The following is a 113,562-nucleotide window of genomic DNA, read 5'->3' as shown; positions in this document are numbered from 1 at the left end:
TGCCGTAAGGCGTGTTGCGGTCAACCAGCTGGAAATAGAACGGCATGTTCATCGTGTTGACGTACATGATTTTGTTGACTGGATCGACCGAAGCGCCGCCCCAGTCCGTCACACCGTCGAAGGCCGGGTTACCGATTGAACGTGTTGGGCCGATCGGCGTGAAGATGCCTTCGTTGCGTGCGCGTGCAAAATCGATGCGGCATGCGAGCTGATCGATTGGCGTTGCGCCCCACATATCCTGCTCCGTCAGCTTGTCTGGTACGAGCGAGGGCATTCCCACTGGAACTGGCTGGGTCGGTGAAACTGGAACGTTCGGTGCTGCACCGTTTGTCGTAAAGGGCATTTCCTTGGTCTCAACCAAAGGCTCGCCTGTTGCACGGTTGAACATGAAGACCTCGCCCATCTTGGTCGTCTGGATGAGCGCGGGCGTGCCATCAGGCATGTCAAATAGCGACGGGCCGACCGGCACGTCAAAGTCCCACATGTCGTTATGCACGAGCTGGTAATGCCAGCGCAACTTGCCGGTCGTAACGTCAAGTGCGACGAGCGAGGTGCCGAACTTGTTGTCAAAAGGGCGGCGGAAGGCAGTGTAGTAGTCGGGGGCGGCGTTGCCGGTTCCAAGATAGACCAGGTTCAACTTGGCATCGCCGGTGATGGTGCCCCAGACATTGGGCGTGCCCTTGGTGTAGACTTCACCCTCCGGCAGGCGGCCGGGCAGGGCATCCTCCGAGCGGCCGACGTCCCAGGCCCAGACCTGATGTCCGTCAAGGGGATCGAAGGCGCGCACGACGCCCGAGGGCTCATCCGTGGACATATTGTCGATCACGCGGCTGCCGACAACAAGGCGATCGTTCATGACCAGCGGCGTGGAGGTCGAGACCTGCCAACCACCGCCCCAGGATTTGCCATTGTTGTCCTTGCCAGTCTGGTCCTTGAGATCGATGAAGCCATTCTGGCCGAAACCATCGCAGATCTGCCCGCTATCGGCATCGAGTGCATAAATGCGACCGTCCATCGTCGGCGCAAAGACGCGGGCCTTGCAACTGTCCGCCTGAGGGGCGTCGTAGTAGCTCACGCCACGGCAAACGATGTAGGGATTGGTGCGGGGTAGCTTGGGATCGAATGTCCACTTCACCTTGCCGGTGGTGGCATCGGTTGCGATAACCCAGGAGTGCGGTGTGCAGCTATAGAGCGTGTTGCCGATCTTTATGGGGGTCGATTCAGAGTGATACTCGCGACCCTTGCGATGCAGCTCCATCTCATCGGGCAGGTCGCCCGAATGCGAGCTCCAGGCGACCTGCAACTTGTTGACATTATCCGGCGTGATCTGGGCCAGATCGGCGAAGCGGCTCTGGCCGGCATCATTGCCGTAGTGCACCCACTCCGTCGGGCTCATTGGAGCTTTCTGAGCTGTGATCTGCGTGGTCTCGCCTGAAGCAGGGCCATAGGCGGCGTATAGGATGGCGCCGACCAAGAGCACGGCAACGACACCCGTCACGGCCTGGAAGCCGCGCCAGAAGCGCGGGCTGGCAGCCTTGATGCCGATCCCTAGTCCTGGCAGCAGGAAGGCGGCAAGCAGGACACTGGGTGCGAAGAGCCGTACTTCGAGCTTCCACGGATCAAGCCCGGATTCAACGAAGCTCCAGACCAGCGTCAGGGTCCAGGCGAGGAAATAGATGATAAAGCCGGAATTGCGACCGCGCGCCACCTGAACGCCGCTGACGACCATCAAGAGACCGACGATGAGATAGTAGAAGGTGCCGCCCAGGGTCACCAGCCAGCCGCCATTCGCGGCAAAGTATAAGCCTAGGAGCGATAGCACCGCCCCGAACACAGTCTGCGCGATCTTCGCGCCTCGATTAGATAACAAGATTGCCTCACAGAAAGACACTGCCTTGCGGCAAAAGTCGGCGTGATTGGGAGGCCTGCGCAAATTGACGCAGGCCGAGTGACGCCGCGTTTTGCGCCCTTGCTATTTTCAGGACAAGCAATGATGGCCACGGATGAAATCATATCCGGGCAGATGAATTTTTCTCATTTCGCTTTCGCAAGCGGGCAAAATGTCATAGCGCTGCCACGACGGCGAAACGGACGGGTCGACAACAGATGAAACGGATTCCAATCGGCGGGCTGCATGCTTTCGAGGCCGCGGCGCGGCATCTCTCGTTCAAGCTTGCCGCCAGGGATCTGAACCTTTCTCCCAGCGCCGTTAGCCACGCGATTACCAAGCTGGAACGCGAGATCGGTACGCTGCTGTTTGATCGCAGCCACGGCGAACTGCGCCTGACCGCAGATGGGGTGATGTTCCAGCGGCCGGTCGTCGAGGCCATGGCGCTGTTGCGGGGGGCGATGGACACGCTGTCAGCGCGCCAGTCTGTAGTATTGCGCCTGCATTCGTCTCCAAGCTTTGCAGCGCAGTGGCTTGCGCCGCGCCTTACCAGGTTTTTGATCGACAATCCTGGTTTCGAGGTAACGATTTCGGCCGACACCAAGCCCGTGCATTTCGCTCAAGACCAGTTCGACGTCGATATCGTCTATGGCTTGAGCTCTTCCGACGAGGGACTGGTGATCCATTCGCTTGGGCCGGTCGAAGTCCAGCCCATGTGTACGCCCGAAATGGCGCAAGAGCTACTAACGATCGAGGATTTGCATCGCGTACCTCTGATCAGAAGCATGATCAAGAATGTGAGCTGGTCGGACTGGTTTTACGCCAATGGATCGGCGATGCCGCGCCAGCCGGCACTTCGCTTCGATCGCAGCTTCATGGCAATAGCGGCAGCCGCGGACGGCATGGGCGTATGCCTCGAAGCCGTCAAGCTCGCCGAGCGCGAGCTGTCAAGCGGCCGTCTCGTCCAGCCATTTGCTGGAAGGGCGGTGGCGCTTACCGAAGCCAACCACTTCCTTGTTTATCCCCGACGCAACGAGGCCCGACCGGTGGTGGGTGCGTTTCGCGATTGGCTCCTGGCAGCGGTAAACGAGGACTAGGCGAGTGGATGGGGAGGGAGTTGGCCCCTGACACTTTGACATGGGTGCGGATGTGTGTTTATCGCACGGTGCGAGAATACCAATAGATGGCAATCATTAGGCGAATGTCATTGCCAATGCATCGCTGCAGTTTCGTAGCGTATGTCTGGACACTTAACCGTCAGCATGCCACCCACGCGCTGGCTGGCTAGACCCTGACTTTACAAGGATCTAGCGCTTGCCCAGTGCCCGTTCCATTCTGTCGAGGCCCTCGCTCAGCAACGCTCGTGGGCAGCCGAAATTGACACGGACGTAGTCTCCATAGGCCGCACCGAACTCTGATCCGGCGCTGAACCCCACTTTGCCATGTTCTAGAAAGAAGGCCTGCGGATCGCCTGCGAGCCCTAGTTCGCTGCAGTCGAGCCAGGCAAGAAACGTCGCTTCTGCCTTGATTAGTCGAATAGCGGGGAAACGTAACGCCACCTGTTGTGAGAGATAGTCACGGTTGGCCTGGATGTAGGAAAGCATCCGAGCTTTCCAGCCGGAGGCATGGGTGTAGGCTGCAAGGGTTGCCTCAAGGCCGAGAACATTGACGCTATCGACCATTCCAAGCTTCGAGAGCACGAAGCGTTCTCTGATCGACTTGTTCTGGATGATCGCAAAGGCGGTTTTCAGGCCGGCTATGTTGAAGGTCTTGCTGGCCGCCATCAGGGTGATGGTCCGGTTCGCCGTTTCCTCAGACAGTGTGGCGATCGGGATATGATGGCGACCGTCGAACAGCAGGTCGCAATGGATCTCGTCGGAGATAATCAACGCGTCATTGTCCCGGCAGAGCGTGGCGATCTCGGTGAGCTCGTCTTTCGTGAACACCTTGCCTGTCGGGTTCTGCGGATTGCACAAAAGCAGCGCACGCGACTGCGAAAGCGCTGCGGCCAGCGGATCGACATCCATCACATAGCCGTGCTCGGTTTGTCGTAGCGGCACGTCATTACGCACGAGGCCCCAGTGAGACGGTGCATTGAGGATTGGGCGGTAGACCGGCGTCTGCACCACCAGACCATCGCCGGGCTCGAGCATCGCTTTCAAACCCATATTGAACCCTGGCTCGACGCCCGGCAAAAATACGATGTCCTCAGGCGTGATCGACCAGTGGTATTTCGATTGCATGTCCTCGACAATGCGGGCGCGCAGCTCGTCGCGGGCAACGCCGTAGCCGAGCATCGGATGTTCGAGGCGGTTGCGTATGGCCTCCAAGATCTCGGGTGCTGCTGGAAAGTCCATGTCGGCGACCCACATGGGCAGAATGTCTGTCGGATACTTGCTCCACTTCGAGCTGCCTGTGCCGCGGCGCTCATAAACAGCATCGAAATCGGTCATCGCTTACAGACCCCTGATCATGCCGCCATCGACCCGGATTGACGATCCTGTGACATAGCTTGCCTGAGAGCTTGCCAGGAAAACGGCAACGGCTGCAAATTCCGACGGGTTGCCATAACGGCCAACCGGGATTTCGTTGCGCGACGCTTCCTCGACCGCCTCGATCGAGGCGCCTGTCTTTTCGGCCTTGATCCCGTCGAGTTCGCGAACGCGGTCGGTGGCGATGCGGCCGGGCAGGATCATGTTCACCGTGATGCCGTGACGGGCAACCTCGGAGGCCAGCGTCTTTGACCAGCCGGCGATAGCTGCGCGCACACCGTTCGACAACGCTAGATTTGCGATCGGCTGGACGACACCAGAAGAACCGATCGTAATGACGCGCCCCCATTTGCGGGAAATCATTCCGGCCAACATGGCGTCGGTGATCGAAAAGATGGAGGTCGCCATCGACTGGAAGGCGTCAACCCAGCTTTCGGTCGACTGACCGAGCGCCGGACCGGCCTTGGGGCCCCCGGAATTGTTGACGACGATATCGACGCCGCCCTGGCTCGTCAGCATCTCGACCAGGGCAGCCACCGAGACGGCGTCGGAAAGGTCGACGGCGACAGGTATGATGTTGTCGGTCGCCTTGATCTTGTCAGCGCTGCGCGCCGCTGCAAAGACCTTGACACCTTCTGCTGCGAGGCCGGCCGCGATGGCGGCGCCGAGACCACGGCTGGCGCCGAGAACGAGTGCCTTCTTACCAGAGATCTGCAGGTCCATCAGTTCAAAGCTCCTAGTTTCTTTTCCTGGCGGGCGATCAGCCGCTCGACTTCAGCCACCGCCGCCGCGTTGAGTGCAGCACCGGGGCGACGCTGGGTGGCGCTGGCGATCGCACCGCGCTTGGCCAATACATATTTGCGAACGGCGAGGCCGAGGCCAGGCTGTTGCTCGTAGCGCATCAATGGCAGATAGGCGTCAAAGAGGTCATGCGCCTCCTCATGCCGGCCTTCATTGCTCAGTTTGCAAACGCCCACCATCATTTCGGGGTAGGCGAAGCCGGTCATTGCGCCGTCGGCACCGCGCTGCATTTCTTCTGGCAGGAACACGCCGGCGTTGCCACAAAGGATCGAGACGCGCCGACGGCCCTTTGCCTCGGCGGCACGCAGGTCGGCAACCTTCTGCAAGCCCGGCCAGTCTTCATGCTTCAGCATGACGATGCTCGGATGCGCCTCGAAGATCACGCCAAGCGTTTTCGAGCTGATCTGGACGCCAGTCGCCAGCGGAAAGTCCTGCAGTACGACGGGAACATCGGTGCCGATCGTTTCGACGACATTGCGATAATATGTGACGATCTGGTCGTCGGTCCGCAGGCTGGACGGCGGCGCGACCATGACACCGGCTGCACCGATATCCATGACCGCTTTCGTCAGTTCGCCGATCGCGGCAAGGCCGGGGGCGGACACGCCGACAACGACAGGTTTGCCGGCCGAGCGCGCCAGGGTCCGGCGCGTCACCTCGATCGATTCGGCCTGGGTCAGCTTCGGCGCTTCGCCCATCATGCCCAGGATCGTCAGGCCGTCGGTGCCTCTTTCGTAATAGAAATCGACCATGCTGTCGATGCTGGCTGCGTCGATCGCACCGTTCTCGTCGAAGGGGGTGCAGGCTATGACGAAGACGCCTGAAGTGTCGGCTGTGATATGTGACATGAATAATCCTTGCGAGAGCACTCAGAACCAGGCGGAATTGCCACGGCCGACATACTGGCCATCGCCGGGTGCGTTGACGATATCCGTGCCATCATAGGCGAGCTTGCCGCCGACATAGGTGCGCGCGACGCGAACGCTGAATTCGCGGCCGTCAAAGGGGCTCCAGCGGAGCTCATCATGGGCTCTGGACGCGTCCCACACCTGCGCTTGCGACTTGACAATGGCGATATCGGCATCCGCGCCGACGATGAGCGCTCCCTTTTGCGGCCAAAGGCCGAAGAATTTGGCGGGGCGTTCGCACAGCTGCGCGACGGTCAAGGTCACTGCGTCAAAACCGCGTATCTCGGCTCCGGTATAAAAGGCCGGTAGCAAGGTCTCGAGGCCTGGAACACCTGCGCCGGCATCGAAGATCGATGTTGTGAACTTGTTGTCGATCGGCCAACTCGAATGGTCGGAGCTCACGAAGGCGACGCGGCCGGAGACGACATCATCCCAGAGAAACTCGATCTGACCAGGGCGGATCGGCGGATTGACTTTCATCTTGGCGCCGAGTGCGGGCCCATCGATCTCGGGGTCGAGCCACAGATAGTGGATGCAGAGTTCACCAGTGGCGCGATAGCCGTCGTTCAGATAGTTTTCGACGAGATCGAAGCCGCGTGTCGTCGTCAGGTGCACGATGTGTGCGTGCGCGCCGGCGGCGGCTCCGAGTTCGAGGAACTGGGCGGTCGCGGCCATCTCGGCGGCCGGTGGCCGGCTTTGGGAATGCGCCTCGATGCCATCGCGCCCAGCGGCCTTGGCCGCAGCGATATTGGCGCGGACAATTTCCTGGTCTTCATTGTGCACGCCGAGCGGGATCGCGGTCTCAGCCAGCGCTGTGAAGATCTCCAAAGTCTGGTTGGATGAGATACGCGGAAAGCGGGTAGGGCTGCTTTCGAAGGTCGAAATCTTGAAGGCGACGACGCCCCCTGCGATCAGAGCGTCGATCTCGTCGATTGCCTGGCCAGGCATCACTGTAGCGTACAGCGCGACGTTGGTATGGGCATGCTCGCGGATCGCTGCGACCTTGGCATTCAGCCTTGCGACCGAGTTGAGCGGATCTGGATTGTCATAGGGCATGTCGACAATGGTCGTAATGCCACCGGCCACCGCCGAGCGTGTCGTCGAGCGGATGCCCGGAAGGCCGCCATAACTACAAGCGTGGGTCTGGCCGTCGATAACACCGGGAATGATGAGGTCGGCGCCGGCGTCGAAGCTTTGTGCGGCATCGGGCGCTTCACCGGTGCCGATGGCCGCGATCTTGCCATCGCGGATGGCGATCCAGGCGTTGTCGAGCCGTCCTTCAGGCAGGACGGCAGTGCCGCTGATAACAATATCATAGGTCATGATGCTTGCCTTGCGTATCGAAGGTCGAGGGTGGTGCATGCCAGCGCGACGCCGGCCTGTACCGGATCGATGACGGGAATGCGCAACGCGTCCTGCATCGCTTGGCGATAGCCGCCGAGACCAGCGCAGCCGAGGATGACCACATCAGCACCGTCTTCGTCGCGCAAAAGGCGCGCCGTGCGGGCGACTGTTTCGACCACGTCGCCAGCCATGAGTTCGACAACAGTCATGTCGATGGAGCGATCCCCGGCCAGCCGACCGTCAAAGCCGAGGGCTTTAAGATAGCGGAGGTGACGGTCGATGGAGGATTGCCCGAGTGACACGATGCCGAAATTCTGGCCGAGGCCAAGAGCCGCAAGATAGGCAGCCTCGGCAATGCCGATGACGGGGCGTGTTGTTGCCTTTCTAACGGCAGCAATGCCTGGATCGGAAAAGCATGAAAGCACGAAGGCGTCGGCGTCGGAGATTGCGACGGCTTCGAGGATGTTGGGTATTACCGCCGCCACATGGGCGTCGGTCTCGATACCGGGTGGGGACTTCTGCAGTTCCGTGCAACGGATGTCATGGCAGCTGGCGTCGCGAACGATGCCCAGGCATGTTTCCATCGATCGGGTGACCGAGACGGAGCTGTTGGGATTGATAACGAGAATTTCTGACAAGGCGATACCTGTTGGGGGACAGCATTGCGTCTACTAAATATATTACGTAGTATATCAGAAAATCGACCCTGTCAAAGTTCTGTTGGTCCAGGCATGCCTACGTGAACTGTTCGTGGAAATTGGCGGATTGCTCGCCTATGTTGATGCTGGGCTCGACGGATTGCGCCGCCGGAATCGGAAACGGAGATTGATTTTGATTAAAGCGGACACGTCGAGCGGCAAGCGCGGAAAGTCGCTGACGGAAACGGCCTATGCCGTTCTTCGCGAGCGCATCATCACAGGCGACCTCGCGCCCGGCATGGAGGTCTCGGAGCCGGAACTGGCCGAGCAGCTGTCGGTGAGCAAGACGCCGGTGCGCGAAGCGCTGGCGCGACTTTGCGTCGAAGGTTTCATGGAAGCCTATCCGCGGCGCGGCTATCGTGTGACACCGGTGACGGTGAAGGACATGAACGATCTTTTTGCCATTCGCGGCATGCTGGAAGGGACTGCTGCAGCACTTGCCGCCAAAAACCTTTCCGATACAGATCTCGATCTGCTCGATCAACTCGCCGATGTCAGCTATGTGATCGGCGAGGAGGTCAGCACCAAGACCTTTGTCGATTCCAATCAGGAGTTCCACTCCGCCATCGCGCGGGGCTCCCGCAATCCGCGGCTCTATGCCTTGATCATGAGCCATCTGGAGGAATGCGCGCGGCTGTTTTATATGGGCGCACAGGTCCGCGACATAAATCCGGAGACGAATGACGATCATCACCGCATCGTGTCGGCGCTGCGCCAGCGCGATGCCGAAAAGGCGCGCGACGCCGTGGTCGAGCACAATGAAAATACCCGCCAGGGGATACTGGGCGCGCTTGTCGCAGCGGGGCAGGTGGGGCTGACGCTTTGATCTCTCCTGGTCGCCTCAGGCGACCTTGACGAGGTGGCCGGGTGCCGGCTCGTTGTAGCGGGCAACAGGTGGCTGGTAGTCAGCCGGTCTGACGGCACTGCCGATCTCGCCGCCGGCTGGTGCGCGGCGAATATGGCGGCGAGCCGGATCGGCGATCGGAACCGCGCTCAACAGCCTGCGGGTATAGGCATGTTGCGGATTGCCGAAGATCTGTTCGCGCGTACCAATCTCTACGATCTCGCCGAGATACATAACCGCTACGCGATGGCTGACGCGTTCGACGACAGCCATGTCGTGACTGATGAAGAGGTAGGCGATCTTCAACTGCTCCTGCAGGTCCATCATCAGGTTCACGACCTGCGCCTTGATCGAAACGTCGAGTGCGGAGACAGCTTCATCGGCGACGATCAGGCCGGGATTGAGGGTGAGCGCGCGGGCTATACTGATGCGCTGCCTCTGTCCACCCGAGAACTCATGCGGGAAGCGTCGCGCCATGTCGGCCTGAAGACCGACGCGCACCATCAGATCCGCGACCTTCTCGCGCGCCTCTTTCGTAGTCGCCAGGCCGTGGGTGACCATCGGCTCGATAATGGCGTCGCCAACCCGCATTCTCGGGTTGAGGCTCGAAAACGGATCCTGGAAGATCATCTGCATATGCTGGCGCTGCTTCAAGAGGCTGCTGCGGTCCAGCGCCCGGATATCCTGTCCGTTGATATGGATGGAGCCGCTGACAGGTTCGACCAGACGCAGCACGGAGCGGCCGGTGGTGGACTTGCCGCAGCCGGATTCACCGACCAGCGATAGCGTTTCGCCCGCGTGTAGATCGAAGGAGACGTTTTCAACTGCATGCACGCGGCTGCTGACACGCCCGAAAAGGCCGGACTTGATATCGAAGCGGGTAACAAGATTGCGGACCTCGAGAATGGGGCGCTTATTGTTCTCTACGGTGCCCTCGATCTCGCGCTCCGGCAAGACGGCGCCGGTGTCCGTATCCGTCAGCGGCAGCGTGGCCGGGAAGGCGCGGCCTTCCATCGAGCCGAGCCTTGGTACGGCGGAGAGCAACGCCTTGGTGTAGACGTTGGAGGGTTTTGCAAAAATCTGTTCAGTCTTGCCGATCTCCAGCGCGCGCGAGCGGAACATCACGACAGTTCGGTCTGCGATTTCGGCGACCACGCCCATATCGTGGGTAATGAATAGAACGGCCATCTTTTCCTCGTCCTGCAGCGACTTGATCAGTTGCAGGATCTCCGCTTGAACGGTGACGTCGAGGGCGGTGGTCGGCTCGTCGGCGATCAGGAGTTTTGGCTTGCATGCAAGCGCCATTGCGATCATCACACGCTGCAGCATGCCGCCGGAGAGCTGATGTGGATAGTCGTCGTATCTGCTTGCCGCGGCTGGAATCCGGACGCGCTCGAGAAGCCGCACCGCTTCAACGCGCGCTTGCCTCTTCGAGCAACCGCGATGGCGGATAATGGCCTCGGCGATCTGTCGCCCGACGCTCAGGACCGGGTTGAGCGAGGTCATAGGTTCCTGGAAGATCATGGCGATGTCGTTGCCGCGAACGTCCTGCATCTGTTTTTCCGGCAGCGACAGGATATCGGTGCCACCAAGCGTGATCTTGCCCGCCACGCGCGACGTGTGCTCCGGCAGGAGCCGCATGATCGACATGGCGGTGACGCTCTTGCCCGAGCCGGATTCGCCAACGATAGCAACTGTCTCGCTCGCCGAGATGTTGAAGCTCACATCGTTGACCACGGGCGTCCACGCGCCATTTCTGCGGAAGGATGTCGTAAGATTTTCGACCGAAAGGACTGTCAAGCGAGGATACTCCGGATCACGGCAAAGCTGGCAGATCGATATTGCAGCGCGTCAATGTGCAAATGTCAATGAAAATACCTCGTAGAATATCACGTAAGATATTTTAACTTGCGATCCGAGGAGCGATCGACGAATCTGCTTCTAAGGTAGATTTAGACAGGATCCTTACCGGATCGATTGGAGGCCGACATGACAGACGCGCAGCGCGAGACCGTATTGCTCACCCCTGTTCAGTTGCAGGCAATGCGCGCATCTGGCGCCGATGTGACGGTGATTGCTGTTCACTCGATCAACCCCTACACAGGGCAGCCTTCATTCAAAGGTAAGCGCATTGAAGGTGCGATCGACACGCAGGCCTATGAGGATTTTCAGTCGCCGTCCACGCTCGAAGGAGGGCAGCGCCCGTTGCCTGAGATCGCCATGCTCGAGATGAAAGCGCGCGCTTGGGGTCTTCGCCGCGAAAGCACGATCGTCATTTACGACGCCGACCGCAGCATGACGGCTGCGCGGGCCTGGTGGGTTTTGCGTTGGGCCGGGCTGCCTGATGTCAGGGTGCTCGACGGCGGCTTTCCAGCTTGGCTGGCAGCCGACCTCCCCGTCACCGAAGCGGTCTCTCGTCCAACGCCGAGCGACATTACCCTCAAGGCCGGTCAAATGGCCGAGATCGGGCCTGGAGAGGCGCTGCGTCTCGCTGTCGATGGCGTGCTCCTGGATGCCCGCATCCGCCCGAACTATATTGGCGGCGCCTCGCTGCCCGGTCAGCCGCCACGCGGGCACATCCCGCATGCGCTGAGTGCCCCTGCGCCTGATAATGTAACAGATTACGGCAATTTCACAGATACCGAAACACTGAAGGAAATGTACCGGGCGCTTGGCGCCGATGGCCACAAACCCGTCGGGGTCTATTGCGGCGCCGGAATGTCAGCAGCACACACGGTCTTGGCCCTCGCGTCGATCGGCATCGATGCCGCAATGTATCCAGGCTCGTGGTCGGCCTGGGTGAGTGATCCCACTCGACCGGTCGCAACAGGTGCCGACCCGGCACGGGCGGCATTAGGCTGAATGTTTCGCAAGAATGCTGCTATGCAGAATAATCTTTTCGCATTTGCACAATAATTAGGCCGCAATCGCTACTTGTTCAAAACGCCGGCAGGCAAGGCTTTACAGCCGGAAAAGCGATGATATATTTCGTGGAATATCAGATGAGGAGTGCCTATAAAGGCTGACGTTAAAGGGCTTGGGCAGACGTTGTCTGCGTCCCTGCCGGACCATGAAAGGGTCGTGCGAATGAAACTGCTTAAAGGACTTGCCGCCGCGGCCTTCGTTGCCTTGCCGATCTTTGCCGGATCCGCAAATGCGCAGAGCGACGAGCAACTGAAGACGCTGGTTGTCGCCGTTCCATCCGATCCCGTCAGCCTTGAGCCCGGCACCAACAAGGCTGAGCCGATCGGCAGCGAGATCATTCTCAATGTCTTCGACACGCTGGTCGCTTGGACCGCCCCGGATTTCAAGCAGCTCGAAGGCCGTCTCGCCAACAGCTGGACCGTTTCGGCGGACGGCAAGGAATTCGATTTCAAGCTGCGTGATGGCGTGAAGTTCCAGGACGGCACCGCCTTTGATGCAGCGGCAGTCAAGTTCTCGCTGGAGCGGACAAAGGCCACCAACTCCTACGTAAAAGCGACCTTCGACCTTATCAAGAACATCGCCGTCGTCTCGCCGGGCGAGGTGAAGATCACGCTCTCCGAGCCCTATCCGGCATTCCTGTCGATCCTCGCGCAGCCGCAGTCGGCAATCGTCAGCCCGGCTGCTGTCGCCAAGTTCGGTGACAAGTTCGCTGCCAATCCCGTCGGCACCGGACCATTTTCCTTCAAGAGCGCGCAGGCCGACACAAATGTCGTGCTGGAAGCCAACCCTGATTATTTCCGCGGCGCGCCGAAGCTCTCGCGCATCATCTACCGCGTCATTCCCGATGCCTCGACGCGGCGCCTGGAGCTCGAAAGCGGCGGTGTCGACGTCGTGCAGCAGCAGGGCCAGCTCTCGGCCATTGCCGCTGAAGACATCGAAGCTCTAAAGTCCAACAAGGACGTCAAGATCATCGAGGCGTCGAGCCAGATCATTCGCCAGCTGGAATTCAACAACAGCAAGAAGGATGGCCCCTTCGCCAATATCAAGGTCCGCGAGGCAGTTGCGCATGCGATCGACTATGACGGTCTTCTGACCGGCGTATTCGGCGGCACGGCCGAGCGCGTCTACGGTCCGCTGACCTCGAACAGCTGGGCGTTCGATCCCAAGATCAAGGATATGGCGCCCGCCTACGATCCGGAGCTCGCGAAGAAGCTTCTCTCCGAAGCCAGCGTCGATCCGTCCACCATCAATCTGAAGCTCTATAGCTTCCAGGGTCCGCTGTGGGGCGCCGTCGCCACCTTCGTTCAGGCCAATCTCGCCGATATCGGCATCACTGCAACGATTGAGCAGACCGAATTTCCGGCCTATCGCGCCTTACAGACCGCAGGTCAGTTCGACGCAGCACTTGACGGTCGCCAGCCCTGGTACAACGATCCCGACGCGCACATCACCATCGGCTATCTTTCGTCGCTTGCCGACACAGCCATGACCTTCCGCATGCCTGAGGACAAGGCGCTTGACGAGCTTATCTTGAAGGCGCAGCAGACCGTCGATATGGATGCCCGCAAGGCACTCTATCAGCAAGTGCAGGAAGAAATCGTCAAGCGCGTGCCAGGTGCCTATCTGTTCAGCCCCAAGCTGATCGTCTTCACCCGCGCCAATGTCGAAGGCCTGGTGGTCAACAGTGCGCCTCCGCTCAACGAGTATTGGGGTGTGTTCAAAAAGTGAGGCGCGGTGCGTCTTCATGACGAGAAATCGATCCGCAGAGGTTCGCCGCTGCGGGTTACTTCCTTAAAGATATGAGTAGAACTGGGCATGGCGACCTTCATCTTGCGCCGATTGATTGCGTTGATACCCGTCATGTGTATCGTGCTGGTCATCGTCTTTTCGCTGGTGCGCTTCATTCCCGGCGATCCGGCCGTGACGCTTCTCGGACCCGGAGCGACGCAGGCGCAGATCGATGCGCTGCGGGCGCAGCTCGATCTCGACCAGCCGTTTCCGATCCAATTCCTGAAGTATGTCGGCGGTCTGCTGCAGGGCGATTTCGGGATATCGCTGAAGACGGGCCAGCCTGTCGCCCATGAAATCCTTCTGCGGCTGCCGGCAACGATCGAGTTGTCGGTTCTTGCTCTTATCGTCTCCGTCATCATAGGAATTCCGATCGGCATTTTATCAGCCACACGTCCCAATTCCGTCTTCGACCATGTGACGCGCGTTGTCTCGCTGGTCGGCGTTTCCATGCCCGCCTTTCTGCTGGCGCTGATCCTGCAGCTGGTCTTCGGCACCTATCTCGGCTGGCTGCCTGTTTCCGGGCGCATGAGCTCCTTCATCGTCGCCGAACCGGTCACCGGCTTTGCGATCCTCGACGGCGTGATCACCGGCAACTGGGCGGCGGCGCTCAGCGCGCTGCAGCACCTGATCCTGCCAACGGCCGTCCTCGCCGCCTTCCTTGCCGCCACACTCGGCCGCTTCGTCCGCAACACCATGCTCGAGGTAATGGGTGAGGATTTCATCCGCACCGCCAGGGCCAAGGGCCTGAGGCGCGGCGACGTGATCATCAATCACGGCCTGCGCAACTCGCTTTTGCCGGCCATCACCGTCATTGGCCTGAAGTTCGCCGAAATGCTCGGCGGCGCTATCCTGACGGAGACAATCTTTGCCTGGCCCGGTATCGGGCGCTACATGTTCGAGGCGATCAAGAACCGCGACTATCCTGTGATCCAGGGCACGACCCTGGTCTTTGCACTGCTTTTCGTGTTCACCTCTATCGTGGTCGATGTGCTTTACGGCGTTCTTGATCCGCGCGTCCGCAAGAAGATGAAGTGAGCGCGATGTCAGAGTTTTTCAGCTTCCTGCGCAAGAACACGCTGGCCATGGCCGGCAGCCTCATCCTGCTCGCTCTCGTGCTGGTGATCGTCTTCGGGCCAATGATCACGCCTTATTCGCCGACCAAGCTAGACGTGCTGCACAAGCTTGCCGCGCCGAGCTTCAGCCACTGGCTTGGTACAGATGCTTTTGGTCGCGACGTCTTCACCCGCATCATGCATGGCGGCCGGGCAACACTTGCCATCGGGGTCGGCGTGGTCGCGATTGCCTTTGTCGTCGGCGTTACGTTCGGCATGCTTGCGGGCTTTGCCGGCGGCTGGACGGATAGCGTCATCATGCGTATCGTCGATGCGATCCTGGCGTTTCCGGCGCTCGTCCTTGCCATTGCGCTTGCGGCGGCTTTCGGCCCCAGCCTGGAAAATGCGATGCTGGCTGTGGCGATTACGCTGGCACCGCAGTTTGCCCGTGTTGCGCGAAGCCAGGCGCTCAGCATCTCGGTCAAGCCCTATGTGGAAGCTGCCGTCTCACTCGGTCTGCCGACACCGCGCGTGCTCTTTCGCTATGTGTTCCTCAACGGGCTGGGTCCGCTGCTGGTGCAGTCGACGCTGGCCCTTGGCAGCGCCATCTTGCAGACCGCAAGCCTTGGTTTTCTTGGCCTTGGCGCGCAGCCGCCCATGGCGGAATGGGGAGCGGACGTGTCGGCCAACCTGCAATTCGTGCGTGGTGCTGCCTGGGTGGCGCTTGCGCCCGGCATGGCGATCCTGCTTGCCGTGCTGTCCTTCAATCTGATTGGCGATTCCCTTGCGGACTGGTTCAATCCCCGTCGTCGAAGCGAACTCGACTGAGGCCCGCAATGTCCACACTGACGATCAGTCTTGAAAAGGTTGATTTCCTGCCACCGACGCGGGTGACCGACGACACCAGCGTACTGACGCTCAAGAACCTGGTGTTCGAGCCGCTTTTGAAATGGCATGACGGACAGGTGCTGCCAGCACTGTTTTCCGGTTGGACGCACGGCGACGACGGCCGGGAATGGCGGTTTACCATCCGCAAGGGTGCGAATTTCCACGACGGAAAGCCCTGTGTTGCCGCTGATGTGATCGAATTCATCGATGGTATTGTCGAAGCGGTCGATACTTTCGGCATGAAGTGGTCTTACGCTCGCTATCTGGCCGATGCAAAAATCACCGCAGAAGGCGACACCACTGTCGTTGTCCTTAACCCCCGACCCTTTGCAGATATTCTCGACATTTTCTCGGAGTTCTACATCTGCAGGCTCGCAAGTGACGGCCAGCCAATCCTTGGAACAGGGCCATTTCGCGTTCGCTCGTTCGAACCCAAGGCAAAGGCTGTGCTCGAGCGTGTCGTCGGCAATGGCGAGCCCCGGGAGATCGTTGCCATTGCCGAGGCATCCGCAGACAAACGCCTTTCGATGCTGACATCGGGTGCCGTCGACGTAGCGCTCAACCTAGAACGCGTCGATGGACGTCTCGACTTCGATGATCGCTTCCAGTGGGGGAAGGCGGTCAATACGCTGTCGGTGATGTTCTACCTCAATTGCCAGGACGGTGTATTCCGCTCGCCGCAGGCCCGACTTGCCGCCAATCACGCCGTCGACACTGGGCGCATCGCAGAAGAAATCTTCCACGGCCTAGCTGTTCCGTCATCGAGCATAGTCAGCCCTCATCATCTGGGCATGGCGACGGCAGGACTGTCACCGATCGTCTTCGATCCAGAGCGCGCGCGCCACTTGTTAGCGCAGGTTAGGGGCAGCAAGCGGATCAAACTGCGCACGCCCACTTTCATGCCCGAGCGAGCCATTGAGGTCAGCCGCTTTGTGGCAACCGCACTGGAGGCTGTTGGCTTTGAAGTGGAGGTCGAAGTTGAGACCGACCGGCCGGAATATGCGCGCCAGATCGGCCGTAAGGAAATGGGAGACATGGCGATTTTCGATTCATCGCCGCACAGCACCTATAGGATCCTGAACGACAAGATCTCGAGCGTCCCGAAGGCTGTGTGGTGGCAGGGCTATGACGACGAAGAGGCGGAGCGCCTCATCGCTTCGGCCAACAGTGCCGTCGAAGCGCAGGCGCGTGAAGCGGCGTACGCAGCCTGCTTGACCTATCTCAACGCCAATCCGCCCTGGCTTTACCTCGTGCATCCCGTCGATGTTTTCGCCGCGCGCGAGGGGATCGCCGGCCTATCCATCGATCACAAGGGCACGTTGATCATCGCCTGAGATCACCTCCTGAGACTATCGCCTGAGATCATCGCCCGCGCATGTGAGGACCGACCATGAAAAAAGACCATTCGATTACCTTCTTCTACTATGACGACATCAACACAGTGGTCTCGTTCTACGAACAGACCCTTGGCTTCGAACTGGTCCTCGACCAGGGCCTCGCACGCATCTACCGGATCGCCGAGAACTGCTACTTCGGCATTGTCGACGGAAATCGCGGCCACCTAAAGCACCAGGAAAAGAGCGCAGTGTTGCTCACGATCGTCTCGCAGGATGTCGAGGGCTGGCACGCCAAACTCAAGGAGGCCGGCGTCTCAGGTCAGTCGGAGATGCTGCGCGGCCGTTTCTGCGAGCATTTCTTCTTTGAAGATCCCGCTGGCTATGCGATCGAGATCCAACGTTTCCACAACCCCGACGTGGCGAAGCTGTTTCAATGACCGGCATGAACGACAGGCCACTTACTCCAAAATTGGAGGCGATCCTTGCCGAAGCGCGGGCGTTTGCGCGGGCGCCGCTCCTTGGTCTTCCAGACGGATCGGTGGCCGATCTCGCAACGGGTTACATCCCGCTCCTCGTCAACTTCACCTTCGAAGACAAGGCAGCCAAGGGGCTGCGCAAACTGGAAGATCAGACAGAACCCGAGCCTCCGGTTTATTTCACGGCACTGGAAATGGTGCGCGACCATGCTGCGGTGATCCTTGCCGGCGAGACCGGCAGCGGCAAGACCAGCTTTGCGCGCAGTCTTGCGTCCAGGCTAGCTGTCGGCGCGTCGGCCTTGCAATCGCAGGCGGTATTCCGGAACGATCTGGGAACCGTGCACAAGGAGCACTGGGGTTTAGAGGGCGTCGTCCCCCTTTATATTTCCGTGACCGGATCGAGCTCTTTCGAGACCCTCCTGGGAGATGCTGGCGTCAGCATCGGCGATCTTATTGACGATCAGATGCTGACTGATACATCAGCCACCGTCCTCATTATTATCGACGCGCTTGAGGCTGCCGGCGAAGAGGGTCCCCGCGTGCTCGCCGATGCGCTGGCGTTCCAAAAGACCCACCCACGGATCCGTCTGCTGGCACTTGGAGAGATATCCGTCGTCAAGAGCTGGCCGCTTCCAGCTGATTGCGTTCGCTACGATCTTCTCCCGCTTTTGAAGACGCAGCGCATCGATGCTGCAGCCCGCCTGGCAGGGCTCGATCTGGCAGGCTCGAATGTCGCCCTTGGCGCTGCGGCCGCCAACCCGGCACAGTTCGCCATGGCGATGGCATGCGCAGATGCTGGGGAAACCGCCGAAGTGATCACGGATCGCTGGGTCGCCCGGATTGCCGGCGACGAAAAGACAGCGGGCCTTTTATGCGGTCTTGCCTACGATGCCTTGAGCGGCAAGAGCGACGATCCCGCACTCTTTCCGGTGACCCGGGTCCGCCAACTGCTGGCGACGCGCCATCTTGCATCGCAATCACCTGAAGAAGCGGTCCAACCCTATCATAAGAACCCAACCCTCTGGACACCGGTTCTAAAGGGACTGGCAAGGCGTCTTTCAGGCACACCGGCAGCCGAAGGGCTCGTGGAGGCCTTGCTCGCAGGCGATGGCTGCGAGGTCCTTCGGGGGGCGCTCCTTGCCGCCGAACTTTTGAGCGAAAGCAGTCGGCTTCGTGACCCCTTGAAGGCACATCTCGTTGCTATCGTGAGCAATGGCGCGCTTTCGGCGCGCGAACGCGAACAGGCGGCTCGTATTCTCTCGCGCTGGGGCGATCCGCGTGATCTGCAGGCACTTGCGGAAATTCCTGCTGGCACCTTCACCTTCGGTTCTGACACGCATCCGAACTCCGAGCCTCCGCATACGGTTGCGGTGGAGGCGTTCCGGATCGGCATCTACCCGGTGACCAACCGCGATTACGGCGCCTTCGTCGAGGCGACGAGCCGCCTCTGGCGCAGTCCTGACGGCTTTGCCGCGGATCGCCGCAATGCTCCTGCAACGGACCTCACCTGGCGCGATGCGCGCGCCTATTGTGATTGGTTGACTGAACGTTGGCGAGACGAGGGACGCATCTTGTCGGATGAGGTCGTGCGCCTGCCGAGCGAGCCGGAATGGGAGCGCGCCGCGCGCGGCGATCAGCCCGACGAGGGCGCCGGCACGATCGTCTATCCCTGGGGTTCAACATGGCAGGACGACGCCTCGAATTCCGAAGAAGCCGGGTTCAACACCACCTGTGCGGTCGGCCTATTCCCGAAGGGCAGGTCGCCTTACGGGTGTTACGACATGGCGGGACAGGTCTGGGAGTGGGCGACCACGCTTTGGGGCGACGACATGGCGACACCGCATTACAGATATCCTTATGCCGACGACGGCCGGGAGGCGCCGGACGCCGGTCCATCTATCCGCCGTGTGCTGCGCGGAGGGTGCTTTTCCAGTGGCAAACTCAAGGCTTGCTGTACCTATCGCGGTAGCCTGGAACCCGATGGTTTTTGGCGTGGCAACGGTTTTCGTATCGTGGTCGCACGGCTCTGAGGATGCGGCGATCTCGCAACGCGGTATCAGGTTGCGGCCATCGCACGACCGGTACTCATTGAGCTTGCCTCGCGATCAGCGTTGCGGGCCAATGGGACAGCATGCGCGCGTGATGAACAACGCTCGAAGGTCCGACCTTTCGCCGATCGGTCCAAATCGAGGTCATATATCGGATGCGCGTTGCCAATCCTTGAGGTGCCATTCCTTGACGGCAACGCCTGTTCTGGAATCAAGCCTGCCAAAGTTAAAGATCAGCAAGACGATACCGAGCGCCACGGGAGCAGCCCAGATGAAATCAGGCGTCTTCAACGGACAGGAAAAGACTGCAGCTCCCAAGAGGAAGAACACGGTGCTTGCTAGCAAAAGACGGCAACGGGTGGAGCGCAAGAATGTCATCAAAACCTCGATCTGGCAGTGACATCAGTATCCACGGTCGCGCTTGCTTGTTACAGACAAGGCGTTTCAAAATTTACGGTGTTTGAAGCATGGCAGTGCCGCCTGTCAGGCTTGAACCAATCAAGAGATTGCTCGCAGTCAACCGCCGCGGCACTTTGAATTCGCAATACGCTTCTTTCCCACTGCGCGCGGTGGCCCCGAAACTAAGGGAGATGAGGTGTTCGAAGACCGCGCCTGCGCCACCACTGGCGTGGATGGCCCATTGGGTTGCGCGGTTGCGCCTCAGTAATTGAGTTTGGGATACCAGTCTGTCCCTCGCCCCGCAGGCGTCAGGTCCAGAATATTCCAAAGAGGTGCGATATCGACGGCTCCTCTTGGATCCTGCCCGGGGTCGGCTGCTTGTGGTGGCATTTCGCCATTGTAGAACACATGGACCTGCTGATCTATCTTTTGATAGACTGTAAGGCCTGGATACTCGTGACCCTTATCATCCAACAGACCCAAATTTCGCGCATACTCGTCGCCTACCGTCTGAACGAAATCGAGGTCACGCCAGCCTCGCTCTATAGCGAACGCCCGCTGACGTTCTACCGGACTCCGGCCAAGTATCTTGAAGGCAACACGTTGCTTGATGTCGGCTCCATTCCCGTTTGCCCCACCAAGGAAGTTCGTACACATAGGGCAGGGGCGTTCACGCTGTGGGCCGAACATCCAGAAATAGGTCAAAAGCGTGTCGTGGGAACCAAAGAGGTCAATCAAACCGACATCGCTGCCGTTTTCGTCCTGGAAACGGTAGTTCTTCTCAATCGCCGGGCCTAAGGGCAGGCGCCGGCGTTGCTCGGCGAGGCGGGTCAGATGACGCCGCACTTCGATCTCTTCCGCCAGTAGGGCCATCCGTGCCTTGGCATAGTCAGGGCTCTCGTTCTCGAACCGTGACACCCGCGTAGCGGCCAGATCCTTGGCAGGTTTTAACTCGGTCATGTCCATGTCCTCACTCCCTTGTCTCGGTTACAATCATCGCGCCAGGTGATCAGTCTATTGCAGGCTCGGCCAAAACGATCCGGTTGTTGTCGGCATCAAAGAAACTCGCAACGGCGCCAAAGGGTCCGCGTGCCTCGCTATTGGGCACGATGCCTTGCGCCGACAAGCGCTGTATTTCGACGGCGAGATCGGGGACGACGATCGTCATCACCCCGCTTCCCGCCCGCGTCTTGTCGCCCCAAAGCTGGAGGCCCCCCGTCGCGCTCAAATTGCGCCATTGCGCCATCTGGGCAAGCGGATGGTCGTCGGCTGGACGACCGAGGAAACACTCGTACCACATCAATGCCGTCGAAAGGTCACTTACGGTTGCGGCAGCAAATATGCCTTGCACGTTCAGGTGTGATGCCATTGCAGTTCTCATCGTTTACATCGTCTCAAGGACGTTTATGGCGTTCACGTTCCGACAGTGATGTCGACTTTTCCGCAAATCTAATCACGATCCGCTCTGCAATGCCTTGGCTTTGTCCCGGTTGCACTGCGTCCTCACCTACTTTGCGTCTGTCGGTGCCCACAGGGCCGTCAGTCCAAGGATGTCCCTAAAGCAGAGGACGTGTTCATGGACACGCGCCTGTGACCGCTCCGATCGCGGTCGTCAGCTCAAAGTACCACCATGAGTGCTGGAGTTTTGGATTGCTCTGATGACAGCGCATATGGTCGAGCTTGCGGATCCGGACAGCGGCCCATCTTGTCCGGGGGCCGACCCAGGACGCTTACGGCCGATATGAAGCCGATTAGCTTGGCTGGCCACATGTCACCTTCAGATGACATAGCCTTGATCAAGTTGGATCAACAGGTGTGAAACCTGTCTTCAACCTCGGCGCTCTTGGTCGAGCGATGGGCTACATGACAGGTGACAGGCGACATGCAAAACTGGGCCCGTAGCGACAAAAGAACTGGGCCCTCCTTAAATAGGGGCTGATGAAGCGGACAGACCATGACATTCTCCGCTGTTTTCACGCGGAGTGAAGCGATGGCGTCGGGGTTCGAAGTTGCTCTTCTTGGGCCGCACCCTTTCCAAATGCAGTCCGTCTCGGCCGCCCCGGGGTGTCAGGCATAGCCCCAACTGCCATTGTCACGTCTCGGGCCGGTCGATCTCGAATACCACCGGCGCATGGTCGCTCGTGTGCTCCCAGCTTCGCGGCTTACGCCGAACGCTCGCTGTCTTCAGAAAGGGCGCGATAGCTGGACTAAGCAGGGCGTGGTCAATGCGGAGACCTGCGTTGCGCTCAAACGCGTTTCTCCAGTATTTCCAGAAGGTGTAGATACGCTCATCTGGATGCAGATGCCGGATCGCGTCGGTCCAGCCCTGTGCCACCAGGTCGGAATATGCTTTGCGAACCTGGGGCCGAAACAAAGCGTCATCGAGCCACCGTTCCGGCTTGTAAACGTCCAAATCCGTCGGAATGACGTTGAAATCTCCTATTAGAAGGGCAGGGACGTCGAGATCGAGCAATTCAGCAGCGTATTCATGAAGGCGCTTGAACCAGTGAAGTTTATAGTCGAATTTCGGGCCGGGTGCTGGATTGCCATTGGGCAGGTACAGGCAACAGATCAAGATGCCATCAACGGCGGCTTCAATGTAACGGCTGTTGCTATCGTCGGGGTCACCCGGCAGCCCCTTGCGAGTTAGGTGAGGTTCTTGACCTCTTGCAAGAATAGCGACGCCGTTCCAGCTCTTTTGACCTTGCCAAACGGCGCCATATCCGGCCCTTTCCAACTCCCGATGGGGAAATTTGCCGTCGGAACACTTAAGTTCCTGCAGGCAAACCACGTCGGCCCTTTCCTCCTTCAGCCAACGAAGGAGGACATCCAGGCGCCCGTTGATGCCGTTTATATTGTAGGTCGCGATCTCCATCACACAAGCTAGCTTTCGCTAGCGACCGCCTGGAAAGCTCTGCTTTTGACGCAACGCGTCGAGCTCCTCGTTCGGACTCATGCTTTGATCGAGCGGATCCTGATGTCGGTCGCCTGTGGTTCGCTGATGTCCAGTTGGAAGTACGTCGTCGACGACGTCGTCAGGAAGCTGTTCCGTCAAATCATATGCGCGCACGCGGGCAGAGCTCGCCTCGCCACTGCGCGAGAAGCGCCCGATGCCGGTCGCAGCGCCGGCTACGGCATCGGCCTGGTATATGTCGCCTTGAGAACCGCTCGGCTTTTGATCGTGCGCAGCGCTCCACCCACCGGTTCGCCAGAGATCAGCGCGCTCATCGATGTCGACTGCGCCATCGTCATCGAGAATGTCGTGGGCTGCCTCGTAGGTCGTGCCATCGACCGAAACCGAGACAAGGAAACCGCCGCGGCGAAGTCCTTCTGCATAAAGGTTACGGTCGTCGTCAGGGAAGAGCCAGTCTCCGAGTTTGAACCAGAAGCTGCCGGCATCGTTGGAGCTGGACGCTTCGCCATCGGCTTCGTAGCCAGCCATCAGCCGCACGTCTCCAAGGCCTGCTGACCTCAGCCTTACGATGGCTCGATCAGCGTCGCTTCGGTTGTCGAAGAAAGCGGTCAGGGCGCTCTTCGCTCTGCCTGTCGCGGAATTTAGTCCGTTGTCACTTGATATACTGGTCATGATTTCCTCCTACGTCTGAGTTGCCAACGAGCAAGAATGGTTAAGGTTCCGCGGGCCTCTAGAGGCAGGTTTACCAGGTATCAACTGGCTCTGGCCCGTCAGGCGCCCGCCATGATTACTCTGCCAATCATGGTCGTCGAGCGTCGACCGTGCGAGTGCCTGCGCGTGTCGGGGGAGGGGAGACGTTCTGCAGGACACAGGATAGTAACGATGATCCCAGGAGCGAGCTTCGAACGATGGCAGGGCGCACCTTACATGGGGTCATTCGTATTTTATTAAATATGTCCGCGAATACTCTGACCTGAGGGGCGATCTAAATCTGGGCAAACGAGTTCACCTCGTATCCACGGAACGGAGACGGCCATGTACCAGCGTACCGTACTAATTGTCGAAGACGAGTTCTTGATCCGGATGGTGCTAGCAGACACTTTGGCTGACGAGGGCTATGATGTCGTCGAAGCAGGAAACGTTCTCGAAGCCGTCGCAGTGCTCGGACATCGAAAGATCGACGCCGTCATCACCGATATTGATATGCCCGGCGGTCTGAGCGGCCTCGACCTCGCGCGAATGATGTCGATCAAGCATGCGAACGTCCCCATCATTATCGCTTCCGGCGGTCGGCTGCTCGGGTCAGAAGAACTACCGGGTGATGCGGTGTTCGTGCCCAAGCCATATGGCATGTCAGCTATGGCGTCGATGGTCGACGAAATGACCTCTTGCGATAGGCGACGCCTGGCCTGATCAGGCAAAGAAACGTCCGGCCGTTCAAATGTTCGGCACTAGAAACCCTTTGCGACGCGTATACCAAGGTGTGGTTGACGCCCTCAGAGGAACAAGTTCGGTTGAACCGGGTTTGATCGTCTCGAAACCAAACTAAGGGATGAGAGATGACCCAGATCGTATTCGTGCATGGCATGTTCCAGAACCCGAAAAGCTGGGACCGCTGGAGCCGTTTGTTTTCCGAGCGCGGATACGAGTGCCTCGCGCCCGCATGGCCGCTACATGACGGTGAGCCTGGGGGCCTGCGCCAGAACCCTCCCAGCGGGCTCGGCGAACTTGGTCTTGACGAGATTTACGCGAGCATCGTCGCCGTCGTGTCCAAGCTTGATCGACCGATTGTTGTCGGCCACTCGGTAGGCGGCCTGATCGCCCAGAAGCTTCTGGCAGCGGACCTGGTTTCTGGCGCCGTCGCGATCGCGTCTGTTGCACCGAACGCGATGCTTGATTTCGACTGGGGTTTCATCAAAAACAGCGCCATTATCGCCAACCCATTGAAGGGTGACGAACCTGTCTTTATGGATGCTGAAACGTTCCACGATGCGTTCGCCAATACGCTGACCGAAGAACAGGCGGCAGCGGCGTTTGTCCAGACCGCGACGCATGATAGCCGCAACGTTCTACGCGATTGCATGGGCGTTTCCGGTAAGATCGACTTGTCGCGCCCACATGCGCCGCTTCTCTTGGTCGCTGCTGAGAAGGACGAGATCATCCCGGCACACTTAAGCGAGAAAAACTTCAGAGCATATGATGACAATGGTAGCGTAACGGCCTTCCAGGAATTTACGAACCGAAGTCACTACATCTGCAACGAGCCGGGCTGGGAAGAGGTCGCGACCTTCGTGGCAAACTGGTTAGATGAAACATTGCCGGCATCATCGCGAGACAATGCGGCGTCGGTTACGCAAACGCCTTCAACCGCCGCTGTTCGATGACTGGGAGACCCTGGCACGGAGCCTTAGGCTGCCGAGGCGCTCCAGTTGTCTGCATTAAAAAAGATGTGCCAGCCGGATTTTGATCAAGCGTTGCCGCGATCACCGCTAGAGATGGATCCTAGATGTCTCAGGGAGATAGAAATGCACATAGACGGCCAGTGCCAGTGCGGACAGGTCGCTTACGAGGCCGACATCGCGCCAGAGGATGTCTCAATTTGCCACTGCGAGGATTGCCAGAGGTTGACTGGAACGGCATATCGCGTCTCTGTAAGCGCACGGCGCGAACAGTTTTGGGTGACGTCAGGCGAGCCGAAGCTATACATCAAGGTCGCCGCCAGTGGACGCAGACGCTTGCAGTATTTTTGCGCCAACTGCGGGTCACCTATCTTTACGACAGGTGAGACGGACGATGCTGCGAAAGTGGGAATTCGGCTTGGTACGATAAATCAACGTCGTAAATTGCAGCCACGATCGCAGTCGTGGTGCTCATCCGCACTATCGTGGACGCAAGACCTTCGCGACCTTCCGCAGCGCGACCGTGAATAGGCAAAGCATCCTCCGACGAATTCGAAATTTGGCATGTTCGATTTTGCTGCAGCGGATCTAGATGACAAGAGATGCCGCGTCGGTCAAAAGCCACGTGCCGGCTTTCCGGTATCCGCCGGTCGTAATTTGTGTGTGGTCTCTGCCGTTGATCGCTCGCATCTAGACGCAAAGTGATCTGGGACACGTAAGCAAACGATGGGTCAGCAACAGGCGGAGAAATTTGTGCTCATAGTTCATCATCTGAACAATAGTCGGTCCCAAAGGGTCCTCTGGATGCTTGAGGAACTCGAGGCGGAATACGACATCCGGCGCTACAAGCGTCGGGTCGACATGCGTGCTCCAGAAGAGTTGAAGAAGGTGCATCCCCTCGGCAAGTCTCCTGTCATCGAAGACGTTGTTGACGGCCACCGGACTGTTTTTGTCGAAACTGGCGCTATCTGCGAATATCTCGTTGACCGATCTGGTGGTTTTCTCGGCCCGCCGGATGGAGCAGATGGTATCCGCCGATACCAGCTATTTCTACATTACGCTGAAGGTTCGGTGATGCCAGTACTGTTTGCGCTACTTGTGGTCTCGCAGGTGCCGATACTCGGCCGCTTTGCCGCCCAGAAGGTGCGGCCGATGCTCAAAGTCCATCTCGATTATATCGAAGCGGAGCTTGCTTCGCGTCCGTGGTTCGCCGGAGATGCGATTTCGGCAGCCGACATCATGATGAGTTTTCCGTTGGAGGCTGTGCGGGCGAAAGTGGGTCTCGAGCATTGCGGGCCTTCGACGAATGCATGGCTGGATCGAATACACGCTCGCCCGGCCTATCTGCGAGCATTGGCCAAAGGCGGCCCCTACCGCTTCATCGACTAGTGTCCCAAGGCGTCAAGCACCTCGTGAGCTTTGTTTGCATTGCCTGATTAGTACTCCTGAGGCAATAACAGGCGTGCCCCTGAATGGCTGCAAGGCTTCCACCCTATCTCTTTTTTTAAGGTAGGCCACGCCGAAGCCATCGACGAAGGTCGGTGAGGCGCTGCTCTGCCGAGACTAATTTGGGAGTGGGTGATCGCAGAGTACGGGAATGACCACCCTCTGTTGGATCGGTTTTCCTGGTGCCGACAGACGGAAACGTTGTGCGCACGACGTGAACACGACGACAAAAGCTGCGTGGATTGGTCTGACCGATCGGCCACGGCCTACTACCTTTTTGGCACGGCGACTTCGCCGTTGTCCTCGCCGTCCCAATAATAGACCGATAAAGCTGACACCTTTATCAAGACTAAATCCGGAGTCTCCGCACCTTCAGGAAACCAGCGTTCCAAACCTGAAACCCAGTGTTCCTTGAAGGTGGCGTTGTCCCGAACGATCGACGCTTTTCCTTGGATCGCAATGAAGATGCCTGGCTTCCCTAAGAGACCCGGCGGCTCCGTGAAGGTCAGCAAGACGTCATCGACGCCCTCGATCTCGCCGATTTTCCGGGTGTGCTCGTAGGAAAAGAACCAGGAGTCACCATTATACTCGACATCGCCATTGTTGCTCATCGGGCGGCTGAAAATCCTTCGCATGCCGTCAGTCGTCGATAGCATGCAGAAATCGATTTTCTTGATCTTCGATGCAAGGTCTTCGAATGTCATCGTGGCCATCGCCATCTCCCATTGTGGTGTAGGAGTTATCGTTCGCGCGACCCGATTGTTCCGGAGACTGCAAACTATTCCTGCGAACGACGTTGCAACAGACGATGAGGGCTCCTCGGGATTGTTGATCGACATTCTCGACGGACACGGCAGCCAGGTAACGGGAATGGGTGAGTATGATACGGTGCTCGAGCCCTATGGCTTTCGCGGGCAACGGTCGGGTGGCCTGGAGCTACCTGCTGAAGCGAAGCGAGGTACAGCCAACGTTGCGCTGGCCGCTAACGTTCCGTATCGCTTGAGCCCGGGCCTCGACGCCGAGTTTCGAAAAGATATTGTTAGAGCGGGTAAGTGCAGTCCTGCGGAAGAATGAGTTCATCGTACGCATTGGCGGCGAGGAGTTCGGCATCCTGCTGGCGACGGCGGATTTGCGGGCCGCCCCTAGACGTGCTGAGGATATATGAGCGCGGATCGCCGAAGGGCGGTAGAGTGGAACGGGAAATCGATGGCTGTGACGACCAGCTAGATGTTGCTGTGTCTAGAGAGCCTGGGGGAGTCAATGAGATTCTGGCTCGCGCTGACGATGGGCTTTACCGGGCAAGCGTGGCGGCAGAAGTCTGGTTGCTCTTTATGGAGAAACGAGCTTGAACACTGGCTAGTGCAGTCGAACGGCAGTTCGCAGCTATCGCAATTGGATCGCGCCGGTAGTCTGTCGATCGACCACGTTCTGACCGAAGGGATTGATCGCAACCAAGATAGTCAGCGTGACAATAAGCGCTGATATGGTCATCAACTGATACTTCATTCGATAATGTCTCCGGATACGCGAACGCAATACCTGTCGCGCAGCGATAAACTGCCATCCGAAACTCAATAAACTGTGAAGCACGAGTGCCCGGGGAAAAATTCGATGTTCGATAGTCGCATGTGCCGCGTCTCCGCGGTGATGGTGGCATTCATAGGGTCGGATGGTCCCGCAGTCAGCCAGGATGTGAGCGAGGGTATTGTCGACACCACTGTCGGAAAATGGCTCCTGACTCTAGAAGATGGTTCACTTGCGTGCCATGTTACGTTGGAGAAGGTCGAGACCATCGGCTGCCGTGTTGTCACCAAAGTTAGACCTTGTGGTCCGCCGTGGCCTGATGAACTTGCAGCCTGGGAGTTTTCCGATGCTGGCATTGTCCTTCGAGACGCCACCCGGAAAGAAATCCTCACCTTTCAAGAGCAGGAGGGCGGACCTTGGAAAATCCCAATTGACGTCTCCCCGGTCATCTATTTCATTCCCGAGCCGGGGAAGACGGATCTCACCTGTTAGCTGAAGATAGGGAAGTTTGCCAACCCGGCATCGACCGACTCAACCTGTGCACCGGCACTCATCTTTTCGTCTGCCTGTGCTCTGGGAGCGATCATTACTATCCTCGCTTTACTTCTCGGCCGACGGCTAAATATGGACCTTGAATGTCAGAAAAAGATGCACTATTTTCTGACGCATGAAAAGCGTCGTGGGTTCTGTGCCGGATCGAATTATGAAGCGCGCCCGTGCTGGCGGGCGCGGCGGCGTTTTCACGCCTAGTGATTTCCTGGATATCGCTGGGCGCGCGGCTGTCGATCAGGCGTTGTCGCGGCTGGTCAAGGGCGGGAAGCTCAGGCGCCTCGCGCGAGGCCTGTACGATTTCCCGAAGGTTCATCCTCAACTCGGGCTGCTTTCGCCTGCCCCAGATGATATCGCGCAAGCGCTGGCGCGCGAGACAGGTTCCCAATTACAGATTGCTGGTGCGCGCGCGGCAAACGACCTTGGTCTTACAACGCAGGTTCCTGCGAAGAACACATATCTCACCGATGGGCCTTCCCGACGTGTTGTTTTGGGCAAGCGCGTAGTCGACCTCCGTCACGCGTCTCCTAAGCATTTGATCGCTCCTGGCAGCGCGGCTGGAACGGTTGTGCAAGCGCTTCGTCATGTTGGGGCGATGCGTGCCGGTGATGTTGTGCAAATCGCGGCGCGCCGACTGTCAGCCAATGACAAAAAGACACTCGCTTCCTCGGCGGTACAAGCGCCAGCTTGGATGAGGCCTACGCTCGTATCAATTGCCAATGCAGCGCCGGGTGAAATCGATGGATAACGTAGCTCTTCTTCCGATCGGTGGTCGCCAATACGATCATCGAGAAAGACTTTTGGGTCTGTTGGACTTTGAAGCGGCTTTTTGGTCTCCATGAGCAAAATGCAGCTACCCTTGTTTTCAAGGGTGGCACATCGCTCTCCAAAGCTTTCAATGCAATCCACCGGTTTTCAGAGGATATCGATCTTTCCTTCGATCGAGCGGAGCTCGGCTATTTCGGTGACAGGGATCCTGAGAAGGAAGGTGTCAGTAAAAAGCGATCGGGCAAACTCATCGTGGCCTTGGTAGATGTGGAGCGGCATATTGCGGAAAAGCTGCTTCCTGCGCTTCGGTCTGCCATCGTCGAGCAGTTAGGTGAGCCGGCGGAAGGTAAGTGGTCGCTGGAAATAGACGCTAGCGATGCGCAGACGGTGAACTTCCATTATCCGACTGCACTCCCCCCCGCAGAATATGACGGGATGGCTTACATCACACCGCGGGTGAAGCTCGAGCTCGGTGCGCGCGGTGATCCGTGGCCGACCGAGTGTAAAATCATTCGTCCTTATGCTGCTGCCGATTTCCCAGGCTTTTTCAAAGAGCCGGAATGCAAGGTAATTGTGCTCTCTGCGCAGCGAACCTTTTGGGAGAAGATAACCGCTTTGCACGCAGAGGCGCACCGTCCTGCGGAGTCGAACACGCCGCAGTATTTCTCACGCCACTATTACGACGTGGCGATGCTTCTCGACACCGAGGAAGGTAAAACCGCAGCAACTGATTTCAATCTTCTGGCAATAGTGGCAAAGCACAAAGCCACATTCTTTCGATCCAGTTGGGCAAGCTACGACACGGCGAAGCCCGGCACGCTGAGATTGTTGCCAAGTGAACTCCGGATCAAAGATCTGCGCGGCGACTATCGCGCCATGGCACCAATGATGTTTGATGAAAAGCCGCTTTCTTTCGATGAGATACTTGCCAAAATCCAAAAGCTTCAAGAACAAATCAATAGCTGAACCAATGTGGCAATTCAGGGGGGGCGTTTATTAGCTCGATCCGATCCATTGACCTGCGGCTCATAGAAGGTCTCGTGGATTCCGTGGAGAAGCTAACCCAAGTGCACCATGCCTGCGCTTTAGGGTAGGGGATCACCCTCCTTCTTCGCGTGCACGACCAAGCATTTTGCCGTTCGGATCACGGAAGGTACAGCTATAGGCGAGGCTCCGGCATCCTCGAAGCCTCGCTTAATTCCTCGCCAAGCTGCGGCAGTGGCAGTACTTCTACTTCGCTGCCGAGAGGATAGGCCTCGGATCCTGGATAAACGACGATGCGGCGAACAGGGTTCAAATCCAGGCAGGCGTTATGGAATCCGCGCTCCACTTTCGGTGTGAGACTTCGCTTGATCTCGATCGCCCAACGGCGTCCGCCGGGCAGGGTGACAATGAGATCGACCTCCGCGCCAGCCGCGGTGCGGTAGAAATTTGTTTGGGTGCCGTTTGGCATTGCGGCATGAAGTGTTTCGATCACAAAACCTTCCCAGCTGGCGCCGGCGACCGGATGACCGAGAATATCCTCAAGCGTTGTCAAACCAAGTAGAGCGTGGAGCAGTCCGGAGTCGCGAACATACACACGCGGCGACTTTACCAGGCGCTTGCCGGCATTGTTGTGCCATGGCTCGAGGCGGCGCACCAGAAGCAGATCCACCATGAGATCGAGATAGGAGGCGACAGTCTTCCCGTCCACGCCGAGCGCGCGAGCGAAGTCTGCCGCATTGAGAAGGCCGGATTGATGGTGTGCCAGCATTGTCCAGAACCGGCGTAGCGTTTCGGCTGGGATCCTTGGTCCAAGAAGCGGAATGTCTCGCTCTAGGTAAGTTCGAATGAAATCAAGCCGCCACCGCTGGCTAACGGCATCTGTTCTGGCCAGAAGACTGTCAGGAAACCCGCCCCTGTTCCACAACGTGTTGAGCTCGGTTTTATTGACCTCAAGGCCGTCAATTGGAGCGAGCTCCAAATATGCGATCCGTCCAGCTAGGCTCTCACCGGACTGTTTCAGGAGATCGATTGAGGCTGAGCCAAGCAAAAGGAAGCGGCCGCTGCGCAGTCCCTTTCGTCGCCCCTTGTCGATTAGTCCGCGAAGATTTTGGAAGAGATCCGGAAGCCGGTGGACTTCGTCGAGAATGACCAGCTTATCTTCGTGACCGGAAAGGTAGAGTTCCGGCTCAGAGAGTTTGGCTCGATCGGCGTCCGATTCCAGATCTAGATAGATCGATGGTCGCTGTTCCCCGATCTCCAATGCGAGCGTTGTTTTTCCGACCTGTCGAGGTCCCAGCAAAGCGACGGCCGGATTGGAATCGATGAGTTCGATGAGTTCTAATGTTTTTCGCCTGCTAATCATCCTTGCAATTATGGAGTTGAATTCCAGAATTGCAAGTTTAATTATTGAAGCAAAAAGGCGGCAATCATCTCAGCATCTAGATAAGCGACGTCAGGCTAATACCTTAAGATCGTGAAACGGCACCAAAGCCGGGCCATAACATTTGCGCGTCGCGTTCGTTGCATCGCGTTGCGCGATTATAGTGGCTGGAGGCCTGTCGCACTGATCGACAGCGGGATTGATTCACCGCCTCCGCCAACGGAATGCCGCGATTAGCGGCTTACGTCAGATAGCCCGACCGCAGCCCATGCGCAGAAAACTCCCTAGGGGCAAGACCTGCAATCGCGGTTCGCCGCTTCACGATCGCGTTGATCGACTGGGAATCCAGCGCCCGCCGCGACAGCGTGCCCCATCTGCCGATCGCCCTGAAGACGCCACCCTTGTCGATCCCGGCCACGGCCAACCAGGCGTTCACGGCGCCTCGGTTTAGTGCTCGGGCAGTCCTTCGATCTGCTCGACGTTGAACACGGAATAGGCTTTGAGGAACGGGATCTCTCGATCGACCTCACCGCCGTCTCCGTCCGCTTCGGATTTGGTGAATACGACCGTCGATCCGATCTCGCCCTTTCGAACAGCGGCGCCGAGTTCCAACGCTTGCTTGAACGTCATCCACATCGACGAAGCAAATCCATGCGACATCTACTCTGACATAGCAGGAGAACGTTCATGCCCGAATACGGTTGGCCGGCGTGGCGGAGCGGGCGAGTTATCCAGCCATGGATCGATGCTCCGGCTCATTGTTTTCGCAATGGCGGCGGAGGTTGAGGCAGCGGGATGGGGCTTAGCGGTCGGCTTGTCCAGCCCTGTGAACATTGGAAGTTTCGGTTGCCGACCATGGTCAAAAAAGGCATTAGCGTTGCACCAACGATTCTGCAGTCTGACGATCTGCAAGTGCGGCAGGAAACCGCTGCATTTCGAAGGGACTATGTTCGACCCAATGCCTGAATATCTAACAATACCCACCCGTATTGACGTCGTCAGCGCTTAAGAAGTCATCGCCACATCCGAGGCGGACTGGGAGCTTTTGCCAGAGTGGGCCTGTGACTGCTACGAGCGTGGGCAAATGGTAGTCGCCGAGACGGGCGTCACAATTTTCAATGGTCCGAAGGCTCTAAGAGCTCGACCGGATGATTTCATTGTCCGCGATCAGGCTGGAAGTTTCTCGGTCTATGACGCAGCAGACTTCGAGAAAAACTTCGTTCGCGCGCATTCCGCACACATTCTCCAGCTGCACGCCGCGTAGTCACTGAGACACGGTTACCAAGCCCGGTTGTTCGGCTTCGCAGGGTGAGGCCCAGATCCTGAAGATATCCTAAGATATATCGTAAGACACAAATATCGGATAATATAGCTTATGGAACTAACTCAATTTTGGTGGTTAGGCCGCCACTAGGTCTAGAAATTACCCGATTTGGCGCGGTCGCGTCCAACGAAGCAAGCTACAGGCGAACGATTGATTGGATTCGTTCAACCAAATTCTCGCCTGAGCTCTTCTAGCATGATCGCCAACTTTGGTCCGCTAACCAGCGTCCCGCTGAACTCCAGCGTCGCCCTTCACCCCTTGACGACGTCGGCCGAGACGATCTGCTGACCTCCCCCCGATCTTGATCGATGAAGGATCCGAGGTCGCTAAAGCCACGTCAAGCGAAACCAGGTTGGCGGTTGCAAGCATTATTGCGGTCATGGTTGTGCGGCTCAATGCACCTCCCGACGAACTTGAGCTTTTACAGCGAAGCTGCGATCCATCTCGAAGGTCATTTCGACAAATATGACTGGGGTTGATCGTCGATCCCACATACGCCATGGGCGGGGGTCTCTATGGTTGGAAATCTTCCATTTGGTCTCCAGCCGTCTGCAGCGCTTGCCTGCCTTAAAATCCGGCGCCTCGCGTCCTATCTATACCGGGCCCCATTCATTTCCGGCCGCTTTTAAATGGCATCGGAATGTGGTAGAAGACTGTCGCTATGGCAATGCATTTTGGAAATCAGATCACCCCTGCGGAATTTCCCGAGCTTAATAGGCTCGCTTGGAATAGGGATCCTCGTCGCCCGATCGACGCGGCTGAGGTCTTTGCACTGTACGAGCGCAACTGGCACTTTGTCGATCGCGACAAACTGACTACGCGTGAAGCAATGTTGATCGATGAACTCGGCGAAGAATTCGGACACGGCTTCAAATTGATGTAGCTTTTTGCCTGATTGGACGCGATTGTCGTCTAAAAGGGCTACAAATGACATTCATAAAACCCCAACATGAAAACATCGCCGAGATCCTCCGCTCCATGGACGGTCGGTTTCTGGAAAGCTGTGGCTGTTACTTTGGTGGCGGTACGGCGATCGTTCTGAAGCACGGCGAATACCGTCAGTCGCTTGATGTCGATTTCCTATGCGCGAACACGGACGGATACCGCGAACTCAGAGTCGCTGCGCAGCGGTCGGGCGCGGCTGGCCTGTTCGGAGCCGACATCAAGGCTGCACGAGAACCTAAGTTCGACCGCTACGGAATCAGAATGTTTCTCCTCTACAGGGATCAGCCAGTAAAATTCGAGATCGTTCGCGAGGAACGCATTCCAGTGGGTGGCCATCTCGATGACGATCTCAGGGTTCCTATTCTTTCGGCTTCGGACATGTTCGCTGAGAAACTTCTGGCAAATGCGGATCGTTGTCTTGATCGTTCGGTTGCTTATCGCGATGCAATTGATTTGGGTCGACTTGTCATGGCTCACGGCGAGATCCCGTTAAGCGCGGTTTCGAAAGCGCAACGTGCCTATGGTGAAAGCGTCGAACACTACGCTGTTAAGATCGTCAATCATCTGCTTCAGAAGGACGAAGTCCGCCAAGCGGCTCGGGTTCTGCAGATGCACAGCGATAACGCTTTTGATGCCATAGCGGCGCTTCGCGCGGACGTGCGCCGGCTGTGGCCCGACGGTGGTGTCGAGGATGACCACACGTTCTGACTGGCGTTAGCGCCTCACGGCCCGGTGCATCGCCTCTTCAAGCCAAACGAAAACTCCGGGAGGACGGGTATCTCACCCCTGTCCCGGAATCCTTGGGGCGCACTCACGGCCATTGGATCTCACATTTTCTCCGGAACTGCGTTAAGCGGCAAAAGTTATGCTCTGGAGTTAGTAGGAGGAAGCATCATGGACAACGCCTCGAAAGAACTTGCCAACGAATATCGACGTCTAGGGGGCCGACGGATTGCGGTGATTGACGATAATCTTGGCTCGTCAAGAGACTGGGATGGCGATCCGCCAGAGGCAGCGCGGTTTTGGAAGGAAAAAATAGCGTCACTATCTGATCGGGAAAGACGCGACGTTGAAACCTTTCTGCCGTCGCTCAACGACGAGAGCGATGAGCCAGGACCCGACTTTACACGCTGAGACCGTTCAGATGGATATTGAAGAGATCATGTTCCCATCAAGTGACTGGGTGCCGAATAATCTTCGGCTCCCGGTCTTGGTCTATAAGCGCGCAGGAGGAGCAGCGGCCGCCAGTTCGTTTGAAGCTATCTTCACTGACAATGGCTGGACCGGAGTTTGGCGAAATGGGGTCTTCAGCTATCAGCACTACCATTCAGGAGCGCACGAAATCCTTGGCATTGGCCAGGGAAATGCAACCCTGTTGATCGGGGGCCCCGGGGGGCGAGCACTGCAGGTCTCACGCGGTGACTGCTTGCTATTACCGGCAGGAACAGGTCACCAAAACCTCAAATCTTCGCCGGATTTCGAGGTAATCGGCGCGTATCCGCATGGGCAGCAAGCGGACATCCAAAGAACGGCTCCGACACCAGATATTCTAAACAAGATATCGAGGTTGCCCATTCCTGATACTGACCCGGTTCTAGGGACGTCCGACGGACTGGTAAGACGCTGGAAACCGTGAAATCGGATGCCAGACGCCGTTATAGGGAGTGGGTTGGAAAAGTTAGCGAACTTTTGCTCGAAATCGTTGGCTAGCTCGCTCGCATCATCAGTGCGAAAAAATCCACGTCATAGTTTCGCGGGCGAGGAAACGGTGAACGATTTCAACTGTACCCCTGCCCTCGACGGCAAACTGAACTCGTCTTCTAGGCTGTCGAGCGCCAAGAGATCGCCAGACACGACACCTAATCGCCTAGGCAGGAAATCTCGGATTGAAGCGCAGGGTGCGCCCCTTGCGGGCTTAATGGCAGGGAGACGAGGCTACGAACAAGAGAGGAACGCAGTTGGCGAAGTCGGCTGCACGCACAGGGTAAAGGGTAGCGAAAGCGATTTCAGCTGTGCAGCTGTTTGTTGCCGGGCCCCTTTTCAGCGGCGACGACGTCACAATGGCGCGGATCTTGAACTGTTTCCTGCAAGGCTTCCGGCTGTCGGTTCCGTTAAGGGAACAAATTACCTGCGAGGGCATTCTCCCGCCAACTGAAGGAGGATGCGAATGAATGACAAACTTTCAGAGCGCGCACGACCCCTGCGTGGCAGGCCGTACTCCCTTGAGGAATTTCGCGCGAAGTATGGCCTAGATAGGCGGGATGCTGATGACCTGTTCAAACGTTTTGGACCTTCCTCCGTCGAGCTTGATCTTCTAATGGCGGCCAAGCGCCGGAGGCCATCGTTCCAGGCCGTCGCCGCCGACATCATACTGTGAAAGATGCTATGCGAAGTGATCGCAAAGGCGTCGTAACAGGCCGTAGCATTCGGACACACCAGCACAGCTTTTTGCTTTCTGTGGGAAGTTACAGAGGAACCTAAATCGCAATTGAAGGTTCTCCATCGGAACAGGAGGCAACCATGGCAGATCCGAATAAATCCCCCGCAGTCCAGTCATACAATGCAGACGAGGCTCGCCGGCGTTCTGCCGACCGCGATGCTCTCGAACAAGGCCTCGAAGATACCTTCCCTGCATCCGATCCGGTGTCGGCGACCCAATCGTCAGTCGCCAGCACCATTGATGGAAATGCCGCGAATGATCGTGATGATGCTCCGCTGGTGGACGAAGCTTTGAGGTCGACCGGTGAGCTCGGCGGTATTGAGCATCGCGGAGGTGTCCGTTCTCTTCGCCGAGACGCTGTGCGCTTGTCGGACCAAGCCTCCGAAGTTGCTAGCGGTGCAGTGGCGGTTGGGAAGGCTGAAGCAAAGTCAGTCCTCCAAAGCGTTGAAGACTTAGTCAAGGAACGCCCGCTTGCTACCGTCGCTATCGTCGCTGCGGTAGCCTGGTTCTGGGGAGCCACCCGATAGAGGCTAAGGCAACAGTTCAAGCGCTATGGCGTTATCCAGTCAGTTCTCTGCGCGGGGAACGGGTCGACGCAGTAGCTGTCACAATTGATGGCGTTCGAGGAGATCGCAGTCATCTTCTCGTCGACCTCTTTACGGGGGAGGTTGCTGCTCCGGAAAAGATCGCTCGCTGGCGTCCGGCGCTGGAGCTTGATGCTCGTATCGTCGATGGGGACGTCTTGGTCTCCTCAGGTGATTGGAACTTCCGGGTGGATGACCCCAATTTGGATATTGCGCTGTTGGACCATTTTGGATTCCGCTGTGCGATCCGTCAAGTTGGAAGCACTCTCCCGACAGACCAGGGTAAAGTCACTTTGTGCCCTCGATATGCCGCAAGCCCACTCCATTTGCTCTCGACCAGGTCACTTTCTGACTTGTCTGGGATCATGCCGCATGCTGTCTTGGACATCCGCAGATTTCGCCCGAATATTGTGATAGATACCAGTGCCAACGAGGACGATTGGATTGGTTGTCAAATCGCCATCGGTACCTACCGTGGCACGATCACGGAGAAAACCAAACGCTGCGGAATGACCATGATCGCGCAGACTGACGTGCCCGAAGATCCCGAAGTCCTGCGCACTGTCGTCCGGAGCCGCCAGCGGTGTTTCGGTGTATACGCTAACGTTGGATCTGAGGGCGCAATATCCGTTGGAGACACGATCTCACTCGAGTGAGCGTTACCCGTAGTGCACGAGAAGATCCGAGTTCGCTACCGCATCGATGATAGTGGCTGCCACCTTGCATCCCATCTCATGAGCACTTGTGATGCCTTGTATGAACGGCATCTTATGCAGCAGGAACGGGACTGAGACACAGTAAAGATTATTTGACAGCCCAGGTTCAACGCGGGGTCGGAAATCATCGTTGATCTCAACGCCACCTGTTCGCCGAGTCTCGTCGGTCGCGCTGGCCTCGGCCTTCCGGGTCTTTGCTTCTTCGATTGCGCCGGTCTGACGAAGGCTCGGGAACGGTAGATCGGAAGCGGAGAGCGCATGCTGTCCAGTAGCGTCGATGAAGGCGTCATACTTGCACTCATCTCCGTCAACAATCACGACCGCTCCTGGCTGTTCACCACCTCGGCTAATGTCGTAATCGTCGCCTAGCGCCTTGACGGACAACTTCCCTGCCTGATGCAGGGCAAGGAGCCGTTCGACGGATTCGTGGGGAACCGTCGCGTAGTCGTCGACGAAAACTGTCTTGAAATCCTTGTGGAAGCGCTTCAGATCTCGGTCATTCAAACGAGGGATGGCAAGCGCAATGACTTCGTGCATTCTGAGGATGGCGTAACGCCACTGGATGGTTTGCCGCTCGGCTTTGTTTTCCTTGGCTTCCGCGAGGTTCTCAGCGGCCCAGACGAAGGGATCGGCGTGTTGTCGCGCTCGAAAGTAGCGGTCGGCAATGTCCTCCACAGACGCCAACGCAAGTCCAATGCGGGCAGCGTATTCAGGATCGGCTGCGGCAAGCTCTCGCCGGAACAACTCGAAGACCTCATCGAGAAGCCGATCCCGCTTTTGCTCAATCAGCAGCCGTATGGCTTCTTGAGTGCAAAACCTGAGAGGCTCGTATGGGATTGGACAATAGAAGTCCGCTTCGGGCAACAAACCCTTACGAGACATCATAGTGATAGAGAAGCCGGTGCTCGAGGCGTCTGGCTCATATCGCAACGTTCCATTGTCGTCCCGAAGGAACATGCCATGGGCGGTGGCGACGGAGACGACTGCGTCGATACCACTAAGCGACGTGCCCAAGACACCAACCTCTACAGCGCCAATCCTTTTGATCGCGGCAGCAGGCCATGGCGACACAAAATAACCAGGTGACGTCTCGGTGTTTTCGGGCCAATCGTGACCTGTGGCCATGACAACGTGGTCGAAGGACATTGCAGCATCGTCGCCACCGTGCCTTTTGAACTTGAGCGTTATGTTATCTTTGCCAAGCTTGATATCGAGAATACGGTGGCTGGCTTTCACATCTATGGAGTGGCCGCGAGAGAGCCCCTGGTTCACCAGTATCCAGAATTGTGCTGCCAGGAACTCGCCAAGAACAATCCGAGGGTAGAACTCACGTTCGCCGATTGCTGACCTTTCGATGCCTAGCTCTTGAAGCTCGCTGTAACTGCGCGACGACAGCCACTCGACGAGCGTCTGCTCAATGCGAGGGATTTCGATGCTGGCGATATTTGCCAGCATAGCGCGGTCATTGATCGCCGGATGGTAGGGCGTACCCTTCCCCGCATCAGGTGTTTCCTCAAAGATCGTAATAGACAGCGGCGTGGCGCTGGAAATCAATCCGGCGAGCGAATAAATCCCGGTGGGTCCAGATCCGATGATGGCGATTTTTGGCATGGTGGCGGGTTAGTCTCTTATGGAAGGGCGGCAGGGAGAGAACAGATAGGGAGCCGCTTGGAAGCGGCTCCTGAAACAATTAGTTGGCCGAGGACCACTGACTGCGGACGTCGTCAGCGCTCTTGGTCAGGTGGACGTGCTGATCAACATGGTCGACCCAGTCGAGTGGAATGAGGTGATGCTGACCATCGTCAGAGTCCGACTTCGTCAGCTTGATGCGCGATGTGCCATCCATGTGGTCTACTGTGCCCACGTGTGCACCATCGGCGCCAATCACTTCCATATGCTCGCGAACCTGTTCTGCAGAAATCATAGTATTGTCTCCTTTGTTTAGATCGCATGGGGGCAACGTCCACTGAGGGGCTTGGTTCCCGCAGGATGGGACCACTGCGGACAGGTCGGGCGCTCGACTGCCACTGCGTTGGCCATGGCGAGAAACTGGAAAAACCGCCATGTTCACCATCCCTGTCGCGTCCAGTTGACACGCTCGTGGTCCCATTAAAGGAATGCCCGTAGAGGCCGCGCGTTCCGCCTACGGGTCGGCGCGTACGTTAGTGTACCAAGCTACACTTGAGTGCGCCTGCCCGGAACTCGTAGCTCGTCCTACGCGGTCGGGCGTCGATGGTGTGTCCGACATTTGTGGACACCGCCAGGGTCGTATCCGTTCCACTGCTATCGGCGCGAGTCATGAATTCGCCATGACCTATAGACTTGCACCCGGTATCAACCATATTGGGGTCACCCACAGTTTGGAATCGTCTATTTAGATCGCTCTTATCGTCATTGCCTGTTTTTCGGTCCATTGAATCGTTCTTACTTCAGACGGAACTAGCGTCTGCGGCCACCAGTTTTAGGCTGCGCTCCGGGATCGCCAACGGTCCATCGTGAGCTCCCAAGTGCCTCTTTCGCATTTGGTGTGATTGTCACCGGTCTACTCGAAAACGTATCGATTTTCTGCTTTGTACAGGACGCCAAGTTCGGTAAGCCTGCAACGAGGCCTTAGGGGCTGTTCCGGTTCAGGCTCAACTTCCACCAGCCCTGCGGCAGCAGCGGCGTTGACAGTTTTCCGCCCTACCTGCCAAGGCAGCTCCTCAAATGAAGAACGATTGAGACCTTGCAACAAAAGCGCCAATCGTACGGTTGGTTGTTGCAGCTGCATGATTGGCTCCTGGTGGATCGCACGAAGACAACCTTCCTCACCAATCGAAGTTCCATTGGGAGCCTACGACGTTGTGAGCGAGATCGATGCGACCTCGTCTTTAAATGACACCGCCTAACGTCTGATCAAACGCGCATTCTGTTAGGGTGAGCAGTTCTGCCGTTTATCTGATGCGCCCTTATCGAGGTCAGAAGAAATCGTCGTGCTCGCGGCGATCGACAAGCGATGTTGCTCGCACGGTCGCACCTAGACTTTCAAGCGCCCTCTGTCCGGGTATCGTCTTCATCCATTGCTGACATTGCTTCATCGGATAGCTGGGACATCTCCTCCGGGTAGATGCCAAAACGTTCCGCGACGTCGGGCGCGTATCGAAGCAGGTCAGGGCGAAGACGGACGAGCGCGAGGTCTTTTGCTTTTGCCTCTAGCATGACGTCGAAATCGAAGTCCGCAACCTGACGCATGAAGGTCGCGAACTCGAAGGGATTGCAAAAATCTGCATGTCTGGTGAAAACAGGAGCCACTGGTTTCACCACCTTCTTCCTCGTCGCTTTGTCGATCCATACCTTCTCGCGCATCTCTGTCCGAGGCGATGAGAAATGAATTTTAGGTTGCTCGCCCGACGGCCACGTTGCCATGACCTTCGCGAACGTCTCGACCAAATCCGCTTTCTCCGGATTTAGACACCAAAAATGCTGATGGTCGAAGATGATGCGGACACCTGTCTTCTCATGGATCCACAATACATCCGCCGCCGAGAACCGAAGGTCGTCGTGCTCCAAGACAAGACGGCGACGCAATGGCTCGGGAAGGGTGTGCCATGTGTCGACCCATCGCTGACTGCTCGCTGGAATGTCGCCGTACGCGCCGCCGACATGGATGACCAAAACAGCCTCGGGCCCCAGTCCCATGAGATCGAGCATTTCAGCCTGACTTAAGAGGTCCCGTACACTCTTGGAGACGAGTTCCGGATCAGGACTGTTCAAAACCACATACTGGGAAGGGTGGAAGGATAGTCGGATGTCAAGGCGACGCGCTTTTTCGCCCAGCGTGGCCAGTTCGGCTTTGCTCTCTTTCACCATGCCATGGAAATGCGGCATTCCAGGATGCGTAGCATAAGGTGCCAAGTCCGATGACATGCGGTACATTGAAATGTTGTGCTTGGCCAAATGGTCGAGAATTTGATCTACGTATTCGAGCGACACTTTGAGATGAGGCATACTTGCAGCGCGTCGAGCATCGTTGCTCTTCAGATCGTCGCGAACCATCACTTTGACTGGAAACCCAAGTCTCGACGTCCGACGCCTCATGCTGCATTCTCCCCCTGGCTATCCTTCTCGAACGCTTGTCCCGCGGCCGGGTTCCCGGGTCACGCCACGAGAGGAACGAACTGCTCGGTCAGAGGTTGATCTCGCAGGCAATGCTTCCTCAGCTGGCCAGCTGATGAGACCCTGCCCGCGCCAATCAGGAGTGTTAAATGTCTCAAGACAATAGTCAGTCCGTCAGTCCAATCCAAGCGCTGTTCGCGGAGCTTGGAATCGTTGATCCGATTGCCATTGCAAACGCTCGGGAGCAGCATGCCGAAGTCATTGCTGCCTATCAGAATGGCAAGCTGACCGAAGCAGCACTTAGGCACAGTCTTGCGAGATCTCCAGACGACGACGATGAGGGTACTCCTAAGGCCGGAAGCGCGGTCACTCGACAGACCGAACGGTGACCTTCACTCACCGCAGTCGCCCTTACCTCGCTATCAATGCTCGAAAAACACTAGCATACTGCGGGTGGGAAAGATCAGGAAGAGCGGCTGCTTCGTTGGGTGCGATCCAGCGCATGTCGGTATGTTCGTCGCCCAATAGTCGTGCCTCCCCTCCTTCCCATCCCGTTATCAGAAATAGATGATAGCGGGCCTTTTTATGTCCAGTCTCTTCCGGTTCCCCCAACTGGGCGAGCGAGGTGTAGCGGCTTGGGGTCAGGCCGACCTCCTCCACACATTCTCGGACTAGCGCGTCTTCGACGCTTTCGCCTTTCTCAACGTGACCGCCCACGACATCCCAGCATCCTGGATACCAATCTTTGTTGGGTGCCCGCCGTACCAATAGTAGAACGCCGTCTCTCATGAAAATTCCACAGGCGAGGTCGATCATGGGAACCCTCCAAGGCCACCGGGTTAACTTTTACTGTGAGGAATGAAAAGAACGACTGTCGGTTCCGGTCGGCTCTGTTTGCCTAACTCAGACGTCGCCGGCGAGCTTGGAAAACATCGACCGCGAGAACCAGCGCCCCGAACGCACAAAGGGCCGCGCAAAGCGTGAACAAAGACCAGTAGCCAAAGGCATCCGCCCAAGTACCTGTTCCGAGCCCCGAAAGTAGGAAGCCGACGCTAATCGTATTACCAAACAGTGCTGATGCTGTCCCTGGCCGGCCATGCAACATACCCTGCACCATCTCCATTCCAACGATGCTGATAATCCCGATCCCCGCAGCCCGCGGGAACTGGCCGATGTAGAGGGACAACATTGTGGGATAAATCACTGCCATCAGAAAATAGCCGCCGAACAGTAGGAAGCCCATAAAGAGAAGCCACCGTTTTCTCGACAAATCGGGCCATGCAACGAAGGCTCCCATCACCACGACTTCCAGACCAGCACATAGGCTAAACAATATCCCCACGTCGCTCTGAGTGCCGATGTCTTGCGCTACCACGATTGACATGGCGTTCGATCCCATGAACATCGCCGTGTGGAACGCCGAGAGTGCCGCCAGCGGTAGGGCGGCAGAAAGCATTACCTTTGTCGAGAAGTGTGATCTATCCTGCTCATCAAAGGGCGTGCCCCTTAGCCGCGAAAACACTACAATGGCGAGAGCTGAAGCCGCTAGTAACGCCGCTCCTACGTACACGCCTTCATATCCCCTTCCCCAAATCAAAGCCGCGCCAAGCGCTGGGCCAATAGTCCAGCTGAGTGACGCGATGAGCCGTAGTACCGCCATCCCACGCGAAACAATCGGCCCACCGAGCTGATCGAGATGGGCCTTCGCCACCGCGAACAGTAGCGCGAAGGAAGCGGCGCTGAGACCGAATAAGATGCCCGCGCCGACAATCAGCAGCCAAGTTTGTGTGATGTAAGCACAGGCAGCGAGGCCCGCGACTTTTGAAAATAGCGAGAGGAGCAATGGCCAGATAACAGGCCTTCGATCCTGGAGGTGACCAAAGATTGTCGTAATAGCGATACCTGTCACAGCAGGCACCGTCAGGAACGCGCTGAGCTCCAGAGGCGACATCCCAATCTTTTGAACAGCAAGCAGTGCCATGTAGCTGCCAGCCATTGCTTCGGCGACCATCGCTAGCAGGATAGCCAACATGACCGGGATGAAGAATGGTACACGCCACAGCCGCGTTACCAGGATATCTTCGCTCTCACCATCGCCTTGCATGACCAACCGGCCCCTTTGTTGATGACCCACCGGTAGGAACGCAGCGGCGCAGGAGGATGTTCAAACGGATGCAATGAGGGTGCCGCTCTGGGGCCATGAGGCCCCTGACTTCGGGTCGAAATACGGACCTGGACAAACGGCGCTCGGTCTGGGCCTCCGTGGGATCTCTAGTCGCTGCCAGCCTTCGCTATCTAATATCTCCCAGGAGTTCCTACCCACCATAAGGCACTGACAAGGTCAGTCTGCCTGGCAATGCGGGGTTCGAGAGCGACATGTCGTAGCCCGGGCGCGTGGTGAAATTGCTTACCGGCGATCATAATGCCCTCGGATTTCCACGCTATTTGATCAAGTGAAGGACCGAAGCGCTGCTTTTATAACCTTGCGTTATATCGCGGATCAACGCGTTATCGAGCCAGATACAACTGGTTGCGAAAAAAAACGTCGATTGCCTTGAGGCGGTCCCAGCTAATCCAAAACGGCTCAAAGCACAGCCTGCAGACACACTGGCTCGTACCGCTGCCGGAATAGCTTGATCTTTGTTTCCCCGGCAAGCAGAGGAAGCCACCACTTTGCAAGCAGGTGTCTTGCAGATGTACGCGCGTCCGCTGCGGGAACAATATTTAATGCAATTTGGTTACCTGTTTCGAATTCATGGAGGATGAGGAATGACCGCTCACCGCGCTCAATGGAAGGGGCATCTGAAGATTGGCCAACTAAGTTGTGCCGTCAGTCTTTACACCGCCGCTTCGACTGCCGACCGTATCAGCTTCCATATGCTGAACCAGAAGACCGGAAACCGGTTAAAACGGGAATTCATCGATAGCGAAACCGAAGAGGTTGTTGAGCGGGAACAACAGGTGAAGGGTTTCGAGACGGGAAGCGGCGACTACATCATGATCGATCCTGAGGAGGTCGCAGCCGTCATCCCAGATTCAGACAAGATGCTGGAGGCAGAAGCTTTCATCATGTGCGGCGAGGTCGATGATGTCTATTTCGACAAACCGTACTACCTGGTGCCCGTTGATGATGAAGACAACGACGCTTTCACCTGCATCCGCGACGCACTGACAAGCACGAACGTGACAGCAATCGCCAGAACCGTTCTGTTCCGGCGCGTGCGAACCGTTCTGATCAGGCCACACGGAAAAGGCCTGATCGCAACCACACTCAATTTCGACTACGAGGTGCGGTCCTCCGAGGAAGCGTTCAAGGGCGTTGCGAAGGTCAAGGTCGAGGGCGAGATGCTGGACCTGGCAAAGCACATCATCGATACCAAGATCGGGAACTTCGACCCCGCCGAGACTGACGACAGGTATGAGACCGCCCTCGCCGCCTTGGTGAAGGCAAAAGCTGAAGGGAAAGCGCTTCCAAAACCAAAGCCGGTGAAAGTGTCGAAGCCCAATGATCTTCTGAAGGCACTGCGAGAAAGCGCTGGGATGAGCAAGCCTTCATCTAAGAAGCCAAAGGCCGCAAACGCAAACGCTGGGAAAAGGAAACTGAAGGCGGATCCCAAGGCGTCGTCCAAGAACACTCAGAAAAAGGCAAGCTGACCATGGCTCCACGGCGTCCGTACTGGAAAGGCTATTTGAAGCTCTCTCTCGTCACCTGTCCCGTGGCGATGGTCCCGGCGACCTCAGAAAGCGAGAAAGTGCGGTTTCATACGCTCAACGAAAAGACCGGCAATCGGGTTGTTTCGCGGTACACTGACAGTGTCACGGGCAAACCGGTCAAAGATAAGGACGAGGTCAAGGGATACGAGCGCGGCGAAGGTGATTACGTCATACTTTCCGATGAAGAACTGGAATCCGTCGAACTGGAGAGCGTCCGCACCATCGACATCGAGAAATTTGTGCCGCGGGAGAAGATCGAGTGGATTTATCTCGACACACCGTTCTATCTGACCTCGAATGAGAAAATAGGAGACGAAGCTTTTGCTGTCATTCGAGAGGCCATGAAGGCTAAGGGCGTCGTCGGCGTCGCTCGCGTAGTCCTCGGGCGTCGCGAACGTGCCGTGATCCTCGAACCTCGCGACAACGGTATTGTCGTGTGGTCTCTCAGATTTGGTGACGAAGTCCGGCCGGAAGGAGAATATTTCACTGGCATAAATAAGGCTTCGGACACCAAAGGCCTCGCCGCACTCGAAAAGGTCATCGAGAAGCGAACACAAAAATGGTCGCCAGCCATGGCGTCAGATCCTATCCAGAATAGCTTACTGAAGCTTATCGCGTCAAAGAAGAAGGCTCACAAGCCCTCGAGCAAAGGGGCATCTGGATCGAAAAAGGCCCATGATGAAACGCAGAGCAACGTCGTTAACATAATGGATGCGTTAAAGAAGTCGGTTCAGAAAGAAATGAAGTCGCGCAAGTCCGCTCAACGCTAAGGGGCGTCGCTCTTTTCGGCTGCTTCGCGCGCGGATCGAAGTCGGTCTGTCTTCTTTTTTCGAGCATCGGCTTCTGACGCTATCGTGGCCATAGCGATTTCGTGTGTTGCTGCGAACCGGTCACGACGTTCTTGGGATGTGAGCGAATTCCGGCGGCGGACATCTTCATGATTGCTTTCAGACATAAACGTAACTTGTCGGCCTCCTGCTGTTTGGCAAGGATTAGTGCGCTACCGTACAAAGGTTCCACCTTGGTTGCGAATTGGAGAGACCATAGGAAGGACGGGTGTTTTGCGGACCGCGCGCCAGGCATGAAGTCGAGCGGTGCGCTGCACGAAGAAAAACCCACGACGTGGAGGCGTGGGCTTTTCACTTCTCTGCTGTTGAGGGGGTAGCAGAGTGAATCGGGTCCCCGAGTTCAACAGGCCCGTTCAGTGAGAGAACGAGGAGCTCAGTTAAAGGTTCCTTGGTTCGTCATCGTTTTCTGGTTCTTGGCTTAGAGAGAAGGATTGCTCTGCCAACTCGTCAATCGCCCGCAGCAGATCGTTTTGCGTTGCTTCCGGATCCGCTCTCACGCCAAGATCTCTTTCGACGTCGCTTTGCGGCGAAGGGTTGACCTCGCCATATGTTGAAATCTGCGTTTCGTGCTCTGTGCCAGGGAATGGCTCTGAAGCAAATTTCCCAGCGACCGGCTCGCGGGCTCTCGAGGCGACGTCTTTCATTTCGATTCGACCATCGATCCATTGCTCAATCAATTCCATGAACCGTGCATCGCCGTCTATAGGGATGCCGAGATCACGGTATTTCGTCGCTGATTTCAAGAATATCAGGCGCCGCCGTTCTCTCTGAGACAGCTTCGAAAGATCGTCGAGGGAGTGGGACATTGGCGTTTGCCTGACGGAGATGCGCACGAGAGGAAGAGAATGGGTTGCCACAAGTGCCGATACACGAACCATGATTGTCCGTGGCTTAGGAGAGCCGAAGGCGACAACTTTCGATGAGACTATCCTCAATATGGGCGCTTAAGATTTCGCTAACATAATGTCCAAATCGTCATTGTCGCGACCACTCAATCAATCAGACGGCCTGCCTTTGCCCTTGTTTAATCGCTTGATCGCCTGCTCCAGCGACCGCTGGCCGTCGCAATAGTCCTGCCACGCAGTGCTATTCTTGAGGATACCTGGCACCGTTCTGATCGTGAACCGCTTCGGATCAAGTCCTACCTTGACCTGCGTCCAGTTGAGCGGCATCGACACTGTTGCTCCGGGTCGGGCTCTTGGAGAAAGCGGTGCGACCGCAGTCGAGGTACGGTCATTTCGAAGGTAATCCAGGAAAATGCGCCCATTTCGCAGGCTCTTCGTCATTTTGATCAAATAGCGGTCCGGGTTGTCTCTGGCCATTTCCTGACAAACGTCATGCGCGAAGGCCTTCCCTTCGTCCCACGTAAGCTTCTTGCCTTTCGGCACCGACAATGGCGTCACGACATGGAGACCCTTGCCGCCGGTTGTCTTGCAGAAGCTTACGAGGCCGAGCTCCTCCAGTCGATCTCGTATCTCGCGGGCTCCTTCTATGACAGTCTCGAAGTCGACGTCAGGGCCGGGGTCGAGATCGAACACCAATCGACCCGGCACCTCGGGAAGATTGGGTTCGCAATTCCAGGGATGCAGCTCTGTACCCCCGATCTGGGCGATGGCCGCCAATCCTTCGACGCGGTCAATCTGCAGGTAGGGCTGTTTATCGCCCGACACTTCAACCTGCTCGATCAGGTTCGACGTTCCCTGCATCGCATGCCGCTGAAAGAACTGTTCGCCCGCGATACCGTCTGGCGTGCGAATGATCGAACAGGGCCGTCCCTTTATGTGATCGATCAGCCATGAACCCACGGCCTCGTAGTAGTGTGCCAAATCAACCTTGGTGACCGGATTCTTGTCCAGAGCATCGGGCCACAGTGGTTTATCAGGGCTGGATATCAGGACGCCCATGACATCGACTTTCGTTCCCTTCCGGAATTTCGACGACTTGGGCGGTTTCGGTGCTTCCGTCTCAGGATCCGGAACATCGGTTTCGTCGGGGCTCGCGGGCTGCTCTGCCTCAACCTCATCAGCAGGCTTGTCTTCGCGCAAACCTTTGAACGCGGCTTGTCGGACCTGGCCGTCCCCTGTCCATCCCGCAAACTCGATTTCGGCAACCAGTTCGGGCTTGAGCCAAATGATATCTGGCGTCTTCTTCGGAGCGCCGATGCCGGTGAACGGAGACTTTTCTGTCTCGAGGTTTCTCAGTTTCGGCAATAATTTGTCGACAACGCTCGCCCTGTAGCCGGTTCCGACGCGGCCGACATAGACGAAGTGGTCGCCGCGGTTGACACCGACCAGCAGGGAACGAAATTTGCCGTTGGCGGTGGCATATGCACCAACCACCACTTCGTGCCCTGCTCGGCATTTTGATTTCGCCCATGTCTTCGTTCGTCCCGACACGTAAGTAGCGTCGGCCTTCTTCGAGACTATGCCTTCAAGCGACAACTTGCAGGCCGATTTCAAAACCGCGTCACCGCCGGTCTCAAAATGTTCGACGAAGCGTATACGCGGGTCCTCTCCTGCCTCCGACAGAAGAGCAGCCAACCGCTCTTTTCGCTCTGTCAGCGCCAAACCGCGAAGGTCTTGCCCTCCAGCAAACATGAGATCGAAGGCGAAGAAGACGAGATCGTCGGTCTTCCCCTCTGACAACGATGCCTGCAATGCCGCAAAATCCGGTGCACCGTTCTCGTCGAGAGCACATATCTCGCCGTCGATTATCGCGTCCGGCAGACCTTCGCCAGAACCTGCGATAGCAGGATACTTTCTGGTCCAATCGAGGCCCTTGCGGGTCTTGAGAGTGACCTCACCACCTTGGATGCGCATCTGGATGCGATAGCCGTCGAACTTGATCTCGTGAAGCCAGCCTTTGGCCGACGGCGGTCGCTCCAATGTTTCGCAGAGCTGCGGCTCAATAAAGAGTGGCATCGCAGACGAAGCCGCCTTGGTCGCAGATTTCGGCTTTTCCTTGCTGCCTGCCTTTCGTTCGTCGGCGGCAAGGCCTTCGCTGCTATCCCAGACCGCATCTGCCTCGACGGCAACACCTGATGTCATGAACGGCTTTGGCTTTCGGCCTTTACCGGATGCGATGGCATCCATGGTCCGTCCGGAGGCAACAGACGTCTTATTCTCGTCGAGCACCGCCGCGCCGTCTTTGTCGACGGAGAAATCATCCTGGTGTTTGATCAGAAGCCAGTTGGTTCGCTTCTCACCTTCCCTTCCACGCATACGCACAAGGACAAAGCTACCATGCAGCCGTTCGCCTTCAAGGCTGAATTTGAAATCGCCTTTGGCGAGCGCCTGCTCCGGCGTCTTGTCTCCCTCTGGCTCCCAGTAGCCGCGATCCCAGAGCATAACCGTGCCCCCACCATACTGACCCTTGGGGATCGTGCCTTCGAAATCACCGTAGTCGAGCGGGTGATCCTCGACCTCTACCGCCAGACGTTTGTCTTGCGGATCGAGCGATGGTCCTTTGGTGACCGCCCAAGATTTAAAGACCCCGTCCAATTCCAGCCTGAGGTCGTAGTGGAGGCGAGTGGCATCGTGCTTCTGGATGATAAAGCGTCGGCGGTTCGAGGATTTCACCTGTGCCTCTCCGCTAGGCTCAGCGGTCTTCTTGAAATCCCGTTTTGCACGATATTTGGAGAGGTTGTCGGCCATAGCTTCTTCCCGCAATCGATTACGAATCGGAATGCCCAGAATGCAACATCGGTTCCATCGAAAATCGGGGCGACGTCCGCTTCTCAACGTTGGCGCGGAACGAACTGCTCGGACAGAGGTTCACCTTCGAGAGGCAATCAGGCCTCGCAAAGGAGTTTTCATATGGGCAGCACAGCTGACAAGATTTCCGGTAAGGCCAATGAACTCGCTGGCAAGGCTCGCCAAGGTGTCGGCGAAGCGACCAATGACCGTGAGATGCAAGCGAAGGGTATGGCACAGGAAGCCAAGGGTGACGCCCAGCAGGCAAAGGGCGAGGCCAAGGACGCTGTCAAGAAGGTCGTCGACAAGGCATGATGCTTTGGACTGACGGACTGGTTCGCTGGAAGTGCTACCCCAGCGGACCAGTTAAACGCCAACAGATCGCGCGCTCGCAAGTCTCAACGGGCGCAATGGCGTGATATTATAATGCTATAGTCGATCCATTTCACGCCACGCTTGAAAACGTGGCATCATCATCTTTTTGTCGGTGTAGTGTCAACAAGCCGAAGCCATTTCGGCCTAGCTCGGCGGCAACTTCCGAAGCTGTTGTTGGAAACCCTGTGGCTGCGGTTCTATCTAAAACTGCAACCTGGACTCTCAAAGTCGAAATCGTGCGTTCCACCAAAATGAGTGACGCCCAGTCTGCACGAAGAGAGGACCGAGGTTGTCGCTTCTGTCAGCTTAGCTTCGCCGGCCCCTCGGCAGCAAGTGTCTCACCGATGCTTGCTCCTTCGCCGCTCCCTGCGGATAAGGATGTCCCATGAGCGGCAATCAGGTCATTCATCATCCTCTCCGCGAAGATAACTGCGTTCTCATCATCGTGAACACTATCGGCTGACATGCGGACAGTAACAAGCTCATTGCCCTCCCCGTGAAACTCGACCGTGATCGTGCCCTCGGTCGTTCTTGCCACATTTGTACCTACTAAGCGCATCCGCAATCTCCTTCGCGTCGGCAACGCGATCAATAGGACCGGTCGCGCGTATGAAAGCTCTTGGTCATCACTTAGTTCCATCGGAGTCAGACCGCCTTTCGCCATTGGCTTTTTCCCCCGCTGGATCGGGCCAAGGCGATCTGAACGTCAGAAGGGCCAGTTCCCATCCTCCCGGCGGCCACGTCGTTGGCCACGACAGGCGAACGCCGCGTTGCGGAAGCAGTTCCGCCTTTATCTTGCACTACGCCGAAGTTGGTACATGGCTCGGCGCAACCTTTCGCCGTCGCAGAGATTGATAGGTCGCCGAACCCCACGTCCGTTAGCCTGTTCGGACGTTCGGCCACAGAGGAGGGTCGCCTAACATCGGCCCTCCTCGCTAGCCATTTCTCGGGTTGCCTGTCCCTACTTTGGGACCTCTCATGTTGAAAGGCAGTTTTTCATCAGTGGCACACGTAAGGTGAGGCTGCACCGTTCGCAATCCAGATTTGGTCAGCACATCAGAGCAAGAGTCCTGCTGGCACGCGAAAATCAGCAGAAGGAGGTTTCCTGGACCTAGCAGGGGTCCCGTGAGGTTCCAGCCAACTCATCCGGCATCATGCCGGGTGCTCGAATCCCGGTTTACGATGTCCTCGACCGACGAAAGGCCAAGTCCGGTGTCGGAACCATTTCTTGGATCGACGGCAACGAGCTGTTGCCGAAGGAGTTCGAGCTTCGGCCAAGATCCTGCTCGAAAGCGTGGTGCGGATGGTTCACCGCCGGGTGATGCTCCCTTCTCCTGGGATCCGGCGCCCACCCTTTGCAGTAGTCGAACGATGCGAAGGTCTACAAGATGGGTTGCTTCCGACATGCTTTATCTAGAAACCTAGCTGGAGGGCTCTGATAATCCTCGCTTATTAAGCCAACGCAGAACCCGTATTTCTTCATCGTCAAGCCATGTCAGCAACCGCTTGCTCTTTGATTTCAGTTTTAGAATATCTTTCAACTGCCCGGCTTCGAAGTCTTCAAAGACCGCGGGATGTATGTATGAAGAACGGCAGACAGAGCGCGTGTTGACGAGCTTTGAGGCAACGAGATCGATTGCTTCGTTGAGCTGGCGAGCAAGGGCCCGGTTCGTGGTGGCCACCTCTACTGACGCCAGCGCTTCCACAGCCATACATGTCGCGCCCCAGGTTCTAAATTGCCGGGAGCTGAAATCCTCGCCGGTGACTTCCTTTATATACGCGTTTACGTCGTTCGAGGAAATTTGCCGGCATCCCCCATCGTCGCAGATATATTGAAATAGCTGTTGGCCCGGGAGTTCCTGCAGCTTTCGCACAACATTCGCGATCCTGCGGTCGCTGTGAGCCAAGTTCCATTCTTTGCCCGACTTTCCTTTGAACCGGAATTTTACGCTTCCGCCTTCGACTTTGACGTGGCGGCGCCTGAGTGTCGTCAGGCCGAACGAGTTGTTTGTCTCAGCGTAAGCGGCATTGCCGATCCTGATATAAAGATTGTCGAGCATCCAAACGACTGTCGCTAACGCCTTATCCATGTTTAAGCCACGCGAGCGCAGATCCGAATCGACCCTCTCGCGCAGATCAGGCAACCGGCTGGCGAAATCGGCAAGTCGTTCAAATTTCGCCTTGCCGCGCTCGGCGTGCCAGTCCGGATGGTAGCGATACTGGCGACGTCCTCGGGCGTCCGTTCCAATCGCCTGTAGGTGAGAGAATGGATTGGTCGAAATGATCACGTTCGAATAAGCTGGAGGGATAGCAAGCGCGTCGAGCCGCTTGACCTCGGCACTATCAGTAATCCTGCGACCGTCGGGCCGGTAGTAGAGGAACCCTCTTTTGCCCTGTCTGCGGGTTATGCCAGTCTCCAGTCCTGGTACATAAACCAGGCCGGACGAGAGCTTAGTCTCAGCTGCGATCGTGTCAATTTCGGTTAGAACGGTATCCATTTTCCTGAAACTCAAACTTGGCGGGTAGGTTCCGCCCACGACCGATCAACACGACCAGGGCGACACTTCGACGTTTCGGGGTATTTCGTTTCTCGTCGCAGACACTCGAACAATCGCCATGTTGACCGTCGGCCATCGCGTCCGCTTGGCGCGTTGTTGATCTCACCTGACATGAGGAATGTTTGAATCATGAGGACGTTCCCGATCAAACTCTCGATGTCCGCTGGAGGACAAATTGTCAGCGTGGCGATCTGAATTTGAAGGGGGTTCGTCTTCGGGAACGGCCGGTCATAGCCTTGCAAAGCGCAAAAGGTCGGCCTCTGTGGAACGATCATGGGAGCTCTAGGTTAAGGGGGCTCTCGAACCGCCTAACAGGAGCACCCCGCAATGAAAATCGCCCTCGCCGCTGCCGGCCTCGCGGTCATTCTCGCATCGCCTGTTCTTGCCCAGTCCGCAGCTGAAAAGACCGGCGTCAACTCCGTAATGGGCGTTGCGCCCAAGACCGAAGACTTCGTGACCGAAGCTGCGAGTTCTGACATGTTCGAAATTGAATCCAGCAAGCTTGCTGTCGAGCGTTCGCAAGATTCAGCCACGAAGAGTTTCGCTCAGCAGATGATCACTGATCATACGAAAACGTCGGATGAGTTGAAGGCCATGGTTACAGGCGGCAAGGTGAAAGCCAAGATCCCTTCCTCGATGAGTTCGGCGCAGCAGAGCATGCTCGACGACCTTAAGAAGTTGAATGGCGAGGACTTTGCAAAGCAGTATCGCTCGGAACAGGAGGACGCGCATGAGGATGCGGTCGATCTGTTCAAGAGGTACGGCGAGGAAGGCGAGAACTCTGATCTCAAGGCGTGGGCTGCGAAAACACGCCCTGCCCTAGAACATCACTTGATGATGGCGAAGGACTTGAACAAGTAAGATCAAACTAGACCCTCAATTGACCGGACGGGCTGCCTTGAGGCATCAGGGCATGCCAATGCGCCTCGCCATTGCGCAGCCGTCACAAGCTGATGGGCAGCACGAGCCGGTCTTGCATCAGTTAACACGAGAAATCCACCACGCCTGCGAGAAACGATCATGGACGAGAACAGGAACGATTGGACTGCCGCTCGGGCGTACTCCCTTTGGGAGCAGGCCGGACGCCCCTTTGGTCAAGACGAGAAACACTGGTCACAAGCGGTACTCGAACGAAATCTGCTCGAGCGCACACGCGCTTCGAGCGACGGCGCTGAAGTCATCTCGCGCGCGCGTCAAAACGGGAGCGACAGTAGCAAGAGCCGGAGTATCCTTATTGTCGAGGATGATCCCCAGCTTCGATTCAACTTCGTCGATTTCTTCGACCAAGCGGGATACAAGACGTTTGAAGCAGGCAACGCCGACGAAGCGTTGGTCCATCTCAAGAACGACGAAATTGATATCCTTTTCACCGACGTCGATATGCCTGGCAGCTTGGATGGCCTTGGCTTGGCGGCAAAGGTCCGATCTCACTGGCCAGATACCAAAATCATTGTGACGTCAGGGCTTATCACACTCGCACATCATGACGACGACTTGGGGATCTCGTTTCTAGCCAAGCCCACCTCTGGATTCGAGTTGCTCGGGTTGATTGATCCGGATCGCTAGGTCGGAGCCGACGGTCATTCACCGTGAGCGGCGATCGATCGATGAGTTGGACCAAATTGTTCAGGTCCGTCCGGTAGCGGACAGGAACCAACGCATCGCAGGAAGGTTAGATACCGTCCCTGCAGAAACACGGTTGCACGTTTAACGCGCGGCGGCCGTCATGGGACGAACAAATCAACGGAGGATATGATGGCACCGATAAAGACACTCGACGACCTCTTTCTCGACACCCTTAAAGACATATATTTCGCCGAAAAGCAGGTGCTGAAAGCGCTGCCAAAAATGGCCCGCGCCGCACAGTCGGAAGAAGGCAAGGCGGGATTTCTGCAGCACCGCGACGAAACGCAAGGACAGATCGAGCGGCTCGAGCAGGTATTCGACATCCTCGGCAAGTCGGCGCGCGGCAAGACCTGCGAAGCTATCCAAGGCATTCTCGCCGAGGGCGAGGAAATCATGGAAGAATTCAAGGGCTCGCCTGCACTGGATGCCGGTCTCATTTCCTCGGCGCAGGCCGTCGAACATTACGAAATCGCACGGTACGGCACGCTGATCGCGTGGGCAAAGCAGCTTGGTCTAAAGGACGCCGTTCCGCTGCTGGAAGCCACTTTGGCCGAGGAAGAGGCCACTGATAAAAAACTGACGCAGCTTGCCGAGTCGCAAGCTAACGCCGCCGGCAACAGCAAGGCCGCTTGAGGCCCTGAACCGTGAAACCCAAGGCCGCCCGGAGGGCGGCCTTTTCGTAGTTGTCCGTTTAACAAGGGGTATCCACATGGCCAAGCGTCCAGCGAAACCAGCATCCACCGTCTCTTCTGACGTTACCGTTAACATTCACGACCAGCAGCTTCACCGTGGCGCCGGAGGCGAACTCCATCAGTATGCCGAAGGCGACCGAGAGGTGCTTACCACGTCGCAGGGCGGCCCAGTCGCCGACGATCAAAATTCGCTGCGCGTCGGTGCGCGTGGACCACTTCTCGTGGACGACTTTCATTTCCGCGAGAAGATTTTCCACTTTGATCATGAACGCATCCCAGAGCGCGTGGTTCATGCCCGTGGCTATGGCGCCCACGGCTTCTTTGAGACATACGAGAGCCTGTCGGATATCACGCGTGCGGCTGTATTCCAGCGGGCGGGAGAGAAGACGCCCGTGTTCGTACGCTTCTCCACGGTCGCCGGAAACAAAGGGTCTGCCGACCTCGCTCGCGATGTGCGCGGCTTTGCCGTCAAGATGTACACCAAGGAAGGCAACTGGGATCTGGTCGGCAACAACATCCCGGTATTCTTCATTCAGGACGCCATAAAGTTCCCTGACCTTGTCCATGCGGCCAAGCAAGAGCCAGATCGTGCATTCCCGCAGGCACAGACCGCTCACGACAACTTCTGGGATTTCATCAGCCTCACGCCGGAAAGCATGAACATGGTGATGTGGATCATGTCGGACCGGACGATCCCCCGGTCGCTCCGCTTCATGGAGGGCTTCGGCGTCCATACCTTCCGCTTCGTCAACGCCGAGGACAAGTCGACATTCGTAAAATTTCACTGGAAGCCGAAGCTGGGTCTGCAATCAGTGGCCTGGAACGAGGCGGTCAAGATCAATGGCGCCGATCCGGACTTCCATCGCCGCGACCTTTGGAACGCGATCCAGTCAGGCAACTTCCCGGAATGGGAGCTTGCAGTCCAGCTCTTTGACCAGGACTTTGCCGATGAGTTCGACTTCGACATTCTCGACCCCACTAAGATTATTCCGGAGGAGATATTGCCAGTCAAGCCAATAGGCCGCCTGGTGCTCGATCGAATGCCCGATAACTTCTTCGCCGAGACGGAGCAGGTCGCATTCATGACGCAGAACGTTCCACCGGGTATCGACTTCAGCAACGATCCGCTGCTGCAGGGCCGAAACTTCTCCTATCTCGATACCCAGTTGAAACGCCTCGGTGGCCCGAATTTCACGCACCTTCCGATCAACGCGCCGAAGTGTCCCATGCATAATTTTCAGCAGGATGGCCACATGGCAATGCGCAACCCTGTCGGCCGGACGAACTACCAGCCCAATTCACGCGGCGAAGGCCCACGGGAATCCCCCACTCAAGGCTATCGGCACTTTCCCGCCGAGGAGCAAGGCCAGAAGGTGCGGCTGCGTCCTGAGAGCTTTGCGGACCACTACAGCCAGGCTCGGCAGTTCTTCATCAGCCAGACCGGAGCCGAACAGCGCCACATCGCGATGGCCCTCACCTTCGAACTCAGCAAGGTCGAGAATGTGGCAATCCGTGAACGGATGGTGTCCCATCTATTGAACATCGACGAGACACTTGCGACCACGGTTGCGCAGAAGCTCGGGTTCCAGTCGATGCCAAAACCGGCCGACGCTGCCATGCCTACTCGTCAGGATCTGGAGCCCTCGCCCGCGCTCAGCATTGTTGAGCGCGGACCCAAGCGGTTTGAAGGACGTAAGCTCGGCATCCTCGTTTCCGATGGTGTCGACGCGAAGCTTCTAAAGGCAATAACGAAGGCAGTTGTCGCCGAAAAGGCCGTCGTGGAGTTGATCGCTCCAAAGGTGGGCGGGGTCACTGCCGACGACGGCAACTTCATCGAGGCAAACCATATGATAGATGGCGGACCGTCGGTGCTGTTCGATGCGGTTGTCGTTCTAACGTCGCATCAGGCAATCGACGATCTCGTCAAGGAAGCCGCCGCCCGCGACTTTGTCGCTGACGCTTTCCAACACTGCAAGTATATCGGGTACGATCAGTCCGCCATCCCGCTGTTGGAAAAAGCTGGAATTGCCAGCGAGGTCGACGAGGGCACGGTCCAGTTGTCAGGTGGCAAGGACGTCGCGGCCTTTATCGAGGATCTCGGCAAGCTCCGTGTGTGGGGACGCGAGCCGTCTGTAAAGCTTGGGAAAGCTTCGCCGCAGATCACCTGAACTGAAACAGTTCGGGCGCGGAGTGATCCGCGCCCGTTGAACATTTCGAAGAAAAGCTTCGAAGTTACTTCGAATTCTTGTGGCTCTGCTCACCAGCCTTTACGTGCTGCTCATGTGAGCCGCCCTGCTTGCCAGACGAACTTGCACTCTTCGTCGTGGAAGATGCACTCTTGGTTGATCCTGGTTTGGCGCCGCCTTTGGAATGCGACGTGTCCGTGCCTGTGGATGCCATAACATTCTCCTTCTTGAGAGATCCTCACGATCTCGGTATATGAACTTCCACCCGGCGCTCGTGTTCCAAATGATTTTGAAAAACGCGATGGCTTTTTGGGTCGTTTCGGTTCCGGCAGGCATCGTACTTTTATCATCCCGCCGCCGATGCTTTTCGCCGCAGGCCACCACTCACTTGAGCCGCATTTGCTTCAGCACCTCACTGCCTGCGAGAGAATCGTCATCACGTCAAAAGTGACAAGCTACGCAGGGCTCTCAATGATCGCGACCTTGGGGCCGCGCCACGACCAAGAGAATGATCAGCAATATATGGGCGGGGTGGCCGGAGTTCCGATCGGGGAGCAGCGTGTCCCACCATTCAGCTTCTCGATACGCGTATCGCGCCTAAATCTCCGAAGATCCGATTAACCTTTGCGATCTGCATGGAGGAGATGTCTGCAGACACCTCAACGTCGCCCGCGAGTTGCGCGTCGCTACGGTCGGCGCCGCCTCTTGAAGCGTCGCCACCCGAAACCCTTGATCCTGATGTGTTCTCCTCCACGGTGGATTGGACGAAGACGTCGGGTCTCGAAATACCGAGTTGCTGAACGAGGTGCTCCACGGCGATATCCGCAGTTTCCCGCGTTTCGAATGTCGCTCGGATCGTGACGGTGCTATCATCTGCCATCATGTGTCTCCAGTTGGTTCGTCAGGATAAAACTCCCGCAGCTCGTTCTTGTTGCGAAGTTGCGACCTTTTTTCGGCACTTTACCTTGCGGCCCTTCAAGGCGTTTCTCGCAACGTCCATAGGTGTTGAGCTTGCGGACGTGCGAAGATGGCCCGAACTTTGAGCCTAGCGTGGCGCGATCTCGATCCCGGGAATTTAGGCTTTGGCAATCTCGTCTGTGGTCGCCGTGAGGCTGATAGGAATTTATCTTCACATCTGCTTGACTGATGGCAAGCGGCGCACCATGCCGCCATGGTCTCCTGGAGAGAGGAAGTTTCTACCGTGTGATCCAAATGCTGACCTCAGCCAAATGGCCGTCGCTCAAATGGTGAGGAACAGCTTTTTGTATCACCGCTGAAGGATCTGTAGGTATTTGTCTTCGCGCTAAAGGACCGGTACCGATTGGCACACCAATTCAGATGATCGCTAGAGAAGGTTGCTGCATTGTCGCTCGGCTCTTCGATCTTTTGCTGCCTCTGCGGTGCTGGTCTGGATACGGGAACAGGGGATATCGCATAAGTCGACAAAGCAACGGGCAAACGCTCGAACGACTGCGTGGCCCGATCGATCTTTACCGGTGTCGTGGTCCACAAGTCGGAAGCCCCATGGCTCATGCGTGGTGCACTGTCAGGCGCGCTGACGACGACCGAGGCCACCGACGCTGCACCGAAGGACGCACAAACGGCGCAGGCCAAACCAAAAGCGATAGAGGCGATTGTCTTCATAACGTCCCCGAGAAGTTAACATTCTTCGGGCGGATCAACGCTTCAGAACTTAAACCGTTCAAATTATGTGATAAAAATAGTTAACGCTGGCGCAGAGTGCCGGGATACAAAACGAGGAGCGACTTCAAAGCTGCAACGCTCACGACACTAGGGAAACATGATCTCGCTTCGGCTGTTGTCAGCGGGAACGCGGTGCGCGTCGCCGGCGACCAAGGGCGTGCTGGTCCCTCAGTGTTGCTTTTCGAACGTTTCAGCGACTTAAAGAAGCAAATTGTCGAGCTATTGAAAAGGAGGCTTCAGGTTCGAGGACGCGCGCTCGAACGCGTTGTTTCGAAGCCGATGTTTGGAAATTTTCGGGGGATGCGGCGGCCGAAGACCGCCGCATCATAGCATTCAAGCGGTTCGCCGAACCATTCGTGCAACGGCGATGAGTATGCATGCGCCGATGAAGCCCGCGATCAGATAACCGAGCCAACCGCCCAGCACGATGCCAAACAGGGAGAGAATGAAGTTGGCGACGACCGCCCCCACGATACCGAGTAGGATGTTCATAAGGACACCCATGCTTGATTTCATAAACATCTCAGCGAGCCAACCGGCTATACCTCCGATGATAATTGCCGCTATCCAGCCAATACCTGCATCTTCCATGACGAATTTCCCCTGAACGATTGATTTCAACAAACGCAAGAACGTGCGCTACAACCAATTTGTTCCAGATGTGGCCCAAAGCGCCGAAAATGACCGCTTTGGCAGGACGATTCCGGATGCCTTTACGTGCAGGCGCTCTAACGCGGAAACCGGTGGTATCTCGGAAAAATTTGAACGTCTTTGTCAGAGAGCGAACTGCGGGACACCGACATTGCTCCTTGTCGACCCGGCAAAAGGCGGCGGAGCGCCTTACGGCTTACTTTCTCGATAGACAGTGCAAAACCCAAGCGGTGCGCGAGCTAACCATTTAGTGGGATCTTGCAGGACGTGCCGTGTCGACCCACCCGCGTTCTCGGCAATATTTCGCCCCTGCGCGAACGGCCGCCTTCCGGTTCTCGAAGGGGCCAAGCATTTTCACAGTATCGCGGAAACTAACAACCAACGTGCGGTCAACCAGGTCGAACACAAGCTGCATTCCATCTTGACGCTCAACGGTCGGAGAGTTGCTGGGTTTCCAAAAAAAATTAGAACATCGCGCCGACGATTGTCGCATAGTCCCTGGTGAGGGATCTCAACAATTCCGACGTTAGAGCCGCTGCCGCTTCATCCGGGACGGAAGAGTGTCGTTCTTTCGGACGAGCCGGGTCTTTCAGAACCGTGCAGCCGCTCTTTACACCATTGGTGGCGATTTACGCTTGATGGCCGATCATACCAAAAGGCGCTTTCGGCATTGTGGAATGAGAAGCCGGTCGTTGGCCCAGCGATGTTGTCGTGCGGGCTCCGTAGGTCCAAAGCACGTCGCCCAGCTAACTGGGTCAATGTGGGCTTCATATATCGTAAATGCAATGTTTTCGGCGAGATTCTGCATTGGGATTTTGATGCTCGACGGAACAGCTTGCGCCCGATCTCGTTTCCCGCCAAACCGGGGGATCGCAATGAGATACTTTTTCCACATCCGTTCCGACGAAGAATACGACGCGGATGTCGAAGGGATCGAGCTTCCTTCGTTAGAAGCTGCGATAAATGAAGCCACACTCTCCGCAAGAGAAATAGTTGCGGAACGTGTTCTTCGCGATCAACGCATCGATCATATGCGGTTCGAGATCGCAGACGGCCAAGAGCAGATCCTTGGGGTAGTCTATTTTCGTAACGTCGTTAAGATGGACTAGCGCCTTGCCTTCCACCGCAACAAGATCCAACCATCGTTCAAGGAGAGAATTCTGGCGCCGCGCTGAGCTTTCAGTCATGGATCTGGCACCTGGAAGCCTGAAATCGTCAATCAGTAGTGACCGGGTTGGAGGCCATCCGGTCTCTTTGTCTTAGATTTCATCCATCGATGTAGGCGGATAGCTCGTCGGGCTTGCCATTAGGAAAGGCACTCTTCAAGTGATCAAGGAAAGCGGACACGCGAGCGCTGAGCAAGCGTCTCGACGGATGAAGTGCCCATAGCCCGATCTCCGAACCCTTGACCTCTCCCCACTTGGCGACCTTGTTCAACGCAATATCCTGACCGACGAGGGAGATTGGTAATAGGGCTGCTCCGATGCCCATCCTGACAGCGTCGCGAACATTCAGCAATGACGAGAGACTGAGGATGGGTTCAATATGGATGGACGTAATCGAACCGGTATCGGTGGTAATGGCCCACGTCTTCGTCGACGCAAGAGAGCCGCGAACAATGGCGGGAACGACGGCGCCGTCCTTTGGGTGCGCCATTCCTGCAGGTGCGACCAAAACCAACCGGTCTCGCAGGAAGACGCGGCCGACGAGGCTTTTGTCAGGATCGGGATCAACGCGGATGACTAGATCATAGCCTTCCTCGATCATATCGACCAGGCGGTCCTCGGTGGTAACCTCCAGCCTCACTTCCGGATACTTGAGAGCAAAGCTGGCGGCGAGTTTTCCCATTGCCGTTTGTGAAAATAGCATCGGTGCACTGATGCGCAGCCTTCCGCGAGGTTTGTCTCCGCCCGCCGCGATCGCGGAGGCCGTCTCATCCAGTTCAGTGAGGAGCGCTCCAGCCCGTTGGTGAAGCGCCCGCCCCTCCTCAGTGAGTTTCAGCATTCTGGCACCTCGTTCAACGAGCCGCAGTCCAAGACTGGCTTCCAGCTCTGCGACCCGTCGAGAGAGGGTGGCTTTAGGACGACCGGTCGCTCTCTCCGCTTTGCCAAAACCGCCATGACGGGCAACCAGAATAAAATCGGCAAGACCAAGGAGATCCATCAGTGTTCCACCAGTGGGACGGGGTGTCTAGATTATCTGTCTGTTGGATCAACAGTGGGCCATTCATATTCGGGTTGTCAACAACCAACGGAGAACTTCCATGACAATCCTCGTAATCGGTGCAACCGGCCGCGTTGGCCGTCATGTCGTCGAGCAGCTTGTTTCCCGCAGCGCCAAGGTGCGTATCCTAACCCGCGATGCTTCGAAGGCGAACGTCCCGATCGACGTCGAAGTGGTCCAAGGTGAGATTCTCGACCTCGATTCACTACGCAACGCATTCAAAGGTGTGCGCACGCTTTTCCTTCTTAATGGCGTAACGGGCGACGAGTTTGCTCAGGCGATCATCGCCCTTAACGTTGCCAGAGAAGCCGGCGTGGAGCGTGTCGTTTACCTGTCGGTCTTCGATGCCGACCGCGCTGTGAACGTTCCGCACTTCGCCGTGAAATCCGGCGCGGAGCGAATGCTCAAGGCGATGGATTTCAGCGCGACGATCCTGCGCCCGAGCTACTTCATCGACAACGAGGTCATGATCAAAGATGTCGTCCTAACTCAGGGCGTCTATCCTATGCCGATCGGCGGCAAGGGTGTCGCGATGGTGGATGCACGCGATATCGCCGAGGTGGCGGCGATTGAACTGATCCGTCGGGACCAAGCGCCTGGAAAGCTGCCAATAGAGACGATCAACCTTGTTGGACCGGAAACGCTCACCGGAGAAGGCCTTGCTGCCATCTGGTCGGACGTTCTCGGTCGTCCCATCATCTACGGTGGCGACGATCCGAGCAGCTTCGAGCGGAACATGGCGACCTTCATGCCGAAATGGACTGCCTATGAAATGCGCCTGATGGCCGAGCGATATGTCAGTGACGGTATGATCCCGGAAAAGGGAGACGTCGAGCGTTTGGTCAAACTGCTTGGTCGGCCGCTGCATTCCTATCGCAGGTTTGCGTCAACTCTGGCGGGGGTCGATTGACAACCACCAAAATAGACAAGCAATTTGGGCGACATGAGGGCCGGACGCGAAGGTCGGCCCTCTGTCCCGGCGCTACCGCCACGCCGGCAGCGCACAAGATCAGCGCTCCAGATCCTCCCACCAATTTAGATGCATGGGAGGGGCACTGCAATTGGTAAGGAGCCCGGGTCGCTGCCTCTCAGCGAGCTTTGCTTTTCGACCGATGTGTCGGAGGTCTCGCTGGCGAATCCTGCGGACATCTCCCTGTTCAAAAGGCAAAGAACGCAAGGTGGACCTGTCCTCACCCCATCCATCGTTAGCGCCGGAAAGAACGTCAAAAAGGCGGGACCCGGCCGCGTAGCATTGGGTAGCGAGACAAATGGAAACCGAGGGTGGTCTTCTCGATCACAGCCGCCGCGACGCATACGTCGGCTTCACGTCCAGTCATCATCGCTCTCCCCACCTGTCTCTCGCAAACAGGTGAACAGACACAAGGCTTTGCTCAAGCTGTTTCGGACGCCACATGATAAAGCTTTTTCGGCTTTCCGCCCGCACGGAAGTATCCATGACAGGGGGCGTCATTGATAATCCTGTCCGGATTTATTTCTTTCGATACCTAATCACGCCAGTAGTTGTCGATGATGTGGTGACCATTTCCCAAAATGCGCTCCCCGATGGCGGGATCGCCCCCGCGCAACGTCTCAGGATCACCGCCGCATAGGCGAATGAACGCAACCTGTTGTACGGTAAAGGTGAAGTAGTCCTGGTGCGTGGGCTCGAAGTCCAGACCAGCGTCCTTGATGCCGTGTTCGACTTCAGCGGCGGCGTCTGAGATTGCTGTGAATACGGTCTTAAGCATTCTGCGTTCGGCGGCTTGCCTGATCTCGATGAAGCGACGCTGCTCAGGTGTCGGGAGCGTGCAAGTGTTGTCGGTCATGACCATTTCCTTGTGGTTTAATTTGCTGTTGGGGCCTATCTGGTTGCTGGGTCCTGTCGTGCCCGCCGGCGCTCCCTCGCCTTCGCCATCGATCTAGCCGGACGCAGTTCCTCTAAGGTCGGCTGCCACCATCCCCGCAGCCGCTCGTAATCGCTCGGTTCCGTTCGCGCCGGCCAGGTATGAACAAGCTCATCCAAGGTGGCTGCCCGCCATCCGGCCCAAACGCGTTCGTCATCGATACCAGGGTGGTGCTCGGCTACTTCTTCTGGATCGACGAGTTCCCCAGTGATCTCTGTCAAAACGACGATCCCATAGGCGCTGGTCGCGACTGCTCGTTCCAACGGCGGAAGATCGTAACTCGGTACGGGTAATCGCTTCTTCCTTCGTTCAGACACCTTCCGTTTGGCTTTGGCCTCTCCATCGGTTCCCTTGCGGGCCTGGGCGCGCTTGCGTCGCTCCTCAGGCTCAGCTCTCTCTGCTGCTCGTTCGATCACTTCCCATCGATGCTGGAGATTGTCGTAGGAAGCGTAGGGAACTTCCCAGGCCTTCTCGTCGCCATTCCAGCGCGCGAATGGTATCTGCCGAAGCTCGTCTACCACAGTGCGCGAATATGGAGTGCGTATCAGGAAACCAGTCGCGATGACGTCAAGATAGGGGCTGAGAATAGGTTCGAACTGATAGGCGTCGCGGCCTCGCTCCTGCTCGTAGGGATCGTGCCGATTTGCTTCGGATGCGAGCCATTTGTCGATGCGGCGGCGAGCTGTGACGCCAGGAACGGTCCAGGCCTTCAGCGCGTCGCTCCAACGGGCGTTGGGAAAAGCCTCGCGGAACCGGGCGACGATCATCCGGTCGAACGCGAACGACACCGTTTCCTGTGGCTTGTCGCTTGTTACGTTCTTGTTTTCATCAATCATGGAAAGAGAACGGTCCGCCACTAAAGCGGTTTCGGCTACGGGAGCCACTTTCGTCAAAAAAGAGCGTCGAAGTCTAAAAAATCACATTCGTCGCCGCTCTAGGCCTTTTCGTTTCCTCCATTCCTTAAGCACATCGCGGCGTTCGATTGTCTGGAGTTGTTGAAGGTCTCTCAGGCATATCATCGGTTCTCGAACTAGGCATTGACCTTTTCGCGCGGGTTGCCCTCTCGCTTCACGGCGGCCTCGACCTCGCCCTCTACACGCGATCCTTCTCGGCGTTCCACCCACCTCGTGATCCACCGACCAAGAGACGGCGCATGGTCAGGTCAGACGGTCCCGAGGACGTAATGCATGTTGGCACTCAGATCTGATCCGCACTACATTCGATACCGAACCGCGTGAACGGTCATCGGTTCTCCTCGATGGAAAATATCGCGTGCAGCAAAGCGAGATGGCTAAGGCCCTGTGGGAGGTTCCCCAGTCCTTCGCCGGTGGCGGGGTCGATCTGCTCAGTGAGAATTCCAAAGTTGTTGCCGAGCTTTCCCAAAAGCGCTTTCAACAAAACCTCGGCTTGGTCGACTTGGCCTAGGAATGCATAGGCTTCCACCAACCAACACGAACAGGCGACGAAAGCGCCCTCTTCCTTGTCGGCATCCGTGTATCTGTACACCAATGGCCCAACGGCTAGATTGCGCTCGATCGCAACGAGGGTTCTGGACAGCCGTTCGTCGTGCTCGAAACCGAACCGGGTGGTTAGTAAGAGTGAGGCGTCAAGCTTTTGAGAACCTGCATAGAAGGTGTAAGACTGCATTTGCTCTGACCAGCAATTTTCGTCGATCCACTGTTTGACGCGCTCACTTTCGAGCTCCCAGCCGTCGGCGTCGCCGGCAATGTGACCATCACGCGCCAGCTGTGCGGCCTTTGAGAGAGCCAGCCAGCACCCGATCTTGGAAAACGTATAGTGCTGTTCGTCCTCCAGTTCCCAGATGCCAGAATCCTTTATTTTCCATCGCTCCGTGCATTGATCAGCAAGGCGTGCCAGCAATTTCGCCGCGTGGGGATCGATAACGTGCCCCATTTGTGCGAACAGCGATGCGGTTTCGAGGATATCGCCATAACAGCTAAGCTGGATCTGCTCCTTGGCGCGGTTCCCGGTTCTAACAGGAGAAGAGCCCTTGTATCCCGGAACGTCGATGATGCTCTCGTCCGGTACTTCCTTCCCGGCCAGGGTATAGACGACCTTCGGCCTTGGTTCGTCCTTGCCAAGGGTGCGTACAAGCCACCCGAATGCGCCGATCGATTCCTGAAGAGCGCCGGCGCGTAACAGTGCCTTGATGGTATAGGCGGCATCCCTAATCCAGGCATAGCGATAGTCGTAATTTTTATCGCCGCCGATGCGTTCAGGTAGGCCAGAGGTCGCGGCCGCGGCGATCGCCCCGGTCTTCGAGAACACCAAAAACTTCAACGAAAGAGCGCAACGTTTCAGATCGGCCGCAAAGACGCCGTCGTAGGTGAGCTGTTCCGTCCACCGACGCCATTCCTGATCACTGAGATCGATACGCGCGTTGACTTCGCAAAGGGTCGGGATAGCCAATGGTGCCTGATCTGACACAAGAAGGGCAACGCACGTCTCATCACCTGCATGAGCCGTCCACCGGGCAGTGGTGAGAGTATCCTCATCCTCGGTGATTTCGATTTCTGGCTCGTGGCAAAATGTAGTTACGAGATCGCCGATATAGCGAACCGCCGCATTCGAATGATCAATGCGGCGGACTGACCCCCGTGCACATATGGGTGTCAGCCGAATATCGAAGGCGACGTGTCCAGATAAGCCTTCGATCCGCCGCGCCAGCTCGCACCAGGGCAAACGCCCCGCTACCCCGCTGTTCAGAGATTCCGTGATCCGTGCCGTGCCGGTCGCTGTTATAAACACGGTCTCAAGCACGTTGCTGCTCTCGCGATAGCGCCGCTCGATATGAAACGGCTCTCTCGGCGTGATGGAAAACCTGCCGCCAGAGGCGTCGTGCAGCCTGTTGAACAATGGGGGCGAGTCCATGTCGGGCGCGCACCACCAGTCAATCGATCCGTCGGCTCCAACAAGCGCGAGCGACCTGCCATCTCCGATAGCAGCGTAGTGCTCTAGCGGGAGAAAGCCGTGGGATCGCTTCGGAATCAATGAAGTGAGCATCAGGGCAGCGTGTTGCCGCCTGTTACACCGAACACTTCGCCAGTTATGTAGCTCGACTCTTGAGTGGCCAGAAACACGTAGATTGGAGCGCATTCCGCAGGCTGTCCGGGTCTCTTCATAGGAACCTCACTACCGAACTTTTGGATAACGTCCTGCGTTTGGCCACCCGACGTCTGCAACGGGGTCCAGAATGGTCCTGGGGCAACAACATTGACCCGGATGCCCTTGGACAAGACCTGTTTCGACAACGCCTTGCTGAAAGCGACGATGGCGGACTTGGTTGGCGCGTAGTCAAGGAGGGTTTCCGACGGCTGATAAGCTTGGATCGACGCTGTGTTGATGATCGTCGCGCCAGCGGGCATCATTGGCAATGCTGCTTTGCATACCCAGAACAGCGCATAAACATTCGTCTTGAACGTCTCGTCAAACTGCTCAGTGGTCAGATCCTCGATGCTATCGATCGCCTTCTGCCGCCCAGCGACATTCACGAGTAGGTCGAGACCGCCGAGCGCGGCATGTGCTTTCGAAACCAACTCTTTGCAAAATTCTTCGCTTTTCAAGTCGCCGGGAATGGCTACAGCCGTTCGACCTTCGGCTTCGATCAGTTTAACGACCTCATCGGCGTCCGACTGTTCCTCGGGGAGGTAATTGATTGCAACGGCGGCGCCTTCGCGCGCATAAGCAATTGCCGCAGCGCGACCGATGCCGGAGTCGCCGCCCGTGACGAGCGCCTTGCGGCCGTTTAGACGGCCAAGACCTTTGTAGCTTTGTTCACCGTGGTCCGGAAGGGGCTCCATCTTGCTGGCAAGGCCTGGAACGGGCTGAGGCTGCTTCGGGAATTCGGGCTGCGGATATTGAGTAAGTGGGTTCTGAATATCGAACTGGTTGGCGGAAGCCATAAACAAACACCTTTCTGATGAGACCAATCTACAAGCTCGGTCAGCGTAGATGGTTCCGTCGCAATTCAAGGTGTTCACGCAAGAGTTATGGACGAAGTACGCCGTCTCGCTCACGCGGCTGCGCCTAGCTCGTTCGTTCACCGCCTTGGAAGGCTCAGCACATAATCTTCGATGATCCAAGGAACCGGGACAGCGCCGCCGCCAGGTCATTAGGGTTTTCTTCGGCGACGTGATGCCCGCTGTCGATCCCGAAACCGTGAACATCTGTCGCCCACCTCTTCCAGATTTGCAGAGGGTCACCCACAGTCTCAATGAGGTCATCTTTTTTTGACCACAAGCAAAGCAGCGGGCACAGTATCTTCTGACCGGATGCGCGCGTTTCCATCTCATCGCGCCTGTCGACAGTGAGTCCGGCCCGGTAGTCCTCGATCATGCCATGGACTACACTCGGGTCGGATACGGCCGCGATGACGTCCTGGTAAGCGTCTTGACCCATCAAACTCGGCGACAGCTTGTCGTACCAGGCCAATGGGTCCGCGTTGATTGCCCTCTCCGGCTTCTCGGACTGTGCGAAGAAGAACCAGTGATACCAATCCCGAGCGAACTGCCAGTCCGTTCGCTCCAGGTGTTCGATGATCGGCACACTGTCGATGACAACAGCTTTCTCAACTGCGTCCGGGTGGTCTACCGCTAACCTAAATGCGACGTAGCTACCGCGATCATGACCGACTACGGAAAACCGGCTATGTCCAAGGTAGCGCATGAGGGCAACGCAGTCGTTCGCCTTCTCGCGCTTCGAAGAATTGACATTGCCCTCGGCATCTTTCGGCTGAAATGATTGACCGAAACCTCTGAGGTCAGGACAAACGACCGTGAATTGGGTGGCAAGGATGTCAGCAACCTGACCCCAGGTCATGTGTGTCCTCGGATGTCCGTGAAGCAGAAGAAGCGGCCGACCCGCGCCGCCATAGCGAACCCTGAGTTTTCCGGGGCCAACGTCGATGAAATTTAGTTTAAACCCTTCAAACACCGGCCCTCCTCCGCTAGGTCAAGATCGTTTTCGATAATGCAATCCCGTTCAGTGAGGTTGCCCAGAAGCTTACGGGGTTGATCGGAGATACGAGAAACTCGCAACTATGTGACCGCGCGTTCGCAACTTTGCGAGTTCTCCAAACCGCCTATTCTTCAGCAATAATCATTTTGATGTGTGCGAGGTGAGTTTCCAGTGCCGCGAGAGTTTCTTTGGCAAATCCGACGATCGCTTGATTGTCCCCTGACCCGGCATAAGTGCGAAAAATGCCCACCGCCTCCAAATGCGCTTGCGCCTGCGTATCGAGGTATAGGATATCGAAATCCTTGCCCTTAGCGCCTTTCAACTGATCCAACATTTTCTGATGCTTGGGGGCGAGCTCCATAGGCGGCGTCTCCAGCTTTTTCGCCTCAAGCAGTTTTTTCAACTTGTCACCGGCCTTTTTGTGATCGGCGATAATCATCGTTGCCGTATCCTTGATGCTAGCGTTGGTCGCGTCCTTCAGAGCCAGTTCGCTCGACTGTATTTCGAATTCGTTCGCGCTTGCGACTGTCTTCACGAACGAATTCGTGTCGATCATCATCATAGGCGCCGCATCGCCGGTCGGCTCCGGCTTCATCTCGGCGGCCGTCAACGGCTGGGCCAAAAGGGTGGCGGTCAGTGTGATGTACGGGAGGATGCGCATCTTGTTCTCCTTGATCATTTCGCGGACCCAAAAGCTTTGGTGAGATCGGCATTGGCGGCATCGACTGCGGTTTTCGCCTTGTCGATTACTTTCGCCATCCCGAAAAACTCGTGAGTCACCCCATCGACACTGATCAAGTTGACCTTCACCCCCGCCTCTCCCAGCTTCTTTGCATAGGTCTGCCCTTCCGACCGCAACGGATCGATCTGCGCCGTAACTACGGTTGCGGGCGGTAACCCCTTAAGGTCCTTCCTTCCGACGAGGTTTATGCGGGGATCAGACGTTTGGTCTTTCGACGTGAAGACGTTCGAGATGAACCACTCCATATCAGCTTTTCCGAGAGGCAGCGCGTTGGCGTTCTCCTGGTATGACGGCGTGTTCGTGTCGTTGCCCGCGATTGGATAGACGAGCAGCTGGTAGACCGGCATCGTCGTCTTCTTTTCTTTTGCCATCAGCGCCACGTTCGCGGCTAGATTACCCCCTGCGCTTTCGCCGGCGACTGCAACGCGCTTGGCATCACCATTCAGCGTGTGGACATTCTCCACGAGCCAAGTGTACGCGGCCCACGCGTCGTCATGCTGGGCCGGAAATTTGCTCTCCGGGGCATGATGATAGTCGACCGAAATCACCAAGGCTTTTGAACCGAGCGCAAGGGCCCGAGGCGTTGCGTCGTAAGTGTTGAGATCGGCAACTACCCAGCCGCCGCCATGGAAGTATAGTACAACGGGGAACGGCCCTTCGCCTTCCGGGATATAGGCTCGCGCGGGCAGCGCGCCACCAGCGGTGGGGATAGCAAAATCTTTTGTCGCAACCTTCGCCTCGGGGTAAGGCGAGACCTTCTGATCGCGCTGCACGGTGCGAGCAGCGTCAGCTGGACTGGCCTGCGTTCGGGCATCCGAAACGCTTAGTGTGTGAAAAGGCTTGGCCTGGAGTGCGTTCAAGGCGTCGAGAACAGGCTGCATCTGCGGATCGGGCTTTGCCTGACTTGCCATTGCCACCGTCGCGAGAAGCGAGAGAGCTGCGGCGGCACCGAGAGAACGGATTGGGTGGATGTTAAGTGACATGACAGCTCCTTCGAACGAAAAGGTTATTTTTGGGGCGGCTCAATGCTCTGGCCGTAGGTTCCGACAAGCTCTCCCTTGCCGATGACATGCCCGGAGGCAGCCTCGAGAAACGCGTCACGATCAGAGGTCGCTGGGATATCGAGAAGTGCATCGAGGGCCAGCACCTGGAAATGGTAATGGTGTACGGGGTCGCCGACGGGAGGCTTCGGACCGAAGTATCCATGCGTCCCAGAGCTGTTGCGACCTTGGAGCACGCCCTCAGGTTCAACAATCCGCAATTGTTCCTGTAGTCCTTCCGGCAGCTCGGTCACGCCTGCGGGTATGTTCCAGGCCACCCAATGCACGAACGGCTTGATTGGATGCGAATCTGGGTCTTCCATAACAATCGCATAAGACGCCGCACCTTTCACAGCCTTCCAGCGAATGGCTGGCGAGACGCCGTCGGCATATTCGCTGTGCTTTTTGGGAATTGCCGCATCAGAAGCGAAGGAATCGGATGAAACCGAAAGCGATGCCTCAGTCCTCGTTGCCGGGCGATCCTTGGCAAGCGGGACCTCAACGCCCCTCGCGGCTTGGTTTTCCATCGGTTTGGCTGGCGCGGTTCTTGAACCCACCGCCTTCTTTGCATCGCCGTTATAGCTAACGCGATAAATGACGCCGTTGGCGTCGTCTGCCATCAAGAGCGCTCCATCCTTTGCGACGGCAAGGCCGACCGGCCGGGCAAAATGGGTCTTGCCGCCGTCAGAGAGAAAGCCCGTGAGAAACGGCTCGATGCTCTTGGGCTGTCCGTCCTCGAAACGAATTCGAACGATCTCATAGCCCGAGGCCGGGTTCCTGTTCCAAGAGCCACGCATTGTCGCGAACGCATCGCCCTGATATTCGGCGGGAAAGGCTGATCCGCTATAGAATTTCAGTTGCATTGGTGCGGCATGTGCCACGTAGCCAAGAACCATGGGCTCGCTCTGATCTCGCCATTGTTCCTTCGTCAGGCCGCCGACCGGGGTGGATTGCGGATAGATGTCACTGGCTCCAAAGACATGTGGCCAGCCATACTGTTTGCCTTGTTCCAAACGATTGAGTTCTTCGGGCTGGACCTCGTCCCCGAGTAGATCGATACCGTGGTCGAGACCCCACAGCTCGCCGCTCTGCCGGTTCCAGTCAAAGCCGATCGTGTTCCGCAGACCCGATGCGAAGATCGTCCGGCTCTTGCCATCCGGCGTAACGCGAAGGATCGTTGCGTTCTCTGCATTGCTCTCATTGCAGGCATTGCACGTCGAACCGACGCTGATGTAAAGCATCCCGTCCGGTCCAAACGCCATCACGCGGTTCGGGTGCTGCCCCGCATCCGGGAGATCGCCGATGATCATCTTGATTTCGCCAAGCGTCCCGTCCTCCTTGATATCTGCGACGAAAACTTCCTTGACCGTGACGAGGTAAAGCTTGTTGTCTTTGATTGCCAAGCCGTGTGCCTGCGCTCGGGAGGCGACCTTGATCGGAGCGGCATCAGCCTTTCCGTCGCCGTCAACGTCCTTGAGCAACAGGACGTCTCCCTCTTCGCGACGGCTGACGTAGACGTCACCCTTTTCGGAAACGGCGATAATTCGCGAATTTCCAAGACCTTTTGCGAAGGTCTGTACCGTGAAATCCGTAGGAAGCTTCAGCTGACCTAACCGGTCGCTCGTCGGTTGGACTTTGTTCGGCTTGAATACGTTAGTGGTGATTTGGACGTCCGTTCCGTCGCCCTGCTGGGCCTGTGCTGTCGAAACGAGTGTGATTGCCGCCACAATCGCGACAGAGCCAAAGCGATATCCCATAATTGTTCCTCCGGTGCGCAGGCCAAACCTGCGTCACAGGAACAGGTTCCCGTATCCCTCACCTTATTTGGAAATCCCGTTGCTGGTCACGCGGAGCAGGATCGCAAACATTTGCACGACCGACCTGTGCAACCCTGAACACTCGCAAGCGTTCTCTGTCGCTGTCGGCCTGTAGAGCAAGCCTTCTCAGATTGGCATCTTGAAGTGCGACTAGCCATTCAATCTGTGGAAACGACCTTTGTCCCACGCGCGGAAGATTTTCGTTCAAAGCGCATGTCGACGAACAATCCGTCAGCCTGAGCACGCCCAGACCTCTACAGAGAACGCGGGAATATCCGAGCCTACGCAACGGGAGGTTTCATAAATCTTGGAGCCCACCGCGTCCGGTCGTGGAAGGTTGGTCTTTGAAAGATTTGCCCGAATCTGCAACGTGGCGGTCCCCAGTCGCCAGTCGATAAACAGACAGCCTTCAGGCGCATCAAGCGCAGAACTCGAGTGCTCCGATACGTCTTTCAGCAACGGGACGATCCACCGCTGTCGCACTCCAATCAGAGTTGCTAAAAATTTCGACCAAGCTGCCCCTCCCTCGGTTTCATTATCGTTCCAGTCAAGCTTGCTCTTGTTGAACGTCGTCATGTCGTTGGGGTCTGGGATATCAGAGGCAGAGGCTCCCTCGGGAATGCCGCCAAAGTTTGAAGCTTCCTTTGGTCTGTTGTCGCGAACCGCCTTGGCCATTTCGCCTCCATAGTCCGCAAAGAAGTGAAAAGGCCGAGGTGAAAGATGATCGTCTCCCATGAACACCATTGGGATTTGGGGCGAGAGCATAAGCATTTCGACGAGTGCGCGGTACAGCTGTCGATTGATACCGAGATGCAGCCTGTCACCGAAAGCGCGATTACCGACCTGATCGTGGTTTTGCAGAAAATGTATGAAAGCGGTTGGCAGGAGAGAAGCGGAAGGTGGTGGATTGTCTGTGAGGACGCCACTGCCCGGATTGAGATACCCCTGCGTCACAATTTTTCGTAGAAGCTGCCAAGGGTCTTGGTCGAAGGCCTCGTAGTAGCCCGTCTTTTCGCCGGTTACGGCAACATGCATCGCATGATGGAAATCGTCATTCCAGTCAGCGCTGTACAAACGTCCGCTCAGCCGTTCCGCTGTGAGGTCCGTACTATTTGCCGGGTTTTCTGTTATCAGGTGTATCCTTCGACCATTGATCTCGGATCGCACGCGCTGGGCAAGTTCCTCCAAGATGTGCAGATCGCTTTGATCCCTTATTTGATCGATAGCGTCGAACCTCAACCCATCAAAACGGAACTCTGTGAGCCAGTATAGGGCGTTCTCAACAAAATAGGCGCGCACCTCAGGTCGGCGGAAGTCGATGGCAGCGCCCCAAGGCGTGGAGACGTCGTCTCGAAAAAATTGAGGTGCGTAGTCACCAAGATGATTACCTTCCGGACCGAAATGATTGTAGACCACGTCGAGAAACACCATCACACCATGGCAATGGGCCGTATCGACTAGCATTTTGAGATCGTCCGGAGTGCCATACGCGTTGTGCGGGGCAAAGTGGAGGACCCCGTCGTAACCCCAACCGCGCTCGCCTGGAAAGTGTGCCAACGGCATGAGTTCGATGGCAGTGAATCCGATCTCGGCCAGATATGCGATCTTCTCTGCCGCCGCTTTGAAAGTTCCGTCGCGGGTGAATGTCCCTATGTGCAACTCATAGATCACGGCTTCTTCCCAGTCTCGACCCTTCCAGCGACCGACCTGCCAGTTGTATTTATTGGCGTCCGTTAGGATCGAAGGTCCGTCCAGCGCCATGGATTGTCGTCGCGACGCCGGGTCTGCAATCCTGTGACCATTGCCGAGGACGAAGCGGTAGGCGGTGCCGGCAGTGGCTTGTTCATCCGTGCGATGCCAACCATCTTCGGTTTTCGCCATGGAGATGAGCCTGTTATCAAGCTCAAGTAAGACGCGAGCTTGGGAGGGGGCCCAAATCTGAAATCGTGTACGACCGTCCTTTAAGACGATCGGTCCCCAAGTCTGCTCGGTCTTCATCGCAAAAGCCCCTGTCCCCCGTCGACCCAGATTGGTGATCCGGTGATGTGCCTTGCCTTGTCTGATGCCAAGAACGCGATGACAGCCGCCACGTCCGAACTTTTGCCGGGTCTGCCGCCTGTAATAGGAACCTGGCCTTCCGGCCAGATAACCGGGATAGCGGTCTGCTCCTCCTGACGAAGGGCGGTGTTTGCGTCGATATTCGTCTCGATCTCACCTGGGCAGACTGCATTGATGCGAATGTGATGACGAGCGAGTTCGAGCGCCAGCTGCTGCACCATGGCGACTTGTGCAGCCTTGGTCGCCGTGTATGCAGTCGCACCCGGCGTTGTGAAGGTCCGGGTCCCATTGATCGACGAAACCACGATGATCGACCCACCACCCGAACGCTTTAAAAACGGGACCGCAGCGCGGATTGTCAGGAAGGTCCCGGTAAGGTTCGTGGAGATGGTTTTATTCCATTCTTCCAGCGTAAGATCATCGATGGGAGCCCACGCGCCGTTGATTCCGGCGTTCGCCACGACGACGTCGAGGCCCCCGTAGCGTTGCACCAACTCGCTGGCTGCCTCTTCCATCTGTTTTTGATCGGCTATATCAGCATTCAAGACACAGGAATTTCCGCCGTTTTCGGTGATTTCATGCATCGTTGCGTCAAGATCGTTCTGGCTGTGCCCAAGCAAGCCGACGCAATAGCCTTCTGAAGCAAGTGACTGGGCCGAGGCCCTGCCAATGCCTGATCCTGCACCCGTGACCAAGGCGACCTTCTGCATGTGACCCCCATATAAGTGCTTGGCTTGAAACGCCATCGTTAACTCGGATCCATCGAGACAGTTCCACGTACGCTCGGGTACTGAGGTGCGCGGCTTAGTGACCTAATGGGAATGCGCAAAGTGCACATCGGGAGTTAGCCGACGTTCGCCAGCAGCTCTTCCGTCGAAGTCACCTCCACCTGCACGGAAAATCTCACCCCTAGCAGTTTCAGCGCGGAATCGTGAGTGGCATCAGCTCCGCTACAGACTGCGTCGTGCGGAATGATGACACGGTAACCAAGGTCGATCGCACCCACTACTGTCGCAAGGACACAGACGTCTGTTTCACCGCCCGTGACGATAAGAGTATCAACGCCGTCGTGCGTTAGAAGCTGATGAAGGCGTCCATCAATCCAAGGAGAATAGGTCCGCTTATCAAATATTCGCGCGGGCGGTACAAATCGATCTAGCGCTGGTACCAGATCGATAAGCTCGCGGGGCAAGCGATCCAGCGTCATTTGATCCCATTTCTCGTAGTAGGCCTTCCATGCACCCGGCATCTGGCTCGCCGAGTATGGCGGGATGAAACGGGTGAAGACGGTCTCGGCGGTCAATCTTGCTGCCAATTCTTCGATTTGATCGGATACCTTCGCCATCCATGGCACGTTCCACGCGGTCTCCTCGTTGAACATGCGCTGCATATCGATACATAGGTGAGCCCACCGTGGCATGATCTCCTCCATGTTTTGCTGGTGACTTCGAGGCGACTGCCTATAAACCAAGTCCTAGTAATAGGGCCATTGCCATCAAAGCGATGAGGCCGATCAGCGCCAATCCCGTCGTAACGTAGTCAGAAAATCGGCTTGGCTCCGCATTCCTGATTTCCCCCTTGGTCCCCAAAACAGCGGAGAAGCCGGCCAGCATCCAGCAGATCAGCGTCAACGATCCTAAGATGATCGCCCAGTTCAATGTCATCGCTGAAATCGCTGTCATGCGAGCACCTTCGCAGCAACCGCGGCTTCTATAAAGCTTTCGCGTGCCAGTTCTGCACTTCCGTGCTGGGTTAAGGCTCTAAGGCATCGCAGTATTGCCAAGCGGAATTCCGGGCCATCTTTTGATGGCCACTGGCATCGTAACGCCGATAGCGCGGCGTCTGGGCCATCGATCCTATTACGGGTATAGCCCCTCATCTGCACGTGGACAGGAACCGCCCATCGAAGTTGGAAATCGACATCTATGACGATCGGCATGAGGCACCTCTATCTGCGACCTCATGTAAAACTTCATGGCGGACGGCGAGTTCCTACGGCTAGGGTTTGGTCCGCAACCGCACGAACGCCAGCTTCGCACAACCGGTCAGATATTCATCTGTAGCAAGCCGCTCCCCGTCTGCCCGCTCGGCATCGAACGCTTCGGAGGAATGAAATCCTCCAGCTGTCGGATTGGCGTGTTTCTCTCTCAAACTCCGTGACCTTCACTGCTTCTCACCCGGATATTGGGTTTTGCTCAACAAGCCCGCGAGATGAACCGTGTTGCGTACGAGCATGTCGACGGCTGTTGTCACCACCTCTGGTACCTTGTCGAGGTCTACAAAGTTCTTGCTCCCCATTGCTTCGCCCACCCAGTAGGCGACTGCGTTGGCGGGGATGGTGAAGCCGACATCGTTCAGGGCTTGGTAAATCTCCGCAGAAACGTGATGTGCGCCATCCTCGTTTCCGACTACGGCGACTGCAGCAACACGGCCATAGGAAACCATGCGCCCCTCGTCATCCGTCTCCTCGAGGAATGCATCCATGCGCTCCAGCGCTCGCTTAGCGACTGAAGAGGGCTGCCCGATCCAGATGGGTGTCCCAATTATTAGGATATTTGCATCGAGGATCGCTCGTCGGATATTGGGCCACTCGTCGCCTGATCCTTCGTCGGATGTGACACCTGGTTTGATGTCATGATCAGCCAAGCGGATCGTTTCAACCTCGACATGGTTTTCGCGCAACCGATGCCCAATCAGGTCGAGCATTCGCTCGGTGGAGGACGGCTCGCCTCCGCTAGATTTTAAGGTGCCGTTCAGGGCGATTGCCTTGAGGGTCATTGGTTCGTCTCCTTTGACGATCTCGACGGACCGAATGCGTAGGGTCCGCCCTTTGCCAGGGCCCGATGATAGGCAGGACGGGCGTGGATACGTGTGAGCCAGTTTTTGATCGCTAGGTGGTTATTTCCGAGGAGCCCACGGGCCTCTGCCGCCTCAACCGGGAAGCTCATCATAATGTCGGCCGCGGTGAAATCGGTGCCAGCGAACCAGTCGCGAGCGACGAGCTCCTGCTCGACGAAGTTCAAATGCGCATCGAGCATCGGACGGATACGCTTCAATGCGAACCGGCCGAAAAATGGAATCTTGGATGCGAGGAGACTGGCGAATAGGATCGGCATGAGCGAACCTTCGGAATAGTGCAGGTACTGGCGATATGACACAGCATCACTCCGTGCAGCGGGGACGCCTAATTTGCCGTCTGCCGTGGCAACTAAATATTCGACGATTGCTCCGGTCTCTACCAACACTATACGGCCAGCAGGGCTATTGAGGTCCTCAACGATCGGAGCCTTCCCGAGCGGGTGAACTGCCTTCAACTCGGCGGGGGCCGACATATCTTCATTGCGCTCGTAGAAGCGAATTGCGTAATCGACGCCCAGTTCCTCCATAAGCCAGAGGGCGCGTTGGGAGCGGCTGTTGTTGAGGTGATGGACGATAAACAGGTAAATTCTCCACGGCCAGGACGAACATGGAGAATCTAGGTGGGCCTCAATGGTTCCAATGGTCTTCTGATGCTCAGGAGGATGGCGTCGACTTTCTCGCGACATCAGGGCCTTAAAGTCCCGTCAATTGCAGTGTCCCATCCGGCGGCCTACCTTCACACAGGCGCCGGTGCGCGTTGATCAAGGGTTTGCGGGCCTTTGGTGATCCTCGCGCAGACAAAATCTGGTGAGGCGCTGCCCGCCCCTTCTCCGCCCAACGCCGTCCTCAGCCAAAGGGTCGCGTGGAAGACGGAAGTCTCCGGTCTGCAATTTTGCGTTTTGGTACAGAGCCTGATCGCCAGTCCATTGCGCTACATGAATCAGCAGGAATTAGAAATCGTTGTTTTCAACAAAAATTCCCTGAAATCCCTCCAGACGTTGGCTGGCAAGCGCGTCCTCGTGGTGGAAGATGAGCACTACGCGGCGATCGAGTTACCGCCGAGCAACGTGAAGGCTAACAATCGAAAGTGCCAAGCCTCCCGTCCCCATGCCGTGCGCGATTGACGACTTCGCGAGGAAGCCTAGTTCATTTTATCATCAATGACTTCTATCGGGGAATTCACATGGAGCAGGCGGGAATCGGCTGGATAGCGGCAATCATCGTCGGCGGCATTGCAGGATGGCTCGCCGAGCAATTCATGAAGACCAACAAGGGCGTCATGATGAACATCATCCTCGGCATTGTCGGTGCGATTGTCGCCAACGCCATCCTCTCACTTTTTGGTTTCGTGCTGGGCGGCTCGCTCGGTTTCCTCATTGCTGGCTTTGTTGGTGCCTGTATCCTGATCGCCATCGAGCGAATCTTTCGGCGTTGACGTCATGGCGTCCGCGCGAACAAGATTGCCAGAGGGTGTCGAAGATCACGGCGCCTTCCAGCGCAGGTTCTGGACGGCGCAGCGCGTCGCCTGGATTGTCTTCACTCTGATCCTCGCAGGATGCCTATTCGGTGCCTTTGGTGGAGGTGGCTATCTGTCGCGAACCGTGGTGATCGCCGAGACAGGCGCCGTCGACTACCCGGTGATCACACGCTGGAACGCTCCCGACACCCTCGGTGTCACGTTCGCCCCTTCAACTGAGGATCGAGTATTCTTCGTGGATGGACGCTTCTTCAACATCTTCTCAGTCGAGGGAATCGATCCGCCGCAGAAGGCAATACTCGCAAAGGACGGGCTTGCAGGCTACGTCTTCGCTAGCGATCCCACGAACCCAACGCACATAACTTTCCGGCTTCAGACCCAGGCACCAGGATTGCATTCCGCGAGTTTCGGCGTCGACGGCGAAGTCGCGGAGCCCAAACTCTTCATATTCCCGTAAGGTTTAAACATGGATGCCGTTTTCCGCGGTCTTGCGATCTACTTCGTGCTGTTGATCATCATCCGGCTTTCCGGGCGGCGCACGCTTGCTCAGATGACGCCCTTTGACCTCGTCATCGTCCTCGTCATATCTGAGACAACGCAGCAAGCGATGCTCGGGGACGATTTCTCTATCACCAATGCCATCCTTCTCATCCTGACGTTGTTCACCACCGACATCGCGCTCTCATACGTGAAACGATGGTGGAAAAAAGGCCGGACATGTCATCGACGGTGTTCCAACGGTCTTGGTGACGGACGGCAAGTTTGACGAGCGCGCGCTGCGGGGAAGCCGGCTCGACAGGGAGGATATCATGGAGGCGGCCCGATCTCAGGAAGGCATTGAAAGCGTTGCCGACATCAAGTTCGCGATCCTCGAGGTCAGCGGAAACATCAGTATAATCCCAAAAACGGATCAGTGATCCCCGGTGGAGAGATACCATGTGGACATTTTCCGTTTCCCGCGGCACCCGCTTTGTTAAGCGGTTCGGCCGCCATTTTGCCCGGGCGACTATGGCCTGCGGGCCCGACCGCGCCAGACCGTGCTCGGCACCATGTCTAAATCCTCTTCGATAGAAGCCCAAGGCGCCCATGTTCAGTGGCCCTCCAGTGCATTCTTGGGCTGCTCATCCTCGCGGGGAGCCCGCCATATATTAATGTTGTATTGGCGGCACCATGGATCATTCCGCTGGGAAGAACACGGACTTCCCACTCTATGACGAGAACGGCAACGCGCATCGGCGGCATTGCGGAACGTCACTGAGACGAAAACAGGTGTCGAACATAAGGGCGTGCTGTTTGCAGAGCTCCAGCATCGCGTGAGAAACATCATCGCGATGATCCGTTTCACCGCGCGAGATCGGCCGGTGCAGCGGTCGATGTCGAGGACTACAAGACGGCGCTTTTTGGTCGCCTGAGCCTCAGAGCATTTTTGCTTGATTCGTAGGGAACCAATTGCCGCCATTTACATTTTCCCCGCGCCAATTTGTGAGGGGATCGTGAGTAATCATTTTCATATCAATAGAATAATGTCTTCAGAAGTTCGCCAAGTCCTTCAGGTCGAAGAGTTCGCTGACCGATACGGTTTGGATGCCAAGCAGAAGCGCGATCTTGTCGCCCTATTCGGCCAGTTTGCGACCATTCAGGAGTTACTGACGAATTGTCGCCTTCCCGGGAAGTGCCGCTAAGGACGATACCCGGTCGTCGATGAAACTCGCCGCAAGTAAACAAGCACTTGACCCGCTTCCAGTCACCCAGTCCATCGAAGGCTAAAATGAGCAAGCGCACACTTTTCCAATTCTTCCATTGGTATTCAGCGGGTGATGGTCGCCTATGGAATGAAGTTGCCGAAAAGGCTCCCGACCTTGCCGGAATTGGGATCACCGACGCGTGGTTGCCGCCGGCCTACAAGGGAGCATCCGGGGCACATTCTGTCGGGTACGACACCTACGATCTGTTCGACCTGGGGGAGTTTGACCAAAAGGGGAGCAGGGCAACAAAATACGGAGACAAGGCTGCTCTTGAGACGGCTTGTCGGGCCCTTCTCGATCACGGCATCCGACCAATTCATGACGTCGTGCTAAACCACAAGATGGGGGCGGACGAGAAGGAACAGGTGGTCGTTCGACGCGTCAATCCCGAAGACCGTACGGAGATTGAGGAGGAAAACGTCAACGCGCTTGCCTACACGCGCTTCACGTTCCCTGGTAGGGGGGGGAAATACTCGGAGTTCATTTGGGACAAGCAGTGCTTCAGCGGCGTGGATTTGATTGAAGAACCAAGCGAGACCGGCGTCTACCGGCTGATGAATGAATATGGCGAGGGCCAGTGGAACGATCAAGTCGACGATGAACTTGGGAACTTCGATTACCTGATGGGTGCTGACGTCGAATTTCGAAACAAGGCTGTCTACGAGGAGCTGAAATACTGGGGCCGTTGGTTTTGTGAACAGGTACCGGTCGGAGGCTTCCGCCTGGACGCAGCGAAACATATTCCGGCTTGGTTTTTCAAGGATTGGGTCGGTCATATGCGCGACACGATCGGCACTGATCTATTCGTCGTCGCCGAGTATTGGCACCCCGATATGACGACGCTCTCCAACTACCTCGAGCTGGTCGACAAACAGTTGATGCTTTTCGACGTCGCGCTCCACCACCGTTTCCATGATGCTTCTAAAGCGGGTGGAGACTTCGACATGCGGACAATCTTCGATGGGTCGCTTGTTTCATCCATTCCCGACCATGCCGTGACGCTGGTCGACAATCACGACACGCAGCCTCTGCAGTCACTGGAAGCAACCGTCGAGCCCTGGTTCAAGCCCCTCGCCTACGCTTTAATACTTTTGCGCGAGCAAGGCACACCGTGTGTCTTCTATCCCGATCTCTATGGCGCGGAATACAGCGACATTGCAGACGACGGTAGCCAGCGTAAGGTGGAAATGCCGGCGATTGGCTGTTTGCCTAAGCTGGTCGAGGCGCGTCAGCGGTTTGCCAATGGTGCACAAGTCGATCATTTCGACGATCCGAGTGTCGTCGGTTTTGTCCGTCAAGGAACCGAAACTGAGCCGGGTTGCGTCGTGGTTATGTCGAATGGCGAGGCAGGACAGATTTCCGTGGATCTAGGCCCGGACCTTTCGAATACCGTGTATATGGATTATTTAGGTCACCACTCGATTGAGGTGACAACGGACGACCAAGGTATTGCGTGTTTCCCCACGAACGGAGGGAGTGTGAGCGTCTGGGTTCGGCGAGATACTCTTTAAGCCAATTTGCCGCGATCGTTGGAGGAGAGCGCTGACACAAGAGACCTGCCAGAGGCGGCAGCACTGGTCCGGGGCTTATTCGATCTGTGATGTTTTGGGCTGAGGGACGAGCCCTTGCGACGGTCGTATTTCCACAGGTCACGCAGGTGGCACGTGCCGCCGTCCGCCGTACGCTGGTGCTCTACCGGGAAAACAAAAGCGCCCACCAAAGTCTGGCAGGCGCTTCGAAGACGATCGGAGATGCTTGCTTATCGTGCAGCGGCGCGGGCAACATTATGGATGTCGCTGCGGTCAATCCCGAGATCGTGGAGTTCGCGATTGCTCATACGGCCGAGCTCGGAGACCGTCTGACGATACTTGCGCCAATTGTTGAGAGTGCGTGCTACGTTCATAATAATCCCCTTTCCTGGGCTTTCGAAGCTCAGCTGCCAGTCCTTGGCGCTTCGGTTGCTTCGATGAGTTCTATGTAATGTAGCGCTCGGCGATTTTGCAGCGCTAAGATGTGATCCCAGTCATGCAACGAACGCATGGCGGTGGCGAACTATTTGGCACACCGGTCACGGGCTTTTGCCAGAGCGCGGCCAATCTCATCGGGCCATCGAGCGTGTCCTCGAGGAGGGCGAGGCGTCTGCCGACGGTTCGAGACGTTCAAGACATCGACCGTACTGGAATGAGGACGGTCGATAGTGACACTTTGTAGAACGCGCGCTACTGAACCTGTCACAATGCCTCGATAAGAGAATGCCATGACCGCCGTTCGTCACCTCAACAAGCCATTGACTGGTATCGCTTTAGCCTCAGCTGGCTACTCATGCTTCGCGCTGCAGGATGCCATCGTAAAATGGCTCGTCACAGATTATGAAGTCCCACAGATCTTGTTCATGCGAAGCGCTGTCATCGTTCTGGTGACGGGAATTTTGCTTCGTATCTACCGACACCCTTCGATCCTGAAGAGCCCACATCGTGGAACTGTCGTTCTCCGCGCCGCGCTTATGCTCGGTGCGTGGCTCCTTTTCTATAACGCGGCCAAGTATCTGGGGCTCGCCGAACTTACAACGCTGTACTTTTCGGCTCCCATCATCACTGTGTTCCTGTCGATCCTGGTTTTGAAAGAAACGGTCGGGACGGGGCGATGGATTGCATGCGCCGGCGGTTTCGTAGGGGTTATCATAGCGGCCAACCCGACGCACTCACCCAACCTCATTCCCGCCGCAATGTGTATCGTGGCGGGCTTCTGCTGGGCGTGGAGCACAATCCTGATCCGCATCACAAGCCGCAGTGAAAGCACCCTTACACAGATGTATGCGACCAGCCTGCTCTTTGGGATCGCGTGCGCGGCATCCTTCCCATGGATCTGGAAAACCCCGGACTTGCAGGGCTGGGCCCTCATGCTCGGTCTAGGCGCTGTGGCCACTATCGGGCAATTTCTTCTCTACGAAGGGTTCCGCCTTGCTCCAGCATCTGCGCTGGCGCCTGTTGAGTACACAGGGCTCATATGGGCTTTTGTATACGGCTATGCGATTTGGGCTGAAGTACCAGCCTCGAACGTGTTCGTAGGTGCAGTCCTCATCGTCGTTTCAAGTCTCATTCTTGTTGCCTTTGAACATCACGGTTCGAAGCGCTTGAAACGTTCCGCAGCCGCGCAAGAGACGATCTGAAGGTCGTGGGTCCCGGACGGAGCGAAACCATAGCAGCGGTCGCGAAGCGCGACTGGCGCATTGGTAACGGAGGACCGACGCGTCGTTTTCGCTCCTTCGCGCTTGCACGCTCGTGAGATCCGGACAAAACCTGGTGTCGAACAATCATCGGAGCCATCCGTGTACGGGTATGAACGCGCAAGGTCAAATCCGACTCCCGGCATTGGCTCATTCATCGGAGACCGAACTTGAAGCTGCATGAAGTCGATGCCGCCGCCTGGGCCGATCTAGAACTGGCGGGCAAAGATCCGAACTCCGTCTTGCGCTACGTGAACCTTTGCTCGGTTGATCCTAACGGACATCCGCAGGCTCGCCTGGTCGTTCTGCGGTCTGCAAATGGGGAAACGCGCACAATCGAGATCCACACGGATACTCGGTCTCAGAAATGGCGCGAGATCGGTGCCAACCCATCGGTGACGGTCTTGGCATTTGACCAGGCCCGGGGGCAGCAACTTCGATTGCGGGGTACCGCGGAACGCCATGATCCAGGCAGCCCGCTTGCGACAGACGCATGGGACCGTCTGTCGCCCTGGACGCGCGCGACCTACGCTGGCGGGCCGCCGGGCAACCCGTCAACCGACGAGCGGCATGTGGCGGCTGAACACGGCGATGCAATTGGAAGGGTCAACTTCGGTGTCATCCTCTTCCGCGCTTCCGAACTCGACTGGTTCCAGTTAGGGCGTGGAGCAAATCGGCGAGTGATGTTCTCCTATGGTTCGGGTGGGACGCTCCTGGATACCCATGAGGTCAATCCCTAGCGACCTGGATCTCAGCCCGGCGTCTTCGGGAGCACGACAGTCGCCGACAAGCCTCCCTCGGGCAGGTTGATGAGCGTCACGCGCCCGCCGTAGAGCTCGCAGACCTCTCTGGCTATCGACAAGCCAAAACCGTCACCTGGCACGGTCTCGTCCAAGCGAACACCTGGGTTCATGACTTCAGTGATGTCGTCGCTGTCAATGCCCGGACCGTCATCCTCGATGACAATCGCGATCTCGCCGCCGTCAGCCCTGCCATTGATCCGAACAGACGATTTCGCCCACTTGAATGCGTTGTCGATCATTGCTCCCAGTATCTCGTCGACGTCCTCCGGCGCACACGCAACGGTCAACGTTCTCTCGACGTCGCTCGTGATCAGGAGATGCCTGTCAACGTAGAGCTTTTGCATCATCGCCACGATATCGCCGACGCACGGGCGCAGTTGTGTGGCGGGCGCCAAACCTGCCGCAGATACCCCTGCTCTCGCCCTTCCCAGGTGGTGCTTGATCTGACGGTCAATCCGGTCGACCTGTCGACGCGCTTCGCCTGTCGGATCGGCGTTGTCGTTTAATGCGAGATAGAGACTTGCCACAGGTGTCTTGAGCCCATGCGCCATGTTTGCGAATTGGAGCCTTGTCTCTGCGAGACGTGCCTGGTTTTGCTCGAGCAAACGGTTGATTTGCCCAACGAGCGGGCGCAGTTCTTCTGCCTGAGGCTGATTAAGCTCCCTCGCCCGACCGGACGAGACGTCGGCCAGCTCCTCGGCCAGCCTTCTAAGAGGTGAGAGGCCGTAACGTACCTGCAGCAGGATACCGACAACGAGCAGTCCACCCAACACAAGCATGGCCGGAACGAGAAGCAGCAGTGACCTTAGCACCGGCCTGATAAGAGCCGAACGCGGCGCGGTCGCGATGATCTCGACCTCTTTTCCGGCTGCAAACGACTGCGAGGTGAGGAAATGCAGTCCTTGCCCTCTGCCATCCCGTCCGTCGCCCGAGCGAGGGGATCCGGTCAGCAGGCTCCGCCAGTCAAATGGTTGTGGCGGATTTGACAGGCTTGCGCCTGCAAGAGAACGAGATGTCACACGCTTTCCAGCAGAAGTCACCTGCCAGTACCACCCTGAACCCGGCCGGTCGAATGGAGGCCCGTCGAGATTGCCGGCAACGGCAAGTGAGCCGTCGGCGCCAACCTTCATGGCGCTCCTGACGGCTTCGATTTGCACACTGAGCCGCTGATCAACCTGATCTCTCACGACATTGGCAACAATCAGAGCAAGGACGGCGCAGGCAACCACCAGTGCTGCAGAGGCATAGAAGATTGAGAAGGCGATGAGACGTCCCGCGATGGTCTTCGGCCTTCGTATCCGCGAGACGATCATCTGCCGCCTGCCGTCAACATGTAGCCGCGTCCACGCTCTGTCTCGATCCTGTCCGTTCCAATCTTGCGTCGGAGCCGCGCAATGATGACTTCGATTGAGTTGGAATCAACGTCGGCATCGCCTTCATATACTCTTTCGATCAGTTCTCTGCGGTCTACTATGACTTCCTTGCGCAGCATCAGGCAGGAAAGCACCCGCCACTCGAAGGCAGTGAGCTTCAAGGGTAATCCAGCAAGCTCGAATGTTCCGAGCTGGGCATCGAACGAGAGGTCGCCGCAGGCGATGATGGACGCTGCGTGGCCTGCGGAGCGTCGAACAAGGGCGCGCAGCCGCAGAACGAGCTCTTCGAGCCGGAATGGCTTTGTCAGGAAGTCATCCGCTCCTGCCTTGAACGCAGCAACTTTGTCTGGCCAGCCGTCACGGGCTGTCAAAACCAGCACCGGCAGCGTACGCTCGCCGTCCCGCCACGATTTCAAGACCGTGACCCCGTCAATCTTCGGGAGGCCTAGATCAAGGACGGCCGCGTCGAATATTTCCGTGAGACCGGCATGGACTGCGTCTTCGCCATTTCGGGCGACATCGACAACGAAGTTTTCCGACCGCAGGCTGGCTGCAATTTGGTGGGAGAGATCGGCATCATCCTCGACAAGAAGTACGCGCATAAGCACCCGGACGTTTTGTGTGAACTCACTATGAACTAGGGCGGGTTCGCTTAACTGAAACTGAACCGGGCCATTCAGTCTGCGTGCGGGCCGAAGATCTTATTCTCACCCTGTCAAAACCAACAGGAGACACTGCGATGTCTATCGAAGACAACACGCAAAATGCCCGCCCCGACCACAAGCACGGCCCCCGCAGGCGGCCCGCGATGCACTTTGCCGCTTTCGCCATTTCGGCGTTCGCGGTCCTTGCGGTCGGCGCAGCGGGCGGCGCAACGGCAATGAAGCTCACAAGACCGAGCATTGAGATGGCGCCTTTGACCCCAGTCGTGATCACAAGCCTGAAGGACAGCCGAAGCGTTGTGACGATCAAGGGCAACGTCGCGGAAATCTATGGCAACAAGTTCATTGTGCAGGACGACAGTGGTCGGGCCCTTATCGAGACTGGCCCTACTGGCGATGACGGGAAGCTCGTGGCGGTCGGCGAGCCTGTCAGCGTTCAGGGCAGGTTCGACGACGGGTTTCTTCATGCGAGCTACATCGTGCATCAAGACGGGAAAACTGACGCGCTCCGCCCGCCGCCCCCGCCGCGTCCACACGGTGGTCCGCTGGAAGAGGCCATGCGCCATATGAAGCCGTAGTCTCGTCTTGTGCGCAGAGCCACTGATTTGCGCACTGGTATTGGACGGAACTGGAGATTTCAACGATGTCTCCAGTTCCGGTCTCGTTTCAGGACAGTCCACCTGTTAACTCGGTTCGGCAGTGAGCGGGCGCTGATCACTTGATCCCAGCGGCGACCGGCAAAGCGCTGAACTTGATCTTGAAGGACCGGGGCTGTAGAGAGGCCGCTCGAATAACGCATGGACTACAGACTTTGACTATACGATACCTTTGGACCCTCGACCGTGCTGGTCAGCGGTCCCGCAATGGCCTCGCGACTGAAAACGAACTCCTCGATATCCTCGACAAAGAAGCTCTCCCCTGTGTCATGCCCGCCGATTGGCTCCTGGCGACAATGCAAATGGACATGGAAGGCAGCGGCCTTTCGATACACGAGTCCAAGCACAATCCGCAGGACACGTGGAAGCTTGAACTGAAACTGGCGGCGTAAAGCCGAAAGCAGCACACAAAGCCGGAGTATGATAATGAGTGAACGCACCGTAGAAGATGCAACGAAGCGGATCTATGAATCCCTCCAGGCTGACAATGTCGAGATCGATGAGCGCATCGCAGACCTCAAGGCCGCATTGACGCGTGCGGGTCAGAAAGAGGCCGTGTTCGACACCGCCAAGCTCGTACAGAGCAATCGGGAGGGCCGAAAACGGATGAAGGCTTATTTTCGCCAGCGCGGGGTTGCGGTTAAGTTCTCGGACTGACCGTTGCTTCTCGGGCATTGCGAATGCAAGGATCACGCGGTTTTATTTGCCAGCGCTGCGTTAACGCCGCGATCGGTTGCTGGATAGCGGAACTCCCGCAGGACCGGGCTTCCAACTCAACGCCGGTGCCCCGGCCTCCTTCACAGCCAGTTCGCTTAGCCGCTGATTGAAGCGTGCAGAGGTAAAAGACCATCGACCCCGAAGCCCGGCCTCTGTGCCGGGCTTTCCATTTGCCATTAAGTAGCGCTTTTATCCTGCCCTAGTGAGTAGTCGGACCGCGCTTGGACAAGCGAATGAGGGAGCGATCAATCAGGGTGGTGCGATCGTATTTGGCTGGACGAAACAAGAAAAGCCCGCACAGATGCGGGCCATTCAGATTTATCCGGAATTTCGAAATCCGAGTAAACGTGCACAAGCGCATACGACGGTGCACTTTTTTACGAAACGCGCCGCGCTCAACCGCCTAGGACGAACCTCGAGAATGCGAGAGAGTTTTTCGCATCCTCATCCATCTTGGCCTCGTTTGCACCGTTAGTCAGATCGCGCCACACGCGAATGTCGGACCCGATCGTCCCACCGGTCTTCACGAATGGCTCCATTACGACTGCACCCGTATAGTTGATTTCACGAAGCGCCAGGCCAATCTCGTGCCAGGGAATTCGTCCCTTTCCGGGGACGCGGCGGTTGCTTTCGCCGGTGTGGAAATGCCCAAGCAGCGGGCCAGCGGTACGGATGGCATCGCCGAAGCTGTCTTCCTCGATGTTCATATGGAATGTATCGAGCATCACCTTCACGTTCGACTTGCCGACGTCTTTGACGAACGCCACGCCTTCAGCGGCAGTGTTCAGGACGTGGTTTTCGAAGCGGTTCAGCACCTCGATGCAAAGGTTGATGCCCAGATTGTTCGCGAAGTCTGCGATACCATGAATGCCTTCGACGCCGCGGGCCCGGTCTCCAACTTTGTCGACCGGCTGCGAGTAATCGACCGGCCAGTACGAGTGAAGCGCGCCGCCGATGGATTTGATGTCAAGCTTGGCAACGTTGTTGAGGGTCTGCTCGAAGAAGGCCTTGCCGGCCTTGCGCACGTTGGCATCGGGTGACGACAGGTTCTTTGTCTTGGACGGACCGATGCCGGCCGTCAAGATGATGCCGTTGTCCATAGCGCTCTGTTTGATCGCCGCCAGATCCGCATCGCTGTACTCGTTGATATGATGGGCCGCGACTTCGATGATATCGAAGCCGAGCTTGGCCACCTTCTCGACGTAGGGACCGAACTTGGCGCTCCATTCATGCTCCCAGTAGGAGTAGTAGATACCGTGTTTCATAAGAGCCTCCTTGAGGTTTCAGCTGTCTCTGGTTGAAGGCTGGCAGGTCAAAGCACCGACGAAGCCGGTGGCAGCACCTGCAGCCGAAAGGGGCGAACCGAAGAGCTCGGTTCGTTTGGGCGATTAGTTGTTGTCGATGCGTCGATCGGGCTCGGCGCTGCCCGATATGATCGCAAGGCCGTTCGGGAGATCGTTCTCCTCGACCTTGCGGTTAATTTCCTCTGGATCGAGCCCATAGGACCGCCACCGATCCTGAAGGCGCTTTCGCAGGTTGTCTTCGATGACATCTACGAAGACGGTGAAGTCGAAAATGGGCTCGAGCCTGTCCCATGGAGCCTGGCGGGAAAGCAGATAGTTTCCTTCGCAGACGATGATTTCAGTCGACTGCGGTATCAGGCTTGCGCCTGCACGGGCAATTTCGATCGAGCGGTCAAAGACCGGAACGGCAACGACATCGTCTTCGTTGACCTTCAGCCGCTCCAACATCCGACGGAAGCCATGTGCATCGAAGGTATCGATGGCCCCTTTGAACGGCCGCCGCCCCATCTGCTCCAAGACGATGTCATCGAAGTGATAGCCATCCATGGGGAACAAGGCCGCATTGATGCGCTCACCCGTGAGGGCCTTCACAACCTTATCGGCAATGGTCGATTTTCCCGATCCAGGGGCGCCAGCAATGGCAATCAGGATCCTTTTGCCGTCATTTCGTGACAGACGTTCAGCCGCAATTTTCGCAATCACGCTCGCGTTTTCTTCAATCGTGCTCACGCAATTTCTCCCTTCTCTCGGGCTTGTCGCTACACACCGAATTCCGACAGTCCGTATTGCGCAGCCTTGCCACGCAGGAAGGACAGACCACCTCCCATAACTTCCTCCACGTCGCGCGCCACCGGACGCCACGTAGAGATGTCACCGGCCATCTCTTTCGGCATGCTGACAAAACTTTCGAGTACCAGAGCGCCTTTGAACCCGATTGCTGAAAGCGCAACAAAGATCGGATCCCAGGGGACGTTGCCTGCGCCCGGAGTTCCGCGATCGCTCTCCGACATATGCATGTATTTGAGGTGGTCACGGGCAGCGAGGATGCCGTTGGCTGCTCCTTTTTCCTCCATGTTCATGTGGAATGTGTCGAGATGCACGAACATATTGTCCATGCCGATACGCTCGACCAGCGCCACGGCTTGCTCGGCCGTGTTGATCAGATGGTTCTCGTACCGGTTCACAGCTTCGATCCCGAGCAGGATCCCCTTGGACTTTGCACGTCTCGCAGCAGCTCCAAGCGCGCGGGCCAGGTTGTCGTACTCAGCCTGTGTCGGCAGCGAACCGGTTCGCTCATTGGTTCCGCCGAACGTGACGCCGGTCAGCGCCTCTGCACCCATCTCGGCTGCCTTGTCGATCGCGGTCTCCAAGTGGTGGATCGCGGCATCGGGCTCTCGCGACGCCCAGGCTCTTTGCGGAAGCACAAGCGAGCAGGCTGCCCGAATATTGTTCTTCTCGAGAAGCGACCGGGTGTGCCCGGCGTCGACTGCGGGTGCATCGAGCAAGGGTATTTCGATGAAGCCCAGCTGGTACTTCCTCGCGCCGGCAATTGCCCGCTCGGCACCCGCGTGGTCCCAGTTCATCGTCCACATGCTTGCGTGAATTCCAAAACCTTGCACGGTTCAACCCTTCTTCTTGTGTGAGGCCATGTAGGCCGAAGCGATGGTTCTCGCGGCCATGACAACGATCATCAGAACGCCCCATAGTGCGGTTGCGAGATGTTGATTTGCTCCCATCAGGTTAAGGCCCGACGACAGGAGCTGAAGCACGATCAGCGCGACAAAGACGGGCAGAACTCGTCCGAAACCACCGAACGGATTGATCCCGCCCAGAAACGCCGCCAGCACCGTGATCAGCAGGTAGGATTCACCGTGACCGACACGAACCGAGTTGAAGCGCGCGAGCATGATCACGCCAGCGACCGCGCACATCACACCTGAAAGCGTATAGACGAGGACGAGAATGCGACGCGTATTCAGGCCAGAATACTGCGCTGCCTCGATGTTCGACCCGATCATCAGAAGGCCGAAGCCCAGTTTGAAGCGTGTCAGCAAGAGCTGCCACAGGCCCACGCAAACAATGAAGATGAGGAGCGGTATCGGCAGGCCAAGAATTTGCCCGTGCCCGATCGGAGCGATGAAATCCGGGAAGCCGGAAACATCACCACCGCGTGTCAGAAACTCGCCCAGACCACGCAAGAATATCATCATCGAAAGCGTGACCAGGATCGGATGGGCACGGGTATAGGCGATTGCGGCTCCGGTCATCAGGCCGGCTGCGCCGCCGGTGGCAATTGCTGCCAGCACACCGAGCAGAAACGCGGATGGTGGCGCATCGACGCCGCCGTATGATTGCATCACCCAGGCCGCGGCAAGTCCCGACAGATTGGCGGTGAAGGTGACCGACAGGTTGATGCCGCCAGTCAAGAGAGGAAGCAGCATCGCAAGTGTGAGAAGGCCAAGCTCGGGAAGCTGGAATGCGACGGAGCCGAATGTTGCAGCGGAGATGAAGTTGTTCGCTGCAAGACCGAAGATGATTATCACGGCCAGGAACGCGATGGCTGGGCCTGTCATGTCAGCGCCGAAAGTGGCGTTGAACCTTTGAGCTATGGCTTTCATCGGTGTGTGCTCCCCCTGCTGGTTCCCTTGGCAAGGAACGGCAGAAGCTTGTCGATCCGTGCGGAAGAAAGCGTAATGGCGATGAGAATGATCGCGCCGACGATCATCTTGAATGCGAAAGGTGAGACCCCCATCAGGTTCAGGCCGTTCTGTGTGATCGAAACCATCAGCACACCCAGGACACAGCCAATAACCGAGCCCTTGCCACCGCCAAGACGGGCTCCGCCGAGAACGGTTGCGGCAAGGACGTCAAGCTCACGACCGTAAAGTGCGTTTGGAACGACCTCCTCGGCATAGTGAGCCTGCATTAGGCCGGCGATCCCCGCCATGAGCCCAAGCCAGCCGAACGAGATGTAGTGCATGGCTCCGATATTGATGCCGAAACGGCGCGCCCCCTCTGGGTTGTCCCCGAACGCGTAGAGCTGCCGGCCAATAGTCGTGCGCGAGATCATGAACCAGGTCGCGACGCAGCAGATGATCATGACGACGACTGGCAGCGTGAGCTCCACCCATGACCCGTCAGGCATCTCACGTTCGAAGAACACGACGCGTGTCGTCAACCACTCGGGCAGATCATAGATCGACACACCCTTGGTGAAAAACATCAACAGTCCAAAGAAGATATTGAACGTAGAGATCGTCGCGACGATCGAGATGATGTGGAGCCGGTACACCAGCGCGGCGTTGATCAAGCCGAGGCCAATTCCGACAGCGCCGGCGATGATGAAGCCTTCGGCCCAGTTTCCGCCTCCCAAGGCGCCGAGCGCCAGGGCGGTCACGTACTGGACTACCGATGCGGCAACGGCAAAGGAAATGTCGATGCCGCCGGAGATCAGAACGACCAGCAGTCCAACGGCAAAGATGATATTGACGGCTGACACGTTCAGGACGTCAAACGCGTTCGAGACAGTAAAGAAGCGATCGGTCTGAAAAGAAAGGACGACGCACAGCACGACCATGACCGCAAGAAGCGTGAATTCTGTTGTGTGTCCAAGGATTAGTCTACGCATAGACGGCGGCCTCCAGTTCGGCGAGCGACACGTTGCGCGGGTCGTAGGTCGCGTGGATCTTGCCTTCCACCATGTGAATGATGCGGTCAGCATTGAAGAAGACCTCCGGCGGTTCGTCCGAGATCAGGATGATCGCAAGCCCTTGCGCCGCAAGCTTGCGCACGATCTCGAAGATGCCAGCGCGGGCACCGACATCGACGCCAACTGTTGGAGCATCGAGGATGAGGATCTTGGGACCAATGGCGAGCCACTTGGCGATTGCAATTCGTTGTTGGTTGCCGCCAGACAGCGTTCGGATGGGATCATCTGGCGTACCAATCTTGACACCCAGCGCCTTGACCCAGTGGTCGACGACACTCGCCTTCTTGGTCGGCGAGATCATTCCGCCGGACAGGAGCTTGTCGAGCGATGCCATGACCAGATTGTCGGCAATCGACTGTGGCTGATTAAGCCCGAGTGCAAGACGGTCTTCGGACAGATACGCGACGCCTGCACGAATGGCGTCCCGATTGGAGCCGAAGCTTACACGCTTGCCCTCGATCGACATTTCACCCGCCTGGGGCCGATGCATGCCAAAAATGGTCAGGGCAAGTTCTGTGCGCCCGGCACCGAGCAGTCCGGTGATCCCAAGGGTCTCACCTCGCCTCAGGTCGAACGACACGTTCTCAAACTCGCCTGCGCGGGTGAGGCCTTTGACCGAGAGGACGACGCTTTCTCCGTGATGATCGGACGCGATCACCGAACTGTCGAAGTTTCGACCCGTCATGAGTTCCGTGACCCGGGACTGGGTCATCCCTTCAACTGGGAAGACGCCGACAAGCGCGCCGTCACGAAGGACGGTCATCCGATCAGAAATTTCGAGGACCTCGGCGAGGCGATGCGAAACGAAGACGACGGCGACACCTGATGCCGACAGGTTCCGTACGATATCGATCAGGTAATCGGTCTCCGACTGTGTCAGCGATGCGGTCGGTTCATCCATGAAGACCAGTCGAGCTTCGCCAACCAATGCGCGAGCGATGGCGACGATCTGACGCTGTGCGATCGGCAATTCTTTCAGAGGCTTGTCGAGATCGATACTGACCCCGAGGCGGGCCAGCGCCTTTTCGGCAGCCTCTTCAATCCTGCGCTTGTCGACGAGACCATATTTCCCATTGACCGCATACTGAAAACCGATGTTTTCGGCGACAGTCATCTCCGAGAACAAGGCCAGGTCCTGCCAAATGACCTGAATGCCGAGCGATTGGGCCAGCGTCGGTGTCATCGCACTGATCGGTTGGCCATCGAAGAGGAATTCGGCACCGTCCTGGGGCTTATAGACGCCGGTTATGATCTTGATGAGGGTGCTCTTGCCGCAGCCATTCTCGCCTGCAAGGCAATGGACTTCGCCCGGATTGACCTCGAACGAGACCCCTTTGAGGGCCCGTACGCCACCAAAGGTAACTTTGATATTCTTGAGTGAAAGGAGCGGTTGCGCGCTCATAGCATATCTCCCTGTTCTGCCGCGCGATCGGCGGGTCCGCAGGTGCCGGTAATCTTGGATTAGAGGTCGCGAGGAGCAGGCTCCCCGCGACCCAGGCCTGGGCTTGGGGAGGATCAGAGGCCCATGGCAACTAGCTTGTCGATGCTACCCTTGTCGATGGTCAGGAGCTGGTCGACAATGATTGTATTGCCCTCGGGATTGATCTTGCCGAGACCTTCGATGTCATCGCCGGCCTTGGGAACCTCGCCCTTGGAGATGCGGTCAGCGAGCGTCACGAAGACCTCGCCGGCCTGCTTGGGGTTCCACATGAAGCCGCCGGTCAGCGCGCCCGATTTGATGAGCTTGGCGCCCTGCCCTGGCGAGAACGGACCGATCACGAAGACCTTGCCGTCCTTGCGGCGCTCTTCAACTGCGCGGCCAGCGCCGATTGGGCCCTGCGAGCCGAACGCCAGGAAGCCTTTGAGGTCGGCATTGGCAGCCATGAGGTCGAGAGCGGTCGAGCGGCTCTTGTCGACGTCCTCGGCCACGCCATAGCGGTCACCAACAAGCTTCATGTCAGGATAGTTAGCCTTGATGTAGGCAATGGCCGCATCGGCCCAGGCGTTGTGCAGCGGAACCGTCAGCGAACCGACGAATACCGCGTAGGAGCCTTTGCCGCCCATCTTTTCTGCCAGAAGCTTGCCGTGGGCCTCGCCGAAGCCCTTTGCAGACGCGAGTTCGAAGTCCCAATCAGCACCGACCTGCTTGGGGGATTCATGCGTGATGACCTTGATACCGGCTTCCTGGGCCTTTTTGAGAACAGGCTCCAGAACCTTGGCATCGTTCGGTACGACACCGATGTAGTCAACCTTTTGAGCGATCAGGTCTTCGATGGCGCGAACCTGAAGAGCCGGATCGGCGCTGGTCGGACCGACCATGAAGCCTTCGACGCCGAGCTTGCTGCTCTGCTCCTTGATGCCAGCCTCCATGGCGTTGAACCACGGGATACCACCGATCTTCACGACCACGCCGATCTTTGGCCCAGCGAAGGCGGCGGATGCAAGAAGCGTCAGCGAGAGGCCGAGCGTGACTGCGAGCATTCTCTTCATGGATTTCTCTCCTCCGGTACTGACAAAGGAGATGCGCCACACGAGCCCCATGCCTGTGTGCTAAGCGCTTTCGGCTCCATGACAGAACCTCCTCCCTTGCCGCTTTCCTCAAAGCGTCCATCTTGTGCACAATCGTTCTTGCTTTCTTGCACAATCGTTCTTGCTTTCTTGCACAATCGATGGTGCAATAACCATATCATTAAAAAGGGTTTCGTCAAGAGGATCGATTGTTCTAAATGGTGGAGGCCGATGAGGAGATTCGGAGATGTCTGAAAAAGAGCAAAAGAAAGCAACGATTTACGATTTGTCGGTTGCTTCCGGAATATCGCCGTCGACCGTCAGCGCAGTGCTCAATGGCACTTGGCGCAAGCGCCGAATTTCTGAGGAAACCGCTGACAAGATCATGTCGCTCGCCAAGGCGCACCGCTACACCGCCAATCTTCAGGCACGCGCGTTGAGGAGTTCGCGCTCAGGTCTCACAGGTCTTCTCATCCCCGTCTACGATACGCGCTTCTTTTCCTCGATGGCCCAGACGTTCGAGGCTAAGGCGCGTCATCGTGGGCTGGTCCCGATGGTGGTTTCGGGTCGGCGCGACCCTGAGGAAGAGCGCAGAACCGTCGAATCATTGATCGCCTATTCCATCGATTCGCTGTTTGTGGCCGGCGCGACTGATCCAGATGGCGTTCACCAGGCATGCCTGCGGGCAGGCGTGCCGCACGTCAACATCGACCTACCTGGCCGGTATGCGCCCTCAGTTATCTCGGATAACCGTCAAGGCGCTGAAGCGCTGACGACAGCCATTATTCGACACGCCGAAGCGACCGGCCCGCTTGCTGCAGAGGACGTATTTTTCTTCGGTGGACGCGCTGACCATGCAAGTCGGGACCGCGTGATTGGCTTCCATGCGGTCAAACAGGCGATCTTCGGAGGCGAGGTGCAGCAGGATGACATCGAGGTGACAGGATATTCACCGGGTATGACGGCCCTTGCCTTCGAACACTTCTACGAACGGCATGGAAGGCTGCCGCGCTGCTTCTTCGTCAACTCGTCGATCAACTTCGAGGGGCTGTTGCGGTTCATGGGCCGTCATGATGGCGAGGCCTTCGGGGACATCGTCGTGGGATGCTTCGACTACGATCCTTTCGGGTCGTTCCTTCCTTTCCCGGTCTACATGATCAAACCTAACGTGTCTGAGATGCTTGATCGAGGCTTTGACCTGCTGGAAGACGAGGATGCAGAGCCGCAGATCATTATGATCGAGCCGCAGCTCGTACCTCCTCGCACAGCGCTCGAGGGGCCGCTTGATGCGATCAAGGATCCTTCGCCCACGAGCTAGCGCCGGCTCCAACTGACGCTACGTCTGTTCGTGCGAGGCCCTCGCGCGCGGAAGTTCGCGGTCGGTGCTTGTTCTTCAATCTGGATAGCGTTTGGCTGAGCAACAGCGCCATCAACCTGTGCCACTTAGCAAACTGTTAACTGGACCGTTTCTTGCAATGCAGCTTATATTAGCACTTGCAGGGAGAAGGTGTCATGGAATGCTACAGATCCGAGACGTTTTTATCGCTGACCCTGGTCGTCGAGCAACGGACGGTCAGAATCAGGACATTGCTCGACGCAGCGAATGCCCTGCTTACCCACTGGGCCGATGATGACGGTGAAGAGTATGTGGTTGCTGTCAAAGAGTGCCTTGATGCAATAATGGGAAAAACGACCGTCGAGATTGCCAGAGCGGCATTCATCCGGGCGGTGGACGAAGCTGGCATGCGTATCATCACGCTCGTGCACTCTGAAGGCACACCCTCGCCAGGCGCAAGGAGCGCTGCGTGAGGCGCTGGATGGCCGCGCCGGACACTTTCGCGACGTGCCGATGGGGTCCCTTTGTTCAAGCTAGTCGTAGGTCGAGCTGCGGGTAGAGTTTCTTCAGGTTCGGGAGCGACTTTGTCTGCCAAGGATACTGGCTCGTCCCTTTTATGACCAGTTGGACCGTCGGGTTTTTCCGAGCCTCGATCGTCAGTTTTGCCAGAAGGTTGATGCCGGACGAGTTCAAAAACTCCAGTCCCGTCAGATCAATGATGACGCGATCGTGCTCGGCTCCCAACATCCCCGAAGCCAGCGCAAAGATCGGAGCATAGGCGTCCGGTCCGGCCAACCGTAAGACACCGTCAAAATAGACCTCGTTGCTTTCAGCCCACACTCTGAAGTCTTCGTCTCTGATTTCCATCGTTTGCTCACAAATTTGAGGTCAAGGGAACTGCAACGGCGGCCGTCGTCGTTAACATGACACGGTCTGTCTCATGGGCGCTGAACTCCCACGTCATTTTGGCACCGTAGTCACTGAGAAGGGTCAGCAACCCCAGGCCCGACGTACTGCCGTCGGAAAGAGCATTCGCTTCAATCTGCCGGATCAGCAAGTCGCCGGGATCATCGTCGAGGATTTGATCGAGTTTGCGCTGAAACACCTGCGATGTTACCCCATCTATCGGGTTTCGGACACGTAAGAGGAACTCGGTATCGCTGAGGCAAGCCTCGATTTCGATTTGCGCTGGCAACCTGAACTTGACAGCGTTCTCGATCAATTCGTTTGCAAGATAGCTGATACTGTGGTGGACGTCGTTGTAGCTTTCCTTTTTCGACGCGAACGGTATCGCCATGACTTCCGCGATGAAATCTGACGTGACGCCTGAATGCCTCCAGCCCAATTGCAACGGGCCGTCGATGAGTGTCAGGCGTGCCCCGCCTTCGAAGTTCAGGTCCACCAGCTCGACGGAACCGTAGATTTTCCTCGCCATACCTCACCTATGCCTCAGTACGAGAAGCGTGATATCGTCGTGGATCTTGTGAGATCCCACATATTCCATCAGGGTATTCGTGATCCCCAAGACAATTGCGTCGGCACTTTTGTCTTTCAAGCGCAAGGCCTCCGCGCAAAGGCGATCTATTCCGAACAGCTCCCCGGCGCTGTTTTCGGCCTCCGTCACGCCATCGGTATGAAGTACAATGATATCATCCTGTTCGAACGGAATTCTGATCGAATTTACGAACGGAGAAATATCAGCTTCAAGTCCGATCGGGAGGCCGAGATCCATGGTGTCGATCCGTTCGAGCGTACCGTTGGAGCGGATCACGATCACTTCTTCATGCTGACCGGACAGGATCATCTCCTTGCCATCGTAATCGAGAAAGGCCAGCGTGACGTGCTTGTCGATCTTGGTTCGCTCGATGTTTTTGTAAAGGGCGCTATTCAAGTCGGTCAGGAACTTCACTGGGTCGGTGTTTCCCGCTTCCTGAAGCGCTCTTGCGACGGACTGCACCATCAGCATTAGAACGCCGCTTTCCAGGCCGTGACCGGTGACGTCACCGATGCCGATCTTCAGACGGTCACCGCTTTCGAGAACGTCGTAGTAGTCGCCGCCAACCTCGTCTGCGGCTCGCATGTAGGCGGCCACTTCAAGCGTTCGCGCGGATTTTAACTCCGCCTCCAAGGGGAGAACCATCATCTGGATCCGCTCGGCAACCGCCAACTCTGAACCCAGGCGGCGGTTTTCCCTCTCAAGCTGGGCGTTGAGAGCGGAAATTTCCTCCTTGGCGTCCTCGATTTCGGCGGTACGTTCCTCGACCAGTTGTTCCAGGTTTTCGGTATGGAAGCTGATATCCTCTGCCATCTTGTTGAACGCCTCGGCGGCTGCGCCAACCTCGTCACGGCTGGTTACGGCCACGCGTGCCGAGTAGTCCTTGGCTTGAATCCTTTGCGCGGCGCTGGCAAGTGCACTGACGCCAGCGGTTATTCGCTTCGATGCAGCAAGGACTGCCACGGTGACGATCAGCAGCGATCCGAGGATCGCCAATATCTGGTAGGCAACGATCCTGTTTGTAGCATCGGTGATCTTGCTCTGTGCGGTGACAAGAGAGGCGTAAATTTCCTGTTCCGGAACCACGATGCCAAGCGACATGGTTTCCGATCGCACCGGCCCCGTCGACCACAGGTTGGTCGCAGGCAGCTTCTTCATGATGAGCATGAACGGCACTTGGTTTCCATCGACATTGAGGAGCAGATGTTGGATCCCCTCTTGTTGATTGAGGGCCAGTTTCGCGATAGCCGGCTGTGTACTTGTTCTGAGCGACCTCTCGACGCCGGTAACGCCGCTCCCCTTACCTTCGCTGGCGGCATTCACCCCGATTGTGTTTTCGCCCGTCTTGTTGATCGCGATGACGTTGCCATCGGACATCGCCAGGAAACCAAAACCACTCTGCGCGACTTTGACGTTTTCGACGATCTGCGCCAGTTGATCGAGCGTGATGTCCGCGCCGACCGTACCGACGACATTCTTCCTGTCGGCTGTCCATAGGGGATGAAAGAAGCTGACGATCAGCTTGCCGGTAATTGCATCCGTGTAGGGCGCCGTTTGCGTGATGTCGGAGGCGGTCGGTCGCGTCGAGGGGTCTATCGCCCAAGCCTGCCATGATTCATAAAGTCCTGGAAAAAAGAACTCCCAGAAATTGGCATCGTTATGCCCCGGATAAAGGCGATCAAAAGTCTGTGCCTGGTCCGTATAGGGTGATGTGCGGAAAATGGGCCGCTCCTTGGGCCCGATGTAATACATCTGCAGCTTTGACGAGCCACTTCTCAAGAGACTGGGAGCCACAATGTCCAAAACCGCGCTGGTGTCGATTTCCGCCTGAACGTCCGGTCGAGGCAAATGATCCTGACCCAAGAGATAACCCCAGACACTGACCACGGAGGCGGCACCGGGGGCGTTTTGCGCCCACCGGCCTTTCGGGTCATATGTGACCCGAGTACTTCCCGGGTAGGCCATCGCCGCAGACATCCCGATCTTAGCAGCCAGTGCTGGGTCCGCGATCTGGTTCTGCATGATCCCGGCAAGGACCGTCACGTCGCTATGGACTTGATCGATGAGTAGCGAGACCTGCGATGCGGTCGAACTCGCATATGACTGCAGGTAGTCCTGGCTGGCACTCTCCAGACCATGGCCGACCTCGGTCGCGGCATCGCGAGAGAGCCGTTGAACGTTCCAAAGAGCAAGCCCGCCGCTGACAACAAGGTCAAACAAGACAGCGCCGCCGACCAGAAGAACGAACTTGGCTCGAAATGAACCCCAGCGTATCGAGGGCTTAGCGGTTGTCTGATCCATCAGTGAGGCTTTCTGGCTGAAGCCGCCCAGATGGGCCAGCCTGCATAGCCTTTGGGATGTAGTGCTGCTGTTCGATGGTCGACGAAGCCCTGCCTGAATCTCCTGATAAACTCGGGCGTATCGCCTCTGCGCACGGCCATCTCACCGGCATAGACGTTTTCCCAGGCCTCGATCACGTCCGCAAAATCCTGAGGATCACCATCCATGTTGGTGACCATGAAACTCTCAACCTTGATGTCTTCAAATCCAGCCTCGGTCAGCAGCCGCCGGCTCTTGGGGCCCATCTCCACGTCCATGTCGAAATGGGCGAAAAGTTTCGCAACCTCGGCGTATGTCCAGGCAATTGATTCGGCGTGCGGCTCGCCGAGGCAATGGGAGTTCTTTTCGTTGGTAATGTAGACCCTGCCGCCTGGGCGACATATGCGGTAAAGCTCGCGCAACAGGATCTCGGGCCGATCAAAGATCTGGAGAGAGTGACGACAGGTCACGAAATCAAACTGATCGTCGGCCAGGAGCATTTGGGAGGCGTCGCCATAGACATACTCGACCTCCGTCAGGCCGAACTCCTTGGCAACGCGACGCGCATATTCAAGGCTTCGCTTTGAATGATCAAGTGCGACTATGCGGGCGGGCGCGAACTCCTTGTGTACCAACGCGGCGAAATCGCCGATGCCGCAACAGATGTCGGCGATTTTTGCGCCAGTTTCGAGACCATGGCGTGGAAGCATGTGACGCTCGTGTCGCCAGGTCATTTTGGTCTGGGTCCGCAGAATTGGGATGAAGCTCTCATCTTCTACAAAATCTTGCCCCGGGTAAAAGGCGGAGTCGTAGACCTCTACGGCGAGGTTTTGCCCTGTCTCCGCGAGCGTCTGGAACAGCCTGGTGGACCATGAAATCACGCTGGAGGTTACAATGACGATCCGCAGCTCTGCGCGAACCGAAACGAGGCAAGTCCTCAACGCCTCGAAGGCGGTGACATTGATCTGTGTCAGGCGTTTTACATTGAGGTAGGCAACTCCGTCGCAGCGTCCGAAGCTTTCGACCACGAGGCGAAGAACATCCTTGATCTGTGCCGAGGATTGCGGCCTCAGCTTCCCGACGAGGGCCACTTCTTGATTTGTGGGATCGAAACTTGCTGCGAACTGGGATGCGTTGGGATTCACGGCTGCTCCTCGTGCCAGAGGAACCCCGCCGTAAGGGCTATTCCGTCAGGTGCTTCCTCTGCCGCGGCCAATTGGACCTGACAAACATCCGCGAAGCCTGCAAGGCGGGATACGTCATTGATGATGACGCGACCGAGATCTTGAGCCAGCGCTGCTTTCTGCGCTCTACCATCAAGCCCCATGCAGATGGCAGCCCGGGCATCGGCTGCGCAATGAAAGCTCAATTTGATGCGAACAAGCCCGACCTCCCTGTAGAGTTCGAACTTTACGGGCCCCGTCACGGCTGAGGTCTTAAACGCCAGTTCGACAAGCTCGTTGACCGTCACTGACATGAAGTTCGAATAGCGTGCCGGATCGCCATGTAGCTGGCCCACAATGTGCGATAGATAGTCTGCAACTTTGTCGCAAAGTTCCCATTGTGACTGGAGCAGAGCGGCATCGAGCTCCAATGTCGCCATTGGGCCGTAGCTGCTTTCAGACTTCGCGACCGCGACTGCTGCCATAAAGAGCTCCACGCCACATCAGGTTGAGGTTTCGATGTTCATTCCAGATCGATCTTGGCCGGCTTTCTCGCTCAAGAAAGGTGGTGACCCAAGGCCCTGGTTCATCGTCGCCAGGAAGCTCTTCATCGCATTGACCTGGAGCGGCGGGCTGATCACATATCCCTGGATACGATCACATCCGTGGCTGTTTAACCATTGGACCTGCGCGGGCGTCTCAACGCCTTCTGCTGTGACAACCATTTCCAGGTCATGCGCCAGCACGATCACGGATCGGACAATGGCCTGGCTTTTTGAATTGTTTTCCAGATCTGAAACGAAGTATTTGTCTATCTTGATCGTATCGAACGGAAAGTTTTTGAGGTAGCTCAGCGAGGAGTACATCGTCCCGAAATCGTCGAGCGAGATGCGGATTCCCAGGACACTGAGCGTATTGAGTGTGTCGAGATTGTCGACCGTACGTTCGAGCAGAACGCCCTCCGTGATCTCCACCTCGAGACGGTCCGCCGCCAGGCCTATCTCGTCAAGTGTCTGCGATATGCGATCGGTCAGCCCGTCTGTGAGAAACTCGGCGGGAGACACGTTCACGGCAAGAGTGAATTCCTCTGGCCATTCAAGCGCCTCGCGACAGGCTTGCTCCAAGACCCATGAGCCGATCTCGGGCATCAAACCGTCGTTTTCGGCAATAGGAATGAAGACAGACGGAGGAATAGTGCCCAATAGTGGATGATCCCACCTGAGAAGCGCCTCGAAACCCGCAATCCCCTTGCTTCCCACGATAGGCTGATAGTCGATCGAAAACTGATGTTTTTCCAAAGCCATGCGCAGGCTTCGCCGAAGCATTTCGCGCTGTTCGATGACATGGAGCATGTTTGCTTCGAACGCGCTTGCGCGTCCACGTCCTTCTGTCTTGGCCGCGTAAAGAGCGACGTCAGACGCTTTCATCAGCTTTTCCGGATCGCTGCCATCTCTCGGTGCCAAGGCAATTCCGATACTGATCCCCACAAAAACCGCGATCCCATCCAACGTGAAGGGCGCTTTGAACGCGCTTACCAGTCGTTCGCCGAGTTCACGACTTTGACCGGAGTGGCCTTGTCCGATGGAAATGACTGCAAATTCGTCTCCAGCCAGCCTGTATGCCCGCTCATTGTGGCCGAGGCAGCTTGCGATCCTGCCGGCGGCAAGCTGAAGCAATTTATCGCCTGCCGGATGACCGAGTGTATCGTTGACCGGTTTGAAGTCGTCCAGATCCAGCTGCATCAAGGCAACGTTATCGGCAGGGCCACTTATGGCCCGCAGAGCCTGGGAAAGGTCAGATGAGAACTGGCGGCGGTTGGGTAGCCCGGTTAACGGATCATGCGTTGCCTGATGGAGTAGCGTCGAGCGATCTTCAGTTTCCATGGGGCGGTCAGCTTCGATCAGTCCAACGAGATGACCGATCGCGAAGACCGTAACGTCAATCAATCGGCCATTGCCAAGATCGCGAGCAAGCCGAAGGGGCTCTTGCTTCCCTTCCTTGAGGTATCTGAGGATATCAGCCCTATCCAAATGCGGATATCGTTGCTCGAGCGATATCGTGGGTGTGACGTTCATCACTTTGGTGAAAATGGTCGAAGCATCAACGAGATTCAGATGTCGATCAAAAATATCGACCCTGTTGGTGTTCCCCGTGCGGTCCGTGTCCGGCGCGGACGCCGACCAGTTGGATTGGGGTTCTGTCATTCGTCGGCGGCTCCTGTCACTTTCCGAACATAGACTCAGGACGACAAAGCACTTTTAAAGTGCATACATTAGCAGCCACTCTTTTAACATATCAAAAATAGCAGCAAGACATTTCTTACCTGCGACAACCTGCTAGCGAGGATGTAGGGTAAACTCCGCTTTCGTCACCTCTTGCAGTTTGGGGTCGAGCGCGGTGTCTTCGAGGATGTTTACGGTTCGGTTAAGGTAGGCGATCGGGCGATGGACGGTGGATGGCGTTTTCCGCGTGTGGGTGCACACACGTTTGACGTGACGTCACCATTTAATGTCGAACCAAGGGCCTTCCCAGATAAAAACCCGGCGCGACACCCTATACGAGCAACCCAAACGGCTGTCCGCTTCGTCATTCAGGAGGAAGTTGGCGCCTGCCGGTAGGAGAAATCGTCTCGACGCCGGTGAGATGGCAGCAGGGCCGGCGGCCTAACCGACAGCCACGGAAAGCTCATATGTCGTCGATGCAACCACTGCGCCGCGACCGGAAGCCTTGGCCTCATACAAAGCGCGGTCGGCCCGTCGCAGAACCTCTTCGCAGCTTTCGCGACTTGCGTTTGTGACGTCAGCAATTCCAAACGATGCACCGATCACTACCTTGGCGGCGGACAGCAAATACGGCTGCGAAAGAATCCAGGACAGGCGGCGGCAATGCCAATCTGCATCAAGGAGCGGAATATTGGGCATAAGGACGGCAAATTCGTCACCACCCAGGCGGAAGACGACGTCGTCTTCCTTGCATCCGCCGCCAAGGCGCTGAGCAACCTGCTGGAGAAGTTCGTCACCTGCCGCATGTCCGTGCCCATCGTTCACGGATTTGAAGCCATCGAGATCGATGCACACGACCGTCATCGGACACTGCGAACGCAGTCGCTCGAATTCGGGTGCCAATAGCGCCCGGTTTGCCAGCCCGGTCAGGAAGTCATGCGTTGCAGCATGGCGCATGCGCTGCTCGGATTCCAAAATCGAGCTAATGGCCTTCCTCGAAAGCCTGAGCGAAAACAGGCCGCCGGCAACAAGGACCACCGTTACCACGATCGCCAACGGCAGTGACTGACGAAGAAGGTCCTTTGCGGGCGTCGGCGATCGCCACGAGAGCACCTCTGTCTGTCCGTCCGGTCGCGTCGCTATTTCCACGCGAGCCCGGTCCGATGCAACCGTGCCCAGGGGGCCGACGGTAGGATCGTCAAGCACAAAGCGATTGCCAAGGAATTCAGGAAGGCTCCCGGCGATCGGGACCGCGGATACGAGAACGGGAGCACGACTGCTGCGCGGGACAGACGTATGGAAGTCGGACTGAAAAAGGCTGGCCGTAAGCATGACCGCGTCGTTGTCCACGACTTCGACCTTGCTGAATGCTATGGGGCTTGGGATGCCGGTGGGCCTCGATTTGGCCTCCGCGGACCTGACTTGTTCGACGAGAACGCGGGCATCATCCACGATGACCTGAGGTCCGCGGGCGAAGAATGCCCGGTCCTTGATCTCATCGGCGGTCCTCGAATAGATCAGGGCGTCGTCTGCGTTGAGGATTGCTGCAAAACGGGTCCTGGAGGTTCCGATCAACGATTGGCCGATGTTGCGGTCGGCCCATTCGGGGTCGAATGTGTTGTCGAGTTTTGCGATCGATTCGTCCCAGATCGTCCAGGCCGTCAGTGCGAATTCGAGGTCGGATGTCCATACGGCGATGTTTCGCTTGACCAGCGTCTCCTGGCGCTGGCGGCTTTCGGCGTCCAGTCTGGCGACACCTAATGAAGGGATAGCTGCCAATCCTGCGATGACGATCGCCGTCAAGATGAGCGCTGGTCCTACCAGCTTTAGGTGAGCGAAGCGTGTGGTCAATTCTGGCATCCTGGGCTTTCTGGACGCCTGTCATAGTGCTTGTCGGTTTCGGGCGGGTTACCGCGGCATTCCATTTTGGTGAGTGCGGTTAATTTCCCGTCTGCAACGGCAGCCAGGCAATCCCACCGTGGAGGCCAAATCGTGAGCATCGCCAAGAGGTGAGCGATGATCGGGGCGGGGTGATAGCCTCCCCTCGCCCGTGGATTTAAATGCTTTGATCGCAGGGGATGCGGCAAACAAGCTGGAGCGATTGCCAAAGCCCCGGCGCAGAGGCGAGCCAGTAGCGAAACGGACAGGCTCCGGCACTCAATGGGAATTGGCCCCTCCCAGGATGATCATCCTGCCGAAGTCATCTGCAGCAGATCAATGGTGGGTTTGCGATGCTGCGGCCGATCCGCCTGGAATTTCGCCATGCGATCCAACGTCGTCACCCGGCCCCTTGAATTGCTCAAGCCGCTCGGAAACACTGGCGACGTAGCTGATCCCCTGCTCGAGGAGTATCTCGGCTGCCCTGAAGTTTTCGGTTGTTGGTCCGGTACCACAGCCCCGGATCGAGCCTGCTAGATAGGCTGCGTTACGGGCCGACTGGGTGTCGCCAACTTCGTCAGCATCTTCCGCAACGCTTTCCAGCGCCTGCGCAACGAGCAACATCATATTCGCTCGCTCGATAGCTGTCATTTCGTTCAATGTGCGTGCGGTCATCTGTGCCACCCATTGTTTCGCCGTTGCAAAACGTGTGCTTTGCGGACGATTTCTTCGTTGTTGTGGAGACATTCAAGGACATTGACCTGTCCGTATCCACCAGATGGCCATCGAAAGTGGCGGTGGCAAGGCCGTACCCATGCCGCCTAGACAGCACAGTCATGCGTGAAATGGGTAACAGCGCGGCTTCAAAACGCCAGCGCGCACTCGCCGACCCTTCGTCACCTCTCGGATAAAGTTTGTCGTCGTTGCGAACGCGAATCCTAATCGGCACTCCTTCGCCAAGCTGCTCTCGTCTGATCCGGAAGCAACATCCGTCCAATCCGGAATGCAGCGTCGGCCAATCCGGAAGCTAGCTCCGTCCAGATCGGATTCTAAGGTCGTCTATTTCGGAATTGCGCGCGGTCCGGGGCGCCGGTTTCGCGGGGCACTAGCGGGTCGGTTGCTCGCCCTTACCTAAACATGTTGACTTCACCAGTTATGAGAACATAATAGGAACATCCTTGTTCAAAAAGAGGACGGCCGATATGACATCATTACCAATCAGGCGTCTGCGGACCGATGAAATAACCGGAACGTATTGGACGCCCCCAACTACGGCTACACTGGCCGAGATCCATCCCAGGCTCATGGCTATCGTCATCGTGAAAGCCGATAGCCGCGACTGGCAACTATATTCGGCGAACGTCTTCGACATGGAGTCTGGCGGGCCAATTGGCTATTTCGAGATAGCGCGCGATCCAGCTGGCGGCCGAGCATGTGGCCTCTTCAGCGAAATCGGCTCCCAGAACGCAGCTCCCGTGCCAATCTGGTTTGATTGCAGCGAAGACATCGATGCCACCGCACGTGCCTTCCACCGTATTCTAATCGCAGCCGGTCAAGTTCTATAAGAGTGAGCTTCGGTCTGTTCCAACCAATCCTGCCACTGCCGAAGAGGAAACGTCCATGAGTGACATCCATCGCAAGGTGCTTCAGCACGCACCAAAACTCGTCGCACGCAAATGCCATTGTGGCGATTGGGCGGGGTTTGGATTTTGCAATGAGGATCGTCAGGAATGGTGGTGCTGGAAGCACTACCCCTACAAGACATCAGCCAGACTGGAAGCTGCCGAGATCGCAGCAAAGCTCGGCAACCATGCAGCGTAGATCGGAAAAATGATCAGTTCGATGGTCGTGACCGGCGTTAACGGTGCCGAATGCGCGACCAACGGCTGAAGCACTCCATGCGCGAGACTTGAGCAACCGCGATGGTAACCATCCCGAAAGGTTCCATTAGCACGAGCTTGCGAACAGGCCGGTCAATGCTAAAGTGCATCGTCACGGCGGAATTTTGATTGACAATCGAGGAACTGATCGACCTTCAGGAAGCGGGTGCGCGTGCGCGCGTTCTCGGCCTGAACGCCTACGAAAATCCGTATCTAGCGCCCGATCGAAGGCCAGCTGGTGATACAGCCGCGCTTGAAGACTGGCTTGCGCGCCACGATGCATGGAAGTTCGGCTGGGAGGCAGAGGATGCGAGCCGGGATGGCCGCATCTCGGTTCACTTCAAGGCCTTGCTTGCCACCGCTATGGCTCAACCCAGCGGCACTTGAGTGCGACGTTACCATTTGCTCTCGAGCGATAAGTCGGCAGGCGTCCAGACGCGAGCAGATGAGGTGCGCGCGTATGGATGAGAATGTGCCACCGGCCTTTATTGCCGACAAAGGTGTCGGGCAGAGCGGATGCCCTCGCGACCTGCATCCCCGTTTTTTTGTCATGTAATTCCGGCATCAACGAGGAACTGTGCTCCTGTACATCCCCGAGCATCGTCGGATGCGAGGAATAACGCCATCGCCGCGACGTCGCGAGCAACCAACCTGATCTTGATCGCCTGCATCTTCATGATTTCAGCTTCACCCTCGGACGTTCGCCAAAGTGCATCCTGGCGCGATGTGGATATCGCCCCCGGGATAATGCAGTTCGCGCGAACCCCACTTGCACCCAGCTCTCTGGCAAGCGTCTTGTTCAAGCCAATGATTGCTGCCTTTGAAGTCGTGTAGGCGACCATTCCCGGGCGACCTTTCATGAAGGAGGTCGAGCTCGTGAACAAAATACAACCCTGCCCTCGCCGTTTCATCCCGGCCGAGACAGCTTGAGCGGCAAAGAACTGATGGTCGAGGTTGACAGCAAGGCGATCGCGCCAATAATCCGGCTCCACTGCAAACATGTCATGTCTGTCGTCATTGCCGGCATTGTTGACGAGAACGTCGATTGCTCCCTCCATCTCTTCGATTTGAGAAATGACGCGACGAAGCGCATTGATGTCGCGCAGATCGCAATGATGGAATGTGCCGCCGACTTCAGTCGACACATTTTGCCCGGCGCCTTGATCGAAATCGATAAAGTGGACCCGCGAGCCCTGTGCGAGGAAAGCGTCTACGAGCGTTGCTCCGATGCCACTGCCGCCGCCGGTGACGAGCACCACCCGCTCTTCAAGGCTTCGATAGCGCGTAAAGGGACTATCTTGCATTGCGTGAGGTTCCTCCCGGCGTGTGAACTCCAATTTCGGAAGCGATGGCCTGCGTCCACCCCTGTGTCTTCAGGTCGCTCCTGATCCGCCATTTGAGGATTTCGGTGATCAGCCCCTGCTTGATCCCTTGATGGTCCTGATCGTTCCACAGATCGTTGATCTCCAGTGGATCTTCCTGGAGATCGAACAATTGTCCTTCGTCGTTTTCAACGAAGTGGACCAGCTTGTAGCGGCTATCGCGGATCATCGTCATGAACTCGGTGCCGCTCAAAATGCGGTCGCCTGCATGTTCGCAGTAGACGAACTGCCGCGGCGTGACCTCTTCACCCTGGAGATAAGGCATGAGCGACCGAGCCTCCATCCAGCGTGGTACGGAAAGCCCTGCAAGCTCCAGTATTGTCGGTCCGAAATCGAAGAGCGACACCAGGTCATCGACCCGACGCCCCCGATCAACACCTTTCGGGGACCAGACGACTGCAGGCACCCTGACGCTCTGCTCGTACATGGTCCATTTCTGACTGTGCCCATGGTCGTTAAGGCAATCTCCATGATCGGACGTGAAGATGATGATCGTCTCGTCCAGAACACCTCGCCGCTCGAGCGCTTCGATCAGCTTTCCAACCTGGTTGTCGATCATTGAGACGTTGGCGAAGTAATGCTCGCGTTGGCGGCGCAGTTGCTCATCGCTGGGGTTCTGAAGGTGGACGACCGCATCATGGTCGACAGACAGATGTTGTTCTCGAAGTTTCTTGAGTGCGGAAGGCTGACGGTCGATCGCGTCCCGGTCTATGACCGGCATGGGAAGGGGGCGGCCGTCATAGAGGTCCAGGTACTCCTTAGTCGGATCGTAAGGCGGATGGGGACCGGGAATTCCGATCTGCAGAAAGAATGGCTCCTTCCCCTGATAGCGGTCCAGCCACATGGCGGCGAGTTCAGGTACGAAGTTGTCAGAGTGGAGATGTTCCGGCAGTTCCCAGGTAAAGGCACCCAGGCGCTCACGGTAATCTTCCCGCCTGCGGTACGTTACCCGGCTCGGCTTTTCCAGGCCGTGCGTCCAGAATGCCTTGTCCCAGGTGTCGAGGTAGAACGGCAAGCGATCGGTTGCACGGTCCTTGTTTTCGACGACATGGCGCTCGTGGAACCCGAAGGGCTCCTCAAAGGGCGACGTGTGCATCTTGCCGACATTCACGCATCGGTATCCAGCATCAGCCAACTGACGCACCCAGCTGTGGGTCCAACGCTCATCGTTGCGAAACACACCATTGGTGTGGGGGTAAAGCCCCGTGAACAGGCTTGCTCGCGACGGCGCACACGACGGCGAGGTGACATACATGTTGCTGAAGCACACCCCCTCGCGCACCATTCTATCGAGGTTCGGCGTGACCATGTGGTCAAATCCAGCCGCTGCAATCGTATCGAAGCGCTGCTGGTCTGTCAGAATGAAAACAATGTTTGGGGTCTTGCTGGTATCGGCCACACCCGTTCCTCCCATGGATCAGTTGGTCGTCAGATCGAACGAGTGCTGTCGCGAGCAACGAGCTTACAGTCGAGCGTCATCGTCGTTGAAGGCTCATCATCGATACGGGCGAGAATTGCCTCGGCGGTCTTTTCGCCAATCCGCTGGCGATCCGGTCGGACGGTGGAAAGAGATGGCGTCATGCAGCTTGATGCTTCGCTGTCGCCGAAGCCGATGACTGAGATGTCTTCGGGCACGCGTTTGCCCAGATCCTTTAGCGCGCGCAAAACACCGAATGCTATGACGTCACTATTGCAAATGATGCCGTCGATACCGGGATGCCTCGAAAGCAATTCCCTTGCGAGATGATCGCCGAGGTCTGGCTTTCCGGCTTCCGGCCTGGTGGCAAACACAAGATCGCCCAATCCAGCGGCTGTGATTGCCTGAGCAGCTCCGGCAGCGCGCTTTTGCGCTCTGGCATCGTTGTCACGCATACTGCCTAGGAACGCCAGCGACTTACAGCCACGCTCGATCAAATGACACGCCTGTGCCGCGCCAATTGCCAAGTGGTCCATCCCCACTGCGGTATCGATGATATCACCGCCAATATCCCACATCTCGATGATCGGCACACCCGACGCGCGAAGGAGCTCGGTTACCTTGGGGGGATGATCGACACCGATGATCGCAACAGCAGCTGGCCTCCAGCTCAAGATGGACCGAACGAGTGTCACCTCCTGGTCTGGATCGTAACGGGTATTTGCGAGCATCACTTGAAGGTTGCTCTTCAGCAGGGCGGACTGCAGTGCGTCCAGGATCGACGCGAATTCGGAGTGATAAAGCGAAGTGACGACGACACCCACAATGTCGGATCGCGTCCCGGACAGGCCGCCTGCCAATCTGTTTGGCACGTAATTCAGTTCATCCATGGCCCTGGTGATTTGTCGCCGTAATTCGGTACGGACGGTGTTGGGCGCGCGAAGAGCCCTTGAGACCGTATTTACCGATACGCCGACCATGGCCGCCACCGAGGCGAGCGTCGGTGGAGATCCTCTTCCCTGATGCTCTGACGTGTCTTCCACCTGCTTCACCGCGAAAATGATACCGTTGCGTTAACGGTAACTTTATGCCATCGTTTTGCTCAGGAGACAAGTTGGTGGCGTGAAACTCCGCCGACTTGGTAGGAGAAAAACGGGAGGCCGCCATTGGCGAACAAGCCCAATATCATTTTGATCATGACCGATCAGCAGCGGTACGATTCGATCGCAGCGCTCGGCTTTCCATATGCCATCACCCCCAATCTCGATGCGCTGGTTGAAAAGGGTGTGACCTTTACGAACTGCCATATAACGGCACCAAGCTGCGTTCCGTCCCGCGCCAGCCTCTTCACGGGCTATTACCCGCACACAACAGGCGTCCTGGCGAACGGTCAGCGTTGGCAGCATACCTGGGTCGAGCAATTGCGAGATGCAGGCTATCGCTGCGTCAACGTAGGCAAGATGCACACCATTCCTTATGATGCGGATTCCGGGTTTCACGAGCGTTACGTCGTTGAGAACAAGGACCGGTACATGGAAGGCCGGTGGTACTTCGACGAATGGGACAAGGCGCTCGCCGCAAACGGCCTGGTAAAGCAGCAGCGGGAGACCTATCGTGAGCGGGACGACTATGCTGAACGCCTTGGCTGCTTCGATTGGGAGCTGCCAGAGCAACTTCATTCGGATGCGTTTGTCGGAAACATGGCAAAGTGGTGGGTCAACACCTATCCGGTGACGCAGCCGTTGTTCCTCCAGGTCGGGTTCCCCGGTCCCCACCCTCCATTCGACCCGCCGGCGCGCTATTCCGAACCATTCCTGAAGCGAAATGACCTGCCTCTTCCCAAGCCAACCAAGGAAGAACTCGCATCCCTCCACCAGGAACTGAAGGACAAGCGGCTGCATGATGTCGAAGTCGATCACGACTCCGTCTTGTGGAGCCTTGATCCGACACCTGACCAGATGCACCGTCTGTGGGCTCACTACCTTGGAAACGTGACGCTTATCGACGAGAAAATCGGCGAGTTGCTCGAAGCTCTCAATGAACGCGGCTATCTGGAAGACGCCATCGTCATCTTCACCTCTGATCACGGAGAATGCCTGGGCGAGCATGGGTTGATCCAGAAGTGGTCGATGTATGACATCGTCACCAGGGTACCGACGATTATCTGGTCCACTGCAGGCCGGTTCGAAGGCGGCCGTGCGATCGACGGACTGTGTCAGCTCTTCGATCTCGGGCCGACCATTCTGGAATATGCGGGGTTAACCCCTCCTTCGACATTCGAGGCTGAAAGCCTCAGATCCGCATTGGAAGGTGACGACTGGAAGCCTCGCGCCCACGTCTTTTGCGAACAGATTGGCGACGTGGCAATGGCAGGCGGCGTCGAGTTCATGACGGCAGTTCGCGATCAGCGGTGGAAGCTGGTGCACTTCAAGGGATCGGATGACGGCCAGCTGTTTGATCTCCTGAACGATCCGAAGGAAATCAACAACCTGTGGAACGTTCCTGACTACTTGGATCAAAAACGGGCACTTTTGGATGTGATGCGCGACTGGTTGATCGGCTCGAACTTCAAGACCAGAGACCTGACGGTGGCAAGCCGATGAGCTATTCTTCGTCGATAGCATCGGCATCCAGCAAAGCATCACCGCCTGCGGATATGATCTA

At 57.1% G+C, this 113,562-nt stretch carries 114 protein-coding genes and 3 pseudogenes (2 of these 117 running past the window's edge); 51 read left to right on the top strand and 66 right to left on the bottom strand.

The window, feature by feature from the left end:
* Window positions 1–1,870, bottom strand: the 5' portion of a protein-coding gene (locus QTL96_RS13670) for a membrane-bound PQQ-dependent dehydrogenase, glucose/quinate/shikimate family (RefSeq protein WP_289728052.1). The gene continues 518 nt to the left of window position 1, outside the view; 1,870 of the gene's 2,388 nt are visible here — the first part of the coding sequence; its start codon is at window positions 1,868–1,870; its stop codon lies beyond the left edge, outside the window.
* Window positions 1,871–2,106: 236 nt separating this feature from the next.
* On the opposite strand from QTL96_RS13670, the gene QTL96_RS13665 reads away from it, so the two are divergent.
* Window positions 2,107–2,985: a LysR substrate-binding domain-containing protein gene (locus tag QTL96_RS13665; protein ID WP_289728051.1), complete on the top strand. Its 879-nt coding sequence runs from the start codon at window positions 2,107–2,109 to the stop codon at window positions 2,983–2,985.
* A 210-nt stretch (window positions 2,986–3,195) separates the two neighbouring features.
* Here the strand turns inward: QTL96_RS13665 and QTL96_RS13660 are convergent, their stop codons facing one another.
* From QTL96_RS13660 to QTL96_RS13640, 5 genes are read right to left on the bottom strand one after another with little or no spacing between them, the layout of a single operon-like run.
* A complete protein-coding gene (locus QTL96_RS13660; RefSeq protein ID WP_289728050.1) occupies window positions 3,196–4,341 on the bottom strand; it encodes a MalY/PatB family protein in 1,146 nt (381 codons plus the stop codon).
* A 3-nt stretch (window positions 4,342–4,344) separates the two neighbouring features.
* Window positions 4,345–5,103, bottom strand: coding sequence for an SDR family oxidoreductase (locus tag QTL96_RS13655; protein WP_112823184.1), 759 nt, complete (start codon window positions 5,101–5,103; stop codon window positions 4,345–4,347).
* Window positions 5,103–6,029, bottom strand: a complete 927-nt coding sequence (locus QTL96_RS13650; RefSeq protein ID WP_113198918.1) for a dihydrodipicolinate synthase family protein — start codon at window positions 6,027–6,029, stop codon at window positions 5,103–5,105. The genes QTL96_RS13655 and QTL96_RS13650 overlap by 1 nt, the downstream gene beginning before the upstream one ends.
* Before the next feature lie 21 nt (window positions 6,030–6,050).
* Window positions 6,051–7,412 (bottom strand): amidohydrolase family protein, encoded by a 1,362-nt coding sequence (locus tag QTL96_RS13645; protein ID WP_289728049.1) that lies wholly within the window; start codon window positions 7,410–7,412, stop codon window positions 6,051–6,053.
* Complete coding sequence (locus QTL96_RS13640) at window positions 7,409–8,071, bottom strand: aspartate/glutamate racemase family protein (RefSeq protein WP_289728048.1); 663 nt, start codon at window positions 8,069–8,071, stop codon at window positions 7,409–7,411. The genes QTL96_RS13645 and QTL96_RS13640 overlap by 4 nt, the downstream gene beginning before the upstream one ends.
* A 193-nt stretch (window positions 8,072–8,264) precedes the next feature.
* On the opposite strand from QTL96_RS13640, the gene QTL96_RS13635 reads away from it, so the two are divergent.
* A complete protein-coding gene (locus QTL96_RS13635) occupies window positions 8,265–8,957 on the top strand; it encodes a GntR family transcriptional regulator (RefSeq protein ID WP_289728047.1) in 693 nt (230 codons plus the stop codon).
* A gap of 15 nt (window positions 8,958–8,972) precedes the next feature.
* Here the strand turns inward: QTL96_RS13635 and QTL96_RS13630 are convergent, their stop codons facing one another.
* Window positions 8,973–10,775, bottom strand: coding sequence for an ABC transporter ATP-binding protein (locus QTL96_RS13630; RefSeq protein ID WP_289728046.1), 1,803 nt, complete (start codon window positions 10,773–10,775; stop codon window positions 8,973–8,975).
* 189 nt (window positions 10,776–10,964) lie between these two features.
* Between QTL96_RS13630 and QTL96_RS13625 the strand changes: the two genes are divergently transcribed.
* The 7 genes from QTL96_RS13625 (at window position 10,965) to QTL96_RS13595 (ending at window position 19,474) form a co-directional block, all read left to right on the top strand.
* On the top strand, window positions 10,965–11,837 hold the full coding sequence (locus QTL96_RS13625) for a rhodanese-like domain-containing protein (protein WP_289728045.1): 873 nt from the start codon (window positions 10,965–10,967) through the stop codon (window positions 11,835–11,837).
* Between the two features lie 225 nt (window positions 11,838–12,062).
* Entirely contained in the window at window positions 12,063–13,628 is a 1,566-nt protein-coding gene (locus QTL96_RS13620) for an ABC transporter substrate-binding protein (RefSeq protein ID WP_289728044.1), read from the top strand.
* 87 nt (window positions 13,629–13,715) lie between these two features.
* Window positions 13,716–14,726 (top strand): ABC transporter permease, encoded by a 1,011-nt coding sequence (locus tag QTL96_RS13615; RefSeq protein WP_289728043.1) that lies wholly within the window; start codon window positions 13,716–13,718, stop codon window positions 14,724–14,726.
* A 5-nt stretch (window positions 14,727–14,731) separates the two neighbouring features.
* Window positions 14,732–15,571 (top strand): ABC transporter permease, encoded by an 840-nt coding sequence (locus QTL96_RS13610; protein ID WP_289728042.1) that lies wholly within the window; start codon window positions 14,732–14,734, stop codon window positions 15,569–15,571.
* Between the two features lie 8 nt (window positions 15,572–15,579).
* Window positions 15,580–16,965, top strand: a complete 1,386-nt coding sequence (locus QTL96_RS13605) for an ABC transporter substrate-binding protein (RefSeq protein ID WP_289728041.1) — start codon at window positions 15,580–15,582, stop codon at window positions 16,963–16,965.
* Between the two features lie 56 nt (window positions 16,966–17,021).
* Window positions 17,022–17,405, top strand: coding sequence for a VOC family protein (locus tag QTL96_RS13600; protein ID WP_289728040.1), 384 nt, complete (start codon window positions 17,022–17,024; stop codon window positions 17,403–17,405).
* Window positions 17,402–19,474 carry an SUMF1/EgtB/PvdO family nonheme iron enzyme gene (locus QTL96_RS13595; protein ID WP_289728039.1) on the top strand — a complete coding sequence of 691 codons (2,073 nt, stop codon included), beginning with the start codon at window positions 17,402–17,404 and terminating at the stop codon, window positions 19,472–19,474. Before QTL96_RS13600 ends, QTL96_RS13595 begins: the two co-directional genes overlap by 4 nt.
* Window positions 19,475–19,636: 162 nt before the next feature.
* Here QTL96_RS13595 and QTL96_RS13590 read toward each other — a convergent pair whose 3' ends face one another.
* The 5 genes from QTL96_RS13590 to QTL96_RS13570 form a co-directional block, all read right to left on the bottom strand.
* Entirely contained in the window at window positions 19,637–19,870 is a 234-nt protein-coding gene (locus QTL96_RS13590; RefSeq protein ID WP_289728038.1) for a hypothetical protein, read from the bottom strand.
* A gap of 282 nt (window positions 19,871–20,152) precedes the next feature.
* Window positions 20,153–20,857, bottom strand: a complete 705-nt coding sequence (locus tag QTL96_RS13585; RefSeq protein ID WP_289728037.1) for a DUF899 family protein — start codon at window positions 20,855–20,857, stop codon at window positions 20,153–20,155.
* A 43-nt stretch (window positions 20,858–20,900) separates the two neighbouring features.
* Window positions 20,901–21,260, bottom strand: coding sequence for a hypothetical protein (locus tag QTL96_RS13580; RefSeq protein ID WP_112944006.1), 360 nt, complete (start codon window positions 21,258–21,260; stop codon window positions 20,901–20,903).
* Between the two features lie 723 nt (window positions 21,261–21,983).
* Entirely contained in the window at window positions 21,984–22,766 is a 783-nt protein-coding gene (gene xth / locus QTL96_RS13575) for an exodeoxyribonuclease III (protein WP_289728036.1), read from the bottom strand.
* A gap of 18 nt (window positions 22,767–22,784) precedes the next feature.
* Window positions 22,785–23,333 (bottom strand): hypothetical protein, encoded by a 549-nt coding sequence (locus QTL96_RS13570; protein ID WP_289728035.1) that lies wholly within the window; start codon window positions 23,331–23,333, stop codon window positions 22,785–22,787.
* Window positions 23,334–23,840: 507 nt separating this feature from the next.
* On the opposite strand from QTL96_RS13570, the gene QTL96_RS13565 reads away from it, so the two are divergent.
* From QTL96_RS13565 to QTL96_RS13550, 4 genes are all read left to right on the top strand, one after another.
* A complete protein-coding gene (locus QTL96_RS13565) occupies window positions 23,841–24,218 on the top strand; it encodes a response regulator (RefSeq protein ID WP_112946076.1) in 378 nt (125 codons plus the stop codon).
* A gap of 146 nt (window positions 24,219–24,364) precedes the next feature.
* Entirely contained in the window at window positions 24,365–25,189 is an 825-nt protein-coding gene (locus QTL96_RS13560) for an alpha/beta hydrolase (protein ID WP_289728034.1), read from the top strand.
* 141 nt (window positions 25,190–25,330) lie between these two features.
* On the top strand, window positions 25,331–25,735 hold the full coding sequence (locus QTL96_RS13555; protein WP_112946074.1) for a GFA family protein: 405 nt from the start codon (window positions 25,331–25,333) through the stop codon (window positions 25,733–25,735).
* A gap of 222 nt (window positions 25,736–25,957) precedes the next feature.
* Window positions 25,958–26,593 carry a glutathione S-transferase gene (locus tag QTL96_RS13550; protein ID WP_289728156.1) on the top strand — a complete coding sequence of 212 codons (636 nt, stop codon included), beginning with the start codon at window positions 25,958–25,960 and terminating at the stop codon, window positions 26,591–26,593.
* A 326-nt stretch (window positions 26,594–26,919) separates the two neighbouring features.
* On the opposite strand, the gene QTL96_RS13545 is transcribed toward QTL96_RS13550, so the two are convergent.
* The gene (locus QTL96_RS13545; RefSeq protein ID WP_113011648.1) at window positions 26,920–27,363 is read right to left on the bottom strand and encodes a pyridoxamine 5'-phosphate oxidase family protein; all 444 of its coding nucleotides are present in this window, start codon (window positions 27,361–27,363) and stop codon (window positions 26,920–26,922) included.
* Here QTL96_RS13545 and QTL96_RS13540 point away from each other — a divergent pair.
* From QTL96_RS13540 to QTL96_RS13520, 5 genes are all read left to right on the top strand, one after another.
* The gene (locus QTL96_RS13540) at window positions 27,356–27,724 is read left to right on the top strand and encodes a hypothetical protein (protein ID WP_289728033.1); all 369 of its coding nucleotides are present in this window, start codon (window positions 27,356–27,358) and stop codon (window positions 27,722–27,724) included. The two genes, QTL96_RS13545 and QTL96_RS13540, sit on opposite strands and share 8 nt — an antisense overlap.
* 186 nt (window positions 27,725–27,910) lie before the next feature.
* Window positions 27,911–28,132 (top strand): hypothetical protein, encoded by a 222-nt coding sequence (locus QTL96_RS13535; RefSeq protein WP_289728032.1) that lies wholly within the window; start codon window positions 27,911–27,913, stop codon window positions 28,130–28,132.
* A 129-nt stretch (window positions 28,133–28,261) separates the two neighbouring features.
* Window positions 28,262–28,666 (top strand): AprI/Inh family metalloprotease inhibitor, encoded by a 405-nt coding sequence (locus tag QTL96_RS13530; RefSeq protein ID WP_289728031.1) that lies wholly within the window; start codon window positions 28,262–28,264, stop codon window positions 28,664–28,666.
* Between the two features lie 211 nt (window positions 28,667–28,877).
* On the top strand, window positions 28,878–29,471 hold the full coding sequence (locus tag QTL96_RS13525; RefSeq protein ID WP_113198902.1) for a DUF6088 family protein: 594 nt from the start codon (window positions 28,878–28,880) through the stop codon (window positions 29,469–29,471).
* A 20-nt stretch (window positions 29,472–29,491) separates the two neighbouring features.
* Window positions 29,492–30,457, top strand: a complete 966-nt coding sequence (locus QTL96_RS13520; RefSeq protein WP_289728030.1) for a nucleotidyl transferase AbiEii/AbiGii toxin family protein — start codon at window positions 29,492–29,494, stop codon at window positions 30,455–30,457.
* A 193-nt stretch (window positions 30,458–30,650) separates the two neighbouring features.
* On the opposite strand, the gene QTL96_RS13515 is transcribed toward QTL96_RS13520, so the two are convergent.
* From QTL96_RS13515 to QTL96_RS13505, 3 genes and pseudogenes are all read right to left on the bottom strand, one after another.
* Window positions 30,651–31,838 (bottom strand): ATP-binding protein, encoded by a 1,188-nt coding sequence (locus QTL96_RS13515; protein ID WP_289728029.1) that lies wholly within the window; start codon window positions 31,836–31,838, stop codon window positions 30,651–30,653.
* A 103-nt stretch (window positions 31,839–31,941) separates the two neighbouring features.
* Window positions 31,942–32,295, bottom strand: a pseudogene (locus QTL96_RS13510) (integrase); the annotation flags it as partial.
* A gap of 11 nt (window positions 32,296–32,306) precedes the next feature.
* Window positions 32,307–32,599, bottom strand: a pseudogene (locus tag QTL96_RS13505) (ArdC-like ssDNA-binding domain-containing protein); the annotation flags it as partial.
* A gap of 1,242 nt (window positions 32,600–33,841) precedes the next feature.
* On the opposite strand from QTL96_RS13505, the gene QTL96_RS13500 reads away from it, so the two are divergent.
* The 7 genes from QTL96_RS13500 (at window position 33,842) to QTL96_RS31270 (ending at window position 37,805) form a co-directional block, all read left to right on the top strand.
* Entirely contained in the window at window positions 33,842–34,063 is a 222-nt protein-coding gene (locus QTL96_RS13500) for a hypothetical protein (protein ID WP_112974580.1), read from the top strand.
* Between the two features lie 44 nt (window positions 34,064–34,107).
* Window positions 34,108–34,833, top strand: coding sequence for a nucleotidyl transferase AbiEii/AbiGii toxin family protein (locus QTL96_RS13495; protein WP_289728028.1), 726 nt, complete (start codon window positions 34,108–34,110; stop codon window positions 34,831–34,833).
* Window positions 34,834–35,019: 186 nt separating this feature from the next.
* The gene (locus tag QTL96_RS13490; protein ID WP_112819514.1) at window positions 35,020–35,259 is read left to right on the top strand and encodes a hypothetical protein; all 240 of its coding nucleotides are present in this window, start codon (window positions 35,020–35,022) and stop codon (window positions 35,257–35,259) included.
* 10 nt (window positions 35,260–35,269) lie between these two features.
* Window positions 35,270–35,761: a cupin gene (locus tag QTL96_RS13485; protein ID WP_289728027.1), complete on the top strand. Its 492-nt coding sequence runs from the start codon at window positions 35,270–35,272 to the stop codon at window positions 35,759–35,761.
* A 531-nt stretch (window positions 35,762–36,292) separates the two neighbouring features.
* A complete protein-coding gene (locus tag QTL96_RS13480; protein ID WP_112943043.1) occupies window positions 36,293–36,502 on the top strand; it encodes a hypothetical protein in 210 nt (69 codons plus the stop codon).
* 143 nt (window positions 36,503–36,645) lie between these two features.
* Window positions 36,646–37,092 (top strand): hypothetical protein, encoded by a 447-nt coding sequence (locus QTL96_RS13475; RefSeq protein ID WP_289728026.1) that lies wholly within the window; start codon window positions 36,646–36,648, stop codon window positions 37,090–37,092.
* Window positions 37,068–37,805, top strand: a complete 738-nt coding sequence (locus QTL96_RS31270; protein WP_354669137.1) for an MOSC domain-containing protein — start codon at window positions 37,068–37,070, stop codon at window positions 37,803–37,805. The genes QTL96_RS13475 and QTL96_RS31270 overlap by 25 nt, the downstream gene beginning before the upstream one ends.
* 3 nt (window positions 37,806–37,808) lie before the next feature.
* Here the strand turns inward: QTL96_RS31270 and QTL96_RS13470 are convergent, their stop codons facing one another.
* The 4 genes from QTL96_RS13470 to uvsE all read right to left on the bottom strand — a co-directional run bounded on the left by QTL96_RS13470 (window position 37,809) and on the right by uvsE (window position 41,942).
* Window positions 37,809–39,476 carry an FAD/NAD(P)-binding protein gene (locus tag QTL96_RS13470; protein WP_289728025.1) on the bottom strand — a complete coding sequence of 556 codons (1,668 nt, stop codon included), beginning with the start codon at window positions 39,474–39,476 and terminating at the stop codon, window positions 37,809–37,811.
* Between the two features lie 79 nt (window positions 39,477–39,555).
* Entirely contained in the window at window positions 39,556–39,789 is a 234-nt protein-coding gene (locus QTL96_RS13465; protein WP_112974321.1) for a DUF2171 domain-containing protein, read from the bottom strand.
* A gap of 618 nt (window positions 39,790–40,407) precedes the next feature.
* A complete protein-coding gene (locus tag QTL96_RS13460) occupies window positions 40,408–40,635 on the bottom strand; it encodes a hypothetical protein (RefSeq protein WP_289728024.1) in 228 nt (75 codons plus the stop codon).
* Between the two features lie 254 nt (window positions 40,636–40,889).
* Window positions 40,890–41,942 (bottom strand): UV DNA damage repair endonuclease UvsE, encoded by a 1,053-nt coding sequence (uvsE, locus tag QTL96_RS13455; RefSeq protein WP_289728023.1) that lies wholly within the window; start codon window positions 41,940–41,942, stop codon window positions 40,890–40,892.
* Window positions 41,943–42,109: 167 nt separating this feature from the next.
* Between uvsE and QTL96_RS13450 the strand changes: the two genes are divergently transcribed.
* Window positions 42,110–42,349, top strand: coding sequence for a hypothetical protein (locus tag QTL96_RS13450; RefSeq protein ID WP_289728022.1), 240 nt, complete (start codon window positions 42,110–42,112; stop codon window positions 42,347–42,349).
* 22 nt (window positions 42,350–42,371) lie between these two features.
* Here QTL96_RS13450 and QTL96_RS13445 read toward each other — a convergent pair whose 3' ends face one another.
* On the bottom strand, window positions 42,372–42,776 hold the full coding sequence (locus QTL96_RS13445; protein WP_289728021.1) for an NUDIX domain-containing protein: 405 nt from the start codon (window positions 42,774–42,776) through the stop codon (window positions 42,372–42,374).
* A gap of 82 nt (window positions 42,777–42,858) precedes the next feature.
* Entirely contained in the window at window positions 42,859–44,064 is a 1,206-nt protein-coding gene (locus QTL96_RS13440; RefSeq protein ID WP_289728020.1) for an MFS transporter, read from the bottom strand.
* Between the two features lie 665 nt (window positions 44,065–44,729).
* Here QTL96_RS13440 and QTL96_RS13435 point away from each other — a divergent pair.
* Both QTL96_RS13435 and QTL96_RS13430 read left to right on the top strand, forming a co-directional pair.
* On the top strand, window positions 44,730–45,614 hold the full coding sequence (locus QTL96_RS13435) for a Ku protein (protein WP_289728019.1): 885 nt from the start codon (window positions 44,730–44,732) through the stop codon (window positions 45,612–45,614).
* Window positions 45,615–45,616: 2 nt separating this feature from the next.
* Window positions 45,617–46,444, top strand: coding sequence for a Ku protein (locus QTL96_RS13430; RefSeq protein ID WP_289728018.1), 828 nt, complete (start codon window positions 45,617–45,619; stop codon window positions 46,442–46,444).
* Window positions 46,445–46,899: 455 nt separating this feature from the next.
* On the opposite strand, the gene QTL96_RS13425 is transcribed toward QTL96_RS13430, so the two are convergent.
* Entirely contained in the window at window positions 46,900–47,328 is a 429-nt protein-coding gene (locus tag QTL96_RS13425; protein ID WP_289728017.1) for a hypothetical protein, read from the bottom strand.
* Window positions 47,329–47,517: 189 nt separating this feature from the next.
* Window positions 47,518–50,175 carry a DNA ligase D gene (ligD, locus tag QTL96_RS13420; protein ID WP_289728016.1) on the bottom strand — a complete coding sequence of 886 codons (2,658 nt, stop codon included), beginning with the start codon at window positions 50,173–50,175 and terminating at the stop codon, window positions 47,518–47,520.
* 162 nt (window positions 50,176–50,337) lie between these two features.
* Here ligD and QTL96_RS13415 point away from each other — a divergent pair, with 162 nt between their 5' ends.
* Window positions 50,338–50,529 carry a CsbD family protein gene (locus QTL96_RS13415; protein WP_112943054.1) on the top strand — a complete coding sequence of 64 codons (192 nt, stop codon included), beginning with the start codon at window positions 50,338–50,340 and terminating at the stop codon, window positions 50,527–50,529.
* Between the two features lie 361 nt (window positions 50,530–50,890).
* On the opposite strand, the gene QTL96_RS13410 is transcribed toward QTL96_RS13415, so the two are convergent.
* The gene (locus QTL96_RS13410) at window positions 50,891–51,148 is read right to left on the bottom strand and encodes a hypothetical protein (protein WP_289728015.1); all 258 of its coding nucleotides are present in this window, start codon (window positions 51,146–51,148) and stop codon (window positions 50,891–50,893) included.
* A gap of 862 nt (window positions 51,149–52,010) precedes the next feature.
* On the bottom strand, window positions 52,011–53,087 hold the full coding sequence (locus QTL96_RS13405; RefSeq protein ID WP_289728014.1) for a DNA topoisomerase IB: 1,077 nt from the start codon (window positions 53,085–53,087) through the stop codon (window positions 52,011–52,013).
* Window positions 53,088–53,474: 387 nt separating this feature from the next.
* Here QTL96_RS13405 and QTL96_RS13400 point away from each other — a divergent pair, with 387 nt between their 5' ends.
* The 4 genes from QTL96_RS13400 to catE all read left to right on the top strand — a co-directional run bounded on the left by QTL96_RS13400 (window position 53,475) and on the right by catE (window position 57,633).
* Window positions 53,475–54,008, top strand: a complete 534-nt coding sequence (locus QTL96_RS13400) for a DUF4142 domain-containing protein (protein WP_289728013.1) — start codon at window positions 53,475–53,477, stop codon at window positions 54,006–54,008.
* Between the two features lie 159 nt (window positions 54,009–54,167).
* A complete protein-coding gene (locus tag QTL96_RS13395) occupies window positions 54,168–54,713 on the top strand; it encodes a response regulator (RefSeq protein WP_289728012.1) in 546 nt (181 codons plus the stop codon).
* 189 nt (window positions 54,714–54,902) lie between these two features.
* Window positions 54,903–55,406, top strand: a complete 504-nt coding sequence (locus QTL96_RS13390) for a ferritin-like domain-containing protein (protein WP_289728011.1) — start codon at window positions 54,903–54,905, stop codon at window positions 55,404–55,406.
* A gap of 76 nt (window positions 55,407–55,482) precedes the next feature.
* Window positions 55,483–57,633 (top strand): catalase C, encoded by a 2,151-nt coding sequence (gene catE / locus QTL96_RS13385; protein ID WP_289728010.1) that lies wholly within the window; start codon window positions 55,483–55,485, stop codon window positions 57,631–57,633.
* Window positions 57,634–58,222: 589 nt separating this feature from the next.
* Here catE and QTL96_RS13380 read toward each other — a convergent pair.
* The 3 genes from QTL96_RS13380 to QTL96_RS13375 all read right to left on the bottom strand — a co-directional run bounded on the left by QTL96_RS13380 (window position 58,223) and on the right by QTL96_RS13375 (window position 59,946).
* Complete coding sequence (locus QTL96_RS13380; RefSeq protein WP_289728009.1) at window positions 58,223–58,531, bottom strand: hypothetical protein; 309 nt, start codon at window positions 58,529–58,531, stop codon at window positions 58,223–58,225.
* 341 nt (window positions 58,532–58,872) lie between these two features.
* The gene (locus QTL96_RS31265; protein ID WP_354669136.1) at window positions 58,873–59,184 is read right to left on the bottom strand and encodes a BA14K family protein; all 312 of its coding nucleotides are present in this window, start codon (window positions 59,182–59,184) and stop codon (window positions 58,873–58,875) included.
* Between the two features lie 504 nt (window positions 59,185–59,688).
* A complete protein-coding gene (locus QTL96_RS13375) occupies window positions 59,689–59,946 on the bottom strand; it encodes a GlsB/YeaQ/YmgE family stress response membrane protein (protein ID WP_113199187.1) in 258 nt (85 codons plus the stop codon).
* Between the two features lie 935 nt (window positions 59,947–60,881).
* Here QTL96_RS13375 and QTL96_RS13370 point away from each other — a divergent pair.
* On the top strand, window positions 60,882–61,115 hold the full coding sequence (locus tag QTL96_RS13370) for a hypothetical protein (RefSeq protein WP_289728008.1): 234 nt from the start codon (window positions 60,882–60,884) through the stop codon (window positions 61,113–61,115).
* Between the two features lie 157 nt (window positions 61,116–61,272).
* Here the strand turns inward: QTL96_RS13370 and QTL96_RS13365 are convergent, their stop codons facing one another.
* Window positions 61,273–62,169: a LysR substrate-binding domain-containing protein gene (locus tag QTL96_RS13365; RefSeq protein ID WP_289728007.1), complete on the bottom strand. Its 897-nt coding sequence runs from the start codon at window positions 62,167–62,169 to the stop codon at window positions 61,273–61,275.
* Between the two features lie 100 nt (window positions 62,170–62,269).
* On the opposite strand from QTL96_RS13365, the gene QTL96_RS13360 reads away from it, so the two are divergent.
* Window positions 62,270–63,139 (top strand): NmrA family NAD(P)-binding protein, encoded by an 870-nt coding sequence (locus QTL96_RS13360; RefSeq protein ID WP_289728006.1) that lies wholly within the window; start codon window positions 62,270–62,272, stop codon window positions 63,137–63,139.
* Between the two features lie 595 nt (window positions 63,140–63,734).
* Here QTL96_RS13360 and QTL96_RS13355 read toward each other — a convergent pair.
* The 15 genes from QTL96_RS13355 to QTL96_RS13285 all read right to left on the bottom strand — a co-directional run bounded on the left by QTL96_RS13355 (window position 63,735) and on the right by QTL96_RS13285 (window position 78,207).
* Entirely contained in the window at window positions 63,735–64,055 is a 321-nt protein-coding gene (locus QTL96_RS13355; RefSeq protein ID WP_289728005.1) for a hypothetical protein, read from the bottom strand.
* 35 nt (window positions 64,056–64,090) lie between these two features.
* On the bottom strand, window positions 64,091–64,969 hold the full coding sequence (locus QTL96_RS13350; protein WP_289728004.1) for a hypothetical protein: 879 nt from the start codon (window positions 64,967–64,969) through the stop codon (window positions 64,091–64,093).
* A gap of 406 nt (window positions 64,970–65,375) precedes the next feature.
* The gene (locus tag QTL96_RS13345; RefSeq protein WP_289728003.1) at window positions 65,376–67,157 is read right to left on the bottom strand and encodes a glycoside hydrolase family 15 protein; all 1,782 of its coding nucleotides are present in this window, start codon (window positions 67,155–67,157) and stop codon (window positions 65,376–65,378) included.
* Window positions 67,157–68,056 (bottom strand): SDR family oxidoreductase, encoded by a 900-nt coding sequence (locus QTL96_RS13340; RefSeq protein ID WP_289728002.1) that lies wholly within the window; start codon window positions 68,054–68,056, stop codon window positions 67,157–67,159. The genes QTL96_RS13345 and QTL96_RS13340 overlap by 1 nt, the downstream gene beginning before the upstream one ends.
* Before the next feature lie 154 nt (window positions 68,057–68,210).
* The gene (locus QTL96_RS13335) at window positions 68,211–69,086 is read right to left on the bottom strand and encodes an alpha/beta hydrolase (RefSeq protein ID WP_289728001.1); all 876 of its coding nucleotides are present in this window, start codon (window positions 69,084–69,086) and stop codon (window positions 68,211–68,213) included.
* A gap of 148 nt (window positions 69,087–69,234) precedes the next feature.
* Window positions 69,235–69,771, bottom strand: a complete 537-nt coding sequence (locus QTL96_RS13330; protein ID WP_289728000.1) for a DUF4142 domain-containing protein — start codon at window positions 69,769–69,771, stop codon at window positions 69,235–69,237.
* 14 nt (window positions 69,772–69,785) lie between these two features.
* Window positions 69,786–70,835: an alpha/beta hydrolase gene (locus tag QTL96_RS13325; RefSeq protein ID WP_289727999.1), complete on the bottom strand. Its 1,050-nt coding sequence runs from the start codon at window positions 70,833–70,835 to the stop codon at window positions 69,786–69,788.
* 23 nt (window positions 70,836–70,858) lie between these two features.
* Window positions 70,859–72,649: a YbhB/YbcL family Raf kinase inhibitor-like protein gene (locus tag QTL96_RS13320; protein ID WP_289727998.1), complete on the bottom strand. Its 1,791-nt coding sequence runs from the start codon at window positions 72,647–72,649 to the stop codon at window positions 70,859–70,861.
* A gap of 291 nt (window positions 72,650–72,940) precedes the next feature.
* Window positions 72,941–74,707, bottom strand: a complete 1,767-nt coding sequence (gene treZ / locus QTL96_RS13315; protein WP_289727997.1) for a malto-oligosyltrehalose trehalohydrolase — start codon at window positions 74,705–74,707, stop codon at window positions 72,941–72,943.
* Window positions 74,704–75,477 (bottom strand): SDR family NAD(P)-dependent oxidoreductase, encoded by a 774-nt coding sequence (locus QTL96_RS13310; protein WP_289727996.1) that lies wholly within the window; start codon window positions 75,475–75,477, stop codon window positions 74,704–74,706. Before QTL96_RS13310 ends, treZ begins: the two co-directional genes overlap by 4 nt.
* 134 nt (window positions 75,478–75,611) lie before the next feature.
* Window positions 75,612–76,199, bottom strand: coding sequence for a cysteine hydrolase (locus tag QTL96_RS13305; RefSeq protein ID WP_289727995.1), 588 nt, complete (start codon window positions 76,197–76,199; stop codon window positions 75,612–75,614).
* 28 nt (window positions 76,200–76,227) lie between these two features.
* Window positions 76,228–76,449 carry a hypothetical protein gene (locus tag QTL96_RS13300; RefSeq protein ID WP_289727994.1) on the bottom strand — a complete coding sequence of 74 codons (222 nt, stop codon included), beginning with the start codon at window positions 76,447–76,449 and terminating at the stop codon, window positions 76,228–76,230.
* Window positions 76,446–76,706, bottom strand: coding sequence for a DUF982 domain-containing protein (locus QTL96_RS13295; protein WP_289727993.1), 261 nt, complete (start codon window positions 76,704–76,706; stop codon window positions 76,446–76,448). The genes QTL96_RS13300 and QTL96_RS13295 overlap by 4 nt, the downstream gene beginning before the upstream one ends.
* A gap of 224 nt (window positions 76,707–76,930) precedes the next feature.
* Window positions 76,931–77,545 carry a flavodoxin family protein gene (locus QTL96_RS13290; protein WP_289727992.1) on the bottom strand — a complete coding sequence of 205 codons (615 nt, stop codon included), beginning with the start codon at window positions 77,543–77,545 and terminating at the stop codon, window positions 76,931–76,933.
* Entirely contained in the window at window positions 77,542–78,207 is a 666-nt protein-coding gene (locus QTL96_RS13285) for a glutathione S-transferase (RefSeq protein WP_289728155.1), read from the bottom strand. Before QTL96_RS13285 ends, QTL96_RS13290 begins: the two co-directional genes overlap by 4 nt.
* Before the next feature lie 201 nt (window positions 78,208–78,408).
* On the opposite strand from QTL96_RS13285, the gene QTL96_RS13280 reads away from it, so the two are divergent.
* The 5 genes and pseudogenes from QTL96_RS13280 to amyA all read left to right on the top strand — a co-directional run bounded on the left by QTL96_RS13280 (window position 78,409) and on the right by amyA (window position 82,359).
* A complete protein-coding gene (locus QTL96_RS13280) occupies window positions 78,409–78,750 on the top strand; it encodes a hypothetical protein (protein WP_289727991.1) in 342 nt (113 codons plus the stop codon).
* Between the two features lie 59 nt (window positions 78,751–78,809).
* Window positions 78,810–79,061 (top strand): GlsB/YeaQ/YmgE family stress response membrane protein, encoded by a 252-nt coding sequence (locus tag QTL96_RS13275; RefSeq protein ID WP_289728154.1) that lies wholly within the window; start codon window positions 78,810–78,812, stop codon window positions 79,059–79,061.
* Window positions 79,062–79,065: 4 nt separating this feature from the next.
* A complete protein-coding gene (locus QTL96_RS13270) occupies window positions 79,066–79,560 on the top strand; it encodes a hypothetical protein (protein ID WP_289727990.1) in 495 nt (164 codons plus the stop codon).
* A gap of 9 nt (window positions 79,561–79,569) precedes the next feature.
* Window positions 79,570–80,020, top strand: a pseudogene (locus QTL96_RS13265) (YetF domain-containing protein).
* Between the two features lie 851 nt (window positions 80,021–80,871).
* The gene (amyA, locus tag QTL96_RS13260; RefSeq protein WP_289727989.1) at window positions 80,872–82,359 is read left to right on the top strand and encodes an alpha-amylase; all 1,488 of its coding nucleotides are present in this window, start codon (window positions 80,872–80,874) and stop codon (window positions 82,357–82,359) included.
* 248 nt (window positions 82,360–82,607) lie between these two features.
* Here the strand turns inward: amyA and QTL96_RS13255 are convergent, their stop codons facing one another.
* Complete coding sequence (locus QTL96_RS13255; RefSeq protein ID WP_112819568.1) at window positions 82,608–82,751, bottom strand: DUF1127 domain-containing protein; 144 nt, start codon at window positions 82,749–82,751, stop codon at window positions 82,608–82,610.
* Window positions 82,752–83,105: 354 nt separating this feature from the next.
* Here QTL96_RS13255 and QTL96_RS13250 point away from each other — a divergent pair, with 354 nt between their 5' ends.
* Window positions 83,106–84,017, top strand: coding sequence for a DMT family transporter (locus tag QTL96_RS13250; RefSeq protein ID WP_113199179.1), 912 nt, complete (start codon window positions 83,106–83,108; stop codon window positions 84,015–84,017).
* A gap of 227 nt (window positions 84,018–84,244) precedes the next feature.
* Window positions 84,245–84,814 (top strand): pyridoxamine 5'-phosphate oxidase family protein, encoded by a 570-nt coding sequence (locus QTL96_RS13245; RefSeq protein ID WP_289727988.1) that lies wholly within the window; start codon window positions 84,245–84,247, stop codon window positions 84,812–84,814.
* Window positions 84,815–84,825: 11 nt separating this feature from the next.
* Here the strand turns inward: QTL96_RS13245 and QTL96_RS13240 are convergent, their stop codons facing one another.
* Together QTL96_RS13240 and QTL96_RS13235 are read right to left on the bottom strand one after the other, a co-directional pair.
* Window positions 84,826–86,190 (bottom strand): HAMP domain-containing sensor histidine kinase, encoded by a 1,365-nt coding sequence (locus QTL96_RS13240; protein ID WP_289727987.1) that lies wholly within the window; start codon window positions 86,188–86,190, stop codon window positions 84,826–84,828.
* A complete protein-coding gene (locus QTL96_RS13235; RefSeq protein ID WP_289727986.1) occupies window positions 86,187–86,852 on the bottom strand; it encodes a response regulator transcription factor in 666 nt (221 codons plus the stop codon). The genes QTL96_RS13240 and QTL96_RS13235 overlap by 4 nt, the downstream gene beginning before the upstream one ends.
* Window positions 86,853–86,989: 137 nt before the next feature.
* Between QTL96_RS13235 and QTL96_RS13230 the strand changes: the two genes are divergently transcribed.
* Window positions 86,990–87,490: a hypothetical protein gene (locus tag QTL96_RS13230; protein ID WP_289727985.1), complete on the top strand. Its 501-nt coding sequence runs from the start codon at window positions 86,990–86,992 to the stop codon at window positions 87,488–87,490.
* Window positions 87,491–87,994: 504 nt separating this feature from the next.
* Window positions 87,995–88,225, top strand: coding sequence for a hypothetical protein (locus QTL96_RS13225; RefSeq protein ID WP_289727984.1), 231 nt, complete (start codon window positions 87,995–87,997; stop codon window positions 88,223–88,225).
* A 455-nt stretch (window positions 88,226–88,680) separates the two neighbouring features.
* Here the strand turns inward: QTL96_RS13225 and QTL96_RS13220 are convergent, their stop codons facing one another.
* The 7 genes from QTL96_RS13220 to QTL96_RS13190 form a co-directional block, all read right to left on the bottom strand.
* On the bottom strand, window positions 88,681–89,550 hold the full coding sequence (locus QTL96_RS13220; protein WP_289727983.1) for a sugar phosphate isomerase/epimerase family protein: 870 nt from the start codon (window positions 89,548–89,550) through the stop codon (window positions 88,681–88,683).
* Between the two features lie 123 nt (window positions 89,551–89,673).
* Window positions 89,674–90,318 carry a nucleoside/nucleotide kinase family protein gene (locus QTL96_RS13215; RefSeq protein ID WP_289727982.1) on the bottom strand — a complete coding sequence of 215 codons (645 nt, stop codon included), beginning with the start codon at window positions 90,316–90,318 and terminating at the stop codon, window positions 89,674–89,676.
* A gap of 29 nt (window positions 90,319–90,347) precedes the next feature.
* Window positions 90,348–91,208: a sugar phosphate isomerase/epimerase gene (locus tag QTL96_RS13210; protein WP_289727981.1), complete on the bottom strand. Its 861-nt coding sequence runs from the start codon at window positions 91,206–91,208 to the stop codon at window positions 90,348–90,350.
* 3 nt (window positions 91,209–91,211) lie between these two features.
* A complete protein-coding gene (locus QTL96_RS13205) occupies window positions 91,212–92,207 on the bottom strand; it encodes an ABC transporter permease (RefSeq protein ID WP_289727980.1) in 996 nt (331 codons plus the stop codon).
* Entirely contained in the window at window positions 92,204–93,217 is a 1,014-nt protein-coding gene (locus QTL96_RS13200) for an ABC transporter permease (protein WP_289727979.1), read from the bottom strand. The genes QTL96_RS13205 and QTL96_RS13200 overlap by 4 nt, the downstream gene beginning before the upstream one ends.
* Window positions 93,210–94,700, bottom strand: coding sequence for a sugar ABC transporter ATP-binding protein (locus tag QTL96_RS13195; protein WP_289727978.1), 1,491 nt, complete (start codon window positions 94,698–94,700; stop codon window positions 93,210–93,212). Before QTL96_RS13195 ends, QTL96_RS13200 begins: the two co-directional genes overlap by 8 nt.
* Before the next feature lie 113 nt (window positions 94,701–94,813).
* Window positions 94,814–95,788: a substrate-binding domain-containing protein gene (locus QTL96_RS13190; protein ID WP_289727977.1), complete on the bottom strand. Its 975-nt coding sequence runs from the start codon at window positions 95,786–95,788 to the stop codon at window positions 94,814–94,816.
* 265 nt (window positions 95,789–96,053) lie between these two features.
* Here QTL96_RS13190 and QTL96_RS13185 point away from each other — a divergent pair, with 265 nt between their 5' ends.
* Together QTL96_RS13185 and QTL96_RS13180 are read left to right on the top strand one after the other, a co-directional pair.
* A complete protein-coding gene (locus QTL96_RS13185; RefSeq protein WP_289727976.1) occupies window positions 96,054–97,124 on the top strand; it encodes a LacI family DNA-binding transcriptional regulator in 1,071 nt (356 codons plus the stop codon).
* Between the two features lie 194 nt (window positions 97,125–97,318).
* On the top strand, window positions 97,319–97,615 hold the full coding sequence (locus tag QTL96_RS13180) for a DUF982 domain-containing protein (protein WP_289727975.1): 297 nt from the start codon (window positions 97,319–97,321) through the stop codon (window positions 97,613–97,615).
* 55 nt (window positions 97,616–97,670) lie between these two features.
* Here QTL96_RS13180 and QTL96_RS13175 read toward each other — a convergent pair whose 3' ends face one another.
* The 8 genes from QTL96_RS13175 to QTL96_RS13140 all read right to left on the bottom strand — a co-directional run bounded on the left by QTL96_RS13175 (window position 97,671) and on the right by QTL96_RS13140 (window position 106,894).
* Complete coding sequence (locus tag QTL96_RS13175; RefSeq protein WP_289727974.1) at window positions 97,671–98,009, bottom strand: STAS domain-containing protein; 339 nt, start codon at window positions 98,007–98,009, stop codon at window positions 97,671–97,673.
* Between the two features lie 7 nt (window positions 98,010–98,016).
* The gene (locus QTL96_RS13170) at window positions 98,017–98,577 is read right to left on the bottom strand and encodes a hypothetical protein (RefSeq protein WP_289727973.1); all 561 of its coding nucleotides are present in this window, start codon (window positions 98,575–98,577) and stop codon (window positions 98,017–98,019) included.
* Between the two features lie 3 nt (window positions 98,578–98,580).
* Window positions 98,581–100,938 carry a SpoIIE family protein phosphatase gene (locus QTL96_RS13165; protein ID WP_289727972.1) on the bottom strand — a complete coding sequence of 786 codons (2,358 nt, stop codon included), beginning with the start codon at window positions 100,936–100,938 and terminating at the stop codon, window positions 98,581–98,583.
* Entirely contained in the window at window positions 100,938–102,101 is a 1,164-nt protein-coding gene (locus QTL96_RS13160) for a class I SAM-dependent methyltransferase (protein WP_289727971.1), read from the bottom strand. The genes QTL96_RS13165 and QTL96_RS13160 overlap by 1 nt, the downstream gene beginning before the upstream one ends.
* Window positions 102,098–102,604, bottom strand: a complete 507-nt coding sequence (locus tag QTL96_RS13155; protein WP_289727970.1) for a hypothetical protein — start codon at window positions 102,602–102,604, stop codon at window positions 102,098–102,100. Before QTL96_RS13155 ends, QTL96_RS13160 begins: the two co-directional genes overlap by 4 nt.
* Before the next feature lie 18 nt (window positions 102,605–102,622).
* Window positions 102,623–104,323, bottom strand: a complete 1,701-nt coding sequence (locus QTL96_RS13150; protein WP_289727969.1) for an EAL domain-containing protein — start codon at window positions 104,321–104,323, stop codon at window positions 102,623–102,625.
* A gap of 459 nt (window positions 104,324–104,782) precedes the next feature.
* Window positions 104,783–106,144 (bottom strand): diguanylate cyclase, encoded by a 1,362-nt coding sequence (locus QTL96_RS13145; RefSeq protein WP_289727968.1) that lies wholly within the window; start codon window positions 106,142–106,144, stop codon window positions 104,783–104,785.
* A 411-nt stretch (window positions 106,145–106,555) separates the two neighbouring features.
* Complete coding sequence (locus QTL96_RS13140) at window positions 106,556–106,894, bottom strand: hypothetical protein (protein WP_289727967.1); 339 nt, start codon at window positions 106,892–106,894, stop codon at window positions 106,556–106,558.
* Window positions 106,895–107,397: 503 nt separating this feature from the next.
* On the opposite strand from QTL96_RS13140, the gene QTL96_RS13135 reads away from it, so the two are divergent.
* From QTL96_RS13135 to QTL96_RS13125, 3 genes are all read left to right on the top strand, one after another.
* The gene (locus QTL96_RS13135; RefSeq protein ID WP_289727966.1) at window positions 107,398–107,784 is read left to right on the top strand and encodes a hypothetical protein; all 387 of its coding nucleotides are present in this window, start codon (window positions 107,398–107,400) and stop codon (window positions 107,782–107,784) included.
* A 55-nt stretch (window positions 107,785–107,839) separates the two neighbouring features.
* On the top strand, window positions 107,840–108,040 hold the full coding sequence (locus QTL96_RS13130) for a hypothetical protein (protein WP_112943651.1): 201 nt from the start codon (window positions 107,840–107,842) through the stop codon (window positions 108,038–108,040).
* A 188-nt stretch (window positions 108,041–108,228) separates the two neighbouring features.
* Window positions 108,229–108,486 carry a CrpP-related protein gene (locus QTL96_RS13125; protein ID WP_289727965.1) on the top strand — a complete coding sequence of 86 codons (258 nt, stop codon included), beginning with the start codon at window positions 108,229–108,231 and terminating at the stop codon, window positions 108,484–108,486.
* A gap of 161 nt (window positions 108,487–108,647) precedes the next feature.
* On the opposite strand, the gene QTL96_RS13120 is transcribed toward QTL96_RS13125, so the two are convergent.
* From QTL96_RS13120 to QTL96_RS13110, 3 genes are read right to left on the bottom strand one after another with little or no spacing between them, the layout of a single operon-like run.
* Window positions 108,648–109,403: an SDR family oxidoreductase gene (locus QTL96_RS13120; protein ID WP_289727964.1), complete on the bottom strand. Its 756-nt coding sequence runs from the start codon at window positions 109,401–109,403 to the stop codon at window positions 108,648–108,650.
* On the bottom strand, window positions 109,393–110,880 hold the full coding sequence (locus QTL96_RS13115) for a sulfatase-like hydrolase/transferase (protein WP_289727963.1): 1,488 nt from the start codon (window positions 110,878–110,880) through the stop codon (window positions 109,393–109,395). The genes QTL96_RS13120 and QTL96_RS13115 overlap by 11 nt, the downstream gene beginning before the upstream one ends.
* Window positions 110,881–110,909: 29 nt before the next feature.
* On the bottom strand, window positions 110,910–111,941 hold the full coding sequence (locus tag QTL96_RS13110; RefSeq protein ID WP_289727962.1) for a LacI family DNA-binding transcriptional regulator: 1,032 nt from the start codon (window positions 111,939–111,941) through the stop codon (window positions 110,910–110,912).
* Between the two features lie 123 nt (window positions 111,942–112,064).
* On the opposite strand from QTL96_RS13110, the gene QTL96_RS13105 reads away from it, so the two are divergent.
* The gene (locus QTL96_RS13105) at window positions 112,065–113,501 is read left to right on the top strand and encodes a sulfatase-like hydrolase/transferase (protein WP_289727961.1); all 1,437 of its coding nucleotides are present in this window, start codon (window positions 112,065–112,067) and stop codon (window positions 113,499–113,501) included.
* Window positions 113,498–113,562: the 5' portion of a formylglycine-generating enzyme family protein gene (locus QTL96_RS13100; protein ID WP_289727960.1), read on the top strand. 910 nt of this gene lie beyond the right edge of the window; 65 of the gene's 975 nt are visible here — the first part of the coding sequence; the start codon lies at window positions 113,498–113,500; its stop codon lies beyond the right edge, outside the window. The genes QTL96_RS13105 and QTL96_RS13100 overlap by 4 nt, the downstream gene beginning before the upstream one ends.

Origin of the sequence: Rhizobium sp. S163 (assembly GCF_030380805.1) — a bacterium.
Classification (GTDB): Bacteria; Pseudomonadota; Alphaproteobacteria; order Rhizobiales; family Rhizobiaceae; genus Rhizobium.
This window is presented reverse-complemented; position numbering and strand designations above follow the sequence as displayed.

Bases quoted from the DNA above. Each gene is read 5' to 3' on its own strand.
- QTL96_RS13155 (WP_289727970.1), bottom strand. From the start codon at position 102,604: ATGGCAGCAGTCGCGGTCGCGAAGTCTGAAAGCAGCTACGGCCCAATG.
- QTL96_RS13350 (WP_289728004.1), bottom strand. From the start codon at position 64,969: ATGATTGATGAAAACAAGAACGTAACAAGCGACAAGCCACAGGAAACG.
- QTL96_RS13515 (WP_289728029.1), bottom strand. From the start codon at position 31,838: ATGATTAGCAGGCGAAAAACATTAGAACTCATCGAACTCATCGATTCC.
- QTL96_RS13535 (WP_289728032.1), top strand. From the start codon at position 27,911: ATGAGATTCTGGCTCGCGCTGACGATGGGCTTTACCGGGCAAGCGTGG.
- QTL96_RS13545 (WP_113011648.1), bottom strand. From the start codon at position 27,363: ATGGCCACGATGACATTCGAAGACCTTGCATCGAAGATCAAGAAAATC.
- ligD (WP_289728016.1), bottom strand. From the start codon at position 50,175: ATGGCCGACAACCTCTCCAAATATCGTGCAAAACGGGATTTCAAGAAG.
- QTL96_RS13665 (WP_289728051.1), top strand. From the start codon at position 2,107: ATGAAACGGATTCCAATCGGCGGGCTGCATGCTTTCGAGGCCGCGGCG.
- QTL96_RS13230 (WP_289727985.1), top strand. From the start codon at position 86,990: ATGTCTATCGAAGACAACACGCAAAATGCCCGCCCCGACCACAAGCAC.
- treZ (WP_289727997.1), bottom strand. From the start codon at position 74,707: ATGAAGACCGAGCAGACTTGGGGACCGATCGTCTTAAAGGACGGTCGT.
- QTL96_RS13495 (WP_289728028.1), top strand. From the start codon at position 34,108: ATGACATTCATAAAACCCCAACATGAAAACATCGCCGAGATCCTCCGC.
- QTL96_RS13450 (WP_289728022.1), top strand. From the start codon at position 42,110: ATGTCTCAAGACAATAGTCAGTCCGTCAGTCCAATCCAAGCGCTGTTC.
- QTL96_RS13445 (WP_289728021.1), bottom strand. From the start codon at position 42,776: ATGATCGACCTCGCCTGTGGAATTTTCATGAGAGACGGCGTTCTACTA.
- QTL96_RS13585 (WP_289728037.1), bottom strand. From the start codon at position 20,857: ATGGACATGACCGAGTTAAAACCTGCCAAGGATCTGGCCGCTACGCGG.
- QTL96_RS13475 (WP_289728026.1), top strand. From the start codon at position 36,646: ATGGCAGATCCGAATAAATCCCCCGCAGTCCAGTCATACAATGCAGAC.
- QTL96_RS13355 (WP_289728005.1), bottom strand. From the start codon at position 64,055: ATGACCGACAACACTTGCACGCTCCCGACACCTGAGCAGCGTCGCTTC.
- QTL96_RS13235 (WP_289727986.1), bottom strand. From the start codon at position 86,852: ATGCGCGTACTTCTTGTCGAGGATGATGCCGATCTCTCCCACCAAATT.
- QTL96_RS13430 (WP_289728018.1), top strand. From the start codon at position 45,617: ATGGCTCCACGGCGTCCGTACTGGAAAGGCTATTTGAAGCTCTCTCTC.
- amyA (WP_289727989.1), top strand. From the start codon at position 80,872: ATGAGCAAGCGCACACTTTTCCAATTCTTCCATTGGTATTCAGCGGGT.
- QTL96_RS13175 (WP_289727974.1), bottom strand. From the start codon at position 98,009: ATGGAAATCAGAGACGAAGACTTCAGAGTGTGGGCTGAAAGCAACGAG.
- QTL96_RS13370 (WP_289728008.1), top strand. From the start codon at position 60,882: ATGAGATACTTTTTCCACATCCGTTCCGACGAAGAATACGACGCGGAT.
- QTL96_RS13590 (WP_289728038.1), bottom strand. From the start codon at position 19,870: ATGACATTCTTGCGCTCCACCCGTTGCCGTCTTTTGCTAGCAAGCACC.
- QTL96_RS13310 (WP_289727996.1), bottom strand. From the start codon at position 75,477: ATGCAGAAGGTCGCCTTGGTCACGGGTGCAGGATCAGGCATTGGCAGG.
- QTL96_RS13555 (WP_112946074.1), top strand. From the start codon at position 25,331: ATGCACATAGACGGCCAGTGCCAGTGCGGACAGGTCGCTTACGAGGCC.
- QTL96_RS13225 (WP_289727984.1), top strand. From the start codon at position 87,995: ATGAGTGAACGCACCGTAGAAGATGCAACGAAGCGGATCTATGAATCC.
- QTL96_RS13480 (WP_112943043.1), top strand. From the start codon at position 36,293: ATGAATGACAAACTTTCAGAGCGCGCACGACCCCTGCGTGGCAGGCCG.
- QTL96_RS13250 (WP_113199179.1), top strand. From the start codon at position 83,106: ATGACCGCCGTTCGTCACCTCAACAAGCCATTGACTGGTATCGCTTTA.
- QTL96_RS13625 (WP_289728045.1), top strand. From the start codon at position 10,965: ATGACAGACGCGCAGCGCGAGACCGTATTGCTCACCCCTGTTCAGTTG.
- QTL96_RS13255 (WP_112819568.1), bottom strand. From the start codon at position 82,751: ATGAACGTAGCACGCACTCTCAACAATTGGCGCAAGTATCGTCAGACG.
- QTL96_RS13530 (WP_289728031.1), top strand. From the start codon at position 28,262: ATGTTCGATAGTCGCATGTGCCGCGTCTCCGCGGTGATGGTGGCATTC.
- QTL96_RS13165 (WP_289727972.1), bottom strand. From the start codon at position 100,938: ATGGATCAGACAACCGCTAAGCCCTCGATACGCTGGGGTTCATTTCGA.
- QTL96_RS13400 (WP_289728013.1), top strand. From the start codon at position 53,475: ATGAAAATCGCCCTCGCCGCTGCCGGCCTCGCGGTCATTCTCGCATCG.
- QTL96_RS13610 (WP_289728042.1), top strand. From the start codon at position 14,732: ATGTCAGAGTTTTTCAGCTTCCTGCGCAAGAACACGCTGGCCATGGCC.
- QTL96_RS13220 (WP_289727983.1), bottom strand. From the start codon at position 89,550: ATGAAACACGGTATCTACTACTCCTACTGGGAGCATGAATGGAGCGCC.
- QTL96_RS13275 (WP_289728154.1), top strand. From the start codon at position 78,810: ATGGAGCAGGCGGGAATCGGCTGGATAGCGGCAATCATCGTCGGCGGC.
- QTL96_RS13470 (WP_289728025.1), bottom strand. From the start codon at position 39,476: ATGCCAAAAATCGCCATCATCGGATCTGGACCCACCGGGATTTATTCG.
- QTL96_RS13305 (WP_289727995.1), bottom strand. From the start codon at position 76,199: ATGGAGGAGATCATGCCACGGTGGGCTCACCTATGTATCGATATGCAG.
- QTL96_RS31265 (WP_354669136.1), bottom strand. From the start codon at position 59,184: ATGAGCCATGGGGCTTCCGACTTGTGGACCACGACACCGGTAAAGATC.
- QTL96_RS13405 (WP_289728014.1), bottom strand. From the start codon at position 53,087: ATGGATACCGTTCTAACCGAAATTGACACGATCGCAGCTGAGACTAAG.
- QTL96_RS13180 (WP_289727975.1), top strand. From the start codon at position 97,319: ATGGAATGCTACAGATCCGAGACGTTTTTATCGCTGACCCTGGTCGTC.
- QTL96_RS13290 (WP_289727992.1), bottom strand. From the start codon at position 77,545: ATGACCCTCAAGGCAATCGCCCTGAACGGCACCTTAAAATCTAGCGGA.
- QTL96_RS13380 (WP_289728009.1), bottom strand. From the start codon at position 58,531: ATGGCAGATGATAGCACCGTCACGATCCGAGCGACATTCGAAACGCGG.
- QTL96_RS13205 (WP_289727980.1), bottom strand. From the start codon at position 92,207: ATGAAAGCCATAGCTCAAAGGTTCAACGCCACTTTCGGCGCTGACATG.
- QTL96_RS13580 (WP_112944006.1), bottom strand. From the start codon at position 21,260: ATGGCATCACACCTGAACGTGCAAGGCATATTTGCTGCCGCAACCGTA.
- QTL96_RS13415 (WP_112943054.1), top strand. From the start codon at position 50,338: ATGGGCAGCACAGCTGACAAGATTTCCGGTAAGGCCAATGAACTCGCT.
- catE (WP_289728010.1), top strand. From the start codon at position 55,483: ATGGCCAAGCGTCCAGCGAAACCAGCATCCACCGTCTCTTCTGACGTT.
- QTL96_RS13130 (WP_112943651.1), top strand. From the start codon at position 107,840: ATGAGTGACATCCATCGCAAGGTGCTTCAGCACGCACCAAAACTCGTC.
- QTL96_RS13485 (WP_289728027.1), top strand. From the start codon at position 35,270: ATGGATATTGAAGAGATCATGTTCCCATCAAGTGACTGGGTGCCGAAT.
- QTL96_RS13440 (WP_289728020.1), bottom strand. From the start codon at position 44,064: ATGCAAGGCGATGGTGAGAGCGAAGATATCCTGGTAACGCGGCTGTGG.
- QTL96_RS13600 (WP_289728040.1), top strand. From the start codon at position 17,022: ATGAAAAAAGACCATTCGATTACCTTCTTCTACTATGACGACATCAAC.
- QTL96_RS13360 (WP_289728006.1), top strand. From the start codon at position 62,270: ATGACAATCCTCGTAATCGGTGCAACCGGCCGCGTTGGCCGTCATGTC.
- QTL96_RS13435 (WP_289728019.1), top strand. From the start codon at position 44,730: ATGACCGCTCACCGCGCTCAATGGAAGGGGCATCTGAAGATTGGCCAA.
- QTL96_RS13620 (WP_289728044.1), top strand. From the start codon at position 12,063: ATGAAACTGCTTAAAGGACTTGCCGCCGCGGCCTTCGTTGCCTTGCCG.
- QTL96_RS13500 (WP_112974580.1), top strand. From the start codon at position 33,842: ATGGCAATGCATTTTGGAAATCAGATCACCCCTGCGGAATTTCCCGAG.
- QTL96_RS13300 (WP_289727994.1), bottom strand. From the start codon at position 76,449: ATGACAGCGATTTCAGCGATGACATTGAACTGGGCGATCATCTTAGGA.
- xth (WP_289728036.1), bottom strand. From the start codon at position 22,766: ATGGAGATCGCGACCTACAATATAAACGGCATCAACGGGCGCCTGGAT.
- QTL96_RS13325 (WP_289727999.1), bottom strand. From the start codon at position 70,835: ATGTCACTTAACATCCACCCAATCCGTTCTCTCGGTGCCGCCGCAGCT.
- QTL96_RS13190 (WP_289727977.1), bottom strand. From the start codon at position 95,788: ATGAAGAGAATGCTCGCAGTCACGCTCGGCCTCTCGCTGACGCTTCTT.
- QTL96_RS13185 (WP_289727976.1), top strand. From the start codon at position 96,054: ATGTCTGAAAAAGAGCAAAAGAAAGCAACGATTTACGATTTGTCGGTT.
- QTL96_RS13365 (WP_289728007.1), bottom strand. From the start codon at position 62,169: ATGGATCTCCTTGGTCTTGCCGATTTTATTCTGGTTGCCCGTCATGGC.
- QTL96_RS13605 (WP_289728041.1), top strand. From the start codon at position 15,580: ATGTCCACACTGACGATCAGTCTTGAAAAGGTTGATTTCCTGCCACCG.
- QTL96_RS13425 (WP_289728017.1), bottom strand. From the start codon at position 47,328: ATGTCCCACTCCCTCGACGATCTTTCGAAGCTGTCTCAGAGAGAACGG.
- QTL96_RS13150 (WP_289727969.1), bottom strand. From the start codon at position 104,323: ATGACAGAACCCCAATCCAACTGGTCGGCGTCCGCGCCGGACACGGAC.
- QTL96_RS13375 (WP_113199187.1), bottom strand. From the start codon at position 59,946: ATGGAAGATGCAGGTATTGGCTGGATAGCGGCAATTATCATCGGAGGT.
- QTL96_RS13560 (WP_289728034.1), top strand. From the start codon at position 24,365: ATGACCCAGATCGTATTCGTGCATGGCATGTTCCAGAACCCGAAAAGC.
- QTL96_RS13410 (WP_289728015.1), bottom strand. From the start codon at position 51,148: ATGCGCTTAGTAGGTACAAATGTGGCAAGAACGACCGAGGGCACGATC.
- uvsE (WP_289728023.1), bottom strand. From the start codon at position 41,942: ATGAGGCGTCGGACGTCGAGACTTGGGTTTCCAGTCAAAGTGATGGTT.
- QTL96_RS13295 (WP_289727993.1), bottom strand. From the start codon at position 76,706: ATGCCGATCGTCATAGATGTCGATTTCCAACTTCGATGGGCGGTTCCT.
- QTL96_RS13345 (WP_289728003.1), bottom strand. From the start codon at position 67,157: ATGCTCACTTCATTGATTCCGAAGCGATCCCACGGCTTTCTCCCGCTA.
- QTL96_RS13595 (WP_289728039.1), top strand. From the start codon at position 17,402: ATGACCGGCATGAACGACAGGCCACTTACTCCAAAATTGGAGGCGATC.
- QTL96_RS13645 (WP_289728049.1), bottom strand. From the start codon at position 7,412: ATGACCTATGATATTGTTATCAGCGGCACTGCCGTCCTGCCTGAAGGA.
- QTL96_RS13390 (WP_289728011.1), top strand. From the start codon at position 54,903: ATGGCACCGATAAAGACACTCGACGACCTCTTTCTCGACACCCTTAAA.
- QTL96_RS13395 (WP_289728012.1), top strand. From the start codon at position 54,168: ATGGACGAGAACAGGAACGATTGGACTGCCGCTCGGGCGTACTCCCTT.
- QTL96_RS13465 (WP_112974321.1), bottom strand. From the start codon at position 39,789: ATGATTTCTGCAGAACAGGTTCGCGAGCATATGGAAGTGATTGGCGCC.
- QTL96_RS13340 (WP_289728002.1), bottom strand. From the start codon at position 68,056: ATGGCTTCCGCCAACCAGTTCGATATTCAGAACCCACTTACTCAATAT.
- QTL96_RS13320 (WP_289727998.1), bottom strand. From the start codon at position 72,649: ATGGGATATCGCTTTGGCTCTGTCGCGATTGTGGCGGCAATCACACTC.
- QTL96_RS13490 (WP_112819514.1), top strand. From the start codon at position 35,020: ATGGACAACGCCTCGAAAGAACTTGCCAACGAATATCGACGTCTAGGG.
- QTL96_RS13140 (WP_289727967.1), bottom strand. From the start codon at position 106,894: ATGACCGCACGCACATTGAACGAAATGACAGCTATCGAGCGAGCGAAT.
- QTL96_RS13195 (WP_289727978.1), bottom strand. From the start codon at position 94,700: ATGAGCGCGCAACCGCTCCTTTCACTCAAGAATATCAAAGTTACCTTT.
- QTL96_RS13655 (WP_112823184.1), bottom strand. From the start codon at position 5,103: ATGGACCTGCAGATCTCTGGTAAGAAGGCACTCGTTCTCGGCGCCAGC.
- QTL96_RS13240 (WP_289727987.1), bottom strand. From the start codon at position 86,190: ATGATCGTCTCGCGGATACGAAGGCCGAAGACCATCGCGGGACGTCTC.
- QTL96_RS13615 (WP_289728043.1), top strand. From the start codon at position 13,716: ATGGCGACCTTCATCTTGCGCCGATTGATTGCGTTGATACCCGTCATG.
- QTL96_RS13120 (WP_289727964.1), bottom strand. From the start codon at position 109,403: ATGCAAGATAGTCCCTTTACGCGCTATCGAAGCCTTGAAGAGCGGGTG.
- QTL96_RS13525 (WP_113198902.1), top strand. From the start codon at position 28,878: ATGAAGCGCGCCCGTGCTGGCGGGCGCGGCGGCGTTTTCACGCCTAGT.
- QTL96_RS13200 (WP_289727979.1), bottom strand. From the start codon at position 93,217: ATGCGTAGACTAATCCTTGGACACACAACAGAATTCACGCTTCTTGCG.
- QTL96_RS13270 (WP_289727990.1), top strand. From the start codon at position 79,066: ATGGCGTCCGCGCGAACAAGATTGCCAGAGGGTGTCGAAGATCACGGC.
- QTL96_RS13650 (WP_113198918.1), bottom strand. From the start codon at position 6,029: ATGTCACATATCACAGCCGACACTTCAGGCGTCTTCGTCATAGCCTGC.
- QTL96_RS13330 (WP_289728000.1), bottom strand. From the start codon at position 69,771: ATGCGCATCCTCCCGTACATCACACTGACCGCCACCCTTTTGGCCCAG.
- QTL96_RS13570 (WP_289728035.1), bottom strand. From the start codon at position 23,333: ATGGCTGGCTACGAAGCCGATGGCGAAGCGTCCAGCTCCAACGATGCC.
- QTL96_RS13460 (WP_289728024.1), bottom strand. From the start codon at position 40,635: ATGCAGCTGCAACAACCAACCGTACGATTGGCGCTTTTGTTGCAAGGT.
- QTL96_RS13565 (WP_112946076.1), top strand. From the start codon at position 23,841: ATGTACCAGCGTACCGTACTAATTGTCGAAGACGAGTTCTTGATCCGG.
- QTL96_RS13660 (WP_289728050.1), bottom strand. From the start codon at position 4,341: ATGACCGATTTCGATGCTGTTTATGAGCGCCGCGGCACAGGCAGCTCG.
- QTL96_RS13170 (WP_289727973.1), bottom strand. From the start codon at position 98,577: ATGGCGAGGAAAATCTACGGTTCCGTCGAGCTGGTGGACCTGAACTTC.